This is a genomic window from Curtobacterium pusillum, assembly GCF_007673235.1.
GTDB lineage: Bacteria > Actinomycetota > Actinomycetes > Actinomycetales > Microbacteriaceae > Curtobacterium > Curtobacterium pusillum_C.
This window is the reverse complement of sequence record NZ_VDZH01000005.1, coordinates 114,861-227,119: the sequence shown is the minus strand read 5'-3', so window position 1 is coordinate 227,119 and position 112,259 is coordinate 114,861. Positions and strand designations below refer to the sequence as shown.

General features: G+C 70.7%; 115 protein-coding genes, 1 tRNA gene and 1 pseudogene (2 of these 117 cut by a window edge). 71 read left to right on the top strand and 46 right to left on the bottom strand.

The genetic code is table 11. The annotated features are described in order from the left end of the window. From FS532_RS15000 to FS532_RS14975, 6 genes are all read left to right on the top strand, one after another. Positions 1-244, top strand: partial view of a CPBP family intramembrane glutamic endopeptidase gene (locus tag FS532_RS15000; protein WP_144756054.1) — the final stretch only. It extends 881 nt beyond the left edge of the window; 244 of the gene's 1,125 nt are visible here — the last part of the coding sequence; its start codon lies beyond the left edge, outside the window; its stop codon occupies positions 242-244. A 9-nt stretch (positions 245-253) separates the two neighbouring features. Continuing rightward, positions 254-2,101 (top strand): DNA helicase RecQ, encoded by a 1,848-nt coding sequence (gene recQ / locus FS532_RS14995; protein WP_144756052.1) that lies wholly within the window; start codon positions 254-256, stop codon positions 2,099-2,101. A 77-nt stretch (positions 2,102-2,178) separates the two neighbouring features. Then, a complete protein-coding gene (locus FS532_RS14990; protein ID WP_144756050.1) occupies positions 2,179-2,922 on the top strand; it encodes a lysophospholipid acyltransferase family protein in 744 nt (247 codons plus the stop codon). A gap of 142 nt (positions 2,923-3,064) precedes the next feature. After that, positions 3,065-3,442, top strand: a complete 378-nt coding sequence (locus FS532_RS14985) for a hypothetical protein (protein ID WP_144756048.1) — start codon at positions 3,065-3,067, stop codon at positions 3,440-3,442. A 19-nt stretch (positions 3,443-3,461) separates the two neighbouring features. Continuing rightward, positions 3,462-4,544, top strand: a complete 1,083-nt coding sequence (locus FS532_RS14980; RefSeq protein WP_144756046.1) for a M23 family metallopeptidase — start codon at positions 3,462-3,464, stop codon at positions 4,542-4,544. A gap of 61 nt (positions 4,545-4,605) precedes the next feature. Then, positions 4,606-5,454 (top strand): NAD(P)-dependent oxidoreductase, encoded by an 849-nt coding sequence (locus FS532_RS14975; RefSeq protein WP_260852758.1) that lies wholly within the window; start codon positions 4,606-4,608, stop codon positions 5,452-5,454. Positions 5,455-5,470: 16 nt separating this feature from the next. On the opposite strand, the gene FS532_RS14970 is transcribed toward FS532_RS14975, so the two are convergent. Both FS532_RS14970 and FS532_RS14965 read right to left on the bottom strand, forming a co-directional pair. Then, entirely contained in the window at positions 5,471-5,683 is a 213-nt protein-coding gene (locus FS532_RS14970; protein ID WP_144756044.1) for a hypothetical protein, read from the bottom strand. Positions 5,684-5,716: 33 nt separating this feature from the next. Beyond that, entirely contained in the window at positions 5,717-6,232 is a 516-nt protein-coding gene (locus FS532_RS14965; protein ID WP_144756042.1) for a MarR family winged helix-turn-helix transcriptional regulator, read from the bottom strand. A gap of 153 nt (positions 6,233-6,385) precedes the next feature. Between FS532_RS14965 and FS532_RS14960 the strand changes: the two genes are divergently transcribed. Then, the gene (locus tag FS532_RS14960; protein ID WP_186322061.1) at positions 6,386-7,282 is read left to right on the top strand and encodes an alpha-E domain-containing protein; all 897 of its coding nucleotides are present in this window, start codon (positions 6,386-6,388) and stop codon (positions 7,280-7,282) included. A 107-nt stretch (positions 7,283-7,389) separates the two neighbouring features. Here FS532_RS14960 and FS532_RS14955 read toward each other — a convergent pair whose 3' ends face one another. Together FS532_RS14955 and FS532_RS14950 are read right to left on the bottom strand one after the other, a co-directional pair. Continuing rightward, positions 7,390-8,736: an MFS transporter gene (locus FS532_RS14955; RefSeq protein WP_144756037.1), complete on the bottom strand. Its 1,347-nt coding sequence runs from the start codon at positions 8,734-8,736 to the stop codon at positions 7,390-7,392. Next, the gene (locus tag FS532_RS14950; RefSeq protein ID WP_186322060.1) at positions 8,733-9,143 is read right to left on the bottom strand and encodes a MarR family winged helix-turn-helix transcriptional regulator; all 411 of its coding nucleotides are present in this window, start codon (positions 9,141-9,143) and stop codon (positions 8,733-8,735) included. The genes FS532_RS14955 and FS532_RS14950 overlap by 4 nt, the downstream gene beginning before the upstream one ends. A 93-nt stretch (positions 9,144-9,236) precedes the next feature. Here FS532_RS14950 and FS532_RS14945 point away from each other — a divergent pair, with 93 nt between their 5' ends. Then, positions 9,237-9,989, top strand: coding sequence for an SDR family NAD(P)-dependent oxidoreductase (locus FS532_RS14945; RefSeq protein ID WP_144756033.1), 753 nt, complete (start codon positions 9,237-9,239; stop codon positions 9,987-9,989). Between the two features lie 173 nt (positions 9,990-10,162). Here the strand turns inward: FS532_RS14945 and FS532_RS14940 are convergent, their stop codons facing one another. Beyond that, a complete protein-coding gene (locus FS532_RS14940) occupies positions 10,163-10,432 on the bottom strand; it encodes a hypothetical protein (protein WP_144756031.1) in 270 nt (89 codons plus the stop codon). Positions 10,433-10,443: 11 nt separating this feature from the next. Next, a complete protein-coding gene (locus tag FS532_RS14935; protein WP_144756029.1) occupies positions 10,444-11,586 on the bottom strand; it encodes an inorganic phosphate transporter in 1,143 nt (380 codons plus the stop codon). An 87-nt stretch (positions 11,587-11,673) separates the two neighbouring features. On the opposite strand from FS532_RS14935, the gene FS532_RS14930 reads away from it, so the two are divergent. The 3 genes from FS532_RS14930 to FS532_RS14920 all read left to right on the top strand — a co-directional run bounded on the left by FS532_RS14930 (position 11,674) and on the right by FS532_RS14920 (position 14,233). Beyond that, positions 11,674-12,543: an alpha/beta fold hydrolase gene (locus FS532_RS14930; RefSeq protein ID WP_144756026.1), complete on the top strand. Its 870-nt coding sequence runs from the start codon at positions 11,674-11,676 to the stop codon at positions 12,541-12,543. Positions 12,544-12,626: 83 nt separating this feature from the next. Further along, the gene (locus tag FS532_RS14925; protein ID WP_144756023.1) at positions 12,627-13,676 is read left to right on the top strand and encodes a lipoate--protein ligase family protein; all 1,050 of its coding nucleotides are present in this window, start codon (positions 12,627-12,629) and stop codon (positions 13,674-13,676) included. A gap of 227 nt (positions 13,677-13,903) precedes the next feature. Beyond that, on the top strand, positions 13,904-14,233 hold the full coding sequence (locus FS532_RS14920; RefSeq protein WP_097180884.1) for a hypothetical protein: 330 nt from the start codon (positions 13,904-13,906) through the stop codon (positions 14,231-14,233). 27 nt (positions 14,234-14,260) lie between these two features. On the opposite strand, the gene FS532_RS14915 is transcribed toward FS532_RS14920, so the two are convergent. Further along, positions 14,261-14,545 (bottom strand): GNAT family N-acetyltransferase, encoded by a 285-nt coding sequence (locus FS532_RS14915; protein ID WP_144756020.1) that lies wholly within the window; start codon positions 14,543-14,545, stop codon positions 14,261-14,263. 72 nt (positions 14,546-14,617) lie between these two features. On the opposite strand from FS532_RS14915, the gene FS532_RS14910 reads away from it, so the two are divergent. Continuing rightward, positions 14,618-16,054 carry a hypothetical protein gene (locus FS532_RS14910; RefSeq protein WP_144756017.1) on the top strand — a complete coding sequence of 479 codons (1,437 nt, stop codon included), beginning with the start codon at positions 14,618-14,620 and terminating at the stop codon, positions 16,052-16,054. A gap of 54 nt (positions 16,055-16,108) precedes the next feature. Beyond that, positions 16,109-17,005, top strand: coding sequence for a DNA-methyltransferase (locus FS532_RS14905; RefSeq protein WP_222122001.1), 897 nt, complete (start codon positions 16,109-16,111; stop codon positions 17,003-17,005). A 35-nt stretch (positions 17,006-17,040) separates the two neighbouring features. On the opposite strand, the gene FS532_RS14900 is transcribed toward FS532_RS14905, so the two are convergent. Further along, positions 17,041-19,506 carry an MDR family MFS transporter gene (locus FS532_RS14900; protein WP_144756010.1) on the bottom strand — a complete coding sequence of 822 codons (2,466 nt, stop codon included), beginning with the start codon at positions 19,504-19,506 and terminating at the stop codon, positions 17,041-17,043. 126 nt (positions 19,507-19,632) lie between these two features. Between FS532_RS14900 and FS532_RS14895 the strand changes: the two genes are divergently transcribed. Beyond that, a complete protein-coding gene (locus FS532_RS14895; RefSeq protein WP_144756007.1) occupies positions 19,633-20,370 on the top strand; it encodes an alpha/beta hydrolase in 738 nt (245 codons plus the stop codon). A gap of 18 nt (positions 20,371-20,388) precedes the next feature. Here FS532_RS14895 and FS532_RS14890 read toward each other — a convergent pair whose 3' ends face one another. Together FS532_RS14890 and FS532_RS14885 are read right to left on the bottom strand one after the other, a co-directional pair. After that, entirely contained in the window at positions 20,389-21,633 is a 1,245-nt protein-coding gene (locus FS532_RS14890; protein WP_144756005.1) for a glycoside hydrolase 5 family protein, read from the bottom strand. After that, entirely contained in the window at positions 21,630-22,688 is a 1,059-nt protein-coding gene (locus tag FS532_RS14885) for a LacI family DNA-binding transcriptional regulator (RefSeq protein ID WP_144756002.1), read from the bottom strand. Before FS532_RS14885 ends, FS532_RS14890 begins: the two co-directional genes overlap by 4 nt. Positions 22,689-22,810: 122 nt before the next feature. On the opposite strand from FS532_RS14885, the gene FS532_RS14880 reads away from it, so the two are divergent. The 5 genes from FS532_RS14880 to FS532_RS14860 are packed head-to-tail and all read left to right on the top strand — an operon-like array spanning position 22,811 to position 29,464. After that, on the top strand, positions 22,811-24,100 hold the full coding sequence (locus FS532_RS14880; RefSeq protein WP_144755999.1) for an ABC transporter substrate-binding protein: 1,290 nt from the start codon (positions 22,811-22,813) through the stop codon (positions 24,098-24,100). A 26-nt stretch (positions 24,101-24,126) separates the two neighbouring features. Next, complete coding sequence (locus tag FS532_RS14875; protein WP_079238181.1) at positions 24,127-25,062, top strand: carbohydrate ABC transporter permease; 936 nt, start codon at positions 24,127-24,129, stop codon at positions 25,060-25,062. 24 nt (positions 25,063-25,086) lie between these two features. After that, the gene (locus FS532_RS14870; protein WP_144755996.1) at positions 25,087-25,941 is read left to right on the top strand and encodes a carbohydrate ABC transporter permease; all 855 of its coding nucleotides are present in this window, start codon (positions 25,087-25,089) and stop codon (positions 25,939-25,941) included. Beyond that, on the top strand, positions 25,938-28,199 hold the full coding sequence (locus FS532_RS14865; RefSeq protein WP_144755993.1) for a glycoside hydrolase family 3 protein: 2,262 nt from the start codon (positions 25,938-25,940) through the stop codon (positions 28,197-28,199). The genes FS532_RS14870 and FS532_RS14865 overlap by 4 nt, the downstream gene beginning before the upstream one ends. Further along, positions 28,196-29,464 (top strand): glycoside hydrolase family 125 protein, encoded by a 1,269-nt coding sequence (locus FS532_RS14860; protein ID WP_144755989.1) that lies wholly within the window; start codon positions 28,196-28,198, stop codon positions 29,462-29,464. The genes FS532_RS14865 and FS532_RS14860 overlap by 4 nt, the downstream gene beginning before the upstream one ends. Here FS532_RS14860 and FS532_RS14855 read toward each other — a convergent pair. Then, entirely contained in the window at positions 29,461-30,360 is a 900-nt protein-coding gene (locus FS532_RS14855) for a hypothetical protein (protein WP_144755986.1), read from the bottom strand. The genes FS532_RS14860 and FS532_RS14855 overlap by 4 nt on opposite strands. Before the next feature lie 13 nt (positions 30,361-30,373). Then, positions 30,374-31,993, bottom strand: a complete 1,620-nt coding sequence (gene pgm / locus FS532_RS14850; RefSeq protein ID WP_144755983.1) for a phosphoglucomutase (alpha-D-glucose-1,6-bisphosphate-dependent) — start codon at positions 31,991-31,993, stop codon at positions 30,374-30,376. A gap of 222 nt (positions 31,994-32,215) precedes the next feature. Between pgm and FS532_RS14845 the strand changes: the two genes are divergently transcribed. The 7 genes from FS532_RS14845 to FS532_RS14820 are packed head-to-tail and all read left to right on the top strand — an operon-like array spanning position 32,216 to position 36,584. After that, positions 32,216-33,109 carry a DUF6177 family protein gene (locus FS532_RS14845; RefSeq protein ID WP_144755980.1) on the top strand — a complete coding sequence of 298 codons (894 nt, stop codon included), beginning with the start codon at positions 32,216-32,218 and terminating at the stop codon, positions 33,107-33,109. Then, entirely contained in the window at positions 33,109-33,471 is a 363-nt protein-coding gene (locus FS532_RS14840; RefSeq protein WP_260852757.1) for a DUF6507 family protein, read from the top strand. Before FS532_RS14845 ends, FS532_RS14840 begins: the two co-directional genes overlap by 1 nt. Further along, positions 33,468-35,186, top strand: a complete 1,719-nt coding sequence (locus FS532_RS14835; RefSeq protein ID WP_144755977.1) for a hypothetical protein — start codon at positions 33,468-33,470, stop codon at positions 35,184-35,186. The genes FS532_RS14840 and FS532_RS14835 overlap by 4 nt, the downstream gene beginning before the upstream one ends. Before the next feature lie 35 nt (positions 35,187-35,221). Next, positions 35,222-35,503: a hypothetical protein gene (locus tag FS532_RS14830; protein WP_144755974.1), complete on the top strand. Its 282-nt coding sequence runs from the start codon at positions 35,222-35,224 to the stop codon at positions 35,501-35,503. A gap of 40 nt (positions 35,504-35,543) precedes the next feature. Continuing rightward, on the top strand, positions 35,544-35,969 hold the full coding sequence (locus FS532_RS14825) for a contact-dependent growth inhibition system immunity protein (protein WP_144755971.1): 426 nt from the start codon (positions 35,544-35,546) through the stop codon (positions 35,967-35,969). Between the two features lie 52 nt (positions 35,970-36,021). Then, positions 36,022-36,174 carry a hypothetical protein gene (locus FS532_RS18730; protein WP_186322059.1) on the top strand — a complete coding sequence of 51 codons (153 nt, stop codon included), beginning with the start codon at positions 36,022-36,024 and terminating at the stop codon, positions 36,172-36,174. Continuing rightward, a complete protein-coding gene (locus FS532_RS14820) occupies positions 36,171-36,584 on the top strand; it encodes a contact-dependent growth inhibition system immunity protein (protein ID WP_144755968.1) in 414 nt (137 codons plus the stop codon). The genes FS532_RS18730 and FS532_RS14820 overlap by 4 nt, the downstream gene beginning before the upstream one ends. Before the next feature lie 440 nt (positions 36,585-37,024). Here the strand turns inward: FS532_RS14820 and FS532_RS14815 are convergent, their stop codons facing one another. The 7 genes from FS532_RS14815 to FS532_RS14785 all read right to left on the bottom strand — a co-directional run bounded on the left by FS532_RS14815 (position 37,025) and on the right by FS532_RS14785 (position 42,575). Then, complete coding sequence (locus FS532_RS14815; RefSeq protein ID WP_144755963.1) at positions 37,025-37,552, bottom strand: hypothetical protein; 528 nt, start codon at positions 37,550-37,552, stop codon at positions 37,025-37,027. A 275-nt stretch (positions 37,553-37,827) separates the two neighbouring features. Then, complete coding sequence (locus tag FS532_RS14810) at positions 37,828-38,073, bottom strand: hypothetical protein (protein WP_144755960.1); 246 nt, start codon at positions 38,071-38,073, stop codon at positions 37,828-37,830. Positions 38,074-38,191: 118 nt separating this feature from the next. Next, positions 38,192-38,854: a class I SAM-dependent methyltransferase gene (locus tag FS532_RS14805; protein WP_097180862.1), complete on the bottom strand. Its 663-nt coding sequence runs from the start codon at positions 38,852-38,854 to the stop codon at positions 38,192-38,194. Continuing rightward, positions 38,851-39,540, bottom strand: coding sequence for a TIGR04282 family arsenosugar biosynthesis glycosyltransferase (locus tag FS532_RS14800; RefSeq protein ID WP_260852756.1), 690 nt, complete (start codon positions 39,538-39,540; stop codon positions 38,851-38,853). The genes FS532_RS14805 and FS532_RS14800 overlap by 4 nt, the downstream gene beginning before the upstream one ends. Beyond that, a complete protein-coding gene (locus FS532_RS14795; RefSeq protein WP_313957249.1) occupies positions 39,537-40,319 on the bottom strand; it encodes a glycosyltransferase family 2 protein in 783 nt (260 codons plus the stop codon). The genes FS532_RS14800 and FS532_RS14795 overlap by 4 nt, the downstream gene beginning before the upstream one ends. Positions 40,320-40,644: 325 nt before the next feature. Then, a complete protein-coding gene (locus tag FS532_RS14790) occupies positions 40,645-41,715 on the bottom strand; it encodes an NAD-dependent epimerase/dehydratase family protein (RefSeq protein WP_144755957.1) in 1,071 nt (356 codons plus the stop codon). Then, a complete protein-coding gene (locus tag FS532_RS14785; RefSeq protein WP_260852755.1) occupies positions 41,712-42,575 on the bottom strand; it encodes an MTAP family purine nucleoside phosphorylase in 864 nt (287 codons plus the stop codon). Before FS532_RS14785 ends, FS532_RS14790 begins: the two co-directional genes overlap by 4 nt. Before the next feature lie 117 nt (positions 42,576-42,692). Between FS532_RS14785 and FS532_RS14780 the strand changes: the two genes are divergently transcribed. The 8 genes and pseudogenes from FS532_RS14780 to FS532_RS14750 all read left to right on the top strand — a co-directional run bounded on the left by FS532_RS14780 (position 42,693) and on the right by FS532_RS14750 (position 48,503). Then, positions 42,693-43,922, top strand: a complete 1,230-nt coding sequence (locus FS532_RS14780; RefSeq protein WP_144755954.1) for a molybdopterin molybdotransferase MoeA — start codon at positions 42,693-42,695, stop codon at positions 43,920-43,922. Next, positions 43,919-44,410 (top strand): cyclic pyranopterin monophosphate synthase MoaC, encoded by a 492-nt coding sequence (moaC, locus tag FS532_RS14775; RefSeq protein WP_144755951.1) that lies wholly within the window; start codon positions 43,919-43,921, stop codon positions 44,408-44,410. The genes FS532_RS14780 and moaC overlap by 4 nt, the downstream gene beginning before the upstream one ends. After that, complete coding sequence (locus tag FS532_RS14770; RefSeq protein WP_144755948.1) at positions 44,407-44,919, top strand: MogA/MoaB family molybdenum cofactor biosynthesis protein; 513 nt, start codon at positions 44,407-44,409, stop codon at positions 44,917-44,919. Before moaC ends, FS532_RS14770 begins: the two co-directional genes overlap by 4 nt. Beyond that, positions 44,916-45,356: a molybdenum cofactor biosynthesis protein MoaE gene (locus FS532_RS14765; RefSeq protein ID WP_440130721.1), complete on the top strand. Its 441-nt coding sequence runs from the start codon at positions 44,916-44,918 to the stop codon at positions 45,354-45,356. The genes FS532_RS14770 and FS532_RS14765 overlap by 4 nt, the downstream gene beginning before the upstream one ends. 34 nt (positions 45,357-45,390) lie before the next feature. Continuing rightward, a complete protein-coding gene (locus FS532_RS14760; RefSeq protein ID WP_144755945.1) occupies positions 45,391-45,972 on the top strand; it encodes a hypothetical protein in 582 nt (193 codons plus the stop codon). 88 nt (positions 45,973-46,060) lie between these two features. Then, positions 46,061-46,459 (top strand): PLD nuclease N-terminal domain-containing protein, encoded by a 399-nt coding sequence (locus FS532_RS14755; protein ID WP_079238199.1) that lies wholly within the window; start codon positions 46,061-46,063, stop codon positions 46,457-46,459. A 178-nt stretch (positions 46,460-46,637) separates the two neighbouring features. Continuing rightward, positions 46,638-47,106: pseudogene (locus FS532_RS19215) on the top strand (ATP-binding cassette domain-containing protein); the annotation flags it as partial. 56 nt (positions 47,107-47,162) lie between these two features. Then, on the top strand, positions 47,163-48,503 hold the full coding sequence (locus tag FS532_RS14750) for an ABC-F family ATP-binding cassette domain-containing protein (protein ID WP_440130723.1): 1,341 nt from the start codon (positions 47,163-47,165) through the stop codon (positions 48,501-48,503). A gap of 121 nt (positions 48,504-48,624) precedes the next feature. On the opposite strand, the gene FS532_RS14745 is transcribed toward FS532_RS14750, so the two are convergent. Both FS532_RS14745 and FS532_RS14740 read right to left on the bottom strand, forming a co-directional pair. Next, positions 48,625-49,065, bottom strand: a complete 441-nt coding sequence (locus FS532_RS14745) for a VOC family protein (RefSeq protein WP_144755939.1) — start codon at positions 49,063-49,065, stop codon at positions 48,625-48,627. 29 nt (positions 49,066-49,094) lie between these two features. After that, positions 49,095-49,589: a MarR family winged helix-turn-helix transcriptional regulator gene (locus FS532_RS14740; protein ID WP_097180853.1), complete on the bottom strand. Its 495-nt coding sequence runs from the start codon at positions 49,587-49,589 to the stop codon at positions 49,095-49,097. An 80-nt stretch (positions 49,590-49,669) separates the two neighbouring features. Here FS532_RS14740 and FS532_RS14735 point away from each other — a divergent pair. Then, positions 49,670-49,744, top strand: a tRNA-Gln gene (locus FS532_RS14735). Between the two features lie 7 nt (positions 49,745-49,751). Here the strand turns inward: FS532_RS14735 and FS532_RS14730 are convergent. Continuing rightward, positions 49,752-50,264, bottom strand: coding sequence for a MarR family winged helix-turn-helix transcriptional regulator (locus FS532_RS14730; RefSeq protein ID WP_144755935.1), 513 nt, complete (start codon positions 50,262-50,264; stop codon positions 49,752-49,754). A gap of 136 nt (positions 50,265-50,400) precedes the next feature. Here FS532_RS14730 and FS532_RS14725 point away from each other — a divergent pair, with 136 nt between their 5' ends. From FS532_RS14725 to FS532_RS14695, 7 genes are read left to right on the top strand one after another with little or no spacing between them, the layout of a single operon-like run. After that, positions 50,401-51,324 carry a pseudouridine-5'-phosphate glycosidase gene (locus tag FS532_RS14725; RefSeq protein ID WP_144755932.1) on the top strand — a complete coding sequence of 308 codons (924 nt, stop codon included), beginning with the start codon at positions 50,401-50,403 and terminating at the stop codon, positions 51,322-51,324. After that, the gene (locus FS532_RS14720; protein ID WP_144755929.1) at positions 51,321-52,013 is read left to right on the top strand and encodes an HAD family hydrolase; all 693 of its coding nucleotides are present in this window, start codon (positions 51,321-51,323) and stop codon (positions 52,011-52,013) included. Before FS532_RS14725 ends, FS532_RS14720 begins: the two co-directional genes overlap by 4 nt. Continuing rightward, positions 52,010-52,699 carry a uracil phosphoribosyltransferase gene (gene upp / locus FS532_RS14715; RefSeq protein ID WP_144755926.1) on the top strand — a complete coding sequence of 230 codons (690 nt, stop codon included), beginning with the start codon at positions 52,010-52,012 and terminating at the stop codon, positions 52,697-52,699. The genes FS532_RS14720 and upp overlap by 4 nt, the downstream gene beginning before the upstream one ends. After that, a complete protein-coding gene (locus FS532_RS14710) occupies positions 52,696-53,610 on the top strand; it encodes an EamA family transporter (protein ID WP_144755923.1) in 915 nt (304 codons plus the stop codon). Before upp ends, FS532_RS14710 begins: the two co-directional genes overlap by 4 nt. 26 nt (positions 53,611-53,636) lie before the next feature. Next, positions 53,637-57,410, top strand: coding sequence for an amino acid adenylation domain-containing protein (locus FS532_RS14705; RefSeq protein ID WP_144755920.1), 3,774 nt, complete (start codon positions 53,637-53,639; stop codon positions 57,408-57,410). Continuing rightward, positions 57,410-57,640: a tautomerase PptA gene (locus FS532_RS14700; RefSeq protein ID WP_144755917.1), complete on the top strand. Its 231-nt coding sequence runs from the start codon at positions 57,410-57,412 to the stop codon at positions 57,638-57,640. The genes FS532_RS14705 and FS532_RS14700 overlap by 1 nt, the downstream gene beginning before the upstream one ends. A gap of 36 nt (positions 57,641-57,676) precedes the next feature. Next, positions 57,677-58,318, top strand: coding sequence for a 4'-phosphopantetheinyl transferase family protein (locus FS532_RS14695; protein WP_144755913.1), 642 nt, complete (start codon positions 57,677-57,679; stop codon positions 58,316-58,318). A gap of 235 nt (positions 58,319-58,553) precedes the next feature. Here FS532_RS14695 and FS532_RS14690 read toward each other — a convergent pair whose 3' ends face one another. Next, positions 58,554-59,132, bottom strand: coding sequence for a hypothetical protein (locus FS532_RS14690; protein WP_144755910.1), 579 nt, complete (start codon positions 59,130-59,132; stop codon positions 58,554-58,556). A gap of 110 nt (positions 59,133-59,242) precedes the next feature. Between FS532_RS14690 and FS532_RS14685 the strand changes: the two genes are divergently transcribed. Then, positions 59,243-59,815, top strand: coding sequence for a TetR/AcrR family transcriptional regulator (locus FS532_RS14685; RefSeq protein ID WP_260852754.1), 573 nt, complete (start codon positions 59,243-59,245; stop codon positions 59,813-59,815). 78 nt (positions 59,816-59,893) lie between these two features. Here FS532_RS14685 and FS532_RS14680 read toward each other — a convergent pair whose 3' ends face one another. Both FS532_RS14680 and FS532_RS14675 read right to left on the bottom strand, forming a co-directional pair. Continuing rightward, positions 59,894-60,931 (bottom strand): methionine synthase, encoded by a 1,038-nt coding sequence (locus tag FS532_RS14680; RefSeq protein WP_144755904.1) that lies wholly within the window; start codon positions 60,929-60,931, stop codon positions 59,894-59,896. A gap of 14 nt (positions 60,932-60,945) precedes the next feature. Further along, positions 60,946-61,959, bottom strand: a complete 1,014-nt coding sequence (locus FS532_RS14675) for a putative oxygenase MesX (RefSeq protein ID WP_144755901.1) — start codon at positions 61,957-61,959, stop codon at positions 60,946-60,948. Between the two features lie 64 nt (positions 61,960-62,023). On the opposite strand from FS532_RS14675, the gene FS532_RS14670 reads away from it, so the two are divergent. Next, the gene (locus tag FS532_RS14670; protein WP_144755898.1) at positions 62,024-62,965 is read left to right on the top strand and encodes a LysR family transcriptional regulator; all 942 of its coding nucleotides are present in this window, start codon (positions 62,024-62,026) and stop codon (positions 62,963-62,965) included. 155 nt (positions 62,966-63,120) lie between these two features. Further along, positions 63,121-64,572 carry a sugar porter family MFS transporter gene (locus FS532_RS14665; RefSeq protein WP_144755895.1) on the top strand — a complete coding sequence of 484 codons (1,452 nt, stop codon included), beginning with the start codon at positions 63,121-63,123 and terminating at the stop codon, positions 64,570-64,572. A gap of 81 nt (positions 64,573-64,653) precedes the next feature. Here the strand turns inward: FS532_RS14665 and FS532_RS14660 are convergent, their stop codons facing one another. The 4 genes from FS532_RS14660 to FS532_RS14645 all read right to left on the bottom strand — a co-directional run bounded on the left by FS532_RS14660 (position 64,654) and on the right by FS532_RS14645 (position 68,254). After that, positions 64,654-65,238, bottom strand: coding sequence for a GNAT family N-acetyltransferase (locus FS532_RS14660; protein WP_144755892.1), 585 nt, complete (start codon positions 65,236-65,238; stop codon positions 64,654-64,656). Between the two features lie 90 nt (positions 65,239-65,328). After that, complete coding sequence (locus tag FS532_RS14655) at positions 65,329-66,228, bottom strand: ATP-binding cassette domain-containing protein (RefSeq protein WP_144755889.1); 900 nt, start codon at positions 66,226-66,228, stop codon at positions 65,329-65,331. After that, positions 66,225-67,265 carry an ABC transporter permease gene (locus FS532_RS14650; protein ID WP_144755886.1) on the bottom strand — a complete coding sequence of 347 codons (1,041 nt, stop codon included), beginning with the start codon at positions 67,263-67,265 and terminating at the stop codon, positions 66,225-66,227. The genes FS532_RS14655 and FS532_RS14650 overlap by 4 nt, the downstream gene beginning before the upstream one ends. Then, positions 67,262-68,254: a substrate-binding domain-containing protein gene (locus tag FS532_RS14645; protein ID WP_260852753.1), complete on the bottom strand. Its 993-nt coding sequence runs from the start codon at positions 68,252-68,254 to the stop codon at positions 67,262-67,264. Before FS532_RS14645 ends, FS532_RS14650 begins: the two co-directional genes overlap by 4 nt. 244 nt (positions 68,255-68,498) lie before the next feature. Here FS532_RS14645 and FS532_RS14640 point away from each other — a divergent pair, with 244 nt between their 5' ends. The 10 genes from FS532_RS14640 to FS532_RS14595 all read left to right on the top strand — a co-directional run bounded on the left by FS532_RS14640 (position 68,499) and on the right by FS532_RS14595 (position 80,616). Then, on the top strand, positions 68,499-69,977 hold the full coding sequence (locus tag FS532_RS14640; protein ID WP_144755883.1) for a sugar porter family MFS transporter: 1,479 nt from the start codon (positions 68,499-68,501) through the stop codon (positions 69,975-69,977). Between the two features lie 21 nt (positions 69,978-69,998). After that, on the top strand, positions 69,999-71,030 hold the full coding sequence (locus tag FS532_RS14635; protein ID WP_186322058.1) for a LacI family DNA-binding transcriptional regulator: 1,032 nt from the start codon (positions 69,999-70,001) through the stop codon (positions 71,028-71,030). A 131-nt stretch (positions 71,031-71,161) separates the two neighbouring features. Beyond that, a complete protein-coding gene (locus FS532_RS14630) occupies positions 71,162-72,394 on the top strand; it encodes a Gfo/Idh/MocA family protein (RefSeq protein WP_260852752.1) in 1,233 nt (410 codons plus the stop codon). After that, the gene (locus FS532_RS14625) at positions 72,391-73,299 is read left to right on the top strand and encodes a sugar phosphate isomerase/epimerase family protein (RefSeq protein WP_144755877.1); all 909 of its coding nucleotides are present in this window, start codon (positions 72,391-72,393) and stop codon (positions 73,297-73,299) included. Before FS532_RS14630 ends, FS532_RS14625 begins: the two co-directional genes overlap by 4 nt. Further along, positions 73,296-74,354 carry a Gfo/Idh/MocA family protein gene (locus FS532_RS14620; protein WP_144755874.1) on the top strand — a complete coding sequence of 353 codons (1,059 nt, stop codon included), beginning with the start codon at positions 73,296-73,298 and terminating at the stop codon, positions 74,352-74,354. The genes FS532_RS14625 and FS532_RS14620 overlap by 4 nt, the downstream gene beginning before the upstream one ends. 50 nt (positions 74,355-74,404) lie before the next feature. After that, positions 74,405-75,415, top strand: a complete 1,011-nt coding sequence (gene iolG / locus FS532_RS14615; protein WP_144755871.1) for an inositol 2-dehydrogenase — start codon at positions 74,405-74,407, stop codon at positions 75,413-75,415. Beyond that, the gene (locus FS532_RS14610; RefSeq protein WP_144755868.1) at positions 75,412-76,296 is read left to right on the top strand and encodes a sugar phosphate isomerase/epimerase family protein; all 885 of its coding nucleotides are present in this window, start codon (positions 75,412-75,414) and stop codon (positions 76,294-76,296) included. The genes iolG and FS532_RS14610 overlap by 4 nt, the downstream gene beginning before the upstream one ends. A 54-nt stretch (positions 76,297-76,350) precedes the next feature. Next, entirely contained in the window at positions 76,351-77,190 is an 840-nt protein-coding gene (iolB, locus tag FS532_RS14605) for a 5-deoxy-glucuronate isomerase (RefSeq protein ID WP_144755865.1), read from the top strand. Positions 77,191-77,215: 25 nt separating this feature from the next. Further along, entirely contained in the window at positions 77,216-79,132 is a 1,917-nt protein-coding gene (gene iolD / locus FS532_RS14600) for a 3D-(3,5/4)-trihydroxycyclohexane-1,2-dione acylhydrolase (decyclizing) (RefSeq protein ID WP_144755862.1), read from the top strand. Continuing rightward, the gene (locus tag FS532_RS14595) at positions 79,129-80,616 is read left to right on the top strand and encodes an NAD-dependent succinate-semialdehyde dehydrogenase (RefSeq protein WP_144755859.1); all 1,488 of its coding nucleotides are present in this window, start codon (positions 79,129-79,131) and stop codon (positions 80,614-80,616) included. Before iolD ends, FS532_RS14595 begins: the two co-directional genes overlap by 4 nt. 39 nt (positions 80,617-80,655) lie before the next feature. Here the strand turns inward: FS532_RS14595 and FS532_RS14590 are convergent, their stop codons facing one another. Beyond that, positions 80,656-81,438, bottom strand: coding sequence for an IclR family transcriptional regulator (locus FS532_RS14590; RefSeq protein WP_144755856.1), 783 nt, complete (start codon positions 81,436-81,438; stop codon positions 80,656-80,658). Next, positions 81,431-82,249: an IclR family transcriptional regulator gene (locus FS532_RS14585; protein ID WP_144755853.1), complete on the bottom strand. Its 819-nt coding sequence runs from the start codon at positions 82,247-82,249 to the stop codon at positions 81,431-81,433. The genes FS532_RS14590 and FS532_RS14585 overlap by 8 nt, the downstream gene beginning before the upstream one ends. A 105-nt stretch (positions 82,250-82,354) precedes the next feature. Here FS532_RS14585 and FS532_RS14580 point away from each other — a divergent pair, with 105 nt between their 5' ends. The 7 genes from FS532_RS14580 (at position 82,355) to FS532_RS14550 (ending at position 90,884) form a co-directional block, all read left to right on the top strand. Further along, positions 82,355-83,245 (top strand): transketolase, encoded by an 891-nt coding sequence (locus FS532_RS14580; RefSeq protein ID WP_144755851.1) that lies wholly within the window; start codon positions 82,355-82,357, stop codon positions 83,243-83,245. Further along, positions 83,242-84,192: a transketolase family protein gene (locus FS532_RS14575; protein ID WP_144755849.1), complete on the top strand. Its 951-nt coding sequence runs from the start codon at positions 83,242-83,244 to the stop codon at positions 84,190-84,192. The genes FS532_RS14580 and FS532_RS14575 overlap by 4 nt, the downstream gene beginning before the upstream one ends. Further along, on the top strand, positions 84,189-85,265 hold the full coding sequence (locus FS532_RS14570) for a 1-phosphofructokinase family hexose kinase (RefSeq protein WP_144755847.1): 1,077 nt from the start codon (positions 84,189-84,191) through the stop codon (positions 85,263-85,265). The genes FS532_RS14575 and FS532_RS14570 overlap by 4 nt, the downstream gene beginning before the upstream one ends. A 46-nt stretch (positions 85,266-85,311) precedes the next feature. Next, a complete protein-coding gene (locus tag FS532_RS14565) occupies positions 85,312-87,153 on the top strand; it encodes a phosphoenolpyruvate carboxykinase (GTP) (RefSeq protein ID WP_144755844.1) in 1,842 nt (613 codons plus the stop codon). Positions 87,154-87,406: 253 nt separating this feature from the next. Continuing rightward, the gene (locus tag FS532_RS14560; RefSeq protein WP_144755841.1) at positions 87,407-87,802 is read left to right on the top strand and encodes a hypothetical protein; all 396 of its coding nucleotides are present in this window, start codon (positions 87,407-87,409) and stop codon (positions 87,800-87,802) included. Positions 87,803-87,919: 117 nt separating this feature from the next. Then, the gene (locus FS532_RS14555) at positions 87,920-88,843 is read left to right on the top strand and encodes a serine hydrolase domain-containing protein (RefSeq protein ID WP_144755838.1); all 924 of its coding nucleotides are present in this window, start codon (positions 87,920-87,922) and stop codon (positions 88,841-88,843) included. Positions 88,844-88,922: 79 nt separating this feature from the next. Beyond that, a complete protein-coding gene (locus FS532_RS14550; RefSeq protein ID WP_260852751.1) occupies positions 88,923-90,884 on the top strand; it encodes a potassium transporter Kup in 1,962 nt (653 codons plus the stop codon). 72 nt (positions 90,885-90,956) lie between these two features. Here FS532_RS14550 and FS532_RS14545 read toward each other — a convergent pair whose 3' ends face one another. The 5 genes from FS532_RS14545 to FS532_RS14525 all read right to left on the bottom strand — a co-directional run bounded on the left by FS532_RS14545 (position 90,957) and on the right by FS532_RS14525 (position 94,582). Then, on the bottom strand, positions 90,957-91,646 hold the full coding sequence (locus FS532_RS14545; RefSeq protein ID WP_144755835.1) for a cation diffusion facilitator family transporter: 690 nt from the start codon (positions 91,644-91,646) through the stop codon (positions 90,957-90,959). Continuing rightward, positions 91,643-91,996, bottom strand: coding sequence for a Cd(II)/Pb(II)-sensing metalloregulatory transcriptional regulator CmtR (gene cmtR, locus FS532_RS14540; protein WP_144755832.1), 354 nt, complete (start codon positions 91,994-91,996; stop codon positions 91,643-91,645). The genes FS532_RS14545 and cmtR overlap by 4 nt, the downstream gene beginning before the upstream one ends. A 50-nt stretch (positions 91,997-92,046) precedes the next feature. Continuing rightward, positions 92,047-92,961 (bottom strand): DUF808 domain-containing protein, encoded by a 915-nt coding sequence (locus FS532_RS14535; RefSeq protein ID WP_144755829.1) that lies wholly within the window; start codon positions 92,959-92,961, stop codon positions 92,047-92,049. A gap of 29 nt (positions 92,962-92,990) precedes the next feature. After that, positions 92,991-93,956: a helix-turn-helix domain-containing protein gene (locus FS532_RS14530; RefSeq protein WP_144755826.1), complete on the bottom strand. Its 966-nt coding sequence runs from the start codon at positions 93,954-93,956 to the stop codon at positions 92,991-92,993. A gap of 65 nt (positions 93,957-94,021) precedes the next feature. Next, positions 94,022-94,582 carry a GNAT family N-acetyltransferase gene (locus tag FS532_RS14525; protein ID WP_222122000.1) on the bottom strand — a complete coding sequence of 187 codons (561 nt, stop codon included), beginning with the start codon at positions 94,580-94,582 and terminating at the stop codon, positions 94,022-94,024. A gap of 121 nt (positions 94,583-94,703) precedes the next feature. On the opposite strand from FS532_RS14525, the gene FS532_RS14520 reads away from it, so the two are divergent. Further along, positions 94,704-95,657 carry a manganese catalase family protein gene (locus FS532_RS14520; protein ID WP_144755823.1) on the top strand — a complete coding sequence of 318 codons (954 nt, stop codon included), beginning with the start codon at positions 94,704-94,706 and terminating at the stop codon, positions 95,655-95,657. 6 nt (positions 95,658-95,663) lie between these two features. On the opposite strand, the gene FS532_RS14515 is transcribed toward FS532_RS14520, so the two are convergent. Then, entirely contained in the window at positions 95,664-96,101 is a 438-nt protein-coding gene (locus FS532_RS14515; RefSeq protein WP_144755820.1) for a VOC family protein, read from the bottom strand. A 57-nt stretch (positions 96,102-96,158) separates the two neighbouring features. Between FS532_RS14515 and FS532_RS14510 the strand changes: the two genes are divergently transcribed. Continuing rightward, positions 96,159-96,428: a hypothetical protein gene (locus FS532_RS14510; RefSeq protein ID WP_144755816.1), complete on the top strand. Its 270-nt coding sequence runs from the start codon at positions 96,159-96,161 to the stop codon at positions 96,426-96,428. A 13-nt stretch (positions 96,429-96,441) separates the two neighbouring features. On the opposite strand, the gene FS532_RS14505 is transcribed toward FS532_RS14510, so the two are convergent. From FS532_RS14505 to FS532_RS14495, 3 genes are read right to left on the bottom strand one after another with little or no spacing between them, the layout of a single operon-like run. Then, positions 96,442-96,837 (bottom strand): arsenate reductase ArsC, encoded by a 396-nt coding sequence (locus tag FS532_RS14505; protein WP_144755813.1) that lies wholly within the window; start codon positions 96,835-96,837, stop codon positions 96,442-96,444. Beyond that, positions 96,834-97,247 (bottom strand): VOC family protein, encoded by a 414-nt coding sequence (locus FS532_RS14500; RefSeq protein WP_144755810.1) that lies wholly within the window; start codon positions 97,245-97,247, stop codon positions 96,834-96,836. The genes FS532_RS14505 and FS532_RS14500 overlap by 4 nt, the downstream gene beginning before the upstream one ends. A gap of 17 nt (positions 97,248-97,264) precedes the next feature. Beyond that, positions 97,265-97,855 carry an acyl-CoA-like ligand-binding transcription factor gene (locus FS532_RS14495; protein ID WP_144755807.1) on the bottom strand — a complete coding sequence of 197 codons (591 nt, stop codon included), beginning with the start codon at positions 97,853-97,855 and terminating at the stop codon, positions 97,265-97,267. Positions 97,856-97,961: 106 nt separating this feature from the next. Between FS532_RS14495 and FS532_RS14490 the strand changes: the two genes are divergently transcribed. Then, positions 97,962-98,906 carry an aldo/keto reductase gene (locus tag FS532_RS14490; protein WP_144755804.1) on the top strand — a complete coding sequence of 315 codons (945 nt, stop codon included), beginning with the start codon at positions 97,962-97,964 and terminating at the stop codon, positions 98,904-98,906. A gap of 64 nt (positions 98,907-98,970) precedes the next feature. Here FS532_RS14490 and FS532_RS14485 read toward each other — a convergent pair whose 3' ends face one another. After that, positions 98,971-99,549 (bottom strand): TetR family transcriptional regulator, encoded by a 579-nt coding sequence (locus FS532_RS14485; RefSeq protein WP_144755802.1) that lies wholly within the window; start codon positions 99,547-99,549, stop codon positions 98,971-98,973. Between the two features lie 68 nt (positions 99,550-99,617). On the opposite strand from FS532_RS14485, the gene FS532_RS14480 reads away from it, so the two are divergent. Beyond that, positions 99,618-100,382, top strand: coding sequence for an SDR family NAD(P)-dependent oxidoreductase (locus tag FS532_RS14480; RefSeq protein WP_144755798.1), 765 nt, complete (start codon positions 99,618-99,620; stop codon positions 100,380-100,382). A gap of 7 nt (positions 100,383-100,389) precedes the next feature. Here FS532_RS14480 and FS532_RS14475 read toward each other — a convergent pair whose 3' ends face one another. Beyond that, the gene (locus FS532_RS14475) at positions 100,390-100,956 is read right to left on the bottom strand and encodes a TetR/AcrR family transcriptional regulator (protein WP_144756464.1); all 567 of its coding nucleotides are present in this window, start codon (positions 100,954-100,956) and stop codon (positions 100,390-100,392) included. A 94-nt stretch (positions 100,957-101,050) separates the two neighbouring features. Between FS532_RS14475 and FS532_RS14470 the strand changes: the two genes are divergently transcribed. Then, positions 101,051-101,911 (top strand): SDR family NAD(P)-dependent oxidoreductase, encoded by an 861-nt coding sequence (locus FS532_RS14470; RefSeq protein WP_144755793.1) that lies wholly within the window; start codon positions 101,051-101,053, stop codon positions 101,909-101,911. Positions 101,912-101,988: 77 nt separating this feature from the next. On the opposite strand, the gene FS532_RS14465 is transcribed toward FS532_RS14470, so the two are convergent. The 3 genes from FS532_RS14465 to FS532_RS14455 form a co-directional block, all read right to left on the bottom strand. After that, the gene (locus FS532_RS14465; RefSeq protein ID WP_144755790.1) at positions 101,989-103,353 is read right to left on the bottom strand and encodes a hypothetical protein; all 1,365 of its coding nucleotides are present in this window, start codon (positions 103,351-103,353) and stop codon (positions 101,989-101,991) included. A 427-nt stretch (positions 103,354-103,780) separates the two neighbouring features. Next, a complete protein-coding gene (locus FS532_RS14460; RefSeq protein ID WP_144755787.1) occupies positions 103,781-104,371 on the bottom strand; it encodes a TetR/AcrR family transcriptional regulator in 591 nt (196 codons plus the stop codon). Between the two features lie 73 nt (positions 104,372-104,444). Then, positions 104,445-106,538 carry an MDR family MFS transporter gene (locus FS532_RS14455; RefSeq protein ID WP_186322057.1) on the bottom strand — a complete coding sequence of 698 codons (2,094 nt, stop codon included), beginning with the start codon at positions 106,536-106,538 and terminating at the stop codon, positions 104,445-104,447. Positions 106,539-106,647: 109 nt separating this feature from the next. Here FS532_RS14455 and FS532_RS14450 point away from each other — a divergent pair, with 109 nt between their 5' ends. The 3 genes from FS532_RS14450 to FS532_RS14440 all read left to right on the top strand — a co-directional run bounded on the left by FS532_RS14450 (position 106,648) and on the right by FS532_RS14440 (position 110,727). Then, complete coding sequence (locus FS532_RS14450; RefSeq protein WP_186322056.1) at positions 106,648-107,124, top strand: MarR family winged helix-turn-helix transcriptional regulator; 477 nt, start codon at positions 106,648-106,650, stop codon at positions 107,122-107,124. A 114-nt stretch (positions 107,125-107,238) separates the two neighbouring features. After that, positions 107,239-109,068 carry a DEAD/DEAH box helicase gene (locus FS532_RS14445; RefSeq protein ID WP_144755781.1) on the top strand — a complete coding sequence of 610 codons (1,830 nt, stop codon included), beginning with the start codon at positions 107,239-107,241 and terminating at the stop codon, positions 109,066-109,068. Between the two features lie 345 nt (positions 109,069-109,413). Then, positions 109,414-110,727 (top strand): fibronectin type III domain-containing protein, encoded by a 1,314-nt coding sequence (locus FS532_RS14440; RefSeq protein ID WP_186322055.1) that lies wholly within the window; start codon positions 109,414-109,416, stop codon positions 110,725-110,727. Between the two features lie 99 nt (positions 110,728-110,826). On the opposite strand, the gene FS532_RS14435 is transcribed toward FS532_RS14440, so the two are convergent. Further along, the gene (locus tag FS532_RS14435) at positions 110,827-111,750 is read right to left on the bottom strand and encodes an NAD-dependent epimerase/dehydratase family protein (RefSeq protein WP_144755775.1); all 924 of its coding nucleotides are present in this window, start codon (positions 111,748-111,750) and stop codon (positions 110,827-110,829) included. Between the two features lie 126 nt (positions 111,751-111,876). Between FS532_RS14435 and FS532_RS14430 the strand changes: the two genes are divergently transcribed. Beyond that, on the top strand, positions 111,877-112,259 hold the 5' portion of the coding sequence (locus FS532_RS14430; protein WP_144755773.1) for a TetR/AcrR family transcriptional regulator. 355 nt of this gene lie beyond the right edge of the window; only the first 383 of its 738 coding nucleotides appear in the window; its start codon is at positions 111,877-111,879; the stop codon falls past the right edge of the window.

Below are 112,259 nucleotides of genomic sequence, written 5' to 3'. Positions count from 1 at the left end.
GCTCGCGTACTGGGGCATGGTCGAGCTGCTCGCCAAGTGGCGGCACCTGGACCGGCGCTTCGCCGGTCGCCAGGCGCCGCGGTTCCGCGGTGTGGCCCCGGCCTGGGCGGGCGGCTCCCGGTGGCTCCGGCCTGGAGGCACGGGCTGGGTGGACGCGCCGGCCGGCCCCGACGACGTGGCCGGGTCCGGCAACGCGTCGGCGGAGCCTGTGGACAACGTCGTGGGTGTCGCCGGTCGCCCGTAGGCTCGTGGCATGAGCACCACGCCCGCGCCCGCTGCCGTGTCTGCTTCGCGTGCCGCGGCGCTCGACGTGCTGCACCGCGTGTGGGGCTACGACGACTTCCGGGGCGAGCAGGCGTCGATCATCGACCAGGTCGTCTCCGGCGGGGACGCGCTCGTCCTGATGCCGACCGGTGGCGGCAAGTCGCTCTGCTACCAGGTACCCGCGCTCGTGCGGGACGGCGTCGGGGTGGTCGTCTCACCCCTCATCGCGCTCATGCAGGACCAGGTCGACGCCCTCGCGGCGAACGGCGTCAAGGCCGCGTTCCTCAACTCCACGCAGGGGCCGGACGAGCGTGCGCGGGTCGAGCGTGCGGTCGTGTCGGGCGAGGTCGACATGCTGTACCTCGCACCGGAACGGCTCCGGCTCGAGTCCACCCGCGCGTTGCTCGACCGTGCGCAGATCGCCCTGTTCGCCATCGACGAGGCGCACTGCGTGGCGCAGTGGGGCCACGACTTCCGCCCGGACTACCTCGAGCTCAGCGTCCTGCACGAGCGCTGGCCGACGGTGCCGCGCATCGCCCTGACCGCCACGGCGACGCCGCAGACCCACCGCGAGATCTCCGCCCGGCTCGGCCTCGACGACGCCGCGCACTTCGTGGCCGACTTCGATCGGCCGAACATCCAGTACCGCATCGAGCCGAAGACCGGCGCGCTGCAGCAGCTGCTCACCTTCATCCGGACGGAGCACAGCGGCGACGCGGGCATCGTCTACTGCCTGTCCCGCAACTCGGTCGAGCGCACGGCGGCCGCCCTCGCCGACCAGGGCATCCCGGCGCTGCCGTACCACGCCGGTCTCGATGCCAAGGTGCGGGAACGCAACCAGTCCACGTTCCTGCGCGAGGACGGCATCGTCATGGTCGCCACCATCGCGTTCGGCATGGGCATCGACAAGCCGGACGTCCGGTTCGTGGCGCACCTGGACCTGCCGAAGTCGGTGGAGGGCTACTACCAGGAGACCGGTCGCGCCGGCCGTGACGGACTGCCCTCGACCGCGTGGCTCGCGTACGGCCTGAACGACGTGGTGCAGCAGCGCCGGATGATCGACCAGTCCGAGGGCGACGCCGCACACCGCCGGCAGCTCAGCGCCCACCTCGACGCCATGCTCGCCCTGTGCGAGACGATCGAGTGCCGCCGGGTGCGCCTGCTCGCGTACTTCGGGCAGGACAGCACCGCCTGCGGCAACTGCGACACGTGCATCGCACCGCCCGAGTCCTGGGACGGCACGGTGCCGGCGCAGAAGCTCCTCTCCACCGTGGTGCGCCTCGACCGCGAGCGTGGCCAGCGGTACGGCGTCTCGCACCTCGTCGACATCCTGGTCGGCAAGCAGTCGCCCCGCGTGCAGGAACTCCGGCACGAGTCCCTCGCGACGTTCGGCATCGGCAGCGACCTCGGCGAAGCAGAGTGGCGCGCGGTCGCCCGGCAGCTGCTCGCGCAGGGCTACGCCGCCGTCTCGGGCGACGGCTTCGGCACGATCGTGCTCAGTCCGACGAGCGCCGACGTCCTCGGCGGCAAGGTCGTCGTCCGGATGCGCCGCGACCCGGTGAAGGCCCCGCGTGCCAGCCGCTCCCGTCGGACCGTCGTCACGGACATGCCACAGGAGGCCCTCGGCCTGTTCGAGGCGCTACGGGCCTGGCGTGCGACGCAGGCCCGCGAGCAGGGCGTCCCCGCCTACGTGGTCTTCAACGACGCCACCCTGCGGGGGATCGCGGCGGTCAAGCCTGCTGACGAAGACCAGCTCGCCGAGATCTCCGGCGTCGGCGGCACGAAGCTCGAGCGGTACGGTCGTGCCGTGCTCGACGTGGTCGCCGCGGCGGGCTGACCGACACATTCCGCAGCGGGCATGCGACCGCGGGTGTGATCACTACACTCGGAACCTCCCGTCACGAGGAGGCCCGGGTGTCCGGTTCGACCAAGTTCACCACCACGCTGAGCCGCGCGGTGGTGACGCCGCTCGCCCGCATGCTGTGGCGTCCGCGGATCATCGGCCGGAAGAACGTCCCGAAGCGGGGTCCGGTGATCCTCGCGAGCAACCACCGCTCGTTCATCGACTCCCCGGCGATCACGCTCATGGCGCCGCGGAAGGTGTCCTTCCTCGCGAAGCAGGAGTACTTCACGGGCACGGGCCTGCGCGGTGCCGTGTCGCGGGCGTTCTTCGGCGGCATCGGCGCGATCGGGGTCGAGCGCGGCGCGGGTTCGGCGGCGCAGCACGCCCTGGACCTCGGACTCGAGCGGCTCGAGGCGGGGGAGGCGTTCGCGATCTACCCCGAGGGCACCCGCTCCCTCGACGGCCGCCTGTACAAGGGCCGGACGGGCGTGGCCTGGCTCGCGCTGACCAGTGGCGCTCCCGTGGTGCCCGTCGCCCTCACCGGCACCGAGGACGTCCAGCCCGTCGGGTCGCGGATCCCGAAGCTCGCGAAGGTCACGATCGAGTTCGGGAAGCCGCTCGACCTGTCCGGTTACGGCGAGGCGTCCTCCGGGCGTGCACGTCGACACGCCACCGATGCCGTGATGGCGGCGATCCAGGAGCTCAGCGGCCAGGAGCCCGCGAACGCGTACAACAACCCGCCCGCGACGATCGTCGAGCGGGTCCGGCAGGCCCTCCGGCGCGACGACCCGACCGAGGCCGTCGAACCGGATTGACGCGCTGGCCACAGCGTATGTGACCACTTGCTATTGCACATTCGAAATATCAGTGTTTGGATAGAGATGTACCTACGGGTACACCCCTCCGCGGTCCGCCCGAGAACGGATCGTCCAGACACCTGATCGGAAGGCAAGCAGCATGTCCTCCACGCCACTCTTCGACTCCATCGCCCGCCGCACCGAGCGTGCCGTTCCCGCGACCGCATCCGCAGCACGGACCACGGTGCAGTCCGCGCCGGCGCCGACCGTCGCCCGGGCGACGTTCACACCCGCCCCGACCTCGCCGATGTCGGCCCCGGTCGCGGCGCAGGAATCCCTCCTCGTCCCCGCTGCCCTCGTCGCGGCGATCGACGAGATCCCCGGCCGCGTCGCCACCGCGATGGAGACCGAGCACCACGTGAGCGCCGAGCAGCTCGTCCTGGTCGAGGCCGTGGCCGACGCGATCACCCGAGCCGTCGTCGACGCCGTCGCGACCGAGGTCGAGCGCATCGCCTGCGACGGCGTCGTCCGCGCCTGATCGAACACCGGCGAACCCGATGACCACGACGACGGACCACTTGCCGATGCGCCCGCGCGGCGCAGCCCGGCACGCGGCGAACACCGCGGCTGCCCCCGGCACCGACGCGCCTGAGGTGCCGCTCACCCGGCGCGCCCGCCGTGCGGCCGAAGCCGCGGCGGGGACCACCACGGCCGCGGCTCAGCGCGCCGAGCAGTCCGAGCAGCCCCAGCGGCCCGTCGTCCCCGTCGTCTCGCCCACCGTGACCGCCGGTGCGGTCACCCACGAAGCCACCGGGGCGGCGGTGCGCACTCCCGCCGTCCCGGTCTCCACCCCCGCGCAAGCGGCCCCCGCACCGTCCTCACGCCGTGCGCTCCGTCCCGAGTCCCGGACGCCCGGGCCTGGCGACCTCGGCCGAGCCGTCACGCAGGCCATCACACTCCCGCTTCGCACCCTCGGCAGCGCCGTCGCCTCGGCGAAGGCCGTGCCGATCACGGCCACGGCCGTGGTCGCGTGCCTGTTCGTGTCCGTCGCGACCCCGCAGACCGCGATGGCGTCGACGCCGCAGGGCATGCTCCCCGCGCTCGACCCGCAGCAGTACACCGCGTCGGCCGGCACCTCGATCGCGGTCGAGCGGGACGCGTTCGCCATCGGGAAGGTCCCCGCCCGTACGGCACCCGCGGTCGGTCCGGCAGCGCCGTCGGAGGGCTCCGGGGCGTCGTCCGTGCGCCCGGTCGCCGGGTCGATCCCGGCAGCGGGTGGCTTCGGATCCCGCTGGGTGCGGGGGTGTGGTGCGTGCTCGACGAGCCACCAGGGACTCGACTTCGCCGCCCCCACCGGCACGACCGTCGTCGCGGCGATGTCCGGGCGCGTGGTCTCCGCCGGGGTGTCCGGCGGGTACGGGAACCAGGTCCTCCTGCAGCACGCCGACGGCTCCCAGACCCGGTACGGCCACCTGTCGCAGATCGGCGTCCGTGTCGGTCAGACCGTCACCGCCGGCCAGCGGATCGGCGCCGTCGGCAACACCGGCGTCTCCACCGGTTCGCACCTGCACTTCGAGGTCATCATCGGCGGTACCCCCGTCGATCCGGCCGCCTGGCTGCAGGACCGCGGCCTGCTCTGAACCCGGGCGCGTAGCGTCGGAGCCGCAGCGGCAGGGAGTCGCTGCGGAGACGGAGACGCGCGTGCGGGTGAGTGTGCTGGGGACCGGGACGATGGGTGCCGGAGTGGCGGGATCGCTGCTCCGCGAGGGCCACGAGGTGACGGTGTGGAACCGGAGCGCCGACAAGGCCGCTCCGCTCGGTGACCGGGGCGCGACCGTCGCCACCGACCCGAGTGTCGCGGTCGCCGACGCCGAGGTCGTCCTCCTGACCCTGTTCGACACCGACGCCGTCGTGGACGTGCTCGAGTCCGCCGCGGGCGAGGCCCCGATCGACGCCGTGTGGGTGCAGTGCTCCACGATCGGCGTCGCCGGCACCGAGACCGTCGTGCAGCTCGCGGCGAAGTACGGCATCCCCCTCGTCGAGGCGATGATGCTCGGCACGAAGGCCCCGGCTGAGCAGGGCACGCTGACGATGCTCGCCGCCGGCCCGTCGGAGGTGCTCGACCGCATCGACCCGGCCCTCGACGCGATCGGCGCGAAGACGGTCCGTGCCGGCGAGCAGGTCGGAGCCGGGACGGCGCTCAAGCTCGCGGCGAACGCCTGGATCGCGTCGATCACGGCGGCGACGGGCCAGTCCCTCGCGGTCGCGAAGTCGCTCGGGCTGGATCCGGCGCTCTTCCTCGAGGCGATCGACGGCAGCGCCAGCGACTCGGCGTACGCGCACACCAAGGGCAAGGCGATCATCGACGGTTCGTTCCCGGCGCAGTTCGCCCTCGACGGCCTGCGCAAGGACATCGGCCTGATCACGGACGCGGCGCGGGACACCGGCGTCTCGACCGTCCTGCTGGACGCGCTCGGGCGGGTCTACGCCGACGCGAGCGCGGCGGGCCACGGCGGCGACGACATCGCCGCGGTCGGCACCGCCTTCTGACGGAGCCGCAGAACCGCTAGCCCCGGCGGAACAACCGTCGGACGGCGTTCGTCAGTCGTCCGACGGTCTCGTCGTTCATGGTGTTGGCGAGGTCGAACGCCTCACGTGCGGGGTCCGAACCGGCCCGGATGCGGCGGAGGGCTGCGTCCGCCCGTGCTCGGGCGTCGAGCTCCGCGAGGGGCATGTCGTCCTCGGGGTCGTGCGGCGCCGGGTTCGCCGTGGTTGCCATGGCAGCAGGCTACGCGCGACGCATGGCGGCAGGCTACGCGGAGCGCTTGCCGACCGCGTCCACGTCGTCGACCACGCGGACCATCTCGTCGAGGAACGACACGATCACCGCCATGTCGTCGCCCGACAGGTGCTCGGTGGCCTCGATCGCGCGGGAGTCGAGCTGGTCGATGACCTGCAGCACCTGGCGCATCGAGCCTCCGGACGCGGTGAGGATCACGCCGCGGCGGTCGTTCGGGTCCGGGTGGCGCTCGACGTGCCCGCTGCGGACGAGTCGGTCGACGAGCGCCGAGGTCGACGCCGCCGTGATCTCGAGCTCCTCGGCGAGGTCCTTCGCGTTGACCGTGCGGCCGGCCGACTCGGCGTCGAGGAGCACACGCAGCGCCAGCAGGGCGTTCTCGCCGATGCCGAGGGCCTCGCGCGCACGGCGCTGGGCGGCGCTCTCGGCACTCCGGTACCGGCGGAGCGCGTTCAGCACGTCCACCGCATCGACCCTGGACGCATCGCCGTACCAGAATCCCGCGGTGCCGGTCATCACCTCGGAAGTCATGAGGACAATGCTAGACGCTCTAGTTAGATTGTCTAGCGAGTGCGCGGACCGGCCGACCCGGATCGGGCCCCGGACGACTGCAACACCCGTGACGCGGCGACGAAACACCCCGGCAATCCGCGGTCAGTAGGTTCACGACATGCAGGAGCCGACGTGCTGAGCCGACTCGCGGGGAGCGTGTTCCACGTCGGGAACGCGGTCGAGCGCACCGACGTGGTCGCCCGGATGCTCGACGTCTACGTGGCGCGCGGTGAGCCGGCCGGTGTCGAGCAGGACCGTGTGGTCGCTGCGGAGCTCCGGTCGGTCGTGGGCGCGGCTGGTCCGGCGAACGACCCCGACCGCGCCTCGACGATCGACTCCCTGGCACTGGACCGGCACGAAGCGGCCTCGATCGCCTCCGCCGTCGCGGTCGCACGGGACCATGCCCGCCGCGCCCGCGAGGTCGTCTCCACCGAGCTCTGGGACTGCCTCAACGTCACGCGCTCCCGGATGCCGCGGAAGGTCGCGCCGGACCGGGCCCACGAGTTCCTCGGCTGGGTGCGCGAGCGGAGCGCCCTGGCGATCGGGGTCGTCGAGGCGGATGCCAGCCGCGACGAGGTCTGGGAGTTCTTCACCCTCGGCCGCTCGCTGCAGCGCTGTGCGACCTCCGCCCGGTTGCTCGCGTCCGGCCTGCTCGACCCCGGGTCGGGGGCGTCGTGGTCGACGGCGCTCCGGGCTTGCGGCGCCGGTGAGGCGTTCCAGCGGGGCCGCGACCACCACGCGCCGAGCCCCGAGGACGCCGCGGCGTTCCTGCTCCTCGACGAGCACAGTCCGCGGTCGCTGCGGTTCCTCGCGCGGCGGGCGGACGAATGCCTGGCCGACGTGGCGCCGTCCTGCGTCGCGGACGAGGCCCGGGCCTTCGCCGAGACCCGGGCGGACCTCGAGGCGGTGTCGGCGGACACGGCACTCCTCGCGGCACGTGTCGCGGGGGAGCGGCTCGCGGCCGCGGCCGACCGCGTGGTCGCAGCGCTCGACGAGCGCGTGTTCGCCGAAGCGGCTCCCACGCACTGACGCGCGCCGCCGTCCGGAACGGTTGCGTCGCGGTGGTGGTGACCAGGAGGCGGACGGGAGGCGCGGTGCGGCGCCGACCCGTGCCTCCCGTCCGGTAGATGGTCGCGTCAGACCGCGCTGGACCGGTCGGCGACCGCCTCGTCGCGTTCCAGGTCCTGCCGGAGGGCGGCGCGGGACGCGCGCGTCCCGACCACCGGCACCGCGTGCGTGATCGCCAGGTGCAGCCGGGTGTCCGCGTCGTACCGCACCCGGAACCGCTCGTACCGGAGGAGCCAGAAGAGCGCGATCGCGAGGGCGACGAAGCCGGAGACCGCGCCGACGCCGATGGCCCAGCGGGGTCCCCAGGCGTCCGCGACGGCGCCGACGATCGGGGCGCCGATGGGGGTGCCTCCCGCGAAGATCGCCATGTAGAGCGCCATCACTCGCCCGCGCATCGCCTGGGCCGTGGTGGTCTGCACCAGGGCGTTCGCCGTCGTCATGAAGGTCAGCGACGCGAGTCCGACGAAGACCAGGACGATCGCGAAGGTCCAGTAGGTGGGGGCGAACGCGGCGGCCGTGCACGCCAGGCCGAACCCGGCGGAGGCGATCACGAGCGTGCGCATCCGCGGGCGGTCGCGACGGGCGGACAGGAGTGCACCGGCGACCGAGCCGATGGCCATCACGGAGTTCAGCAGGCCGAACTCGCCCGCGCCCTTGTGGAACTCGACCCGGGCCATCGTGGAGGTGAAGATCGGGAAGTTCACGCCGAAGGTGCCGACGACGAAGATCATGCAGAGGACGACGATGATGTCCGGCCTCGTCCGCACGTAGTGGATGCCCGCCATGATCTGGCCCTTGCCGCGCTTGGCCCGGACGCGGTCGGCGAGCTGTGCGGGGTCCACGAAGCGCAGCGCGACGAGGACGGCCAGGAACGAGGCGGCGTTGATGACGAAGACCCAGCCGGACCCGATCGCCGCGATGAGGACACCGGCGACCGCGGGGCCGATCAGGCGTGCGGCGTTGAACGACGCCGAGTTGAGCGCCACCGCGTTGGCGACGTTCTCGCCCTGCACGACGTCGGACACGAAGGTCTGACGGATCGGGGTGTCGAACGCGGCGACGATGCCGAGTGCCAGGGCGAAGCCGTACAGCGACCAGATCGTCGCGGTGTCGGTGAGCACCATGATCCCGAGGCCCAGCCCCAGCGCACCCATCAGGCCCTGCGTGAGCATGAGCATCTTGCGCCGGTCGAACCGGTCGGCCGCGAGCCCGGTGAGGGGCAGGAGGAGGAGCTGTGGGCCGAACTGCAGCGCCATGGTGATGCCGACCGCGATGGCGTCGTTGTCGGAGAGCTTCGTCAGGACGAGCCAGTCCTGGGCGGTTCGTTGCATCCAGGTGCCGACGTTGGACACCAGGGCGCCCGCGAACCAGATGCGGTAGTTGCGGCCGGACAGGGAGCGGAACATGGCGGTCACTGCTGGGCCAGCCTCCTCATGATCTCGGTGGCGTCGGCCAGGGTCTGCCGCTCGGCCTCGGTGAGGTCGGCGAGGCGCGGGGTGAGCCAGCCGTCCCGACGGCGACGGGTCTCCTGCACGAAGTCGGCTCCGGCGTCGGTCGCGCAGAGCAGCACCTTGCGGCGGTCGTCCCCGTGGCCGCCCTTCGACACCAGTCCGCGCTCGATGAGCACGGCGACGGTCTTCGTCATCGACGGGGGCGTCACGCCGTCCTGGCGGCTGAGCTCGGCGAGCGTCATCGGGCCGTCGCGGTGCAACCGGGCGAGTGCGGAGAACTGGGCATCGCTGACGGTGGAGTCGGCCTTCTGCGCACGGAGGGTGCGCGAGAGGCGGTTCACCGCGATGCGGAGGTCGGTGGCGTCGGTCACGATCGTTAGCCTAGCAAATTAGTTCAGCGAACGAACTGGTTTTCGGGTGTATCGTGTTTTTGGGCAACAGGTGTTGCCTAGAGAGAAGGAATCATGTCCGAGTTCGAGGGCAAGGTCGCCATCGTCACCGGTGGCGGCAGCGGCATCGGCGAGTCCGTCGCCAAGGAGCTCGCCGCCGCGGGCGCGACGGTCGTCGTCACCGACATCAAACTCGACGCCGCCCAGCGCGTCGCGACCTCGATCGTGGAGGCCGGCGGCACCGCCAGCGCCTTCGAGGCGAACTCCGCGGTCGCCGCCGACAACGAGCGCATGGTCCAGTTCGCCGTGGACACCTACGGCGCGCTCCACCTCGCCGTGAACAACGCCGGCATCGGTGCCGCACCCCAGCCCATCGGCGAGTACGACATCGCCGCCTGGGACCGTGTGCGTGCGGTGGACCTGGACGGCGTGTTCTACGGACTCCGCTACGAGATCCCCGCGATGGTGGCCGCCGGCGGAGGCTCGATCGTGAACATGGCATCGGTGCTCGGCACGGTCGGCATCGCGCAGAACGCCGCCTACGTGGCGTCGAAGCACGCACTCGCCGGCCTGACCAAGGTCGCGGCGCTCGAGTACTCGGCGCAGGGCGTCCGCACGAACGCGGTCGGCCCGGGCTTCATCGACACCCCGCTGCTCCGCAACTCGATGACCCCGGAGGCGATCACCGCCCTGGAGGACGAGCACGCCACGAAGCGCCTCGGTACCGACAAGGAGGTCGCGGCGCTCGTGCTGTTCCTGCTGAGCGACAAGGCCTCGTTCATCACGGGCAGCTACCACCTGGTCGACGGCGGCTACAGCGCGCACTGAGCGCGGGTGCGGGCGCGGCGCGCGGCGCGCGGCGCGCGGCCATCGAGTGAGCAGAAGACGTCGGGTCCGAGGTGCGGACTCGACGTCTTCTGCTCACTGAACGCGGGAATGCGGACTGGAGGCGCGGGGTGCGTAAGCGGGTCTGCTTGCGTGGGTCGCGCCTCCAGTGCGCGTCAGTGGAACTGGGGGATCGTCAGCCAGATGCCCGTGAGGACCGCCGCGATGCAGACCGCGAAGCACAACCCGGCCCCCGCGAGGGCGAGCGGCGGCGTGTGCCCGGAGCGCGGCGTCTCCTCGGAGTACTGCGTGCGCTCCCCACCGGCGTCGACAGGCTGCCCGGTCCCGAGCAGCCGCAACCCGAGCGTGTAGACGAGCACCACGCCGACGGCGGCCACGAAGCCGACGCCCGCGACGGTGCCGATCGCACCGAAGTCGATGTCCATGTGCGTTCCCCTCAGTTCCCGGTGGTGGCCGGCTCGCGCTCGGCGGTGTCGGCGGTGACGTCGTCGTGGGAGATCGGCTTGCGCTTGGCGAGGCCGTAGAAGGTGAGGCCCGCGGCCAGTGCGAAGACGGCGACCAGGACGAGGCCGACCGCCGAGGTCGACGCCACCCAGGTCGCGAGCGCCCCGACGACCGCGGCTGCCGGCAGCGTGATCACCCACGCGACGACGATCCGCCCGACGACCGACCAGTGCACGTCCGCCAGCTTCTTGCCGAGCCCAGAACCGATCACCGAGCCGCTCGTGACGTGCGTCGTCGAGAGCGCGAACCCGAGGTGGGACGACACGAGGATCGTCGCGGCGGAGCTCGTCTCGGCCGCGAAGCCCTGCGGGGACTGCACGTCGGAGATCTTCTTGCCGACGGTCTGCATGATCCGCCAGCCGCCCATGTACGTCCCGAGGCCGATCGCCAGACCGCAAGCGAGGATCACCCAGAGCGCCGGGCCGCTCCCGGCGGGCTGGTAGTTCGCGGCGATCAGGGTCAGCGTGATCACACCCATGGTCTTCTGCGCGTCGTTCGTGCCGTGCGCCAGGGACACCAGCGACGCGGAGATCGTCTGCCCGTGCCGGAAGCCCGTCGCCGCACCGTGCGTGGTCGCGTTCTTCGTGATCGTGTACGCCAGGTAGGTCGCCACGAGCGCGATGACCCCGGCGATCACGGGCGAGAGCAGTGCCGGCAGCACGACCTTCGAGACGACCGTCGCCCAGTCGACCGAGTTCAGGCCGGCGCCGATGATCGACGCGCCGATCAGGCCACCGAACAGGGCGTGCGTCGACGACGACGGCAGCCCGAAGTACCACGTGGCGAGGTTCCACAGCACGGCGCCGACGAGTCCCGCGAAGATCATCACGGGGGAGATGTGGATGCCGTCCTGGCCCTCGCGGATGATGCCCTGCGAGACGGTCTTCGCGACCTCGGTGGACAGGAACGCGCCGACCACGTTGAGGACGGCGGAGATGAGCACGGCGGTGCGGGGCTTGAGAGCACCCGTGGCGACCGAGGTGGCCATGGCGTTCGCGGTGTCGTGGAACCCGTTCGTGAAGTCGAACACGAGGGCCACCACGATCACCAGCACGACGGTGACGAGGACGTCCATGCGCGAGACGGTAGGCCCGCCCCGCACCGGCTGCGTGAACGCCGGGTGAACAGGCTGGACCGGTCCCTGATCTGGGAGGATCGACAGGTGCCCACCTTCTCCGCAGCACGAGGCGATGCCTCGTTCACCGACGCGCACGGCGTCGAGATCGTCTACTCGACCTGGCGTGCGGCGCGGCCGAAGGGCATCGTGCAGATCGCGCACGGCGTCGGGGAGCACGGGCTGCGGTACGAGCCGCTCGCGCAGGACCTCGTGCGTGCCGGCTACACCGTGCACGCCAACGACCACCGCGGACACGGTCGCACCGGCCTCGCGCAGTGGGACGGCGACCACGCCAAGCTCGGTCGGCTCGGCCCCGGCGGACTCCGGGCCGCCATCGCCGCCGTCGAGCAGATGACCGCGGTCGCCAAGGAGGACACCCCGGGCGTCCCGCTCGTCCTGCTCGGGCACTCGTGGGGCTCGCTGATGGCCCAGCGGATCGTGAACACGTCGTCGGAGTCGTACGACGGGGTGGTCCTCTCCGCCACCGCGTACCGGCTGCCCGGGTGGATGAACAGCGGCGACCTCAACGCCCGGCACGCTGGCTCCGGCCCGACGAAGTTCGAGTGGCTGACCCGCGACCGGGCGGTCATCGCTGCGGTCGAGGCAGACCCGCTCGCAGTCGAGGCGGACGTCATCGGGCTGTTCGGCGTCCGGGACGCGCTGCGGCTGCTCGGGGTCCCACGTCGGGGCATCTCGCACGACCTCCCGATGCTGTTGCAGGTGGGATCCGAGGACACCCTCGGTGGCCCGCGTTCGATCGAGCGGCTCGCGCAGGCGTACCGACGACGCGGCGGGCTCTCCGACGTGTCGGTGCGGGTGTACGAGGGGGCGCGGCACGAGGTCTACAACGAGACCAACCGGGACGAGGTCGTCGCCGACCTGGTCACGTGGCTGGACCGGGTGACGGCTCGCTGACGCGACCAGGCGAACGACGGGAGGCGCGGGGTGGCGCCGCCCCGCGCCTCCCGTCCGACAGGTGGCGGGCGTAGGCTCGTCCCGTGCACGGTGAGTACAAGGTCCCGGGAGGCAAGTTGGTCGTCGTCGACCTCGAGGTCGTCGACGGAGGTGTCCAGGACTTCCGGCTCGCCGGGGACTTCTTCCTCGAGCCGGACGACGCGCTGCCCCTGATCGACGCCGCCGTGAACGGTCTGCCGGCCACGACCGACGCCGCGGGCATCGCCGCCGCCGTCCGTGCCGCCCTGCCCGAGGACGCCGTGCTGCTCGGCTTCACGCCCGAGGCCGTCGGGGTCGCCGTCCGCCGGGCGCTCTCCCGCGCGTCGACGTGGCAGGAGTACGACTGGGAGATCATCCACGAGGGACCGATCAGCCCGAACGAGCACCTCGCGCTCGACCAGGTCCTGACGGAGGAAGTGGGCGCCGGCCGCCGCGGGCCGACCCTCCGCATCTGGGAGTGGGACCAGCCGGCCGTCGTCATCGGGTCGTTCCAGTCCCTCAAGAACGAGGTCGACCCCGAGGGTGCCGCGAAGTACGGCGTCGAGGTCGTCCGTCGGATCTCCGGCGGCGGCGCGATGTTCATGGACGCCGGCGCGATCATCTCGTACTCGCTCTACGTGCCGACCGACCTCGTGCAGGGCATGACGTTCGCCGACTCCTACGCGTACCTCGACGAGTGGGTGATCGAGGCGCTGAAGTCCCTCGGCATCGAGGCGTACTACCAGCCGCTCAACGACATCACCTCGACCAAGGGGAAGATCGGTGGCGCCGCCCAGAAGCGCCTCGGCACCGGGTCACTGCTGCACCACGCCACCATGAGCTACGACATGGACGGCGAGAAGATGGTGCAGGTGCTGCGCATCGGCCGCGAGAAGATGAGCGACAAGGGGACCACCTCGGCCGCCAAGCGGGTCGACCCGCTGCGCTCACAGACCGGGCTCACCCGTGCCGAGATCATCGACCGGCTCATCGCGACGTTCACGAAGCTCTACGGGGCGCACGAGGGGCACGTCACCGCGGAGGAGCGGCGGCGCGCGCAGGAGCTCGTGGCGTCGAAGTTCGCGACGCGGGAGTGGCTCGAGCGCGTCCCCTGACGCCGCGCCCTGACGCAACGTGGTCGGCCGCCCGTGCGGTCGGGGGCACTGTGGGGTTCCGGTGGTCGGGGGCACTGTGGGGTTCCGGTGGTCGGCCGCCCGGGGAGGGGGTCCCGGACGGCCGCACCACCAGTGTGGACATCGTCCTGAAGAACCACGTGTGTGGATCACGAGAATCCTCCGCGCGGCTGATGTCCCATCCTGATCGTCCACGTAGCGTCGTGTGCGTGAACTGGTTGATCCTCCTGGGGGCGGTGGCCGCCGCGGCCGTCGTGATGTGGATCGCCGATCGCGTGGGGTGGATCGACCTGTCGAACAAGGCCACACGCAGCGGCGGATCCGGCGGCGTGATCTCGATGATGGACGAGGTGTTCGCGCCGACCCGTCACGAGACGCAAGCGGAGTACGAACGGCAGTCGCGCCTCCCGAAGGAGGCACCGACACCGGCGGACGACGACCACGACCTGCTCAGCGGCTCCGTGCTCATCAAGGTCCCCGCGGTGCGGGGTGCCGGCCGTCACGAGGCGCGGGCCGGGACGCACGACCGCAGCTACTGACGGCGGCCCCGTCAGTGCACCAGCGCGTCAGCGCGTCGTCAGTTCCTGGTAGTCCGGGTGCCGCTCGATCCACGCCGCGACGTAGCTGCACTGCGGAACGACACGGAGTGACCCGGAGCGGACGTCGTCCAGGGCGTGCTCGACGAGGATCGACGCGTGCCCACCACCGCGGTGCGCCGGGTCCACCTCGGTGTGGACGAACCGGATCTCGTCGCCGTCGACCTCGTACGCCGCGAAGCCGATCACCTCGCCGTCCTCGATGAGGGAGTACTGCCGCTTGTCGGTGTCGTTGTGGACCTCGGGTGCTGCCATGCCGACGACGGTACGCCGCACCTCCCGAAGAAGGGCCTGTGTGGTGGCTGTGGGCCCCGCTATCGTCTGATCGTGCAGCACGAGACGACCCCGCCGTTCCGCTTCCGGACGCCGCCCGGATGGCCGACACCTTCGGCCGAGTGGGTCGAACTCCACCAGGCCGCGGAGCCAGCACCGGGGTGGACACCCGCTCCGGGCATCCCGCCCGCCCCGACCGACTGGTCGTTCTGGAGCCCCGAGCCGCGGTCGTTCCGCGGTTTCCTGCCGCCGTTCGCCCGTCGCCTCCGGGTCGCGCAGTGGATCGGCCTGGGGGTGTCGCTCGTCGCGCTCGCCGCGGTGGTCATCGTGGGGGCCGTCGGCGGGCCCGCGGTGTTCGGGCTCGCGCCGCTCGTGGCCGGCCTCGCGGTGCTGGTCGTCTCGTCGTCTCGGCAGGCGGACCTGGCGTCGCGCACGGCGGCCTCGATCCGTGACGACGCCGCCGTGTGGCGGCGCACCGAACTGCCGGCCCGCGCCCGGGCGGCCTACCCGGCGCTGGACGACGCCGCGGCGGTCGCGGCGTGGGAGGCGGCGGCCTGGGGCACGGACGCCGCGCGGCCGTTCGCGGCAGCGGCGGGAGCGGCGGGAGCGGCGACAGCACACGCACACGCACACACGCCCGTGCCCGTGCATCCACACCCGCACCCGCAGGCGACGCCACTGCGCCGACGCAGCCGCGCGGTCACGGGCATCACGGCGGGTGCGGCGGCGTTCGCGCTGGTCCTCGGCGCGACCGCGGCCCTCGCCCCGGTCGTCCGCACGGTGCAGGAGCACAGCGCGGGGTCGACCCTCGCCGGCGGCGACCAGGACGACACGGGCCCCGCTCCGGACGCCACGACCCCCGGCGACACCGGCAGTGACGGCGCCGCCACGGACGAGGCTCCGTGGACCTCCGTCGACGGCACCATCACGGCGTCGTTCATCTCCGACGACGACACCTGGCAGGCGACCTGCGGAGCGACCGACTTCGCGGACGGGTGCTGGGCGTTCCAGATCGAGGGCGAGTGCGACGGCCCCGCCGTGGTCTCCGTCGGCTTCTCGGCCACCGAGGACGGCGACGACATGCGGACGGACACCCGCACGGTCCTGCTCACCTCGGGAACACCGCTCGTCCTCACCGAACAGGGGTCCGAGGACTGGGGCGGCATCCGGGACATCACCTGCTCCGCTGCCCCGAAGAGCCCGGTCGCGCTGACCCGCACCGAGCTCGACTCCGACGACGAGGACGCCGACGGCTCCTGGCCCGACGGGTGCATCGACTGGGGGTGCGCCGGGTGGGAGATCACGCCCGCTGCGGACTGCCCGTCGGCGACCGTGCAGTTCTCCGTCGACGAGGAAGCCGCGGACCTGCCCGACCCGCACGACCTCGTGGTGACGACCGCGCTGCACGCCGGTCAGCCGGTCGACGTCTGGGCGGCGGGCGCCTGGTCCTCCGACGACGACGCGACGCTCGCCCAGGTGACCTGCGGCTGAACCGGACGCCGGAAGCACCGCCGCCGGCCGCGCTCCGTGCGCCAGAATGGTCGCGTGCACAGCGGAGACGATCGCGGCCCGGACCGGGTGGTCCTCGGCGACAACCTCGACGTGCTCCCGACCCTGGCGGACGGTTCGTTCACGCTCGTCTACCTCGACCCGCCGTTCAACACCGGCCGCTACCAGCGTCGGCACGCCAGTGCAGCGGTGCGCGAGCTCCCGAGCGCCTCGGCAGCAGGTCGTCGCGAGACCGTCACCGGCTTCCGGGGCAGCACCTACGAGCGCGTCCGCGGCGACCTGATGCGCTTCGACGACCGGTTCGAGGACTACTGGTCCTTCCTCGAGCCCCGGCTGCTCGAGGCGTGGCGACTGCTCGCCGAGGACGGCACCCTCTACCTGCACCTCGACTACCGCGAGTCGCACTACGCCAAGGTCCTGCTCGACGCGCTGTTCGGCCGTGACGCCTTCCTCAACGAGATCGTCTGGGCGTACGACTTCGGCGCGAAGTCCCGTTCGCGCTGGCCCACGAAGCACGACACGATCCTGGTCTACGTGAAGGACCCGGCGCGGTACCACTTCGACTCCGAGGCCGTCGACCGCGAGCCCTACATGGCGCCCGGTCTCGTCACGGCCGAGAAGCGCGAGCGCGGCAAGCTCCCGACGGACGTCTGGTGGCACACGATCGTCTCGCCGACCGGCAAGGAGAAGACGGGCTACCCGACGCAGAAGCCCGAGGGGGTGCTGCGGCGGATCGTGCAGGCGTCCTCGCGCGAGGGCGACTGGGTCCTCGACTTCTTCGCCGGCAGCGGCACCACCGGCGCGGTCGCGCAGGCCCTCGGGCGACGGTTCGTCCTGGTCGACGACAACCCGGTCGCCGTCGACGTCATGCGCCGTCGGCTGCCGTCGGCATCCTTCGACGTCGTGGAACCGCCCGCTGCCTCCGCGATCTGACGCGGGGACGACGGGCGGTTCCGTCAGGTGGTCGCCTACTCGGCCGAGTGGCGGCCGTGCGCGTGCTCGTCCGGCCTGGAGGCGCGGCTCGGGTCCGCCGCGTCGGCTGCGGTCGGTGCCGGGGTCGCGTCGACAGGCGCCGCGGCGGCGTGGGCGGCGCGGGTCCGGATCGCGCCGGTGGTGACCGGTGGCTCGTCGACCGGCGCGGCGGCGGAGTGCGCGCCGTGCGTGGTCGCGTCCGGCAGGGGTGCACGAGTGCCCTCGATCGACACCGTGTCGATGCCCGGCTTCCCCATCCCGACCGCGGATCCGGCGGATCGGGGCTGCGACGGGACGTCCGGCGAGGTCGGGACGATCGCCATCGATCCGGTGTCCGGCGAGACGAGCGACCCGGTGCCCGCCGCAGCGTTCTGCGCGTCGACGGTGAGCCGGTCGGCATCGGCCTTGTCCGATGCCGCCTTCTCGGTGTTCGCCCGGTCGGTGTTCGCCTGCTCCTGCAGTGCGGAGACCTTGCGGAGGGGCGGCACGCGGAAGAACCAGGTCAGGACGAACGCGAGCAGGATCACCGCGAGGCCGACCCAGTACACGACGACGGCCGAGTCGCTGAACCCGACGAGGAACGGACGGGTGAGTCGCTTGTCCGCACCGTTCAGGAACGAGGTGTCGCTCGTCGACGAGCTGGAGGACGAGTTCGCCGCCGAGTCACCGCTCTTGAGCTGCTTGACCAGGGTGGGGGCGACCTCGTCGACGACGTTCTGCCGCTGGTCGGCGTTCGAGTAGTCGACCTGGAGGGTGCCGTCCACGACGTCGGCCTGCGCCTTCGACGCGGCGGTCTCGAGGGCCTGCTGCTCGGCGGCGGGCTTCGCGGCGGCGACCTGCTGGGCGATGACCGAGTCGGCCGAGGCCGCGGGGATCTGCCCGGCGGCGACTCTCTGCTGCACCGCAGCGGTGACCTGCTTGGTCACTGCTGCGTCGGCGGCCTCCTTGGCCTGCACGGCGCCCTTGTTCAGACCGTCCTGCACGTTCTGCTGGACGGGGTCGACGATCTTGTTCCAGATCTGGTCCATCACGCCCTTGTTGTCCGCGGCGTTCGCGACGGATGGCGTGAGGGCAGCGTTCAGGGCGGGCTTGAGGTCGCTCTCGTTCTGCATCGCGGTCGTGATGTTCGTCGGCATGAGCGTGAACAGGACGGACAGGAGCACGGCCGTGCCCATCGTTCCGCCGATCTGCCGGAAGAACGTGGCCGCGCTGGTGGCGACACCGATGTCCCGCGGGCTGACGGAGTTCTGCGCCGCCAGGGTCAGCGTCTGCATGAGCTGCCCGAGCCCGAGGCCGATGCCGAACATGCCGAGCATGAGGAACCACAGCGGGCGGTCGGCGGTCAGGAAGGTCAGGACGGTGAACCCGATCGCGGTGAACGCCGTACCGGTGATCGGGAACACCTGGTAGTTCCCGGTCCGCGAGATGATCTGACCCGAGGCGATCGACGAGATCATCAGGCCGAGGACCATCGGGAGCATCGCGAACCCGGACTCGGTCGGCGTGACGCCCTTCACGATCTGCAGGTACAGCGGGATGGTGAGCATCGCGCCGAACATGCCGAAGCCGACGAGGACCGAGAGCACCGCGGACATCGAGAACACCCGCGACCCGAAGAGCTTCAGCGGCAGGATCGCGTCGTCCTTCATGGCGCGCTCGACGAGGATGAACGCGATCAGGCCGGCTGCACCGATGCCGTAGCAGGCGAAGGCACCCGGAGAGCTCCAGCCCCACTCGCGACCCTGCTCGGCGATGAGCAGCAGCGGCACGAGGGTGACGATGACGAGAGTCGCGCCCCACCAGTCGATGCGCGGCTTGCCCCGGTCGCCGAACTTCGGCAGGTGCAGGAACGTCAGCACCATGAAGAGCGCGATGATGCCGATCGGCACGTTGATCAGGAACACCCAGCGCCAGCCGGAGATGAAGAGCAGTTCGCCGGACCCGGCGAAGACACCGCCGACGAGCGGGCCGATCACCGACGAGATGCCGAACACGGCGAGGAAGTACCCCTGGTACTTCGCGCGCTCGCGGGGGGCGAGCATGTCGCCCATGATCGCCAGGGGGAGCGACATCAGACCACCGGCGCCGAGGCCCTGCAGCGCGCGGAACCCGGCGAGCATGAGCATCGAGGTGGAGAACGACGCCGCGAACGACCCGACGATGAAGATGCCGATCGCGGTGAGGAACAGCGGGCGCCGGCCGAAGATGTCGGACAGCTTGCCGTAGATCGGCGTGGTGATCGTCGAGGCGATGAGGTAGCCGGTCGTCACCCAGGCCTGCTGGTCGAGGCCGTGCAGGTCGTCGCCGATCGTCCGGATCGCGGTACCGACGATCGTCTGGTCGAGGGCGCCGAGGAACATGCCGGCCATCAGGCCGTAGATGACCAGCAGGATCTGCCGGTGGCTCATCACGGCGTTCGACGACGTGGTGGGTGCCGCGGGTGCGGTCGCGGTCTGGGTCATGTGCAGGATCTCCCGAAAACTTTGCGCTGGCTGCAAAGTTACATCTGCCGCAAGGTGGCTGGTCACGCCCGGGAGGGTTCCTGAGTGGATCGGCAGCACCGGCGCCGGAACAGTAGGGTCGCGGTCATGAGCACGCCCGACGCCGTCACAGTACGCCCGAGCGTCCTACCGGGTTCCCGCCCGGCCGTCATCGTGCTGCCGGGCGGCGGGTACGAGGAGCACGGCCGGGCGAGCTCCGAACCGATGGCCGACTGGTTCGCCGGGATCGGCCTGCACGCGTTCCTGTTCCGGTACCCGCTCCGCACCCCGGACACCACCGGGCCCCTGCACCCCGCGCCGATCGACGCGACCCGTCGAGTGTTCGACTGGCTGCGCGCCGGTGCTCCGGGCGCCGGCGTGACGATCGACACCGGTCGGGTCGGGGTCGTCGGGTCGAGCGCCGGCGGACACCTGGCGGCGAGCCTGGCGAACGGCATCGACGACCCCACCCTCGACCGTCCGGACTTCTGCGTCCTGAACTACCCGGTGATCAGCATGGAGGCGCCGACCCGGCCGCGGCCCGTCGTGGGACTGCTCGGGGAGGCCCCGACCTGGCGCGAGCGTCGTGAGCTGTCGATGGAGACCCGGGTGGACGCACGGACCCCGCCGACCTTCGTGTGGACGACCGCCGACGACCGGATCGTCCGGGCGACGAACGCACTGGGGTACGCCGACGCCCTCGTCCGGAACGAGGTCGACGTCGAGGTGCACGTCTTCCCGCACGGTCGGCACGGCCTCGGGACCGCGGTGCGCGAGCCGCACACGTCGCAGTGGACGCGACTCTGCGAGAGCTGGCTGCGGTACCAGCGTGTGCTGACCGACTGAGGCGATCCGTGCCTCCAGTCAGACCGCCGCGGCCTCGACGACGCGCGTCACGCCACGTGCTGCCAGTGCCTCCGGGTCGGCCGCCGTCCGGCTGGTGACGACCGTGACCGCCTCGCCTGCTGCGCGGAGCCCGTGCCACCGGTCGAAGACCGGCCCACCCGGTGCCAGGTCCGACCGGTGCAGTGGCAGGTCGTCGCCGTCGACCTCCACGACGACGGCCGCCGTGCGCGGCGTCGGCGCCGGGGCGGCGCGGCGGGCGTCGGCGACGACCTCGGCGTAGCGGCGTCCGAGTGGCTTGACCCGGTTGTCGACGTCGAGGAGCCCCAGTGAGTACTCGAGGTCCTTGAAGTCACCGAGGTCACGCGAGACGTCGTGCGAGCACCACCACGTGACCGCGTGCAGCCGCTCGGTGGTGAGGGCTGCCGCGATCGTCCGCTCGAGGAACTCCGGCATCTCGGACTCGGCGAGGTGGCGGTCCGGTGCACCGACCTCCTGCAACCACACCGGTCGCTCGGCATCGGTCGCGAACGCGCGGGACAGCTCGATCATCCATTCGGCGTGCCGCACCGATTCGCCGGAGAGCGCCCCGTACCGACCCGCCACCCCGTTGAAGATCCACGAGTGCACGGTCGTGACGTCCCCGAGCCGGCTGGCGTGCGTCGGGACGAACGGGTGGCCGTCCCGGTACCAGAGGTGGTCGTTCTCGCTGTGCGTGACGACGTGGCGGGGGTCCTTGTCCCGCGGTGCGTCGAGCAACGACTGCAACCAGTGGGTGACCTGCGCGGTGTCGGCGGGCATCGCGGCGGGGTTCGGCGGCTGGAACTGGTTGACCTCGTTGCCGAGCGTCAGACCCGTGAAGTTCGGCCGGTCACGGACCGCGTCGTAGACGGCGGACACGAGGGCTGCCTGCGCGTCGATGGCCGGCTGGTCCGTGAACATGTTGCCGTCGTGCCAGTTCACGAGCCACGCCGGGACGAAGTCGAATCCGGACATGTGCCCCTGGATCACGTCGACACTCGCGTCCAACCCGAACTCGCCCGCCACGTCGACCACGGCGGCGACGTCGTCGAGCGCCCGGCGTCGGATCAGGGTGCGGTTCGGCTGGAGCGTCGGCCACAGCGGGAACAGCCTGACGTGGTCGAGTCCGAGCCCCGCGACCGCCTCGAGGTCGCGGCGCACGGTGTCGACGTCGACCGCCTGCCACTGGAACATCCAGTCGGTCGACGGCACGTAGTTCACGCCGAAGCGCGTGGGTATGGTCATCGGTCTCCCTCGGTCGGGGTGGCATCGGCGGGTGCTGGGCCGGTCGACCCACGGACGTGCAGGGCTCGGCCGCTCACCTCGGCGTCGGCGACGTCCTCGCCGCGGACGAGTCGTTCGACGAGTGCGACCGCGGTGCGGGCGGACTCCTCGACCGGGGCGTCCAGCGCGGTGAGCGTCGGGCGGACGATCGAGGAGACCCACGAGTCCTCCCACGCGACGACGGACAGGTCCTCCGGCACGCGGACGCCGAGTTCGGGTGCGTGTGCGATCACCTCGGCGGCGATCGCCTCGCCGTCCAGGACGATCGCGGTCGCGCCGTCGAGCCGTCCGAGCAGGTCGGCGACCGGATCCTCGCTGTGGGCGCGCCAGTCGAGCACGAGGGCGTCCACTCCGCGTCGGTCCGCCGCCGCGGTGAAGCGGGCGTCGCGGGCGCTCGTGTGCGCGAGTGTCGGCCCGTCGCCGACGCGGGCGATCCGCCGGTGGCCGAGCGCACCGAGGTGGTCGAGCAGTGCCTCGGTCGCGTCGGCGTCCCCGACGGTGACCGCGGGGATCGTGCTGCCCGGGACGGGTGCGCCGAGCATCACCGCGGGGGCGGAGAGGTGCTGCAGCAGCGAGGTGCGCGGGTCGTCGGTGCGGACGTCGACGAGCAGGAACCCGTCGACCCGCTGCTCGGTCCACCACTGTCGGTACACCTCGGCTTCGTCCTCGGCGCGCACCAGCGTCATCGAGAGTGACCAGCCGATCGCGGCGAGCGGCTCGGTGAGGCCGGCGATCAGGCGCATCGTGAACGGGTCGCGCTGGAAGGTGTCCCGCGAGCGTGCGAGCACGAGACCGAGACTCCGTCCTGCGCTGCCGGAGAGCTTCCGGCTCGCGAGGTTCGGGCGCCAGTTCAGGTCGTCGGCCGCCTTGCGGATGCGGGCCGCGGTCGCGGCGGAGACGTTCGGGCGTCCGTTGAAGACGTGCGAGACCGCCGACGTGGAGACCCCGGCGCGCTTGGCGACCTGCGCGATGGTGACGCGGCGACGGTCGACGGCGCCGGCGGTGGTGTCGCTCATGCCGTCGAGCGTAGAGGGTTGACCCATTCGTGTAAAGCGGTATACGTTGCTCGTCACCTGAAGTACACCGCTGTACCAAACGCATCGCGAACCGCTCCACCGACCACTGCCAGGGAGGCACCGTGACGGACGGCATCAGCAGGCGCACCCTCCTCGGAGCCGGCCTCGGCGCCGGGCTCCTCGCGCCGATCCTCGCCGGGTGCAGCGCACTCACGCCGGCCTCGAGCGGACCCGGGACGCTCAGCGTCCACACCCAGTTGAGCGGCGCGGTCGCCGGGGCGCAGACGTTCACGGACGTCGTTGCGGCCTACCGACGCCGCACCGACCGCCGGGTGGCCCTGTTGTCGAACGGCTCGGACCTGCCGATCGTCTTCGAGACCAGTTCGCTCGCCGGCAAGGAAGCGGACGTCGCCATCGTGAACATGGTCGGGCGCACGCTGTCGTGGACGGGGGAGCACGCGACCGTCCCGGTGAACCAGTACCTCGACGACTGGGGGCTGCGCGACCTGATCATCCCCGAGGCGATCGACGAGTGGACCGATCCCGAGGGCCGGGTCCGCGCGTTCCCCTTCACCCGGACGAACTGGCCCGTGTCGTTCAACACCGCGCTCCTCGAGCAGGCCGGAGTGAGCGAGATCCCGACCACCTCCGACCAGCTCATCGCCGCGGCCGACCGGTTGCGTGCTGCCGGTATCGGCCCCGTGACCGTCGGCGGCTCGGACTGGAGCGGACAGAAGCTCCTCATGCAGATCATCCAGGGGTTCGTCTCCCAGGACGAGGCCGCCACCGTCTTCTCGACCGGGAAGATCTCGGAGAGTGCCGGAGCGGTCCGCGGCGTGCAGCACTTCGTCGAGCTCCGCGACGCCGGGGTCTTCGTCGACTCGGTGCAGGGCTTCACGTCGGACTCCGAGCTCACGCAGTTCACCACCCGCAAGGCGGCCATCGTGCCGGCGATGTCGTCGGCGCTCGCGCTCGTGTCGAAGGAACGAGCGGAGGAGGTCACGGTCGGCGGCTGGCCGGTGCCGTCCGAGCACGCCGCGATCACGCACCCGAGCGTCATCAAGAGCTACAACGGGCACGGCATCTGGATCAGCGAGAACGGCCGGGACAAGCTCGACCTCATCAAGCCGTTCGTGCAGTACCTCTACTCCGCCGCGGTCACGAGCGAGTTCGTCCTCGACTCCGGCCGGGACATGAGCCGCATCACCGAGACCGTCAGCCGTGACTTCCCGCTCGTGGCCCAGGCGTCGAAGCTCACCGACGACCAGGTCACCCCGGTGATGCTGCCCGATCTGCTCGTGCCCGACTCGGCGTACGAGCCGATGATCCGTGCGACGTCGCTCGCCTACGGCAGCGGGACCTCCGCCGACCGCATCATCGACCTCTTCGAGCGCGCCTACACGGCCGCCTGACCACCCCGCCCGAGAAGGAGCTCCCCATGGCAGTGCTCGTCGAGGAACCACCCGTCCGGTCCGCCGGTACCCCACCGCGCCCGTCCCGTCGTCGCCCGGCCGTCGGCACCGCCCGGGGCAGCTTCCCGACGTTCGCGATCCCGGCCCTCGCCTGGTACGGCGTCTTCATGATCGGCCCGGTCGTCGCGATGATCGTCATCGCGTTCCTCAGTTGGCCCGGCATGCTCGTCACGCCGACGTTCGCCGGTCTCGACAACTTCCGGGTGCTGTTCTCCGACGAGACGTTCTGGGCGGCGGTCCGGAACAGCACGGTCCAGATCGTGATCGGTCTGCCGATCATGATCGTGCTCGCGTTCCTGCTCGCCTTCCACGTGGTGCAGAAGCCCCGCGGCCACCGGGTCCTCCGCTACCTGCTGTTCATCCCCGCGCTCATCTCGGCCCCGGCGACCGCCATGATGTTCTACGCGATGCTCAACCCCGACGGCCTCGTGAACGGAGTCCTCGAGACGCTGGGGATCGGCGGCAAGGCCTGGCTGGCCGATCCCGCCACGGCGCTCGGCGCCCTCATCGTCGTCGACCTCTGGGCTGGCATCGGCTACTCGGCGGTCCTCATCGCGAGCCGGCTCGACGGTGTCGACGGCGAGGTCGTCCAGGCGGCCCGGATGGACGGTGCCGGATCCTGGCGCCTGGCGTGGGGCGTGTACTGGCCGATCGCCCGGGACTTCATCGGGGTCGTCGCGATGCTGCAGTTCCTGTCGATGCTCTTCAGCTCGGCGCAGAACGTCCTGCTGCTGACCCAGGGCGGACCGGGGACGGCGACCACCACCCTGTCGTACCTCGTGTACCAGAAGGCGTTCGTCGACACCGACCTCGGCTACAGCCAGGCCGTCGGCGTGGTCCTGTTCGTCTTCGGCCTCGTGGGCATGTTCATCATCCGTCGCGTCCTGCGCAAGACGCACTGACCAGCACCGACCAGGGAGACCACCATGGCCAAAGCGCCCGTCGGCACGAAGCTCCGCGACCGGATCGGCTCGATCACCAGCGGGACCGTCGCCTGGATCTACGCTGCACTGCTGATCCTGCCCTTCTACTACTTCGTCGTCTCGTCCTTCAAGGACAACGACGGCATCTTCGAGTCCCCACTGGCGTTGCCGGCGTCGTGGGACCTCGACAACTTCGTCGGCGCGATCCGGCAGGCATCCCTCGGCCCGGCGATCGCGAACTCGGTGCTCACCACCGTCGCCGCCCTCGCGCTCACGCTGCTGCTGGCGTTGCCGGCGTCGTTCGCCCTCGCCCGGGCCACCGGCCGCGCCGGCAAGGTCGTCGAGGGACTGTTCTCGCTCGGGTTCCTCATCCCGTCCTTCGCCGCGCTGTTCCCGACGTTCCTGCTGGCCGCCACCATGGGGCTCTTCCACACCCGGACGTTCCTCGTGCTGCTCCTGCCCGCGACGGCGATGCCCCTGGCGATCGTCATCCTCACGCAGTTCATGCGGACGATCCCGCGCGAACTCGAGGAAGCCGCGTCGATGGACGGCGCCTCGGCCTGGCAGGTGATGCGTCAGGTCTACCTGCCGATCTGCATCCCCGGCATCGCCACGGTGCTCCTGCTCAACTTCCTGTCGTTCTGGAACGAGTACCTCTACGCCCTCGTCCTCATCGGACCGGACACCGCGCAGCGCACGATCCAGGTGGCGTTGCCGACACTCAAGGTCGACGCGGGGACGGACTACGGGATGCTGATGGCCGGCACCCTCTTCACGCTGCTGCCGGTCTACCTCGTCTACACGATCCTGCAGCGACAGATGCAGAAGGCCCTCGTCTCCGGGGCGATCAAGGGATGACCGTCTCCGCCAGCGACCTCGACGTCCGGGCCCGGATCGGTCAGGTGAACCAGCGGCTCAAGGGCTGGGAGGCCGTGCGCTGGGTCGACGGCCGACCGCGCATCACCGACGTCCTCCGCGCCGAGGTCGACCGGTGGGGCGCGGTCGGAGCCGTCTACGGCGTGCTCCGTGCGGACCCGTGGTCGGGCGTGCACTGGGGCAACGGGATCCCGCCCGAGCGCTCGGCCGAGGCGTACGCGGCGGTGCAGGAGTACGTGGTGGCGCACAGCGACGGCGGTGTCCCGACCCTGTTCGTCGAGGAGGTCCCGCACGGACTGCAGGCGCTCGGTGCCACCACCCTCCCCGTGAACCTCGCGCTCGGAGCCGCGATGGACGCCGACCTCGTCGAGGAACTCGCCGCAGCGGTCGCCGCCGAGGTCCGCGCCCGCGGCACCCACGTCGCGTTGGTGTCCGGCCTCGACGTCCTCCGCGACGCCCGCTGGGGCCGCGCCGAGGAGTGCTGGTCGGAGGACGCCGCACTCGCCGCGATCATGGTGCGCGCCACGGTCCGCGGCATGCAGGGCGCCGGTGGCGGGCCGATCGACGACCGGCACGTCGCCGTCGTCGCGAAGCACCTCGCCGGTCAGGGAGCGGGGATCGGCGGTCGGAACGGCTCCGGAGCACCGATCGGCCGCCGGGAGCTCGCCGAGGTCCACCTGCCGCCCGCGTTCGCCGCTGCCGAGGAGCACGTCGCCGGGTTCATGGCCGCCTACAACGACGTCGACGGGGTCCCCTGCTGCGGCAACCGCGACCTGCTCACCACCACCATCCGCGACGGGTGGGGGTGGGACGGCATCGTCATGGCGGACGGCACCGCGATCGACCGGCTCCGTGACACGACGCCGGACCCGGCGACCGCAGCCGCGGTGGCGCTCCGGGCCGGCGTCGACCTGAGCCTGTGGGACGACGCGTACACGCACCTCGACGAGGCGCTCGAGCGCGGGCTCGTCGCGCTCGCCGACCTCGACCGCGCCGTCGACCGCGTGCTGGCGCTCAAGGAACGGGTCGGACTGCTCGGCGCGCACCCGGTCCCCGTCTCCCACGACTCCGCCCGCGAGCGCGCGACGGCGACCCTCGCCGAGCATGCGGCCCGCAGGTCCGTCGTCGCCGTCGACACCGGCGTGCTCCCGCTCGCGTCGGACGTGACCGTCGCGCTGCTCGGTCCGAACGCCGACGACGTCGACGCGCTGCTGGGCGACTACTCGCCACCGCGACGGCCGGTCGACCCCGGCACGTCCACGGTCCGCTCCGCCCTGGAGGCACGGCTCGGCCCCGGCAGGGTCCGCCACACCGCAGGCAGTCGGCTCCGACACCCCCTGCCGGACGCCGCGGACGCGGTCGCGGCAGCACTCGCGGGCGTGGACGCCGTCGTCGTCGTGCTCGGCGGGTCGAGCCGACGCACCTACGACGACGGGTTCGAGGACAACGGCGCCGTGAGCGGGCCCGACCCGGACACCACGAACGGCGAGGGGGTCGATCTCGCCTCGGTGGCCGTCCCGGACCCGCAACTCGCGCTGTTGCGTCGAGCGCGGGACGCCGGACGGCCCGTCGTCGCGGTCGTGGTGGACGGTCGTCCCCGGGTCCTCACCGAGGTCCGGGCGCTCGCGGACGCCGTCCTGGTGGTGCCGTTCCCCGGGCCGACCGGCGGCACGGCGATCGTCGACGTGCTCTTCGGGGCGGCGGCGGAGGGACGACTCCCGGCGACGTGGCCCGGCGCCGACGGCGTGCAGCCGGCCGCCCACGACGAGCGGCTCGAGACCGCCCGCGGCTACGTCGACGTCGCCGCACCGAACGCCGTGACCGGCCTGCCGGGGCCGGGGCGGGCAGTGGAGGTGGGACTCGGCGCGGTGACGCACGTGATCACGGTGTCGCGCCTCCAGGCCGGAGACCGGGTGACCGTCCCGGTGACCGTCACGAACACGTCGGACGTGCCGAGACGGGTGTCGGTGCCGCTCTGGGGGCGGCGCCGCGAGCCCGGTGTCCGGCCGCGACGGCGGGTCGTGCTCGCCCTGGTGACGCTCGACGTGCCGGCCGGCCGCGCGGTCACGGCCGGGTTCCCGCTCGGGCGCGCCGCCCTCGGGACGTGGGGCGACGACCTCCGTCCGACGGTGCGCCCCCTCGAGGTGGACTGCTGGACGGACGACGTGCTCGACCCGCCGCCGGACGCGGTGCGTCTTCGCGTCACCGACGAGGACGGGGCCGTAGCGTGGGTGGGATGACGACGACGCTCGACGACGAGATCGCCCGCACCGTGCGCGCTGCGGCAGACCGTGTCCGCACCGTGCTGGGGACGGAGATCGGTGACCGTGTCGAACGCGCGCTCCGCCGGACCCTCACCGACACGATCACCGTGGACGACGACGGCGCGTTCGTCATCACCGGTGACATCCCGGCGATGTGGCTGCGCGACTCGACGACGCAGATGACCCCGTACCTGCGACTCGTGGGGGAGTCCCCGGCGCTCGCCGACGTGCTGTGGGCGGTGGTCGCACGGCAGTTCCGGCTCATCGAGCACGACCCGTACGCGAACTCGTTCAACCGCGAACCGAACGGTGCGCACTACGACGACCACGACCTGAACGCCGACCCGCTCGTCTGGGAGCAGAAGTACGAGGTCGACAGCCTGGCCTACCCGGTGACCTTCGCGCACGCGCTCTGGCGTGCCACCGGGTCGACCGCCGTGCTCGACGACCGGGCCCGGCGGGTGTTCCGGACGATCGTCGACCAGTGGACGACGGAGCAGGACCACGACCGCTCGCCGTACCGCTTCGTGCGACCCGGGGCGATCGCGACCGAGACCCTCGCGCGGGACGGCCGCGGCACCCCGGTGGCCGTCACGGGGATGACCTGGAGCGGCTTCCGACCGTCCGACGACGCGTGCACGTACGGGTACAACGTCCCGGCGAACCTGTTCGCGGCGCAGGCACTGCTCGCGATCGCGGCGATCGCGCGGTCGGTGTGGGACGACGACGGACTCGCTGCCGACGCGGACGCGCTCCGGACGGCGATCCTTGACGGGGTCGCCCGGCACGGGATCGTCCCGGGACCGGACGGCGCTCCCGTGTACGCGTACGAGGTGGACGGTCTCGGCGGGGTTCTGCTGATGGACGACGCGAACACCCCGTCGCTGCTGTCCCTGCCGCTCGACGCCCCTGACGTCGTGGATCGCTCGGTGTGGGAGGCGACCCGGTCGTTCGTGACCTCGCCGGCCAACCCGTACTGGTACTCCGGCTCGGTCGCGTCCGGGATCGGGAGCCCGCACACGCTGCCGCGACGGGTGTGGCCGATCGCGCTCGCGGTCGAGGGGCTCGTCTCGACGTCGTCCGCACGGCGCCGCGAGTTGCTCGACCTGCTCGTGGCGACCGACGCCGGGACCGGGGACATGCACGAGTCGTTCGACGTCGACGACCCGACGCAGTTCTCCCGGCCGTGGTTCTCGTGGGCGGACGCGATGTTCTGCGAGCTGGCGCTGGCTACCGACTAGCCTTCGGCGGCCTGTTCCAGGGCCGTCTGGAAGCGTTCGTCGATCTCGATCCGCATCGCGCCGGTGTCCTCGTCGAAGCCGGACACCGCGCTGACCTGCCCGTTCCGCGAGAAGAACAGCAGCGGACTGAGCTGCCCGCCCGGCAGCGCCCGGTCCGTGCTGGTGAGGACCTGCAGCAGCATCCCCGCGAGCGTCTGCACCGCCTGGATGCTGTCCGCGTCGCGGATCGGCGCCGCGAGCAGCAGGTGCCGGTGCGGGATCGCGAACACGGTGCCGAACGGGGCGGCACCGAACAACGCGGGCAGGTTCACCGCCTTCGACGCCACGAACAGCGACTCACCCTCGACCACGAACACCCCGGGAGCGATCTCGGCGTGCCCGTCCACCGGTTCGTCGTCGGTGTTGAGCTGGCCGATGGCGAAGAGCTCGTCGATGCCGAGCGCGAGCCTCGGGAGGGACGACGCCGAGAGGGTGCTCACCATCGTCGGGTAGTCGACGCACAGGCCGAGGACGAGCCCGGGGGCGAAGGGCCGCGCGTACGACAGGTCGGCGGGGTCCGACGGGGTCCCGCTGTGCTCCGACAGGATCCGCGTCCGGATCCGGGTGCGGAGTTCGTCGGCGTCAAGTTCCTCCGGCGCGGGTTCGCTGTACGCCTGGATCATCCGGTCGAAGTGGTCGGCCACCAGGTCGGCCTGCACGGCCGGGGGCTCGCCGTGCACCTGCGACGCCAGGTTCTCGAGCAGGAAGACCCGCCCGTCGGTGCCCACCAGGCGAGCGTGCTCACCGGGCAGGACCTCGACGGTGGTCTCCATGCCGCGCTCGGCGAGGGCCTGTTGTGCGAGGACGACCAGCGTCGGAGCCGAACCCTCGGGCTTCTTCCGTCCGAACCATCCCATGCGCGCGGCGGTGTCAGGCGCCGAGGGCGGCGTCCACGATCTCCTTGGCCTCGCGCTGCACCTGTTCGAGGTGCTCCTGCCCGACGAAGCTCTCGGCGTAGATCTTGTAGACGTCCTCGGTGCCGGACGGCCGGGCCGCGAACCACGCCTTGTCGGTCACGACCTTCACGCCGCCGACCGCCGCGTCGTTGCCCGGGGCCTTCGACAGCTTCGCGGTGATCGGGTCGCCCGCGAGGGTCTCCGCGGTGATGGCGTCGCCGTCGAGCTTCGACAGGCGTGCCTTCTGGTCCTTGCTGGCCGCCGCGTCGACACGCTGGTACACGGGGTCGCCGAAGCGCTCGGTCAGCTCGTCGTACAGCTGCGACGGGGTCTTGCCCGTGACGGCGATGATCTCCGACGCGAGGAGCGCCAGGATGATGCCGTCCTTGTCGGTCGTCCACGCCGTGCCGTCCTTGCGGAGGAACGACGCCCCCGCGGACTCCTCGCCGCCGAACGCCACCGAGCCGTCGATCAGTCCGGGGACGAACCACTTGAAGCCGACCGGGACCTCCCACAGGCGCCGGCCGAGCGACTCCGCGACCTTGTCGATGATGCTCGACGACACCAGGGTCTTGCCGATGGCGGCGTCCTCGCGCCAGGCCGGACGGTGCGCGTAGAGGTACTCGATCGCCACGGCGAGGTAGTGGTTCGGGTTCATCAGGCCGCCGTCGGGCGTGACGATGCCGTGTCGGTCGGAGTCCGCGTCGTTGCCGGTCAGGACGTCGAACTCGTCCTTCCGTGCCACGACGGACGCCATCGCGCTCGCGCTCGACGGGTCCATCCGGATCTTGCCGTCCCAGTCGAGCGTCATGAACGACCACGTCGGGTCGACGTCCGGGTTCACCACGGTCAGGTCGAGGCCGTAGTGGTCGCGGATGCGGTTCCAGTACGGCAGCGATGCGCCACCGAGCGGGTCCGCGCCGATCGTCACGCCCGCACGCTTGATCGCGTCGATGTCGATGATGTTCTCGAGGTCGGCGACGTAGTTCCCGAGGAAGTCGTACCGGTCCGGCGAGGCCTGCTCGGTGCGCTGCACCTCGGCGTTCCCGCCCGCGATGATCGCGTTCGCGCGGTCGGCGATCCAGCTCGTCGCGTCGCTGTCGGCCGGGCCGCCGTGCGGCGGGTTGTACTTGAAGCCGCCGTCGCGGGGCGGGTTGTGGCTCGGCGTGATCACGATGCCGTCCGCCGTGTCGCTGTGGCCGGCCTTGTTGTAGGCGATGATCGCGTGGCTCAGCGCCGGCGTCGGCACGTACCCGTTCTCGCTGTCGGCCAGCACGTGCACGCCGTTCGCGGCCAGGACCTCGAGCGCCGTCCGCTCCGCCGGACCAGACAGGGCGTGGGTGTCGCGCCCGATGAACAGCGGGCCGTCGGTGCCCTGCGAGTTGCGGTACTCGACGATCGCCTGCGTGATCGCGGCGATGTGGGTGTCGTTGAACGCGGAGTCCAGGGACGAGCCACGGTGGCCCGAGGTGCCGAACACGACCTTCTGCTCGGGGACCGAGACGTCCGGCACGCGCTCGTGGTACGCGGCGATGAGGGCGTCGAGGTCGACGAGGTCGTCTGCAGTGGCGGGGGTGCCGGCGCGGTCGTTCATGGGTCCATCCTGGCATCGCGGGGCTCGGGGCGCTCAGGGTCGCGTCGGGGTGCGCGTGCGGGGCGGCGGTGCGGGTGTGGGCGCGGGGTGCGGGGTGCGCGCTTGTGCGCACGCTGACGACATCTGCGCGCGGTGGACCGTGCGCACTCGTCGTCGCGGTGTGCAGTCGCCAGCGGGACCGCGGTATCCGGCATGTCACCGGCCGGGGCTAGGGTGGAGTGCATGGGGGACGTGATCCGCGCCGACGCAGCGCTGCTCGCCGAGGTGCAGGCCGGCGACGGGGCGACGCTGCACACGGTGAGCGGCGCGGTCGTGTCCTGGGCGGCGCTGCACCTGCTGGCAGCGCACGGGTTCCGCTGGGCGCCGGAGGACCCGAGCACCGTGGAGCCTGGACCGACAGGCTTGCGGTTGCACGTCGACCTGACGATCGAGCACGCCGCACACGCAGGACTGGTGCTCGCCGCGACGCCCGCGCGGTTCATCGAGCGTTCGTTCGGGACGGAGCTCGCGTTCAGTCTCGCCGAGGGCTCGTCCGCACTCGCGCCGGCCCGCCTGACGGCGATGGCCGAGCGCCGATCCCCTCGTAACGCCTCCTTCGTCGTGACCGGCACGGGATCGCGCGCAGTCGGCGGGGTGCTCACCGTCCAGCGTGGCCCTCGGTCCGTCGTCGAGACGCTCCGGTGCATGGTCGCGTTGCCGGAGCCGACCGACGATCTCCGCGCGGTCCGAGACGGCCTGGAGGCGGGCCTCCAGTCCGTCATGCTCGGTCGCCACCCGCAGTCGGCACAGTTCTCGACCAGTCGTGGGCGCGTCGACGGCGTCGTCGACACGGCGATCGCGGGGCCGCCGGCCCCGCTCGGTCTGTTCTCCGGAGCGCGCGAGACGCGCACTCGTGGCTTGGCGGACGCGGCCGAGGCCCTCGGTGGCCACACGATCGGCGTCAGTCCGTCTCCGGGAGTCGTCTTCTGGTTCGACGGCACGGAACGGGATCGTTGGTCCGACGCCGCGGCGCTGGCCAGCGGGCTGCGGGATCTGCAAGCGGATGCCGTGCATCCCGAGGACTTGCGAGAGCGTGGCGGGCTCCGCCACGATGGCACCCGTACGGGGGGACAGTGATGAGTGCAGCGGGCTGGCGGATCGATCCGGCGGGGGTCGAATCCGTGATGAACGACGTGAGCGCTTCGGTGAACGGCACCGCGAGCGCACTGCAGTCGGTGCAGGGCGGTGTGGCCGAGGTCGCGGGCGGAGCGGGCGACATCGTGAACGAGGCACTGGGCGCGTTCCTGACGAAGACGCAGGACGACGTCGACCAGGTCACGTACCGGCTGATCGGCGGGGTCCAGGGCGTGACGAACGCCGTCGACGCCTACCGCGCTGGGGACCTCGAGATGGCAGCGAACGCGCAGCGCGCCGGGCTGTCGGCGCACGAGAGTCACGACGTGTCGTTCTTCATCCGAGCGGCGGAGGCGCGACGGTGAGCGGCGTCGGGTACGGCGACCACGGATTGGTCGATCCGGACGGCATCCCCGGTGCGGACCTCGACTTGGCGGTCGTGTCCTCCGGCGCCGGCACGATCAAGTCCGGCGGCCAGTCGATGAAGACCGTCGCCGACGACCTGCCGGCGAAGTGGCAGCGGCTGTCCGGCGTGTACGAGTCACCGGAGTCCGAGCAGGTGTTCGCCCTGATGGACCCCGTGACCGATGACGTCCACACGATCGGAACCGTCGCGCGGAAGGTCGCTTCGGCGCTCGAGACCTACGCGTCGGCCGCGGCCGATCCGAAGCGCAAGCTCGACGAGCTGCGGGTGGAGGCTGCTGCGTTCGTCGCGAAGGTCGAGCACGGCGTCCCACGGTTCGAGTCCGCCTTCACACCGAAAGCCGAAGCGCCGGTGTCCGGATCCTGGAACGCGTACCAGCCGGAGAAGCCCAAACCGCAGTCGAAGACGGTGCCGTGGTACGAGGACGTCGGCACCCGGTACGAGAACGACCAGCTGATCCAGCGGATCAACGAACAGGTCGCGTTGTTGCAGGCGGCGCAGGCGGAGTGCGCCCTCGCGATCAAGAAGGCTGCGGGCGCGTCCGTCAAGAAGGCTTTCAAGGCGCCTTCCGAAAGCGACCTCAATGCCCGGGGCGTCGACCTGCCCTGGTCGCGCGTGGGGACAGCCGAGGGAAAGACGTGGGCCGAGCAGTTCGAAGACGGCTTCAAGGACGATCTGCTGAAGACCCTGAGCGGCCTCCTGCACTTGGGTGGCTGGGACAACAGCGGCGATTGGAGCTGGGGCAACCTCGGGTCGGCGTGGAAGGGCGCCGCCGACGGCGCTGTCGCGTTCAGCCTGCTCGTGGACCCGATGGCATGGCTCGACGCGGCGGTGAACCCGAAAGGCCAGGCAGGGCAGACACTCGGTGCGATGGGTGACGCGGCGCAGGACTGGTGGAAGGACGCACGCGAGCACCCGGGCATCGCGGCCGGAGCGGCGGCATCGGCGGTGGGGACGAGTTTCCTCGGGCCCGAAGGTTGGGCAGGGCGTGCGGGTCGGGCCGAGAAGATCCTCGGCGATCTGGATCGAATCGGACAGCGCGCACTTCGATCCGATGTCGAGCATTGGCTCAGGTCAGGTGCGTCCGATTCCGATGTCGACGCTATGGACGATCTCATCCAACGGGTCCTTCGTGAAGACCAGGGCGCGGCGGGGGCTGGGAGTGCCTTCGATCGGATGTTCAATGTGGAGGTCGGGGCGTACAAAGCGGCGCACCCGGAGTCCGGTCTTCTCGGCCCGAGATTCGATCCGGACTCATTCGCCAGGACGGGCGGCGTGCAGGGAGTCGATGCAGCCGGTGGGCATGTCGCATCGCGACATATCGTCAACCCGCAAACTGGAGAACATTTTACGCCCGAGGAGATACGAAATTCGCCGAAGCCCAACCACACCGTGTTCTCTGGGGGTGTGGAGCAGGTGAATTCACTCGTCGGCGACTACCTTGAAAAGAATCGTGCAGAAATTCAGAGCTGGCTGAATCGCGGAGCTCCAGTCTTTGATCGGACCATGCGCTTTGATGATCCAATTGGATATGGTGAAGTCAATGGGATTTGGAATCCCGAGATTCGCGCGCTCCGCGTGGTGGTCGTTCGCATTCCAGACGACTCGGCTGGCTTCCGTATCGTCAGTGCCTATCCGGATGGAACGGTAAAATAATGGACAGTCAGACCCTAGCTCGTAGGGCTCCGCGAATGGCCAACGTCATCGGGGGCCTTTTCTACCAAGGTTGGTACGAGGATCGTTCGGCGGACGAGACGTTGGAACTGGCCTTCGCATACCGCCCGCTGGCGGAGCGAGAAGCGATCGTGCGCGAAATCGATGGACTCCTTGCGGCGCTTCCGACGACGGAGGACGTCGAGGGATTTTTCCTCTCCTTCAATGTTGACATCGACTTCCGACGCGATTTTGGTGGAGATGTTCGCGCCTGGCTTGAAGCTGCCCGCGGGGTCGTGCGGGGGTCGCCTCCTGATTGAAGAGAACTCATGGCGCACCCTTACGGCGTCGAACGAAAGCATGACCGCGGAGTTCCGAGTGGTTCAGAGCGCAGGTCCTGCTCCAGGCGACGAAGGTACCGCCCTGGTACGAGGTGTACAGGAGCTACACCTTGGCAACCCCGAGAACGAGTGGATGACACTGGATTATCAAGCTGAGCTGCGCGAGTACCCGCTTGTCCGAAACCTCCTCGGCGCGGTCTTCAACCAGGACTGGCGGGAAGACTACGACCGTGTCGAGGAAGTCTACGAAGACATCCTCGATGACGAGCCGCTCGTCGCGCGCCTGGCGCGAGCAGAGCAGATCGAGGCGTTCGTCGCGACTCGTTCGGAGGATGAGGTCGATGACGTCATCCGCGCGAGTCAAACCGGCATCCGCCCGCACTCAGACCTTGGTGTGAGCGGCCGAGAGTGGCTGCTCACCGTCGCGCGGAGACTGCGGGGATAGTCATGCCTAACGTTCTCCGATCGCACCGTCGTCAGAAGGTCGACGCGGTCTGATGATGCATAGCCTCCGGACCGGCGAGTCCTACTTCCCGAGCGTCGAGCGAGCAAATGAGGTGGTGGCGTACGCGCTCGACGTGTGGCTGAGAACGGTGGCCGAGCGAGTTGAACGGCGGCTCAGTGACTTCGACCCGGGAGCCCCGCGGTGACCGATGATGATCTGCGGTCAGGGGCCGTCCGCACCGGGTCGGCGTGGTTCGCCGTCGATGAGCGGCCGATCGCCGCAGATCGAGAAGAAGTGAATCACTTGGACGCGTCCCCCGAGTACCCCGGCTTTGATGCGCTCATGGGTGGCGCCTTCAACCAGGATTGGAAGGACGAGTGGTCTTCGGTTGACGAGGTCCTGTCCGAAGCCCTCGACGGTTTCCCTGCGACCAGGAGAGCGCTCTTGCCCGAGTTGCTCCAGATGCGGGAAACGTGCTCGGAGGCTGACGTGGTGGAATTGTTGGAGTCGATGAGTAGTGGCTTCCGGCCGGAGGTCGATGCGCAGGTGAGCGCTCTCGGTTGGGTCGACCGTCTCGTCCAACGCATCAACGCGCTCGACGCTGCCGATGTGTAAGCAGCCGGGCGAACGTCGAGACGCCGAGCGCTGATGGATTCAACGGCAGACTCTGCACTGTTCCAGCGCGCGTGTCCTTGCAGTGGAGCACGTGGGTGTCGATGGTGCAGGCCAAAGGAGTGCGGCCGAACAAAGGAGGCGATGGCGGAATGACGTCAGCACAGCTCATGGCAGCGGCCGACCAGCTCGGCCCGGTCGCGTTGGACGCAGCGTCCATCACGGATGAACACGGGTTCGCGGACGGCAACCTCCTGTCGGATTGGGCGAGAAGAGCGGTACCTGCTCCGCCTCGAGTTGTTTGTCAGCGAGCACTCTTCGCTCTCGCTGTTCCGAACCTTTGGAGTGCACTGTTGCGGGCCGGGGAGCATGTCTGGCTGCGCTATCGAGACACCACGGCGAACCCGGTGGTTCATCGGAGCTTCCCCGCGGAGCTCAACCCTTCATCCGAGTTCGAGGGCGTCGTTGCCGTCGTGGAAGGAAAGGAAGTTGCTGAGGCCTTGATCCGGCAGGTCGAGGCACTCTTGCCTCCCGCCGAGGATGTCCTCGGGGTGGAAGCGCTGCAGGGCGACCGATCCGGGGTCGCCGTGCGCTTGCGCCGTGAGGATGATCGTTTCGAGTCTCGTTCCCGGCAAGAGGTCCTGGCGTGGGCGCTCGGACTCGATGATCCCGTCACGGAGTCCGTCGAACCAGACGCCGTGACGATTGCCTGTTTCGGCGACCACGATCAGGTGGTCCGGGCGCTCGTGACTGCTGACTCCTGGCAGCGGCGTGCGGCGGTGCGGAGTGAATTGTTCGCCCACCTCGACGAAGTCGCGCTGGAACACGCGCCAGCGGCTCCGACGTGGGATGCGTTCACGGACGCGCTCGACAACGCGGGAATCGTCTGGGAGGGCGACGATCGACAGGAGGATCCGTGCGGAGATCGAGCGACCATCGACCGCATCGATCTCGGCGAGGGGGTCGCCCATCGGTTTCTCATGTGGGAGTTTCCCTACAACGACGAACCGTCGGGATGGCTCGGGGACTGCGCACCGTCCACGCAGGCTCGATTCCTGCGCGCACTCGAGTGGGCGCAGCGTCATCCCGACAAGTGGTCGCCGCACCTCATCCAGCATCCGATGGCGAAGCGCCAGCCATGGGGGCCACAAGTCGACTGGTGAGCACGGAGCGAGCGGCCGCCCACACCGGGTCGAAAGGGGGGACGACCCGGGTCGGACGACCGCTCGCGGTCTGGGGGAGTACGTCAGGCGGTACGGAACGATCCCGTCGCCGTGCGCAGCGACCCGGTCGCCGTGCGCGTCGAGGACGTCGCCGTGCCGGGCCGACGGAACTGCGTGTCGACGAACCGACCGAGCGCACGCCCGATGCCGGTTCCGGTGTAGCTGCCGACCGGTCGCCATGCCGCGTCGACCGCGTAGCCACCGATCTCGTCGCGTGCTTCGAGGCCGGTCACGTAGGCGCCGCCCAGGGGGTTCTGACGGTTCTGCATGGGTGCTCCTCGTCGTCGTGCCGAGGGTCGTCGGTCACCGGGCCGGCGACCACGACTCCGTCGGCCTGATGACGTTGAGCCTACCGTGTTCTTTTGCATGATGCAAAGAAAGGAAACCTCAGGCGACGAGCTCGCAGAACGTCCGGCCGCTCGCGGTCCAGCTCTGTCGGGCGACGAGGCCCACCGACTCGGCGTGGTCGAGCAGTGCGTCGACACCGACCTCGGCCCAGGGGAACCCCTCGCTCTGGTGGCCGTCGGCGTCCACGACGCGGGCGGTGTAGACCCGGTCGGCGCTCCGGTCGACGTGGGTCTCGACGACGATGCGTCCACCGACCCGGACGATCTCGGCGCAGCGGGCGAGCAGTGCTGCGGGGTCGCCGCCGATGCCGATGTTCCCGTCGATGACGAGCGCGGTGTCCCAGTGGCCCTCGTCGGGGACCTCGTCGAAGACGGACCCCTGCAGTGCCGTGCCACCGGAGCGCTGCGCGATCGCGACGGCATCGGCGGAGACGTCCACGCCGAGCGCCGGGATCCCGAGGGTCCGTGCGGCGACGAGCATCCGGCCCGGACCGCAACCGATGTCGATCACGGGACCGTCGACGCCGTCGAGCAGCGATCGGTCGACCCGGTCGGCGGCGGCGCTCCACCGTCCGACGTCGAGCGTCACGGCGGAACCCGGGCGCGAGGTGTCGGTGAGTCGGATCCGGCCGTCGGTGCGGAGGGCTCGGGCGTACGGCTCGCCGCCACCGGCGCCGAAGGACACGGGGGCTTCCATGGTCATGAGCGAGTCCCTCCGGTTGTGGTGAACGAAGACCGGGCGAACGAAGACGGAGCGGACGACGACCCGGCCGAGGACTCCTCCGCCTGCAGCGCCCGCGCGAACCGGGAGTCCGGCACGAGTTCGGCGACGCGCTCGGCATCGGGCACGGTGTCGACGTCGAGCAGGGTTTCGAGCGTGCCCACGTCGAGCCCGGCGTCCGTCAGTCGAGCGAACTGGACCGCACCCGTGTCGTCCTGCGACATCGGCACGCCGCGCAGCAGGTCCCCGGTCGGCTCGCGCAGGTACAGCGACCAGAAGCCCCCGTCCTCAGCGGGTCCGAACCAGGCGTCCCGCTCGGGGTCGTCGAACAGCGGGGCGAGCGCCTCGGCGGAGACCTGGGGCGTGTCCATGCCGACGAGCAGCAGGGGGCCGTCGATCGCGTCGAAGAGGAACCCGAGCCGCTCGTCGAGGCCACCACCGGGCTGGAGCAGCACGTCGAAGTCGTCGGCGCCGTCAGGGAGGACGTCGCCGTCGAAGAACAGCACGCGGCGGGCGGCGGGGAGTGCAGCAACGGTGGCGAGCGTGTCCGCGAGGCTGGCGGCAGCGACCCGCGCCGCCCCCGACGGGGTGAGTGCCGGCGTGAGCCGGGTCTTCACCTTGCCCGGCAGGCACTCCTTGGCGACCACGGCCACGGTGATGTCGATCACGACCGGACCCCCTCGGTCGCGGCCGATCCGACCGGACCGGCCGTCTCGACCGGATCAGCTGTCTCGACCGGACCGGCCGCCTGGCGGACGGGAGCCGGTGCGCCCATGGTGCGTCGTGCCTCCAGGCGGTACCGACGCAGGAGACGTGACATGTCCTTGACAGCGTTGACCGTGCCGCGGAGCGTGCCCGTGACCTTGCTGTCGCCGATGCGCTGCGCGTACCCGATGTCGGACTCGTCGACGCGCCAGCCCGCCGCGTGCGCGGCCAGGACCATCTCGAGCGGGTACCCGCTGCGACGGTCGCGGAGGTCGAGTGCGACGAGGTCCTCGCGACGCATGACGCGCATCGGACCGAGGTCGCGGAGGCGGTAGCCGGTCGCGCGGTGCATGAGCACGGCGAGGACACGGTTCGCGAAGCGTGCGTGTGGCGCCCAGGCGCCGGGGGTGGTCGGAACGCGTCGGCCGAGCGCGAGGTCGGTGTGCCCGGTCGCGACGCGTGCGACGAGCGGGACGAGTTCGGCGGGGTCCATCGAGGCGTCGGCGTCGCAGAACGCGACGTACTCGGCCGTCGCAGCGGCGACGCCAGCGGCACATGCCGAGCCGAAGCCCTTGACGGGTTCGGTGACCACCGTCGCGCCGTGTGCGCGGGCGACGTCGGCTGAACCGTCGGTGGAGCCGTTGTCGACGACGATCGCGCGGTAGCCGCGGGGGAGTCTGCCCAGGACCTCGGGGAGGGCGTCCGCCTCGTCGAGACAGGGCAGGATCACGTCGACGTTCATGGCATCCATTCGGTGCCGGGCGCCGGATCGACTGGTCGCGGCGCCCTCCGCGTGTGTCGCCGCGTCGGTGCGGTCGGTCTCGTCGGCCGGCTGTCGATCCATGCCTACGACACAACACGTAACAGTCCGGCGGGGTACAGGTTCGGTGTCCCCCGCTGGACGTTCCGCGCACTCTCGGTCTGCTGCGACCCGCGAACGGGGGACAGGCGCGTCGGTCAGTGCGGGGACGCGACGTGACCGCCTGGAGGCGCGGTGCCGGTCTGCGGGACCGGCAACGCGCCTCCAGGCGGTTGCGACCAGCGCGGCAGTCCGCCCACCGGGTCCGCTACAGCACGGCGGCGCGCAGCGGCGCGGTCGCGAACTCGCGCATGCCGCGCTCGAAGTCGACCTCGGCTCGCCAGCCGAGCTCGGACGCGATCCGGTCCGACGAGGCCGTGACGTGCCGGACGTCGCCCAGTCGGTACTCGCCCGTCACGACCGGCTGCGGGCCATCGGGTCCGGCGATCGCGGCGGCCATCTCGCCGATGGTGTGCACGACGCCGGAGCCGACGTTGTACGCGCGGAAGGACTCGGACGGCTGCTCGGCGGTCGCGGCGATGGACGCAGCGTTCGCTCCGGCGACGTCCGCGACGTGCACGAAGTCGCGGCGCTGCCGGCCGTCCTCGAACACGCGAGGGGCCTCGCCGCGGGCCAGCGCCGAGCGGAACAGGGACGCGACACCGGCGTAGGGGGTGTTCGCCGGCATCCCCGGACCGTAGACGTTGTGGTAGCGGAGAGCGATCGCGCGACCGCCGGTGGCGCGGGCCCACGACGACGCGAGGTGTTCCTGCGCGACCTTCGTCTGCGCGTACACGTTGCGCGGGTCGAGGGCGGCGGACTCGTCGATCAGGCCCGGTAGGAGCGGCTGGCCGTCCTCGCCGATCGGGTCGAAGCGTCCGGCGTCGAGGTCTTCGCGGCGACGTGCCGGCGGTCGGACGGGGGTGCCCGACGCCGTCGTGTACGCGCCCTCGCCGTAGACGACCATCGAGCTCGCGACCACTAGACGGCCGATGCCGTGGCGGTCCATGCCGGCGAGCACGTGCGCGGTGCCGGCGTCGTTCGAGGACACGTAGTCCGGGGCGTCCTGGAAGTCGACACCGAGGCCGACCTTGGCGGCCTGGTGGCAGACGACGTCGACCCCGTCGAGGGCGGCGTCGAGGGCGACCCGGTCCCGGACGTCGCCGTGCACGAACTCGATGCCCTGCTGCTGGTGCGCGGTGACGATCTCGGCGGGGTCGCCGTGCACGTCGTCGCGGAGGGAGTCGAGCACCCGGACGTCGTACCCGTCGGCACGGGCGCGACGGACGATCGCGGAACCGATGAACCCTGCGCCGCCGGTGACGAGCAGGCGGGTCACGCGTTGGCTCCCGGGGTCGCCAGCGCGCTCGCGCTGGCCTCGGCCGGGACGAGCTCGCGCGGCCTGTAGTCGTCCGGGATCGCGCCGACGATCGAGCCGATCGCGCGGACGATGACCTCGTTCGCTCGGGCCAGGCGCTCCATCACGAGCGCGTGCGTGACCGGGGCCTCGCCGGCTGCCGCTGCCTCGTCCTCGGTCGGGGCCAGGCCGGCGTCCGCATCGGTCACGAACGACAGGTTCACCGTGCCGATGCCGAGCTCCGCGGCGAGCGGGACCTCGGGCGTCATCGTCATGTTGATCGTGTGGCCTCCGGCCTCGCGCATCCACACGGACTCCGCACGGGTCGAGAACCGCGGCCCCTGGATCACCACGCAGGTACCAGTCGGGCGGAACGGCACGTCGAGCTGCGCGAGCGCGTCGACCGCGACACGACGGAGCACCGGGTCGAACGGGTCGGCGAACGACAGGTGCTGGACGGCGTCCTCGAAGAAGGTGTCCGCGCGGCCCCAGGTCCGGTCGATGAGCTGGTCGGTCACCACGAAGGTCCCCGGTGCGTAGTCGGGGTGCAGGCCGCCGACGGCGCTCGACGACACCACGGCGCGGACGCCGAGCGAGCGCAGGGCCCACAGGTTCGCCCGGTGGTTGATGCGGTGCGGGGCGACGGAGTGCGCGCGGCCGTGACGGGTGAGGAACGCGACGCGCTTGCCCGCCATCGTGCCGATGCTGATGGGACTCGACGTGGGGCCGAACGGGGTGTCGACGTCGATCTCGTCCGCGGTGCCGGCCTCGAACAGCTCGTAGAGGCCCGAGCCCCCGATCACCCCGATGCGCGTCTCGTCCACAGCTCCGGTCGTGGTCACGTCGTTCTCCACAGGTCCTCCGAATGGTCCTCGGCGCGTTCTGCGCGCTCGTTACGCTACTGAAACCGCCCCCGGACGAACCGGGAGCGGGCACTTCTCACCTGTTCGGAGGCACACGTGCGAACGATCGGTCAGCACCGCGACGAGATCGCGGCCCTCGTCGCACCGGTCCTGTCCGGCAGACGGCGTTCCGGCCTGGAGGCACGGGAGATCGACGACCTGGCGACCAGCGCCGGCGCCGGACGGGGTCGCCGCGTGCTCGGACGGGCCGTCGTCGCACCGGTTCCCCTCCCGCCGTTCGACAACAGTCAGATGGACGGCTTCGCCGTCCGCGCCGCTGAGGCCGGACGCGCGCTCCGGGTGGTCGCCCCGATCCCGGCGGGGGCGATGCCGCCGGCGCTGGAGCTCGGTACCGCGGCGCCGATCATGACCGGAGCGCGCATCCCGCTCGGCGCCGACGCGGTGTTCCCGGTCGAGGCCACAGCGGTCGGAGCGTTCCCTGCGGCGTTGGCGCTCGACCAGGTCACCGTGCCCGACGACCTCGCAGCGGGGACCTTCGTCCGGGCGACCGGCACCGACCTGCCGAGCGGGGGCGAACTCGCTCCGGCCGGCGCTGCCGTGACCCCCGCGTTGCTCGGCACGCTCGCCGCCGCCGGGGTCACGACGGTCGACCTGGTCCGCCAGCTCCGCGTCCTCGTCGTGTCCACCGGGTCCGAACTCCAGGGTGCCGGTGACGCCACGATCGGCGACGCGAACGGCATCGCGCTGCGGGCGGCGCTCGCAGAGGTCGGGGCGGTCTCACGGTCCGTCCGGGTGCCGGACGACGACGCGACGTTCGTCGCCGCGCTCGACGAGGCCGTGGGGGACTGGGCCGACCTCGTGCTCACCACGGGTGGCATCAGTGCCGGGGCGTACGAGGTCGTGCGTCAGGCCCTCGAACCCCGCGGGCTCGCGGTGACACCGGTCGCGATGCAGCCCGGTGGCCCGCAGGCGTTCGGCACCGTGGAACTCGCCGGCCGTCCGATCCCGGTGGTGTCCTTCCCCGGCAACCCCGTGTCGGCGCTCGTGTCCTTCGAGGTGTTCCTGCGCCCGCCGCTGGCGGCCGACGCCGGGCTCCCCGACGACCGTGTGGCCGAGGTCCTGCCTGCAGCCGACACCGCGACTTCACCGGGGGGCAAGCACCAGGTCCGGCGCGGCCGGGTCGAGGACGGCCGTGTGCACTTCGTCGGCGGTCCCAGCTCGCACCTGCTCGCGCACTACGCCACCGCCACGCACCTCGTCCACGTCCCGATCGGCACCGCCACGGTGGAGCCCGGTGACCCGCTGACCGTCTGGAGCCTCCGTTGACCGAACCAGCACCCGCCCCCGATGCGCTCTCGCACGTCCGCGCCGACGGCAGTGCGCACATGGTGGACGTCTCCGAGAAGGACGTCACCGCCCGTTCGGCGACCGCGACGGCGACCCTCGTCACCCGGCCGGACGTCGTCGCCCGCATCCTCGACGGCTCGCTGCCGAAGGGCGAGGTGATCGGCACCGCGCGGATCGCGGCGATCATGGCGGTGAAGAAGACCTCCGACCTCATCCCGCTCTGCCACCCGCTGCCGATCGCGGGGGTCGAGGTCGACATCACCGGCGACGACGACCGCGTGGTCGTCGAGGTGTCGGTCCGCACGACCTCCCGCACGGGCGTCGAGATGGAGGCCCTGACCGGCGCGAGCGTCGCGGCGCTGACCGTGTACGACATGGTGAAGGCCGTCGACCGGACGGCCACGATCACGGACGTCCGGGTGCTCGAGAAGCACGGCGGTCGTTCCGGAGACTGGAGCAACCGATGACCTCGCAACCGACCAGGGGCCGTGCGGCCGTCGTCGTCGTGTCGACCCAGGCCGCCGCCGACCCCGCGCTCGACCGAACCGGGCCGGTCATCGCGGGCTGGCTCCGGGAACACGACTTCACCGTGGCGGAGCCGCTCATCGTGCCGGACGGCGGTCCGATCGCCGACACCGTCGCCGGCGAACTGATCGCCGATGCCCGCGTCGTGATCACCACGGGCGGCACCGGCGTCACCCCGACCGACCGCACACCCGAGGCCGTCGCACCGCTCATCGACCTCGACCTGCCCGGCATCACCGAGGAGATCCGTCGTCGCGGGCTCGCCGGCGCTGGTCCGACCGCGCTCCTCAGCCGCGGTGTGGCCGGGGTCGCGAGCGGCGGCGCACTCCTCGTCACGTTGCCCGGGTCGCGCGGCGGCGTCGCGGACGGGCTCGCCGTCCTCGACGGGCTGCTCGACCACGTGCTGGCGCAGGTGTCGGGCGAGGGGCACGCGCCGCGGAGCGCTTCGTGACGGGCGCAGCTGCGCACGACCGTGTCGTGGTCGCCGACGTCGTCGACCGGTCGATCTCCGCGAACGAGGTCTCGGCCGTCGTCGCCACCGACCAGGACGGCGCCGTCGTCACCTTCGCCGGGGTCGTCCGTGACCACGACGGCGGCAAGGGCGTCACCGCGCTCGAGTACGAACGGCACCCGAGCGCCGGTGCCGTCATCAGCGAGGTGGCCCGGACCATCGCCGACGCCCACCCCGAGGTCCGCATCGCGGTGCTGCACCGCGTGGGGGCGCTCGGTGTCGGGGACGTGGCGCTCGCCGCCGCGGTGTCGTCCCCGCACCGGGCCGAGGCCTTCGCTGCCTGCGGGGCCCTCATCGACCTGGTGAAGGAGCGGGTGCCGATCTGGAAGCGCCAGCAGTTCACCGACGGTTCCGACGAGTGGGTCGCCGCCCTCTGACGGATCCTCACGCCGTGTGGTTGGGTCGGAGGCGATGACCGACACCGCAGCAGCCGCCGAGTGGCGCTGGACGCAGGCCGCCGAGCAGGCGCACCGCATCCTCGAGAGCGATGTGCAACGCCGGGCTTCTGTCCCGCTTGCGTTGGGCGTGCTCGCGGCAGCAGAGCTCGTCCTCGTGGTCGTTGCGTTGTCGTTCGACCCGGAGGAAGTCGGGAGGTGGGTGACCGCGATGGTCGGCGCGGTCGTCGGCCTGGCGGTCGTCATCGTCGAGGTCATCCGAACCGTCGTCGACGGTGCGCGCCACCCCGAACGGCAGGCTGTCATCAAGGGTCTCCTCACGCGTGAGCAGTCCGCAGTCTCAAGAGCGATCCGCCGGCGCAGTCCCGTGCCAGACGACCGCCTCGACGTGGTCCGTGCCGCCGCGGTGCAGCAAGCACGAGGACGGACGCTCCCGGCCGCGTGCGCTCCGTTCCTGCTGTGGACCGCGCTCGCGGTCTCGGGTGCCGACCTGTGGCCGATGTACACAGCTGTCGCGGCGCTCTGGGGCGTCGCCGGCACCCACGCCTTTCGCGAGGTCTTGCTCGCGCGGCGGTACCTCGACTCGGAGTCCACCTGACCGCGCAGCAGACCGTTGCCGGATCGCAACCGCGGCACGCGTTCGGGGCGTAGCGCAGGTTCGTAGGCGATCCATAGACTCGCTGCTCATGAGCGTGCTGCTGTACGGGGCGTCGATCGTCCTGCTGGTCTTCGCCCTGATCGACATCATCACGAAGAGCGACGATCAGGTCCGGGGCCTGCCGAAGTTCGCGTGGATCCTGATCTGCATCTTCCTGCCCGTCGTCGGCAGCATCGTGTGGTTCGCCGTCGGGCACGACTGGAGCCAGGGCGACCGGAACCACGGCCGTTACATCGAGCCCAGGCGTCACGAGGACCAGTACGCGAGTCTCGGTCACGCCCGCGCGGCCCACGGTGACAAGCGCGTGACCGGCACGGAGCAGGAGCTCGCCGAGCTCGAGCGTGAGATCGAGTACTGGGAGGCCCAGGCGCGACTGCGCCGTGCCAAGGAGGCTGCCGGCGAAGGCGAGCCGACCCCTGGGAGCTGACCCGCGCCTCCAGGCCGGTGCTCGCCGCCCGTCTGCACGACGTGACCGGACTCGGAACGACAACGCCGGTGTCGCACGACAGCGGACTTGTCGTTCCGACTCGGTCCGCACCGCACCGCACCGCACCCCACCCCCGCACACGCACCACGCACCCCCGCGCGCCGCCTACCCTTGACGGGTGGCTCATCTCCTCGGCGCCGAGAACCTCCATCTCGAGTTCCCCACCAAGGTCGTCTTCGACAACGTCACCCTCGGCATCGACGAGGGGGACCGGATCGGCGTGGTCGGCCGCAACGGCGACGGCAAGTCGACGCTCCTCGCCCTGCTGTCCCAGCGCCTCGAACCGGACGGCGGCCGCGTCACGCACCGCCGCGGGCTGACGGTCGGGTACCTCGACCAGCGCGACATCCTGCCCGCGGGCGAGACCGTCGGCACCGTCGTCGTGGGCGACCTGGCCGAGCACGAGTGGGCCGGCGACCCGAAGATCCGCGACATCATCGGCGGCCTCGTGTCCGACATCCCGTGGGAGGCGTCGGTCGACGACCTGAGTGGTGGGCAGCGGCGCCGCGTCGCGCTCGCCCGGCTGCTGGTCGGCGACTGGGACGTCCTGTTCCTCGACGAGCCGACGAACCACCTCGACGTCGAGGGCATCCAGTGGCTCGCCGAGCACATCAACCGCCGGTGGTCGGCGAACCAGGGCGGCATGGTCGTCGTGACGCACGACCGGTGGTTCCTCGACGCGGTGTCGACCGACACGTGGGAGGTGCACGACGGCGTCGTCGACCCCTTCGAGGGCGGCTACGCGGCCTACATCCTGCAGCGCGTCGAGCGTGACCGGCAGGCCGCGGCGAGCGAGCAGCGCCGCCAGAACCTGGCCCGCAAGGAGCTCGCGTGGCTCCGCCGCGGTGCCCCGGCGCGCACGAGCAAGCCGAAGTTCCGCATCGACGCGGCGAACGCCCTCATCGACGACGTGCCCCCGATCCGCGACACGGTCGCGCTGGCGAAGACCGCGACCGCGCGCCTCGGCAAGGACGTCGTCGACCTGCTCGACGTCAGCGTCTCCTTCGACGGCACCCAGATCCTCGACCGCATCGAGTGGCGTATCGCGCCGGGGGAGCGCACCGGCATCCTCGGCCCGAACGGCGCCGGTAAGTCGACGCTGCTCAACCTCGTGGCGGGGAAGCTCCAGCCGACGTCCGGCCGGGTGAAGACCGGCAAGACCGTGCAGATCGCCGTGCTCGACCAGCAGCTCGCCGACCTCGCGCAGTTCGCCGACGACCGCGTCCGCGAGGTCGTCGCCCGCAAGAAGACCAGTTACGTCGCCGACGGCAAGGAGATGACGCCCTCTCAGCTGCTCGAGCGGCTCGGCTTCACGTCGGCGCAGCTCTCCACCCCGGTGAAGGACCTGAGCGGTGGCCAGAAGCGCCGCCTGCAGCTCATGCTCATCCTGCTCGACGAGCCGAACGTGCTCATCCTCGACGAGCCCACGAACGACCTCGACACCGACATGCTCGCCGCCATGGAGGACCTGCTCGACACCTGGCCCGGCACCCTCCTGGTCGTCTCCCACGACCGGTACCTGCTCGAGCGCGTCACCGACCAGCAGTACGCCGTGCTCGGCGGGCACCTCCGGCACCTGCCGGGCGGCGTCGACGAGTACATGCGGCTGCGTGCGGCCGGCACCGGTGGTGGGACCGCTTCGGCGGCTGCCGCCGCGTCTGCCGGGAGGCCCGACACCGCCGGCGGGACCGGCTCGCCGTCCGCGGTGGCCGGGTCCAGTGCCGCCGGGTCCGGTTCCGGGTCTGCCGCGTCGTCGCTCTCCGGTGCCGATCGTCGGACGGCGGAGAAGGAGATGTCGGCGCTCGATCGTCGCATCGCGAAGGTCGGGGACGAGCGGAAGAAGCTGCTCGACGCGTTCGCGACACATGACCAGTCGGACTACGCCGGCCTCGGGGAGCTGCAGTCGCGCCTGGCCGGCCTGGAGTCCGAGGTCGAGCAGCTCGAGGAGCGCTGGCTCGAGGTCGCGGAGTTGCTCGGGGTCTGAGGCGCGGGTCGGTCGGCGGCTGTCGATGTGCGATAGCGCCCCGTCCTGAACATCGCGCCCCGTTGTGCCGGGGCGCGGTGTTCGTCACGGGGCGCGATCCGGCGCTGAGCCTGAGCGAGCTCTACGCGGCTGGCTTCGCGTCCTCGGGGGCGCCCCCGCCGGGGTTGGCGACGACCTCCCAGAGGTGGCCGTCCGGGTCCTGGAAGAAGCCGGACCACATGCCCCACGGTCGCGTGTACGGCGCCGCGAGCATCGTCGCTCCCGCTGTCCGTGCCCGTTCGAGGAACGCCTCGGCGTCGGCCTGCGAGTCGACGAAGTGCCCGATCGTGCTGCTCGGTGCGGTGGCGAGTGACACGCCGGAGTCCTTCGCCATGTCGTCCCGGCCGTACACGCTCACGATCAGGGCGTCGTCGAGCGTGAACATCGCCGTGGTGCCGCCCGCTTCGGTCTCGGTCGCGGGGTACTCGGTACCGATCACCCCGCTGCCGTCGATCCCGAGCAGGGCACGGTAGAACTCCGCCGATCGTGCGACGTCGGCGACGGCCAGGGTGATCGCATGCATGCGCCGGAGCGTAGTCGCCGGCCGGCGGGTCAGTCCCCGAGGCCCAGGATCAGTCGCCGCAGCAGTCCGGACAGCTGGTCCTGCTCGGTGTCGGACACCCCGGTGAGGATGTCCCGCTCGGCCGCCAGGAGATCGGCGATCGCGGCGTCCACCGCGGCGCGGCCCTCGGCGGTGAGCGACACGAGGATGCCCCGACCGTCCTTCGGGTCGGTCCGTCGCGCAACGAGTCCGCGCGCCGCCAGCCGGTCCACCCGGTTCGTCATCGTGCCGCTCGACACGAGGGTCTGCTGCAGGAGCGTCTTCGGGCTCAGCTCGTACGGCTCGCCCGCCCGCCGCAGTGCCGACAGGACGTCGAACTCCCACGGCTCCACGCCGCTCTCGTCGAACGCGGCCCGACGTGCACGGTCGAGGTGCCGGGCGAGCCGGTCGACGCGGGACAGGACCTCGAGCGGGCCGAAGTCCAGGTCGGCTCGTTCCCGTCCCCACGCAGCGACGATGCGATCGACCTCGTCCTCCTGCGGCATCCCCCCATCTTGGCGGACGCGAGGGCTGCACGGCCAGCCTCGTCGGTCGTGGGAGGATGGTCGGGCGCCTCCGTGCGCGTTCCGCCTTGGTGTAATGGCAGCACGACGGCCTTTGGTGCCGTTAGGTCCGGGTTCGAATCCTGGAGGCGGAGCCACGGGTGTTCAGGGGAAGGGGCGACGGTCGCCGCCGTCCCCGAGGCCCTCGAGGAACTTTCTGAGCAGGCCGATCATCTGCGACCGCTCGTCGTCGTCGAGCGCTGCGAGGAGCTGTCGCTCGTTCTCGACGTGGCTGACGAGCGCATCATTGACGGCTGCGAGCCCCTGCGGTGTGAGCGCCACGATGACGCTGCGGCGGTTCGCGGGGTCGGTCTCTCGGGTGACGAGCCCTTTCACCACCAGCCGGTTGAGGCGGTTCGTGATGGCGCCGGATGTGACCATCGTGCTGGCGAGTATCTCGCCGACGGTCAGCCGATGAGGTGTGCCGGCGCGGCGGAGCGCTGCAAGAAGGTCGAACTCACCCGGCAGGAGATCGTGTTCGGCAAGGACCGCGGCGATGCGCCTGTCAAGGATTGCTTCCGCGCGGCTGATGCGTCCGATCAGCGCCATCGGGCTCACATCGAGTTCTGGACGTTCCTTCGCCCACTGCGCGAGCACGCGGTCGACGGCGTCGGGCATCCACACTCCTTCACGTCGAACTGTTTGACGTCGACTGTACGCCCCCTATACTCATGAACGTTCAACAGTACGACGTTAAGAGAACGGTGGGGGCGGCGATATGAGCAACAACGGGCGGGGCGTCACTCGAGGAGCGATGGAGCTGCGCCTCGGCAACGAGGTCGCGGACGCGCTCGCCGACGGTGCTGCCGTACTGGCGCTCGAATCGAACGTCGTTGCCCAGGGGCTGCCGTATCCGAGGAACCTCGACACCGCGCTGCAGGTGGAGGAAACTGCGCGGAACGCCGGCGCCGTCCCTGCGACCACTGCGGTCCTCGACGGTGTCCTCCGCGTCGGCCTCACCCAGGAGGAACTCGAACGGATCGCATCCTCGCCGACGCTGCCGAAACTCTCCACCCGAGACATCGGCGCGTGCCTGGCGCGCGGTGGCACCGGTGTAACGACGATCGCTGCGACCATGGCCATTGCGGAGCTTGCCGGCATCGCCGTCGTGTCATCTGCCGGGCTCGGCGGCGTGCATCGCGGCGCGAGCCAGAGCTTCGACATCTCCGCAGACCTGCCACAACTCGTGCGCTCCAAAGTCATCGTCGTGTCCGCAGGCGCGAAGAAGATCCTCGACTTGCAGGCCACCTTGGAGTACCTCGAAACAGCGGGCGTCCCCATCGTCGGCTACCGGTCCGATGACTTCCCAGCGTTCTACTGTGTTTCCAGCGGTCTGCCGGTGCCACATCGAACCGACGACATGTCGGAGATCGTGCGAACAGCACTCAACCACTGGTCGATGCGGGACAGCGGGGCGATCCTCGTCACCCACCCGATTCCCGACACAGATGCACTCTCATCTGTTGAGGTCGACGCAGCCATCGATGAAGCGCTTCTCCGAGTGGCGTCCGAACGCATCAGCGGACAACGCGTGACTCGGTATCTCCTCGACGCGGTGAACGACGCCACAGAGGGTCGAGCGAGTGCAGCGAACGCCGCCGTCCTCATCAGCACCACCGCGATCGGCGCGGAGGCTGCAGTCGCTCATGCCGAAGCGACGCGGGAGAGTCGCTCGTGAACGGCGTCGAAGCGGTGTTGTTCGACCTGGACGGCACGCTCATCAACACCCCTCCCGCGATCGCGGTCGCGCTTCAGGCGGCGGTTGTGGACACGACTGGTGAGGAACTGGACCTGGCCAGCATCGTCCCACTGATCGGCAGACCGTTGCCGGCACTGTGCGCGCGGCTCGTCAACCGGGACGAAGACGACCCGGTGACGATCGCTGTCATCGCCGCGTACCAGGACCACTACCGGCGAGACATCGTCCCGAACGCGGAGAACCTGTTGTTCCCCGACGTTGCGGTCGGCATCGCCGCGCTGGCAGCGGACGGGAAACAACTCGCCGTCGTCACCAGCAAGAACCACCATGCCGCGGAACTGATCCTTGACTCGGCAGGCCTCCTGCCGTTCTTCGAGGTCATCGTCGGCGCTGACGACGTTCGAACCCCGAAACCCGCGGCAGACGCCGGCCGTCACGCCTTGCAGTTGCTCTGTGCGAAGCCTGCTTCTGCAGTGATGGTCGGCGACACCGCGGACGACATCCACATGGCTGACGCGGTCCCCATGCAGTCCATCGGGGTGACCTACGGGGCGACCAGTGCAGCAGCGATGGCAGCCCTGCAGCCCACCTTCATCGTGAACGACTTCCCGGCGGTCGCATCCGCGCTCGCCACTGACTCCACTGCAAAGGACGCGGTCCACTCGTGAGCAACCACAGAACCGAAACGCTCGCCCGGCCGATGGAAGCTGTCCGCCAGGTCCACGCACTCGCCCGCACTGATGCCCTACTGGCTCTGCACGCGGCAGCGCGGAACGCCGACGCCACCCATCTGGAGTTCGTCCTCGCAACGCAACGCATCATGCGGCTCCTCCTCGAGGACGCACTCGGAAGGCTGCGACACACGGACAGCATCCCGACCACTCCCATCGGTGCTGAGTTCCCCGGACGCCGCCGAGTCCAGCACGAGACTTTCGCTGTGTCAGTTCCACGCGCAGGCGACGCCCTGGAAGCGGAACTGCGAGCGATCGTCCCGGATGCGCGGCTGGGGAAGATCCTCATCCAGAGGGATCCCGACAGGAAGGTCCCCGTCTTCCATTGGAGCAAGCTGCCAGAGGGCCTCGCAGGCAAGGAAGTGCTCCTCCTCGACCCGATGATGGCGACCGCGGGCACAGTGAAGATGGCGGTCAGTATCCTCGCCGCAGCTGGCGTCCGACCGGCGGACATCGTCCTCGTCAACTTCCTCACCTGCCCCGAGGCGCTCGAGAAGCTCTTCGACGACTATCCGGAGATTCGCGTCGTCACCAGCTTCATCGACGAGGGACTCACCGAGCAGGCGTTCATGCGCCCGGGCATCGGAGACTTCGGCGACAGGTACTACGGAACCTTCCGATGACCCCCTCCGCGAGCACGCCGGTCATCGGTGTCGCTGGCATCACCGCGGCAGCCGCCGTGGCGCCCATCGTCTGGGGAACGACCTACGTCGTGACCACTCAGCTGCTACCCGCCGCTCACCCGATGACCGCCAGCGTCCTCCGCGCCCTGCCGGCGGGGCTGCTCCTGCTGGCAATGCGGCCCGGCCTCCCTCCTCGGGGGTGGCGTCTCCGGACCGCGGTCCTCGGAATGCTCAACATCGGCTGCTTCTTCCCGCTGCTGTTCATCGCCGCATACCGCCTTCCCGGCGGACTTGCGTCAGTCGTCGGCGCACTGCAACCCCTCATCATCATCGGGCTGACGCTGGTGCTCCGATGGGGCAGACCGTCGCTGGCACACCTGCTCTGGGGCATCGTCGCCCTCATCGGAGTGTCGTTGGTGTCCGTAACGGGAGGAGAGTCCTTCGACCTCGTCGGGTTCGGCGCGTCGGTCCTCGGCACCGTGTCGATGGCGTCTGGGATCCTCCTGACCCGCCGGTGGGGTACCCCACCGAACACGCATCCGCTGAACTCGACTGCGTGGCAGCTCATCGTCGGTGGTGCTGCCATCATCCCGCTCATCCCCGTCTTCGACCGGGGGCCCTGGGACCCAACAGCAGGTGGCCTCGCGGGCTACGCATGGCTGACCTTCATCGGTGGGGCACTCGCATACAGCCTCTGGTTCCGAGGCGCCCGCGCCCTCGCCCCCACGGGCATCGCACTCCTCGGTGTACTCAGCCCGGTCACGGCAGCCGTCCTCGGCTGGGTCGTCCTCGGGCAGGCACTCACACTCGTGCAGATCATCGGGTTCGTGGTCGCGCTCGGCGGCTCGCTCGGCGGTCAGCTCACGCCGGCGTACAAGCCACGTGCGGCCCTGCGCCAAGCCATCTCATAAGCATCACCGTCAGGAAGGGGAATCTGATGGAACCACTCACATCGGTCGCTGCATCTGGGGACGCAGCGACATTGACCGCGCTGCTTCGAGCGGCAGCCCAGGAGAACCCTCGGAAAGCAGCGGTCATAGACGGTGACACCGTCGTCACCTTCGCGGACCTGTGGACACAGGCCCAAGCGCAGGCAGCGCATCTCACGAACTCCGGTGTCCGCCTCGGCGACGCCGTAGGGCTCTTCCTGGAACCCGGGGTCGAACTCGTCACTGCAGTCTGGAGTGTCCTCCTCGCCGGGGCCGCGTACGTCCCGTTGGCTGTGGACTACCCGGCGGAACGCATCAAGTACATGATCAACCACTCGAAGCTCGAGAACATCATCACGGACGGGCGATCTGAAGCCCTCGTTCGACAGTTGACGCCGGACACTGTGCGGGTGCACCAGGTAGATGGCCACGCTCCGTCATCCGTGAACCAGACGGTCGACCACCACCTCCCGAACCCTGCCGGACCCGCGTACGTCATCTTCACGTCCGGCTCGACGGGGAAGCCGAAGGGTGTCGTGGTCCCGCATCGGGCAATCAGCCACCAGATGGGTTGGCTTGCTCGCGAGATGACCCTCGGCAGCTCACGCATCCTCCTCAAAACGCCGACGAGTTTCGATGCGGCGCAGTGGGAGATCCTTGCCAACGCTGCAGGCGGGACCATCATCATCGGCCCCGCCGGTATTCACAGAGACCCGGCACAGATCGTCCAGTTCATCCGCGAGCAGCGGGTGACACATCTGCAATGTGTACCCACCCTGTGGCGTGCCCTCGTGCGACAGCCCTCGTTCACCACCAACGACACACTCACCCACGTGTTCAGCGGCGGCGAGGCGCTGACGGCCACCGACGCGCGAGAAATCATGGACGCGGTACCTCGCGCGGCGCTGATCAACCTCTACGGCCCGACTGAGACGACGATCAACGCCACCTTCCACCGAGTGAGCGCCGAGGACATCGACGATGTCCGGTCGGTGATCGCTATCGGACAGCCCGTGCCCGGCTGCACCATCCACATCCTGGACGGCGCAAATCGACCCGTCGCCGTTGGAGACGTCGGCGAGCTTGCCATCGGAGGCCCTCAAGTCGCATCCGGGTACATGAACGACCCGGAGCGAACAGCGGAACGGTTCCTCCACATCGACCGGGAACCTGCGCGTGTGTACGTCACCGGGGACCTCGTCTCTCAGTCCCCGAACGGGGACCTGCACTTCCACGGCCGAGTAGATGACCAGGTGAAGATCAACGGCCACCGTGTGGAGACCGAAGAAGTCCGCCTCGCCATCGAGCAGCATCACTGGGTGCGCTCCGCCGCGGTCGTCCCCTGGACTGACCCACGTGATGGCCTCGCACGCCTGGCCGCCTTCGTGGAGCTTGACCCTGAAGAGGCGGCGGTCATGGACGCCGACCGTGCTGGACAGCATCATCGGTCGAAGAAGGGGCACGAGCAAGTCCGGGCACAACTCGCCGCACTCGAGCGCGACAGCGTCCTGTCACCATCAGAGCAAATTGCCCTTCCCAACGCGGACGGCTCCCCCGAGCAGCGAAAGACGGCGTTCGCCCGGAAGACGTACCGGTTCTACGACGGCGGCGACCTGACCAAGGACGACATCTCCGCGTTCATCGCCGACGACCGGCAACCGGAACCGACCATGCCGCCCGTGCCCATGGACGTCGAACGCATCGGGCACCTCCTCCGCTGGTTCGGGCCGTTCAGCAGCAGCGAACGCCTTCTCCCGAAGTACGCGTACGCGTCGCCCGGAGCCCTCAACGCGACCACCGTCTACCTCGAGGTCGTCGGCGTCGACGGCATTGACGATGGACTTCACGAGTACCACCCCGACACCCACTCGCTCCTCCAGGTCGGAACGGTGCCAACCGAAGCCGCGTCCGGACTGATCCGCGTGCTGCTCGTCGGTGACCGTGACGCAATCGAAGCGGTGTACGCCACCAACGTCGACGAGGTGCTGCACTTCGAAGCAGGGCACATCGCCGGCCTCCTCGACCATGCCTCCGCGGAGCTCGGCTACTTCAGCCACCACCGCACCCCGGTGCAGGATCCGCGGATCTCTGGCACCCACCGGGTCTGCACCGCAGTCATGGAGCTTCGAACGGACCGACCGGCTCCGGACGGCTTCCCGGTGCGGACGACGGTGCAGCTCCACAGCAACGTCGCGAACGGACGCGCCGGAACCTACGACGTCGGGCCGAACGGTCTGGAACGTGTCAGCGCAGACGTCATCGAACGTCGGCACGTCATCGCGATCAACCAGGAAACGTACGATCGGTCCAGCTTCGGAGTGGCGATGTCAGTGCCTGCCGGGGCAGGGTGGCGCGGTTTCGTAGAACTCGGTCGCACCCTCCACCGTCTGCAGATGAACTCCTCCAACATCGGACTGATGTCCGCTGGTTACTCGTCACTGACGGGACGTGACCTGCCATCCGCTGTCCGCTACCGGACCATCATCGGAGGTGATCCCCTGGTGTACTTCGCTGTCGCCGGGGCGGTATCCGATGAGCAGGTCGATTCGGTCGGCATGCGTGAGGACTCTGTCCACACGCGCGGTCCGGAGGAAATCCTCCGCGACGACCTCCGGAAGACCCTTCCGTACTACATGGTGCCGTCACGGGTCACCGTCATCGACAGCATCCCCGTGTCCAACAGTGGAAAACACGACCGGTCCGCGCTCATCACGACGATGGAGACGACCGTCGCACCCCCAGCCGAATCAGTTCCGCCAGCGAACGAAGTCGAGGGGCGCATACTCGCCATCTGGAACGAGGTGATCCGCAGCGAGCAGCATTCCGTCACGGCGGACTTCTTCGATGTCGGCGGGAATTCCCTTGACGCGGTGCAACTGATCAACCGCATCAATCGGGAACTCGGCGGGACACTCCCGGTGCAGACTGTCTTCGAACGGCCCACCGTCCGCGCCATTGCCACGGCGCTGAGCGCCGACTCGTCCGGCTCCAGGCTGATCAAACTCGCCGACGGTCCGGGGCGGCCATGCGTCGTCTGGCCGGGCCTCGGCGGATACCCGATGAACCTCCGCACGTTGGCGAAGCACCTGTCTTCGGAGTTCACGGTCTACGCGATCCAAACCCATGGGCTGAACGTGGGAGAGAACCCGTATCCGACCTTGCAGGAGATGGTCGACCGAGACGTTGCGCTCCTCCGCACAGCGTTCCCCGACCAGGAGCTGTCCCTCGCTGGCTATTCGTTCGGCGCTCGGGTCGCGACCACCGTCGCCGCCGCCCTGCGGCGGGAGGAACGCGCCATCAGTCGGCTCATCCTCGTCGCGCCAGGCTCACCATTCGTTCCGGGGCTTCGTGTCACACCGGGCGACCGATTCACCGAGCCGTACTTCCTCAGGATGGCGTACTCAGTGTTCCTCGGCCAGCTCCCCGACGCTGCAGCGTCAGCACGCCTGGACACGGTCTCCGATGAGGCTGACTTCCTCGCTGCCTTGACGGTCTGGCGGCCGGACCTCGACACCGAACTCGCAACGAGGATCCTCCGCGTCGCATCGACCACCTTCCAGTTCCGGGCAGAGATAGGCCCGGACGTCACCGGGCTGCTGGAAAACATGGAAGTGTTCACCGCCACCGGCGACAGCCCATCGTTCCTCCGAGCAGCAGAGACGAACCTCGAAGACGCTGGTCGGCTTCGTCGCGTTCCCGTCGACCATTACACGATCCTTCGCGACCCGACGGTGGCGACCATCGTCGAGATGCTCGGTGACCGACAACTGCAGGAGGGATGATGCCCCACTTCAAGATCTGGCACTTTCCCCCAGAACTCACTGATGGCCAACGGCAGCGGCTCGCCGCCGCGCTCGAAACCGTCGCGGTCGACGTCTTCGGAACCTCGCCGAACGCGGTGTCCGTCGATGAGATCGCGGTACCGGAGGATGCCTGGAAAGTCGACGTGTTCGACGTCGAGATCGGGCCACGCCACGAAGGCCTCGTCCGCAAACCGGGCTACTCCATGTAACGGGCCGGAGCGGCGGCGAGCATGAACGGATCAGGCATGCTTGCCGCCGCTCTCTTCGGGAGCCACACGGCTACCGACGAAACGTTCGGCAACCGCACTGACCTTGAACTCTTCGAACAGGAAGAGACAACGCTCGCGCACGCATCGCCGGAACGCCTTGCCGAGTTCCGCACGGCGCGGTCTTGCGCACGGGAGGCCCTCCGGACGCTCGGTGAACCCATGATCAGCATCCCGGTCGGCGCGGACCGCGCACCGGTCTGGCCGGCAGGAATCGTCGGAAGCATCACCCACTGCGTCGGGTACCGAGCCGCGGTCGTCGCCAAGCGCGAGCACGTGCTCGCCGTGGGCGTCGACGCTGAACCCGATGCGCCCCTCCCGCCCGGCGTCGCACGAGCAATCTTCACGGTTGGGGAGGCCGCAGCAACTCGGGGCCTACCCGCCGGCATCAACTGGGATCGCCTGCTGTTCAGCGCCAAGGAATCTCTCTTCAAGCTGCAGGCCCACCTCGAGCCAGGACACCGGATCGAGATCACCCAGGTGCTTGCGGACGGGACGATCCGGACGACTCCGGGCCCACCGGGTGCGCACATCGACGCCAGGTGGATCATCGGTCCGGGGCTCATCGTCACCGCGGCTACCGCGCACCGTGTGCACCAGCGGCCGGGGACAGCCCAATAGTGGGAGGACGATCCCAGAGCGCCGTCTCCCGGACGGCTCAGCGGATCTACCGATGAAGAGTCAGCGCGAACGCGCTCCGATGCCGTGGGACAAACGGGCCGAAGCGGGCTGCATCTCGACGCGGCTCACGTGCCCACCCGCCGTGACCACTGACGGTGGGACCGTCGCAGCGCAGATGCGCGGCTCCCACGAACACGCTGTTTGCGAATCGCAGCGCCGAACACTTCGCCACCGCTCATGCCCGGACGGCACCGGTTCCGTCCGCCCTCGCGGCACGCTGCAGCCGGACCGCCGAGACGAGGAAGAACACCGCTCCGAGGATCGCGTACCCGCCGACCCCGGCGACGGACTCGCTGTTCGCCGACCCGGCGATGAAGCCCGCACCGGCGAGCACCGAGATGCCGCCGCTCAGGATCATCGGCCACTGCCCACCGAGGCGACGGCGCCGGAGCGCCACGACGAGCTGCACCGCGCCGGCGCTGATCGCCCACAGCCCCCAGACGACCATGACTGCCGGGATGCCCGAGGCGACGGCGAACGCGAGGCCGATCGCGGCCAGGAGGCTGAGGCCCATGTTGACGTACAGCAGCGGTGACGAGCCGGTGCCGCGGGACGCCCGGTGGTCGACGATCGCCGCGACGACGTCGAACAGCGGGTAGAGCAGCAGCAGCGTGACGCTCACCGGACCAAGGCCAGCGGAGGCCGTCAGGATCAGTACGAGCGCCCAGACGAGCTGGAAGACGAAACGGACGGCGTACAGGGTGCGGAGCGTCGCGGCGATGCCTGCCGAACGCGGAGCGGAGGTGGTGGACACGGGGTGCCTCTCGTCGAGATCAGAAGTAGAATGACTAGTAACTCTACTGACGCTAGGGCGTGCGTCTCGGAAGCGCAAGAGAGGGCGAAGGACCGCTTATGATCGGTGCGGTGAAGGTGTCCATGCGCGATCGACTCATCGATGCGGCGACCGAGCTCTTCTACGCGTCGGGCATCCGGGCCGTGAGCGTGGACCGGGTCATCGAGCGTGCCGGGACGACGAAGGTCACGTTCTACCGGCACTTCACGAGCAAGGACGACCTCGTCGTCGCCCACCTCGAGCGCCGTGCGCAGCAGGAGCGGGACGGCGTCGGCGCCGCGATCGAACTCGCTGGCGGCGATGCCGAGCGGACCTTCGAGCTCATCGCGGGGACCCTCGGCTCGATGGCGTGCGAGCCCGGGTTCCGAGGCTGCCCGTTCATCAACGCCGCGGCCGAGTACCCGGACCGCGACAGCGGCGTGCGCCAGGCGGTGGACCGCCACCGGGCTTGGTGCAAGGCCACCTACGCGCAGGTCATCGAGCCGTTGCACCTGCCGGACCCCGAGGGGGTTGCGACGGACCTCATGCTGCTGCGGGACGGTGCGATGGTCGCCGGGTACCTCGACGGCGAGGCGGCGCTGGCCGCGTCCTACCTCCGCAGCGCACGCGCGCTGATCCGGCCGGTCGGCGCGACGTCGCGCTGACGCGCGCACAGACGGACTGGAGGCACGGTGCCAGCTGGCACCGTGCCTCCAGTCCGTCGATCGGTCAGGTCGCGACCGTCAGCCGCGCCCCGAGAGCTCGCTCCGGACGATCTCCGCACCAGCGGACAACGCGCTCAGCTTGCCGAGTGCGGCCTGCCGGCCGAGCGGAGCCATCCCGCAGTTCGAGCTCGGAACGAGCTTGTCGGCGTCGACGAAGTCGAGGGCGCGGCGGAGGACCTCCGCGACCTCCTCGGGCGTCTCCACCGTCTCGGTCGCGACGTCGACGGCGCCGAGCATGACCTTCTTGCCGCGGATGAGCTCGACGAGCTCGAGCGGCACGTGCGAGTGGATGCTCTCCAGCGAGACGGTGTCGATCGACGACTGCTGCAGGAGCGGGAACGACTGCTCGTACTGGCGCCACTCGGCCCCGAGGGTCGCCTTCCACTTGTTGTTCGCTTCGATGCCGTAGCCGTAGCAGATGTGCACGACGGTCTCGGCCCGGAGCCCTTCGGCGGCGCGTTCGAGCGCGGCGACGCCCCAGTCCCGCACCTCGTCGTGGAAGACGGTGAAGGCGGGCTCGTCGAACTGGATGACGTCGACACCGGCGGCCTCGAGCTGGCGCGCCTCCTGGTTGAGGATCGTGGCGAACTCCCACGCGAGCTGCTCGCGGCTCCCGTAGTGGCGGTCCGCAAGGGTGTCGATCATCGTCATCGGACCGGGGAGCGCCCACTTGATCCGCCGGTCGGTCTGCGCACGCAGGAACTTCGCGTCCTCGACGAAGACGGGCTGCCGGCGGCTCACCGCTCCGACCACGGTCGGCACCTGTGCGTCGTACCGGTCACGGATCCGGACGGTCTCCTTGTGCTCGAAGTCGACGCCGTCGAGGTGCTCGATGAACGTCGTGACGAAGTGCTGCCGGGTCTGCTCGCCGTCGCTGACGATGTCGATGCCGCGGTGCACCTGCTCGTGGACGGCCGACCGGAGTGCGTCCTGCTTGCCCTCGGCCAGTGCGTCGCCATCGAGCAGCCACGGGGACCAGAGCCGCTCCGGCTCGGCGAGCCAGGACGGCTTCGGCAGGCTGCCGACGATCGAGGTGGGCAGGAGGGTGTTCGTCATGGTGTCCCTGTCGGTCATCGGATCGTGGCGGCGCTGGCGGCCCAGCGGTCGAGGAGTGCTCCGTGCGGCTGCACGAAGTGCTCGGCCGTCCAGTGCCCCTGGGTGACCGCGAGTCGGCTGCGCTCCTCGCGGTCGTAGTCGACGGCGGTCTTCGAGAAGTCCTGGTGCTCGAGGCTCGGGCGGTAGACGCTCGGGGCGGCCGCGTTCGCGTTGTAGATCTCCGGTCGGTAGATCTTCTGGAACGTCTCCATGGTGCTGATCGTGCCGGCGAGTTGGAGGTCCGAGTAGTCGTTCAGCAGGTCACCGCTGGCGTAGAAGGCGAGCGGCGCCTTCGACCCGGGCGGCATGAAGTAGCGCACCTGCAGGCCCATCCGGCCGAAGTACTCGTCGGTCAGCGAGGACCGCTCGTGGTGGTACTCGACGCCGAGCACCGGGTGGACGTTGTCCGTGCGGCGGTAGGTCTGGCTCGACGAGACGCTGATGCACACGACGGGCTGCGTGTCGAAGCGGGCGCGGTAGGCGTCCGACGCCAGGAAGTCCTGGAAGAGCAGCCCGTGCAGACGGCCGAAGTCGTCGGGGATGCCCGCGGCCTTGTCGACCGACGGCAGCCGGACCGCGAAGTCGTAGTCGCGCAGGTACGACGAGAAGTTGTTGCCCACGATCCCCTGGTGGCGCAGCCCGGTGTGCTGGTCGACGATGCGGACGTCGAGCACCTCGAGGAGCGGGAACTCCTGGTCCGCGCCGGACGCCTCGAACCGGACGGCGGCCGAGACGATCTCGAGCTCGACGCGGTAGCGGTCACCGTTCGGGTTGTCCCACCGTGCGAGGTCGTTGCACCGCCGGTCGATCATGGTGAGCGCGTTGCGGAGGTTCTGCTGGCGGTGCTCGCCGCGGGCGAGGTTGGCGAAGTTCGTGGTCGCTCGCGAACTCGTCGACGGGGTGTAGTCCTCGTCGAACCGAGTCGTGTCGATGTGGAAGGAGAAGTCCAAGGCCGGCCAGTCCGTAGGGTGCGGGAAGTGTGCGTTCATCGTGCCGTCGATGGAGGGTCATCGGGTAATCCATAGCTGCTATGGCCACGTATAGGCTGCGCCTATGCCTCGCGTGTCGAACGACATCACCCTGCAGCAGCTCCGTTACTTCATCGAGGTCGCGTCCGAGGGCTCGATCAGCGCGGCGGCCGACCTGCTCTACGTCGCGCAGCCGACCCTGTCCGCGGCGATGAAGGACCTCGAGGCACGGGTCGGGCGCGCGCTCTTCATCCGGTCGGCCCGAGGCGTCGAACTCACCGTCGACGGTGTCGAGTTCCTCGGCTACGCGCGTCAGGTCGTCGAACAGGTGTCCCTGCTCGAGCAGCGGTACGTCGGGCGGCAGCCGTCGCGGCGGCTGCTCGGGGTGTCCACGCAGCACTACTCGTTCGCCGTCGAGGCGTTCGTCCGCATGGTCGACGGGGCCGACGCCGACGAGTACGAGTTCTCCCTCCGCGAGACGCGCACGTGGGACATCATCGAGGACGTCCGGACGCTGCGGAGCGAGGTGGGCATCCTGTACCGCAACGACTTCAACGGGAAGGTCATCGCCAAGCTGCTCCGGGATGCAGGAGTCGCGTTCCACCCGCTGTTCGTCGCGGAGCCGCACATCTTCGTGTCGCGGCGGAACCCGCTCGCGTCCCGGGGCCGGGCCACGCTCGCCGACCTGGCGGACCTGCCACGGCTGACCTTCGACCAGGGCGCCAACAACTCGTTCTACCTGTCCGAGGAGATCCTCTCGACCCTGTCCAGCAAGCGCGAGATCCGGGTGTCGGACCGGGCCACGATCTTCAATCTCATGATCGGCCTCGACGGGTACACGATCTCGACGGGGCTCATCAGCGACGACCTCGACCCCGGGATCGTCGCCGTGCCCCTCGACGTCGACGAACGCATCGAGATCGGGTGGATCGCGCACACCGCGATCCCGCTCTCCGAGCAGGCGCAGACCTACCTCGACGAGGTCCGGGCGGTCGTCGCCCGTGCCGGGGTCGAGCTGCTGGACTGAGACGGAACCCGGCCGGACGGACACATCGTTCGTCCGGCGAGAATCCTGAGTGTCCGGTAACGATCGCGCGCGGCCGCTCCGTAGGCTCCTCGACGGACCGACCCGCCCTGCCATCACCGTCGATGTGCGACCCGACGCCACATCGAAGGAGCAGCATGCCCTCGCCCGCCCCACGCCCGCGGACCCGCACGCCCGAGGACCGCAGCGCCTACGCCGTCGGCATCGAGACCACCGCGATCCCCGTCCTGCCGCCGGACGCCCGTGCCCGGAAGCGCTTCGTCCGCGTCGTGGCCGCCGTCGCCGCCGTCGGGGGAGCGCTCTTCGGCTACGACACCGGGGTCATCTCCGGCGCACTCCTCTACGTGTCATCGGACTTCGCCCTCAGCGTCTTCGAGGAGGGCATGGTCACGAGCGTGCTGCTCGTCGGCGCCGCGGTCGGTGCGTTCGCGGGCGGACGGGTGGCCGACCGGATCGGGCGGCGGCTCGCGCTCGTCCTCGCGGGCGTGGTGTTCGTCGTCGCCACGATCGGGTGCGCATTCGCCCCGGACTACGCCGTCCTGCTGGTGAGCCGAGTGGTGCTCGGCCTGGCGGTCGGGGTGTCCTCGATCATCGTGCCGCTGTACATCGCGGAGATGGCACCGGCCGACATCCGCGGTCGCCTGGTGTCCCTCAACTCGCTCATGATTGTGACGGGGCAGCTGCTCGCGTACCTCGTGAACGCCTGGCTCGCGCAGTACGGCGCGTGGCGGTGGATGCTCGGCCTCGCCGCGGTACCCGCCGTGGTCCTGGTCGTCGGGATGTTCCTACTGCCGGACACCCCGACCTGGTACCGGATGCGGGACCGACCGGACGACGCCCTGCAGGTGCTCCGCCGCGCGTACCCGGAGCGCGAGGCGCACCGCGAGCTGCGGTCGATCGGCCAGGCGCAGCAGTCGCAGTCGTCGGAGAACCAGGGCTGGCGCGGCTTCCGCGAGCCGTGGATCCGACGCTCCGTGATCATCGCGATCGGCGTCGCCGTGCTGCAGCAGGCGACTGGCGTGAACACGGTCATCTACTTCGCCCCGACGCTCCTCGTCGACACCGGCCTGCCGTCGTCGACCGCGGTGGTCGCGACGATCGCGATCGGCGTCATCAGCGTCGTCGCCACGATCGTCGGGCTGCGGCTCGTCGACCGGATCCCACGGAAGAAGCTCCTCATCGGGGGCTCGCTCGGCGGGATCGTCTCGCTCGTCGCGCTCGGCTGCACGTACCCGCTCACCGACCTCGGCCCGGGCTTCAGCTACCTGGTGCTCGGCGTGATGGTGCTGTTCCTCGCGTTCCAGCAGTCCGCCGTCGCGACGACGACCTGGCTCATCATCTCGGAGCTCGTGCCGTCTGCCGTCCGCGGCGTCGGGATGGGCGTCGCGGGCGTGTTCCTGTGGCTGGCGAACTGGGCGGTCTCGCTCGCGTTCCTGCCCGTGGTGCACGCCATCGGGGGATCGTGGACGTTCATCGCCTTCGCGGCGATCGGCGTCCTCGGCGTGGTGTTCGTCCGGCGGGCGGTACCGGAGACCGGTGGCAAGTCCCTCACCGACATCGAGCAGGAGATGCAGGACGCGACGGACTGACGCAGTGGACCGGGCCAGGAGACCGGACTGGAGGCACGTGGCGGCGCCGCCACGTGCCTCCAGTCCGGTGTCCGGACCGTCTCAGGACGTCGGCCGGCTGACGGACGCCGGTTCCGCCGGGCCACCCGTCGAGACCCACGCGCCGAGCGGCGCGTCGGGGACGTCCTCGTCGGTGGTCTCGGTGCGGCAGAGCGCGAGACCCCGGGCCTCGTAGTTCGGGCGCGCAGCCGGTCCGTCCAGGCTGCACGTGTGCACCCAGACGCGCACGGTGCCCGGGATCGCCCAGGCGTTCGTGATCGCGTGCTCGAGCAGCGGGCCGCCGAGGCCCCGGCCGAGCCCGGGAGCGGCGAGGCCGAAGTACCGGATCTCGACGTGGGTGCCGTCCTCCTGGACGAGCGGTTGCAGCTGCACGTAGCCGAGCGGCACACCGTCGGCCGTGGGGATCCAGAACGACGTGCCGGGGACGGCGAGCTCGTCCTCCCACTGCTCGCGCGTCCACCCGAGCCGATCGGTCCACCGCCACGGACCGCCCACGTAGCCGTAGAGGAACCGGGCGTACTCGGGGTCCACCGCGGTCGGGTGGTCGAGGCGGACGCCGTCCGGCACCGGCCGAGGCGGTGCGGTGGGCGGGGTGCGGCTCTCCAGGGTCCAGGTCACGACGCGCATGCGACGAGTCTGCCGGGTGCTGCGGATCTGCCGGGTACGACGCACGAACGCCGCCCGGCACCAGCCGGACGGCGTTCGTGTTCGGTGCGCCTACGCGCCGGGGACGACCTCGGCCGCACGGATCTCCTCGATGCGGTCGGCCTGCCCGCCGACCTGTTCGAGTTCGTGCGCGAGTTCCTCGAGCTCGGCGCCGCCGGCCATCATCCCGGTGAGCTCGGGCAGGGTGACGTCCGTCTTCTCGAAGTACCCGATGCTCTTGCCACGACGGAGCAGCAGGAAGCGGTCGCCCACGGGGTAGGCGTGGTGCGGGTTGTGGGTGATGAAGATCACCCCGAGCCCGCGGTCCCGTGCGCGCAGGATGTACTTCAGGACGACGCCCGACTGCTTCACGCCCAGCGCGGCGGTCGGCTCGTCGAGGATGAGCGCCTTCGCGCCGAAGTACACCGCGCGGGCGATCGCGACGCACTGCTTCTCACCGCCGGACAGGGTGCCGATCGGCTGGTCGACGTCCCGCAGGTCGATGCCCATGTCGAGCAGCTCCTGCTTCGTGATCCGTTTCATCTCCTTGACGTTCAGGGCACCGAGCGGCCCGCGCAGCTCCGACCCGAGGAAGAAGTTCCGCCAGATCGGCATGAGCGGCACGACGGCGAGGTCCTGGTAGACCGCGGCGATGCCGGCGTCGAGGGCCTCGCGTGGGGACGAGAGCTTCCGGTCCTCGCCCGTGATGGAGAACGTGCCGGCGTCGTGCTGGTGGAGTCCGGCGATGATCTTGATCAACGTGGACTTCCCGGCACCGTTGTCACCGAGCACGCAGGTCACCCGTCCGGCGTCGACGTCCATCGTGATGCCGGAGAGCGCGATCACGTTGCCGTAGTGCTTGCCGACCTCGCGGAGCGCGATGAGGTGGGGTGCCCCGGCGATGACGTCCGGGTGCTCGGTGACCGGCACCTCGACGGCCTGGGTCACCGGGTTCGCGGTGTTCGGGGTCATTTCTGCTCCGCTCGCTTCTTGACGACGAGGTTGATGATCGTGGCGAGCAAGAGCATCAGGCCCAGGAAGAACTTGAACCAGTCCGGGTTCCACTGCGCGTAGACGATGCCCTTGTTCGCCATCCCGAAGATGAGCGCTCCGATCGCGCCGCCCACCGCCGAGCCGTACCCGCCGGTGAGCAGGCACCCGCCGATGACGGCGGCGATGATGTAGAGGAACTCGTTGCCGACGCCCTCGCCGGACTGCACGACGTTGAAGGCGAAGAGGTTGTGCATGCCGCCGATCCAGGCGCAGAACCCGACACCCATGAACAGGCCGATCTTCGTCTTCGTGACGGGGACGCCGACCGCGCGGGCGGCGTTCTCGTCACCGCCGACCGCGAAGATCCAGTTGCCGACCCGCGTCCGGAGGAGCACCCAGGACGCGATGGCGACCAGGGCGATCCAGATGAACACGGTGATCTTGACGGTGATGCCGAACACCGGGACGTCGGCGGCGAACATCTGCTCCGCGACGGCGAACCCGTCGAGGCGCGAGATGTCGAGCGTCGACACCGATCCGGACACCAGGCGGGTGATCGCGAGGTTCAGACCGGTGAGCATCAGGAACGTCGCCAGGGTGACGATGAACGACGGGAGCTTCGTGCGGACGAGGATCCAGCCGTTCACGAACCCGACGCCGAGCGAGAACACCAGGGCGAGGAGGACGCCGACCCACACGTTCGTGGAGAAGTACCAGGCGAACAGGCTCGCGGTGAGGGACGAGGAGATCACCCCGACGCCGGCCGACAGGTCGAACTCGCCGCCGATCATCAGGAGCGAGACGCCGACGGCCATGATCCCGATCGTCGAGGATCCGTAGAGCACGGTGGAGATCGAGTCCGGCTGCACGAACACCGGGGCGATGACCGCGAAGAACACGAACATCGCGACGGCACCGACGACGGCACCCACCTCGGGGCGTCCGAGCAGCTTGCGGACCGGGCTGCGCGCCGCGAGCCGTTCGTCCCCGGCCGGGACGGTCCCGACGGCGGTCACCGGAGACCGTCCTCGGCGTACTTGAGCACCTTGCCGATGTTCGACTTGTCGACGATCGCCGGTCCGGTCAGGGTCGGCTTGCCACCGCCGAGGACGAACCCGCCCTGCTTGTAGAGCACGATCGAGTCGATCGACTCGTACCCCTGCATGAAGGGCTGCTGGTCGACGGTGAAGATCACGTCGCCGGCCTTGATGCTCTTCGCGAGCGCGGCGTTGAGGTCGAACGAGGCGACCTTGATGTCGCTGCCGGCTGCCTTGACCGCCTTGAGGATCACCGCGGTGTACGGCGCTCCGAGGCCCACGATCGTGTCGGCGCTCGAGTCCGCCTGGAGCTTCGCGGTGACGGTGGACTGCACCGCGCTGTTGTCGGTGCCGTTCACGTAGAGGGTCTCGGTGTCGGGCAGGACCTTCTTGATGCCGCCGCACCGGGCCTCGAGTGCGACGTTGCCCTGCTCCTGGATGACGCAGATCGGCTTGGAGAGTCCCTGCGCCTTGAGTTCGTTGCCGACGGCCTCGCCGGCGACGGATTCGTCCTGTCCGAAGTGCGCGAGGATCCCGAGTGCCGAGTACGCGTCGCTGCCGGAGTTGAACGACACGACCGGGATGCCGGCCTTCTCGGCGCCCTGCACCGCGCTCCTCAGCGCATCGGGCTTCGCGAGTGACACGGCGATCCCGTCGACCTTCTGGTCGGTGTACTGCTGCACGAGCTGTGCCTGCTTCGAGCCGTCGGGGTCGGAGGCGTAGAGGAGCTTGACGCCGTCCTTCTTCGCGGCGTCCTCGGCGCCCTTGCGGACGATGTCCCAGAAGGTGTCTCCGGGGGCGGCGTGGGTGACGAGGGCGATGGTGAGGCCGGAGTTCTTGCTCGTCCCCCCGGAGGAGCCGTCGTCGCTCGAGGCGACCCGTCCTCCCTGCGAGGAACAGCCGGCGAGGACGAGGGCACTCGCCGCGACGGCGACGGTGATGCCCATGACTGCAGAGATGCGCTTCACGGAAGACTCCTTTGTCCAGTGGTTCCGCTGAGGTGCTCGGGTGGAGATGCCGACCAGGGGTGGGAATGCGGGACTCGACAACTGCGTCGATTCTCACCTGGCGGGCCATCTGTTCGGCGTACGGTATAACGAATCATCCTGGTGCACAAGAGGTCGATTCGAGGGGCCCTCCTGTTACAGTGTGAACAGTTCGTCCGGAGAGTGAGAACTGGCCGGGCGCCCTGACCACGACGAAGGAGTCTTGATGTCCGGACAGATCCCAGCGCGCGAAGCCACCGAGCTGCCGCCGTTGACCAGTGGACCGCACCGCAAGCGGATCGGGTTCATCTCGGTCATCGCCTGCCTCGGCGGCCTGCTCTTCGGGTACGACACCGGCGTCAGCAACGGCGCCGAGATCTCGATCCAGTCCCAGCTCGGCCTCGACGACATCGGTCTCGGTGTCGTCATCTCGTCGCTCGTCTTCGCCGCGGCGGTCGGTGGCCTGATCGGCGGCCCGGTCTCGGACCGCATCGGTCGCCGGTCGACGATCATCGCGATGGCCGTGTTCTTCTTCTGCGGCACGCTACTCGCCGTGTTCTCCCCGAACTTCGAGATCCTGCTCGCCGGCCGCATCGCCGTCGGGCTGGCGGTCGGCGCCGCGTCGATCGTGGTCCCCGTCTACCTCGCAGAACTCGCACCGCTCGAGATCCGCGGCATGATCACCGGACGGAACGAGCTCGCCATCGTCAGCGGGCAGCTCGCGGCGTTCGTGATCAACGCGATCATCGGGCTCGTACTCGGTGACGAGGGCGGCGTCTGGCGCGTCATGTTCTTCATCTGCGCGATCCCCGCCGCGTGCCTGTTCTTCGGGATGCTCCGGATGCCGGAGTCGCCGCGGTGGCTCGTCGAACACGGGCACGAGGACCGCGCGCTCGAGATCCTGAAGACCGTCCGCAACGAGGAGCGTGCCGAGGCCGAGCTGGCGGACATCCGGCGCATCACCGCCGAGGAACCGAACGAGACCCGCCTCAACGGACTGAAGGCCCTGTTCTCCAGCCGTTGGCTGATCCGCATCGTGCTCATCGGTTGCGGCGTCGCGATCGCGCAGCAGGTCACCGGCATCAACTCGATCATGTACTACGGGCAGCGGATCCTCATCGAGTCCGGGTTCGGTTCGAGTGCGGCCCTCGTCGCGAACATCGCGCCCGGCATCCTCGCGGTGGTGGGCGGGCTCATCGCACTCCGGAACATGGACCGCGTCGACCGTCGCAAGACGTTCATCCTCGGCCTGACGCTCACCACCACCTGCCACATCCTGATCGGCGTCTCGTCACTCGTGATCCCGGCGGGCAACCCCATCCGTCCGTACGTGCTGCTGTTCCTGATCTGCGCGTTCGTCCTGTCGATGCAGTCCTGCCTGAACATCGCCGTCTGGGTGTGGCTCGCCGAGATCTTCCCGCTGAACATGCGCGGGCTCGGGACCGGCATCGCCGCGTTCGCCGGCTGGCTGATGAACGGCGTGCTCGCCCTGTACGTGCCGTCGCTCATCCAGGGCATCGGCATCACCGGGACGTTCTTCCTGTTCGCCGTGATCGGGGCGATCGCGCTGCTGTTCATCGTCACGCAGGTGCCGGAGACCCGTGGTTGGTCGCTCGAGAAGCTCGAGGAGGAGGTCACGACCGGCGCGATCTACATCGACACGATCAAGGGCAAGGCCAAGCGGGCCGCGCGCGACCGTGGGTGATCGTGCTGCAAGATGAGGTCCATGGCTGACGACGGATCCGGGGTGCTCGTGCGCCGCGCGACCATGCGGGACGTCGCCGAACGGGCCGGCGTCTCGAAGTCCCTGGTGTCGCTGGCGTTCAGCTCGCCGGAGTCCGTCAGTCCGCAGCGCCTCGGCCGCATCCTCGACGCGGCCGAGGCGCTCGGGTTCCGCCCGAACCGGGTCGCACGGTCCCTCAACGGCCTGCGGGACGACTTCGTGGGCATCCTCGTCGCCGACTCCCGCAACCCGGTGTTCGCGGAGGTCGTCGACGCGGCACGGGTCGCGCTGTCGGCCGGTGGTCGTCTCGGCCTGATGACGAGTGCGGTCCTGCCCGGCGGCACCGGTGTGTCCGCGCGCCCCGAGCTCGACGCCGAGGCCGTCGCGATGCTGGGCGACCTGCAGCCGTCCGGACTCATCGTCGTCGGGTCGGTTCCGAGCATGGACCGGGTCGTCGAGGCGATGGGGTCCGCCCGGATCGTGATCGCCAGCGCCCGACCGGAGCGGCTCGCCGGGGCGGCGACCGTCCGCGGCGACGACGAGGTCGGGTTGCGGCTCGTCATCGACCACCTCACCGGGCTCGGGCACCGGCGGATCGGCCACGTCGGCGGTGCCGGCGGCCGAGTCGCGTCCGGGCGTGCCAGCGCGTTCGCGGCGGCGATGGGGGAGCACGGGCTGGACGGGACGATGGTGGCCGAGAGCGACTTCTCCGAGGCCGCGGGGTTCCGGGCCGCGGGAGAACTGCTCGACCTCGCTGAACCGCCGACCGCCATCACGGCGGTCAACGACCTGGCGGCGATCGGCGTGACCGCTGCGGTCCGACAGCGAGGACTGACCGGGCACGTCGCCGTGACCGGGTACGACAACACCTACCTGGCGGCCCTCGGGGCGGTCGAGCTCACCTCGGTCGACCCCGACAACGCGACGATCGGACGCCGTGCCGCCGAGGTGCTGCTGTCCGACGACGACCCGGGTGAGGTCCTGGTCGCACCGACGCTCCGTGTACGGGCGTCCTCGGTGCCCGCCGCGTCCTGATCGCACCTGACCAGGTCCGGTCCGGTCCGGTCCGCGTGCCGGTTGACACGATCGGGGACGCGGTCGTACATTGAACCGGTCCAAGATTTTGGACCGGTTCAAAATCCTCTCCAGGAAGCAAAGGAGCCCCTGTGACAGAGAACAGCGCGCCCACGAACAGCGCTCCCCGCACCGTCGGTGTGGGGCTCATCAGCGTCGGCTGGATGGGGCGGCTGCACTCCCGCTCCTACGCCCTCCTCCCGCTCCTGTACCCGGAGCTCGGCATCCGCCCCCGTCTCGTCGCGGCGGCGGACGTCGCGCCCGCGGGTCGGGACTACGCGAAGGACGTCCTCGGCTACGAGAAGGTCGTCTCGGACTACCGCGAGGTCCTCGCCGACCCCGAGGTGGACGTCGTCTCGATCTGCGCGCCGAACTCGCTGCACGCCGAGATCGGCATCGCGGCGGCCCACGCCGGCAAGCCCTTCTGGATCGAGAAGCCGGTCGGCCGCGGCGCCGAGGAGACCGAAGCCGTCGCCGCAGCAGCGGACGCAGCCGGGGTTGCGACGACGATCGGGTTCAACTACCGACACGTCCCCGCCGTGCAGCACGCGCGCCAGCTCGTCCTCGACGGCGCACTCGGCCGGATCACGAACGTCCGCGGTCGGTTCTTCGGCGGGTTCTCGTCGAACCCGCAGGACCCCCTGACCTGGCGCTTCGTCCGCGCGACCTCGGGCAGCGGTGTCCTCGGCGACCTGATGGGGCACCTGGTCGACCTCATGCACTACGTCCTCGGCCCGATCGGCTCGATCTCCGCGGCGACCGGCACCTACCTCACCGAGCGACCGGGTCTGCCGGGCACGCCGGACGAGGGCAAGTTGCTCCCCGTCGAGAACGAGGACTACGCGACCATGCTCGTCCGGTTCGACGAGTCGGCGGTCGGTGCCGGTGCGATCGGCAACCTCGAGGCGTCCCGCATCGCGGTCGGTCCCCGGTCCGAGTACGCGTTCGAGATCTTCGGCACCGAGGGCTCGCTCCGCTGGGACTTCGAGCGCCTCAACGAACTCGAGGTCGCCCTCGCCCGCACCGGGCAGCACGTCGGGTACACCCGCGCCTTCGCGGACGGGTACTTCCCCGACTACTCGCGCTTCCAGCCGAGCTCCGGCACGAGCATGGGCTACGACGACCTCAAGGTCATCGAGGCCGCGAAGTTCCTCACCGCCGCGACCGGTGGCGAGGCGACCGGTTCCAACATCCACGACGCCGTGACCTCGGCGCGGGTGCTCAGCGCCGCCGAGCAGTCCGCCGCCTCCGGCCAGTGGGTCGACCTGCCGGCCGAGCCCGGTACGACCGCGAACGTCCGCGCCACCGAAGGAGCCCGCGTATGAGCCTCCGCATCGCCACCGCACCGATCTCCTGGGGCGTCAGCGAGGTCGACGGCTGGGGTGTCCAGCTGCCGCCCGAGCGGGTCCTCGCCGAGATGCGGTCCCTCGGGTTCGAGGCCACCGAGCTCGGTGCACAGGGGTTCCTGCCGCCGGCACCGGAGGACAAGGCGGCACGCCTCGCCGAGTTCGGCATGACCGCGATCGGCAGCTTCGTGCCGGTCATCGCGCACCAGCCCGGGATCGACCCGCTGCCCCGCATCGAGCAGGAGCTGCGTGACTACGCGGCCTCGGGTGCGACCGTGCTCGTGGTCTGCGCCGACAGCGAGCAGACCGGGTACGACGCCCAGCGCGAGCCGCTCACCGACGAGCAGTGGTCGACGCTCTTCACGAACCTCGACCGCATCACCGCGGCCGCGGCGGCCGTCGGGGTCACGGCGACCCTGCACCCGCACGTCGGGACCGTCGTCGAGACCAAGGACGACGTCGACGCGGTGCTCCGGGGATCGACGATCCCGTTCTGCTTCGACACCGGCCACCTGTTCCTCGGCGGCACCGACCCCGTGCAGTTCGCCGCCGAGCACTCGGACCGCATCGCGTACATGCACCTGAAGGACGTCTCGCTCGACGGCATGCGCCGTGTCGCGGACGGCGAGATCAGCTACTTCGACGCGATCAAGGCCGACGTGCTCTACCGTCCCGTCGGACAGGGCGACGTCGACATCCGCGCGATCCTGCAGAGCCTGGTCGACGCCGGGTTCGACGGCTGGATCGTGCTGGAGCAGGACAAGGTCGTGCTCGAGGAACCGGCCGACGGGACCGGTCCGATCGAGGACGCCCGCGCGAGCGTCGAGTTCGTGCGCGCGCTCGTCGCGGAACTCGAGTCCTCCCGGTCCGGGGCCGCGCGATGAGGATCGGCGTCGCCGGACTCGGCCGCATCGGCACGATGCACGCGCGGAACGCCGCGCGCGCGGCCGGGGTCGACGAGGTCGTGCTCATCGGCCGCGACGCCGGACGCACGGCATCGGTCGCCGAACGGCTCGAGGCCCAGCGCTCGGCCGAGGGCACGGACGCCACCGGGTGGGCCGCCGTCACGAGCACCGTCGAACCGCTCGCCGACGTCCTGCCTCGTCTCGACGGCGTGCTCGTCGCCTCGGCCACCGACACCCACGCCGACCTCGCACGGGTGGTCGCCGAGTCCCGCACGCCACTGCTCATCGAGAAGCCGTTGGCACTCGGCGTCGACGAGCTCGCGGCTCTGTCGAGCGATCTCGACCGGACGGGATCGCCGATCATGGTGGCGTTCCACCGCCGCTACGACCCGGGCTACCAGCGGCTCCGCCGACACGTCGTCGACGGGGACGTCGGCACGCTCCGACTCGTGCAGGCGACCGAGAACGACCACTACGCACTGCCGATCGACTACATCCCGCAGTCGCACGGGATGTGGCTCGACCTGCTCATCCACGACTTCGACAGCATCCCGTGGGTCGTCGGCGACCCGGTGGTCGAACTGTCCATGATCGGATCGGTCCTCGACGAACCGGTGTACGGGGAGCACGACGACACGGACACCGCGATGGTGACGCTGCGCTTCGCGTCCGGCGCGGTCGGCAGCATCGGCGCGCTCCGGCGCAGCGATGCCGGGCAGGACGTCCGGCTCGAGGTCACCGGGACGAAGGGGGCCTTCGGCGCCGGGTACGGGCCGCGCACCCCGATCACCTCGACCGAGCCGGACGGCACCGCCCCGGCACACCCGTACGACACGTTCGGCGACCGGTTCGTCCCGGCCTTCGAGGAGGAGGTCGCGCACTTCGTCCGGATGGTGCGCGGCGAGGCGGAGAGCCTCACGCCGCCGGCGTCCGGGCTCGTCGCGACGTCGCTCGCCGAGGCCGCCCGGGAGTCGTTCCGGAGCGGTGGCCGACCGGTCCGACCCCGTGCGGTCGAGTTCCCCGCGACGACCTGATCCAGCACCACCACGCACCACTCGTCACACACCACACACTGGAGATTGCAATGACGCAACAGATCCGGATCGGCCTCTTCGGCACCGGGCGCATCGGACAGGTCCACGCGATGAGCGTGGCCGCCATCGACGACGCGGAGCTCGCGTGGGTCTGCGACCCCTTCGTCGAGGGCGCCGAGCGCACGGCTGCCGAGTACGGCGGTCGCGTGAGCACGGACCCCGCCGAGGTCTTCGCGTCGGGTGGGGTCGACGCCGTGATCATCGCGGCGCCCACCCCGACGCACGTCGACCTCATCGACGCCGCGATCGACGCGGGCGTCCCGGTCCTCTGCGAGAAGCCGATCGACCTCGACCTCGCCCGGGTGGACGGGCTCCGGGCGAAGGCCGCGGCGGCGACCGTGCCGATCGTCCTCGGGTTCAACCGGCGGTTCGACCGGCACTTCGCCGAGCTCCAGCGGCGCGTCCGCGCGGGCGACATCGGCACGCTCGAGCAGGTCCTCATCACGAGCCGCGACCCGGGGGAGCCCCCGGCGGCCTACCTGGCGTCGTCGGGCGGGATCTTCCGGGACATGACCATCCACGACCTGGACATGGCGCGGTTCTTCGTGCCGGACATCGTCGAGGTCACCGCGCGCGGGGCGAACACCTTCAGCGCGACGGCCCGGGAGCTCGGCGACTACGACTCCGCGGTCGTGACGCTCCGGGGTGCGAACGACGAACTCGTCAACATCACGAACTCGCGGCACGCGGCGTACGGGTACGACCAGCGCTTCGAGGTCTTCGGGTCCGAGGGGCTGCTGCAGGTCGGCAACCAGACCGACACGCTCGTCCGGCACTGGGGAGCCGGGGCCGTCGAGTCCCTCGAGCCGTACCAGAACTTCTTCCTGCAGCGGTACGCCGAGGCGTACCGCCTCGAGGTCGTCGAGTTCCTCAAGGCCGTCCGTGGCGAGCCGTCGCGCAGCCCGGGGTTCGAGGACGGGCGTGCGGCGCTCGTGCTCGCCGACGCCGCGGACCGTTCGGCGCGGACCGGCGAGTCGGTCGCCGTGGACCTGTCCCGGTGAGCACCCTCGGCCGCGACCTCGTCGCCACCTGCTGGACCACCGCCGGCACCGCCGTCCCCGACGGCCCGTCGGAGCGGAGTCCGTTCTCGGCGAAGGACCGGGTGAGCGCCGCGGCCGAGGCCGGCTTCGTCGGGCTCGGGTTCGTCGTCGACGACCTCGAGGTCGTCCGGGACACGATCGGCTTCGAGGCGCTGCGGTCGCACGCCGACGCGGTCGGCATCCGGCACCTCGAGGTCGAGCTCGTCAAGGACTGGTGGCGTGATCCCGAGGAAGTGCCGTGGCGAGCCCGCTGGGACCTGCTCCGCGACGCCGCCCGGGCGTTCGACAGTCCGATGGTGAAGATCGCCCCGCCGCCGGCCCCGACGGTGGACTCGTTCGAGCCGTTCACCGGACCGTTCCGACGTCTGGCCGACGAGGCCGCGGCGGTCGGGACACGACTGGCGCTCGAACCGCTGCCGTTCGCCGGGATCTCGTCGATGCCCCAGGGGTCTGAGTTCGTCGCGGCCGTGGACCACTCGCACGCCGGTCTGGTGGTGGACTCGTGGCACGTGTTCCGCGCCGGGACCTCGCTCGAGGAACTGGCCCGCACCCTCGACCCGGTCACCGTGTTCGGGGTCGAGGTGAACGACGCCGACGCACAGCCGCAGCCCGGGCGGACGCTCTTCGAGGACACCCGCGACAACCGCCGCTACCCCGGCGAGGGCGCGCAGGACGTCGTCGGGTTCCTCCGCACGATGGCCGAGGTCGGCTGGTCCGGACCGTGGGGGGTCGAGATGCTCTCGACCGAGCACCGCGCGAAGTCGCTCGGCGACGCGCTGGACGCAGCCCGCGAAACGACACTTCGATGCATTCGTCTCGCGGACGATTCGTCCATTCAGTGAGAAGAGCGGTATGCTCATCCCGTCCGAACGCAACGACGCAGAGAGGATCAGAACATGGTCGACCCGCAGGTGCTCAAGCACGGTGAATGGGACGTCATCACCCCGGAGATCGCCGGATGGGAGTTCGTCACCTTCCAGGTGAAGACCTTCGGCGACGGCGAGACCGTCGAGCTCCCGGCCGACGGCAACGAGCGGGCGTTCGTCAACCTGCACGGCGATCTGGTCGTCACCGCCGACGGCACGGAGTACCGCCTCGGTGGGCGCGACACCGTGTTCGACGGGCTCGGGCACACCCTGTCGGTCCCGCGCGACACCGCCGTGACCATCACGGCGACACCGGGCGCCGAGCTCGCGATCGCGTCGTCACCGGCCACCGAACGGCACGAGGTCGTCCTCGTCACGCCGGACGAGGTCGGCTCCGCCACCCGCGGTGCCGGGAACGCCACCCGGCAGGTCTCGACGCCGATGTCGCCCGACTTCCCGGCCGACCGGCTGCACATCGTCGAGGTGTGGACCCCCGGTGGCAACTGGTCGAGCTTCCCGCCGCACAAGCACGAGCACGACATCGACGGCGAGGCGCAGCTGGAAGAGGTCTACTACTACCGCCTCCGCGACCCGGAGAACGGGTGGGCGCTGCAGCGCGTGTACAGCCCGGAGCGCGACTTCGACCTGGACGTCCCGGTCCGCGACGGCGACATCTGCCTGATCCCGTGGGGGTACCACACCACCGTCGCGGCCCACGACCAGGACCTCTACTACCTCAACGTCCTGGCGGGACCGGCGCCGAAGCGCACCCTCCAGGCCGCCGAGGACCCGGCACTCGCCCCCGCCCGGGCCAAGTGGGACGACCTCGGCACCGACCCCCGCGTGCCGTTCGTCCCCGTCCGCCCCTGACCCACCCCGAAGAAGGAAGTTCGCAATGGTGCAACACCCTCAGCCGACCCGCCGCCTCACGGTGGGCCAGGCGATCGTCGAGTTCATGCAGGCCCAGCACGTCGAACGTGACGGGGTGACGAGTCCGTTCTTCGGCGGTGCCTTCGGCATCTTCGGCCACGGCAACGTCGCCGGCCTCGGCCAGGCGCTCCTGCAGTACCAGGACGAGTTCCCGTACTACCAGGGCCGCAACGAGCAGGGCATGGTCCACATCGCGACGGGCTTCGCCAAGATGAAGAACCGACTCGGCGCGCTCGCCGTGTCGACCTCCATCGGCCCGGGCGCGACCAACATGGTCACGGGCGCCGGCACGGCGACGGTGAACCACATCCCCGTCCTCCTGTTCCCCTCGGATGCCTTCGCCACCCGGTCCACGGGTGCGGTCCTGCAGCAGCAGGAGCACCCGTACGCGATGGACGTCACCGCCAACGACTCGTTCCGCGCGGTCTCGCGGTACTTCGACCGGATCAGCCGTCCCGAACAGCTCGCGTCGGCGCTCCTCGAGGCGATGCGCGTCCTCACCAGCCCGGCCGACACCGGAGCCGTCACCATCGCGGTGCCGCAGGACGTGCAGGCCGAGGCGTACGACTTCCCCGAGGCGCTGTTCTCCCGCCGCGTCTGGCACGTCGCCCGCAACCGCCCGGACCGTGCCGCCATCCAGCGCGCCGCCGAGCTCATCAAGTCGGCACGGAACGCCGTCGTGATCGCCGGTGGTGGTGTCGTGTACTCGGACGCCACCGAGGAACTCGTGCGCTTCGCCGAGTCGACCGGCATCGGCGTCGGGGTCACCCAGGCGGGCAAGGCCGGCATGCCGTGGGACCACGCGCTCGCATTGGGCGCCCTCGGGTCCTCGGGCTCGGCGTACGCCAACGGCATCGCGAACGACGCCGACGTCGTGATCGGCATCGGCACGCGCTACACCGACTTCACGACGGCGTCGAACACGATGTTCACGAACCCCGACGTGGCGTTCGTCAACATCAACGTGGCCGAGGTCGACGCGTTCAAGGAGTCCGGGATCCCGCTCGTCGGCGACGCCCGCGAGACCCTGGCCGAGCTCCGCGCGGCACTCGACGGGTTCCGGCTCGACGCCGAGGTCGTCGCCGCGAACGAGCGTGCGGCAGCCGACTGGCGCACCGAGGTCGACCGCATCGTCGAGGTCCAGGAGAGCGCCACGCTGTCCCAGGCCGAGATGCTCGGACTCCTCAACGCATCGGCGCACACCGAGGACGTCGTCATCAACGCCGCCGGCTCGATGCCCGGGGACCTGCACCGCCTGTGGCGCGCCGGTACCCCCAAGGGCTACGACATCGAGTACGGCAACTCGTGCATGGGCTACGAGGTCGCCGGAGGCGTGGGCGCGCAGCTCGCCGCCCCGGACCGCCGCGTCCACGTGCTCGTGGGCGACGGCTCCTACCTGATGATGTCGCAGGAGATCATGACCGCGGTGCAGGAGCACCTGCAGATGACGATCGTCATCGTCGACAACTTCGGGTACGGCTCGATCGCGGCGCTGTCCGAGACGCTCGGGTCGCAGACGTTCGGTACCCGGTTCAACGAACGCGGCGAAGCGCTCCGACACGACGGGCGTCGGCTCGAGGTCGACTTCGTGCAGAACGCGGCGAGCTACGGCGCCGAGGTGTTCTCGGCCGACACCGCCGACACCTTCCGGTCGGCCCTCGACCAGGCGCGCGCGCACGACGGCACGAGCGTCGTCTACGTCCGTGTGGACGCACAGGGGCGCTTCGGCGGCTCCGGTGCGTGGTGGGACGTCCCGGTCGCCGAGGTCTCGACCCTGGACAGCACCCGGGACGCCCGTGCGACCTACGAGGAGCACAAGCGCGAGCAGCGGCTCTACCTGACGCAGTCCGCACCCCGAGTCCGCGAACTGGAGCACTCATGACCGACGTGGCCGATGCCCGTGACCGGACCGACGTGTCCGCGACCATCACCGCCGGGGTCCCCACGGGCCTCCTGATCGGTGGCACGGAACGCGCCGCGAGCGACGGCGCCACCTTCGACGTGCACGACCCGGTCGACGGCAGTGTGCTCGCCACGGTGTCCAGCGGGACGCGCGCGGACGCGCAGGCCGCGGTCGACGCGGCCGCGGACGCCGCGGCTGACTGGGCGGCGACACCACCGCGGAAGCGTTCAGAAGTACTCTCCCGCGCGTACGACCTGATGATCGAACGGGCCGACTGGTTCGCGCGGCTCATCACGGCGGAGAACGGCAAGGTGTTCGCGGACGCACGCGGCGAGGTCCTGTACGCGGCCGAGTTCCTCCGCTGGTACGCCGAGGAAGCGGTCCGGATCCCCGGCACGCTCCAGACGGCCCCTGGCGGTGCGAACAAGATCCTCGTCGAGCACCGCCCGATCGGGATCGCGATCCTGGTGACGCCGTGGAACTTCCCCGCCGCGATGGCGACCCGGAAGATCGGTCCGGCGCTCGCCGCCGGGTGCACCGCCGTGTTGAAGCCGGCCAGCGACACCCCGCTCACGGCGCTCGCGATCGGGAAGCTGTTCGACGAGGCAGGGCTGCCGGCCGGCGTCCTCAACGTGTTGCCGAGCCGGTCCTCCGGTGCCGTCGTCGAGCAGATGGTGCGTGACCCCCGTGCCCGGAAGCTGTCCTTCACCGGGTCCACCGAGGTCGGCGTCACGCTCATGCAGCTCGCGGCCGAGTCGGTCGTGAGCACGTCGATGGAGCTCGGCGGCAACGCGCCCTTCGTGGTGTTCGACGACGCCGATCTCGAGTCGGCGGTCGCCGGAGCGATGATCGCCAAGATGCGGAACGGGGGCGAGGCGTGCACCGCCGCGAACCGGTTCTACGTGCAGGAGGGCATCGCGCCTGAGTTCTCCCGTCGACTCGCCGAGGCGATGGGGGCACTCCGCACCGGGGACGGTCTCGACCCCGAGGTGCAGCTCGGCCCGATGGTGAACGAGAGGGCCCGCGACGACATCGCGGCGCTCGTGGACGGTGCGAAGGCCGACGGGGCGACCGTGCTCACCGGGGGCAGCACGCCGGACGGCGCCGGGTGGTTCTACCCGGCGACGGTGCTCGGTGACGTGCCCGAGCACGCCCGGATCCTGCAGGAGGAGATCTTCGGACCCGTGGCGCCGATCGTGACGTTCCGGACCGACGACGACGCCGTCCGCCTGGCGAACGGCACGCCGTACGGACTCGTGTCGTACGTCTACACGCAGGACATCGGCCGGGGACTCCGGGTCAGCGAGCGGATCGAGTCGGGGATGGTCGGGCTCAACCGTGGGCTCGTCTCCGACCCCGCTGCGCCGTTCGGCGGGATGAAGGAGTCCGGGATCGGCCGCGAGGGCGGCGCCGAGGGACTGCTCGAGTACATGGAGTCGCAGTACATCGCGGTGAGCTGGTAGCGCAGAGCGCACCGCACCGCGCCCGCCAGCGCAGCGCCGTCAGGCGTCGCGATCGACCAGCGGGGTCGCCAGTTCGCTGGTGGCCCCGCTCGTCAGTTCCGCCACCGCTGCCCGTGCGGCCGCGGTGAACTCGTCCTGTCGTTCGCGGACGTCCACCGACCGCCCCGCGACGGACACGCACCCGAGCAGCCCCCCGTCGCCGCCGAACACCGGGAAGGCGAGCGCGCCGATCCCGATCGTGGCGTCGTCGAGCGACAGGGTGTAGCCCTGCTCGCGGGTCCGCTCGACGTCGGCCCGCAGGGCTCCGGCGTCGGTGATCGTCTCGGTGGTGAGCGGACGCCGGTCTGGTCCGTGCTCGAGGTAGTCGTCGACGTCGCGGGCGTAGGCGAGCACGAGACGGCCGGCACCGCCGGCGTAGAGCGGCAGCGCTCGGCCGGGCGCGAGGGTCAGCACGCCGATGCCGCGTCCGGGTGCCCAGTCGATGCAGAGGGCCTCGTCCCCGCGCGGCACCGTCAGGAAGGCGGTCTGCTCGGTGCCGTCGGCGAGGTCGTCGAGCACCCGTCGTGCCGATGCCCACTCGGTCATGGCGTCGCGGGCGGCGTCGGCGAGGTGGAGCCACTTCACGCTGAGGCGCGCACGGTTCTCGTCCGTGGTGGTCGCCAGGCCGACGGTCTTCAGTCCGTCGACGAACCGGTACACGCTGGGGCGGGGGAGTCCGGTGGCCTCGGCGAGCTCGGCGGGGGACAGGTCCCCGCGTTCGGCGAGTGCCTCGACGACCGCCATCGAGTTCGCGAGCACGCGCATCGGCTTCCGCTCAGCCACGAGGACCTCCGTCGAACCCGAGGTCCGCGCTGATCGCGGCGGCCGTGGAGACCACGAGGGCGCTCATCTCGGCTTCCCGTTCGACGAGGCGCTCGCGCAGGCCGCTGATGGACACCGCTGCGACGAGTTCACCCCGGTGGTTGAAGACGGGGCTGCCGAAGGCGGCGATGCCGATGGTGACGTCCTGGTCGGAGCGGGCGTACCCGCGCTCCCGCGTCGCCCGCAACTCGGTGTCGAGTTCGGCCGCGCTCGGCACCGGGTACGGGTCGGCGGCCCTGCCGACCCCGTCGCCGCCGACCCCGCCGCCCCCGGCGAGGAGCTCGTCGACCACGGCGTGCTGTTCGCCCGCCGCCAGGAACGCCAGCAGGGCTCGTGGGGCGCCCCCGACGTGGAGCGGCAGCGCGTCGCCGACCTGCATCGCCACCGATCGGACGTCGTGTCCCTCGAGGCGTTCCACGCACACGGCCCGGACCCCGCGCCGGTAGCAGAGCAGCGCAGCAACCCCGGCGGTCGACCGCAGTTCGCGCATCCGCGGGAGTGCGACGCCGCGGACGTCGAGCGAGTCCTCGAGCACACCGCCGATCTGCATGCACGCGAGGCCGAGGCGGTAGGTACCGCGCGTCGGAGCGGCGTCGACCCACCCCATCGCGAGGAGGCTCTGCAGCAGTCGGTACGTGGAGCTCGTGGGCTCGTCGACGGCTTCCGCGAGGGCACTCACGGTCAAGGCCTGCGTCCCGGCCAGGGCGTCGATGATCGCCCCGGCCTTGCTGAGGATCTCGATCCCGCCGTCGTCGGAGGCGCCGTCTGCCATGCGGCCATCCTCCCACGTCGAAGTCCCTCGCAGAATCTCACTCAGTAGACACATCGTTCACAGAGTGATAGTTTGAGGTCACCACCGCAGAACGAAGGAGTCGCCGTGACACGCAACGACGCGAGAGACGTCGAACACCTCGAGACCGTGGCCCGCGAAGGGCGCTGGCGGGTGCTCGAGACCGTCGCGACCAGCAAGGCGGGACACATCGGCGGGCCGATGTCCGCGATGGACCTCATGGTCGCCCTCTACTTCCACCAGCTCCGCATCGACCCGTCGACGCCGCAGGACCCGGACCGCGACCGGTTCATCCTGTCCAAGGGGCACTCCGCGATCGGGCTGTACTCGGTCCTGGCGCTCCGCGGGTACTTCCCCGTCGAGGAGCTCGCCACCTTCGACCACGGTGACTCCCGCCTGCAGGGCCACCCCGACATGAAGCTCACGCCCGGCGTGGACTCGTCGACCGGCTCGCTCGGTCAGGGCCTCTCCGCCGGTTCCGGGATGGCCATCGCCGCGAAGATGCAGGGAAAGGACTTCCACACCTGGGTCGTGCTCGGCGACGGCGAGATCGAGGAGGGCATGGTCTGGGAGACCGTGATCCACGCTCCCCGGTACGGCCTCGACAACCTCACCGCGATCGTCGACCTGAACGGCCTGCAGCAGTACGGCTGGCCCGCAGGCGAGCACGACCGCTACGACCGCAGCGAGCCCATGGGGCACGTGAACCTGCCCGCCGTGTTCCGCGGGTTCGGCTGGAACGTCATCGAGATCAACGGTCACGACTACGACGAGATCCTCGACGCCTACGCCGAGGTCGACGCGGCCCGCGGCACGACGGGGAAGCCGACGGCGATCATCGCCCACACGGTCAAGGGCAACGGCGTCTCGTTCACCCGCGCGACGTTCAAGTGGCACAACGGCGTCCCCACCGACGAACAGCTCGACACCGCACGGGCAGAACTGCTCATCGACCAGAAGACGGAGGCCCTCGCATGAAGGCGCAACGCGCAGTGTGGGGCGACACCCTCACCGAACTCGCCGAGACCGACGACCGCATCGTCGTGGTGGACGGCGACCTCGCCACGTCCACCATGGCGGTGACGTTCGCGAACGCCCACCCCGAGCGCTTCGTCCAGGCCGGCATCGCCGAGCAGAACATGGTCGGCATCGCGTTCGGGATGTCGACGCTCGGCTACCGACCGTGGCTGTCGTCGTTCGGTGTGTTCCTGACGAACCGTGCACTCGACCAGGTGCGCATGCTCGTCTCGCAGACGAAGGCGCCCGTCCGCCTCGCCGCCGCCTACACGGGGCTGCTCAACGGGGCGAGCGGCAAGACGCACCAGGACATCGAGGACCTGTCCGTCATGCGGGCACTCCCGAACATGACCGTCCTCGCGCCCGCCGACGAGACCGAGGCCGAGGCGATGATCCGCTGGGCGGCCGACCACGACGGGCCCGTCTACCTCCGGCTCGCCCGCGACGCCGTCGCCGACGTCTTCGACAGCGGCTACGAGTTCCGCCTCGGAGCCCCGGTACTGCTCCGCGCCGGCGGCGACGCCCCGGAGGCGACGGTCGTCTCCACCGGCGTGCAGACCTCCCGGACCGTCGACGCGATCACCACGGTCGATTCCGGCGGACGGTCCGTCCGGCACGTCCACCTGCCGACCATCAAGCCCCTCGACGAGGACGCCCTCTGGCAGCACCTCGCGGGGGCGACCGACGTCGTCACCGTCGAGGAGCACTCCGTCGTCGGCGGGCTGGGCGACGTCGTCGCCGCGGTCCTCGCCGGCCGAGCGAGCGGTGCCCGCCTGACGAAGGTCGGCCTCGCGGACGCGTGGGCTGAGTCCGGGCCGAACGACTTCCTGCTCGAGAAGTACGGCCTGTCGGTCGACCGCGTCGCGGACCGCATCCGCGACGTCCTCGGGGAGCGAGTCGCAGCATGAGCGTCGTGCGTCCGGACGCCGCCGCGTGGACCGGGACCGGGGCGGGGCGCTCGGTCGTCACGCTCACCCCGGCGCCCGCGGTCGACCGGACGTACTCGATCGCGTCTCTCCGACCGGGTGCGGTGAACCGTGCCGCCTCGGTCACGGAGACCCTCGGCGGCAACGGTGTGAACGTGACGCGGGCCCTCCTCGCACACGGCGCCGCGTCGCACGCCGTCGTCCCGCTGGCGGCCGACGTGCTCGCGGGACTCGACGACACGGAACGCGCAGGACTGCGTCCCGTCGACCTCGGCGTCCGCACCCGGGTGAACACCGTCGTCACCGCGCACGACGGCACGACCACCAACGTCAACGAGGCCCCCGCGCCCCTCACCCGCGCCCAGTGGACCGCGCTCACCGTGGCTGCGCTCCGCACCACGCTCGAGACCGATGCCCGATGGCTCGTGGTGACCGGGTGCCTCCCGGCCCGCGCGGACGACGACCAACGCACGGACGGCGACCACCGCGCACACGGCGACCACCGCGCCGACGGCGACCTCGTCGACGTCCTGCCGCTCGTCCTCGCCGCGCGCACCATCGGACTGTCCGTCGCGTTCGACGTCCCCGGCCACCAGCTCACCGCCGTGCTCGACCCCCTCGCACCCGTCGACCTCGTGAAACCGAACGTCGACGAGCTCGCGCAGGCCGTCGGGCACCCGCTCGCCACCGTGGACGACGTCGTCCGTGCAGCACGCGGGCTGCTCGCCCGCGGCGCGAGGCGCGCGCTCGTCACGATGGGCGAGGCAGGAGCGCTCCTCGTGGACGCGCACGGACACACCCTGGTCCCGGGCATCGCGGCAGCCTGCGTCGACACGACCGGTGCCGGCGACGCGGCGCTCGCCGGGTACCTCGCGGCCGACGTCGACGGCGTGGCACCCGCGGTCGCCGCCCGCCGCGCGGTGCGCTGGGGATCCGCCGCCGTGGCGCAACGCGGCGCGACCCTCCGGGCCACACCGGCCACCCGGGCGATCCGCCCGACACCCCACCGGCACGACACCGCCGAACCTGCCGACACGCTCGTCGCGGCCGGCTGACCACCGTCCGCAGGACCACCGCAGGCCCCGACCTCGAAGGACCAGCATGACCACCATCACCGAGACCATCGGACCGATCATCACGCCGGGACCCGGCCTGGAGGCACTCCACCGCTGGGTGGGCGACGTCGCCGCCCTGACGGAACCGGACCAGGTCACGTGGTGCTCCGGCAGTGACGCCGAGAACCGCGCACTGCTCGCCGAGATGGTCGCCGCCGGCTCACTCATCGCGCTCGACGACGGGCTGCGCCCGAGCAGCTACCTCGCCCGGAGCGACCCGGCCGACGTCGCCCGGGTCGAGGACCGGACCTTCATCTGCTCCGAGTCGGAATCGGACGCCGGCCCCACGAACAACTGGCGGGCGCCGGACGCCATGCGCTCTGAGCTCACCGAGCGGTTCCGTGGCTCGATGCGCGGGCGGACGCTGTACGTCGTCCCGTTCTCGATGGGCCCGGTCGGCGGTGCGATCTCGCAGGTCGGCGTCCAGATCACCGACTCGCCCTACGTCGTCGTGTCCACCCGGATCATGACGCGGATGGGGTCGGACGCCCTGGCGCAGATCGGGCACGACACCGTCTGGGTCCCCGCGCTGCACACCGTCGGGCGGCCGCTCGTCGACGACGACGGGACCCGGATCGGCGACGTGCCGTGGCCGTCGAACGAGACGAAGGTCATCGCCCACTTCCCGGAGACCCGGGAGATCTGGTCGTACGGCTCCGGGTACGGCGGGAACGCCCTGCTCGCGAAGAAGTGCTTCGCGCTCCGCATCGCCTCGAGCATGGCCCGGCAGGACGGATGGCTCGCCGAGCACATGCTCCTGATCCGCGTCACGACGCCGGCGGGGAAGGTCCTGCACGTCGCGGCGGCGTTCCCGTCGGCGTGCGGGAAGACGAACTTCGCGATGATGACGCCGACGCTGCCCGGCTGGACGGTCGAGACGATCGGGGACGACATCGCCTGGCTGCGCCCGGGCGCGGACGGCCGGCTGTGGGCGATCAACCCGGAGGCCGGGTTCTTCGGCGTCGCCCCGGGCACGGGGCCCGACACGAACCCCGCGGCGATGGCCACCGTCCGGTCCGGGACGATCTTCACGAACGTCGCCCTCACGCTCGACGGCGACGTGTGGTGGGAGGGCGCCTCCGAGGAGCCGCCCCAGCACCTGATCGACTGGCAGGGCCACGCGTGGGAGCCCGGCAGCACCACGCCCGCAGCGCACCCGAACGCCCGGTTCACCGTCGCCGCCGACCAGTGCCCGACGATCTCCGAGGACTGGGACAGCCCGGACGGCGTCCCGATCGATGCCATCGTGTTCGGCGGCCGTCGCGCGACGAACGTGCCGCTCGTGGCCGAGGCCGAGGACTGGGAGCACGGCGTCTTCTTCGGTTCGACCATCTCGAGCGAGCAGACCGCGGCGGCGGAGGGGCCCGTCGGTGCACTCCGACTCGACCCCTTCGCGATGCAACCCTTCTGCGGGTACAACATGGCCGACCACTGGGCGCACTGGCTCGAGATCGGCGACCGCCTCGGGTCGAAGGCGCCGCGGGTGTTCCGGGTGAACTGGTTCCGGAAGTCGTCCGACGGTGCGTACCTCTGGCCGGGGTTCGGCGAGAACGTTCGGGTGCTCGAGTGGATCGCCGGCCGGCTGGACGGCTCGGCCGACGTGGACTGGAGCCCCGTCGGCGGGCTCCCGGCCGTCGGTGGCCTCGACCTCGCCGGGCTGGAACTCGACGGCTTCGCGCTCGACGAGTTGTTCTCGGTCGACCCCGCCGCGTGGTCGGCCGAGGTCGAACAGCTCCGGGCACACTTCGATCGCTTCGGTGAGCGCGTGCCGGCCCGTCTCCGTGCCCGGCTCGACCAGCTCGCGCGGCGACTCGAGGAGGTCGCGTGACCCCGACCCGGGCGGTGCCGTCCGTGGTCGGCTGACCAGAGCTCGCGATCAGGAACTGATCGCGTCGAGCGCGCTCCTCTGCGGAGACTCCTGTGGTGGGGGGACGAGCGTGCTCAGGAGGGAGGGACCCTGCGCCCCGCGGCGTCCCTCCCTCGCCGTCGCCAACGCGGAACGGACATCCGGACAAACCTCAGATGACGCTGTACGTTGGCGGAAAGGTCGCTGGACGCGGCCAGGTCAGAAGGAGCAGCACATGGCAAGCACGACAGGTCGTCCGACCTCCGTCACCGTCTCGTTCGTCATCTGGCTGGTGGTGGTCCTCGCCAACATCCTCCAAGGGATCATCAGCCTGGTGTCCGGCGGTGGATCGTCCGCCGCGGAGAGCGTCGGCACCGCCCCGCTCGTCGGCGGCGCGATCTTCGCCTTCATCCTCGCCGTGATCGAGCTCATCATCGTCTTCAAGATGCGCGACGGCCGGAACTGGGCCCGCATCGTCCTGCTGGTCCTCGCGATCCTGCAGGTCATCGGTGTCGGCGTGGGCGCGGCCTCGGGCGGCAACGCCTTCGGTTGGATCGGTGCCGTCGCGGTGATCGTCGCGACCGTCCTGATGTTCGTCGGTGGCGCGAACGGCTACTTCCGTCGTCGCTGACGACGTCCGCCCGGCTCGCGACGCGACCGGGTGACGGACTGGAGGCGCGGTGCCGGCTGGCACCGCGCCTCCAGTCCGTTCCGGGGTCACCACGCGCCCGGCGCGAGAAGATGGGGTGTGAGCTCCGCGCAGACGATCCTGGACGCCCTCGTCCGCCGTGTCGAGGAGACCGGGTTCGGCGCCCAGGGACTGCACGTGCGCGTCGGCGACGACGACGTCGAGCACCACTGGGCACCCGACGTCCGACGCGAGGTCCACTCCGTCGCGAAGGGCGTCTGCGTCCTCGCCGCCGGGATGGCCGCGGACGACGGGCTCGTGGACGTCGACGAGCCGGTCGCCTCGTCCCTGCCCGACTGGACGTTCGGCGCGGGGACCGACGAGGTGACCCTCCGGCACCTCCTCACCATGGCGAGCGGCGTGGACATGCCGTGGTCCGAGACGGAGCTGACGGACTGGCCGGACCTGGCGGTGGAGTTCCTCGGGCGGCCCTCCCGCGGGCGGGTGTTCCAGTACGCGAACGCGAGCACGTACACGGCGATGCGGGTGCTCGCCACGCGCATCGGCGACGTGGGGGAGTACGTGTCCTGCCGGCTGTTCGACCCGCTCGGCATCGAGGACGTCGCCTGGCAGCGCTGCCCGAACGGCTTCGTCGCCGCCGGTGAGGGCCTGGCGCTCCGGACGGAGGAGCTCGCCCGGCTCGGACAGCTGATCCGGGACCGCGGGGTGTTCGGGGGTCGGCGCATCGTCGGCGCGCGGTGGTGCGACGCCATGCACGGCGACTGGGTCGAGCGCGAGGGGACCGGGCCGGGCTACGAGCGGTACGCGATGGCAGGGTGGGGCGGACCCGGGCGGCTCTGGCGGCTGCACGGCGCGTACGGCCAGATGCTGCTGTTCGACCGCGACACCGACACCGACACCGACCGCGACGTCGACGGCGGCACCGTGGTGACCGTCACGGCCGACGACCACTTCGGCGCGGACGCCTTCGCGGCGGTCGTCGCCGACGAACTGGAACGGCAGCGCCCAGCGACTCCCGCATGATGTGCGCGCGCTGCGAGCGTGCCGAGGTCGGCGGTGCGAGGATGAGCGGCGGCCGTCGTCCGGACGGCCGGAGACGGAAGTGACGAGCGTGACCGAGACCCGCTCCGAGACACCGACGACCGAGACCGCCGAGGACGGCGGCCACGGCGCGGTCAAGAAGGGCGCCGCCGTGCTCGCCCTCGCCGCCCTCGGGGTGGTGTTCGGCGACATCGGCACGAGTCCGCTGTACGCCCTGCGGACGGTGTTCACGATCGACGACGGCATCGTGAAGGCCAACCAGGAGGACGTCTACGGCGTGATCTCGATGATGTTCTGGAGCATCACGATCATCGTCTCGATCAAGTACGTCCTCGTGCTCATGCGCGCCGACAACGACGGCGAGGGTGGGGTGATGGCCCTCGCGGCACTCGCCCGCAGGCTCTACGCGAAGCGTCGCGGCGGTGCGGTGATCTTCCTGGTCATCGGGATCGTCGGCGTCTCGCTCTTCTACGGCGACTCGGTCATCACGCCCGCGGTCTCGGTGCTGTCCGCGGTCGAGGGCCTCGGTACCGCCGCACCCGCGGTCGGGCACCTGATCGTGCCGATCGCCGCGGTCATCCTCGTCGTGCTGTTCGCTGCCCAGCGGTTCGGCACCGGCAAGGTCGGCAATCTCTTCGGCCCCGTGATGCTGCTCTGGTTCGTGGTCATCGCGGCCGCCGGGGTACCGCACATCATCGCCCACCCCGGGGTGCTGCAGGGGCTGTCGCCGACGTGGGCGATCGCCTTCACGTTCGCGCACCCGTACATCACGTTCGTGGCGATGGGCGCCGTCGTCCTGGTGATCACCGGCGCCGAGGCCCTCTACGCCGACATGGGGCACTTCGGCCGGCCGGCGATCCTCCGGGCCTGGTTCTTCGTCGTCTTCCCGGCGCTCGTGCTGAACTACCTCGGCCAGGCCTCCCTCGTGCTCCGCGACCCGTCGGCCGCGAAGGACCCGTTCTTCCTGCTGTTCCCGGACGCGCTCCGGCTGCCGGTCGTGGTGCTCGCGACGATGGCGACGGTGATCGCCAGCCAGGCCGTGATCTCCGGCGCGTTCTCGCTCACCCGTCAGGCCGTGCAGCTCGGACTGCTGCCGCCCCTGACGATCCGGCAGACCTCGCGGCGGGAGAGCGGCCAGATCTACCTGCCGGCCGTGAACCTGCTGCTGTTCATCGGCGTGCTGGCGATCATGCTCGCGTTCCGGTCCTCGGCGAACCTCGCCACCGCGTACGGGGTGTCCGTGACCGGTGCACTGGTCGTCGACACCCTCCTGCTGTTGCTCGTCGTGCGGCCGCTCTGGAAGTGGAAGCCGTGGAAGCTCGTGCTCGCCGCCGTGGCGTTCGGTGGACTCGAGCTGACCTTCCTGGCCGGCAACCTGTCGAAGATCATCCACGGAGGGTGGGTGCCGCTCCTCATCGCGCTCGCGGTGATCACCGTGATGACGACGTGGCGCCGCGGTCGGGCGCTCGTGCAGGAGGAACGCAAGGAACGGGAGGGCTCCCTCGCCGACTTCATCGAGCGCGTGAACGAGGACCACGTCCCGCGCGTGCCCGGTGTCGCGGTGTTCCCGCACCCGAACAAGGAGACGACACCGCTCGCCCTCCGCGCCAACGTCGACCACAACCACGTGCTGCACCGGACCGTGCTCATCGTGTCCGTCCTCACCGCCAACGTGCCCCACGTGCCGCACGCGCGGGCGTTCTTCCGCGACGACCTCGGGTACGAGGACGACGGCATCGACCACATCACCATCAAGTTCGGGTTCTCGGACGACCAGGACCTGCCGAAGGCCCTGCACGCCGCGTGCCTGGCCGAGGTACTCGACATCGACCCGGACGAGATGGAGCACGCGTCGTACTTCATCTCCCGCGGCGCGCTCCGGCCGACGCCGGGGCACCACGGCATGGTCGGGTGGCGGAAGAAGCTGTTCGTCGGGCTGGCGCACAACGCGGCCGACCCGGCAGCGCGGTTCGGCCTGCCCGCCCACCGGACGGTGACGATGGGCAGCGACGTCGAGATCTGACGACGCCGACGGGCTGTCGGACTGGAGGCGCGTGGCGGGCCCGCACCGTGCCTCCAGTCCGACAGTGGACCGTCAGCAGCAGTCGCACGCGTCGCCCGCGCGCTCACCCGTGAGCGCCGCGACCGGCTGCTTGCAGGCGTCGCCGCGCCACGCCTCGAGGCCCTCGCGCACCGCGAAGACGACCACGACGAGGCCGGCGACGGGGTCGGCCCAGGTCCACCCGAACAGGGTGTTGAGGAGGAGTCCGACCAGGACGGCGGCGGAGAGGTAGCTGCACACGAGCGTCTGCTTGGAGTCCGCGATCGCCGACGCCGAGCCGAGTTCCGTGCCCGTCCGCCGTTCGAGCAGGCTGAGGAACGGCATCACGGCCAGGCTGACCGCTGCCAGGACGATGCCGACGGTGCTGTGCTCCGGCTCGCGCAGCCCGGTCAGCGTCAGCACGGCGTCGACGGTGACGTAGAGCGCGAGTCCGAAGAACGACACGGCGATGACCCGGAGCGCCGTCCGCTCGCGTGCCTCCGGGTCACGCCCGGCGAACTGCCACGCGACGGCCGCTGCCGACAGGACCTCGACGATCGAGTCCAGCCCGAAGCCGATGAGCGCGGTCGACGACGCCACCGAGCCCGCGGCGATCGCGACGACCGCCTCGACCACGTTGTAGGTGATGGTCGCGGCGACGATCCACCGGATGCGCTTCCGGAGGAGCGCCTGCCGCGCGGCCGCCGGGGCGGGCCGGACGCCGATGGACACTGCTCCGGTCATGCGCCCGGTCCGCAGCAGAGCGGGACGTCGCAGTCGTCGTCGGTGCAACCGACGCCGTCGTCGACGGCGAGGACGACGTCGACCAGGGACTCCAGCGCCCGGGTGAGGTGCGCGTCGGCGATCTCGTACCGGGTGCGACGCCCTTCGGGGACGGTCGCGACGATGCCGCACCCGCGCAGGCACGCGAGGTGGTTCGACACGTTCGCCCGGGTGAGGCCGAGTTCGTCCGCGAGCTCGGAGGGGTACCCGGGGGAGTCGAGCAGGCGCAGCAGGATCCGTGCGCGCGTCGGATCGGCGAGGGCGCGACCGAGGCGGTTCATCACGTCGAGTCGCGGGGCGGCGGTCAGCATGGCGCAACTGTACAGCGCTCACTGAACAGTGTCACGGCCCGAGGTCTCCCTCAGTGGGCCGTGTGGCTGCCCTGCGTGGACCGGCTGTGCTCCGTGGACCGGCTCCGCAGTCGTCCGACCCCGAGCGCGATCGCGACGACCACCAGCCCGAGCGCCAGTCCGAACACCGCCGAGATCGCCGTGTCGACGATCCACGTGACGACGGGCCCGGTGGCCTCGACCCCGTGCTCGACGACGTGCAGCAGGTCGTACGGCCCGTGCCAGAACGTCTCCGCCAGGTTCGCGATGACGAGGTGCCCGCCGACCCAGAGCATCGCGACCGTGCCGACGATGCTGATCACCCGGAAGACCGTCGGCATCGCGAGCACGATCCGCGCTCCGGTGCGCCGGGTCCGACGGACGGGGTTCTTCATCATCTGCAGGCCGATGTCGTCGACCTTCACGAGGAGCGCGACGGCGCCGTAGACCAGCGCCGTCATACCGAGCCCGATGACGATCAGCGCGCCGAGCGTGAGCCAGGTCCCGAGGTCCGGGTCGAGGCTCGCGAGCGCGATGAGCATGATCTCGGTGCTCAGGATGAGGTCCGTGCGGATGGCGCCGAACACCAGCTTCCGCTCGTCGGCGGAGGGCTCGTCGCCGGTGGCGTGGTGGTGGCCGAACCACTCGGTGACCTTCTCGGCGCCCTCGAAGCACAGGTAGGTGCCGCCGATGAGCAGCAGCCACGGCAGCACCCACGGCGCGAACGCCGACAGCAGCAGCGCCAGCGGGATGATGATGACGAACTTGTTGAAGAGGCTGCCGAGTGCGATCCGGCCGACGACCGGCAGCTCACGGGCGGGGGTGAGCCCCTGGACGTACTGCGGGGTGACCGCGGCGTCGTCGATGACGACACCCGCCGTCTTGGCACTGGCCTTCAGCGCTGCGGAGAGCACGTCGTCGACGATGGCGAGCAGACCGACTGACATGGGCTCACCCTAGCGGGAGCCGCGAGCCCCTAGCGGGGACCGCGTCGCCCGCGGAGGGTCTCGGACGGCGGCTCGCCGTACACGTCGGCGTAGTAACCCGAGAAGCGACCGAGGTGGTGGAACCCCCACGACACGGCGATCTCGGCGACGGTCGTCCCGTCGGGGTCGGCGGCCAGCAGGTCCGACCGGACCCCGTGCAGCCGGGCCTCCCTCAGGAACTGCATCGGCCGTACGCCGACGTGCCGCTGGAACGCCGCCTGCAGCCCGCGCGCGCTGACGCCGGCCGCCTCGCTCACCTCGGCGACGGTGAGCGGTCGCCGGGCGTTCGCGACCATCCACTCCTTGGCGAAGCGGATCGTCGACGAGCCGACGGCCGCCGTCGGCGCTCGCGACGGGGTCGCGTCGAACGCGGCGACGACGGCGTCCGCGATGGACTGGTTCCACCGGGCCCGGTCCGCCGCGGGCGTCGAAGCGTCCAGGAGGCGCGGTGCGGCTTCCCCGATCCGGCTGCGGAGTCGACGGAGCGCGTCCACCCCGAGCGCGCCCCGGAACGCGAGCTGCCGCGGCTCGTCGTCCCCGCGTCGAGCCGCCGCGATCGACTCGAGGAACGCTCCGCCGAAGCGCACCGAGTGCTGCCCGGACGGGAGTCCGTCGAAGCGGAAGTCGCGGCCGGCCGGGTACATCACGGGGATGCCCGGCAGGAGCGGCACGGGGTCACGGGTGTCCGTGTCGATGGTCATGCCGGGTGACGTCGCCCACACGAGGACGTAGTCGGCGCCGGGGGTGATCGTGCCCCAGCGGTGCGCCCGCACGTCGGACGTCCCCACGGTGACGTCCTGGTCACCGACGGCTCGGAAGCGGAAGGAGAACCCGTCCGGAGCGGCCTCGCCGATGTGGATGTCGCGGCTGGTGTACGCACGCTCGTACAGTGCGACGGCGTCGTCGACGAGGGAACCCCGACGATCGACGTGGATCGGCGTCACTGCTGGTTGCATACACGTCCAGTGTCGTCCATCTCGGCGCGGAAGGGACCCCCACTGCGCGGGACGGCTGGGCGAGATCAGAGGTCGAGTCGGTTCCAGGTCTGTGCTCCGCGGCCGTCGTCGGGCTCCGGGTGGGCGGCGGTCGCGGCGGCGTCGGGGACGAACCCGAGTCGCTCGGCGACCCCGAACGACGGCGCGTTCCACGCCCGGATCGTGGCCCAGAGCCGTTCGTACCCGACGGCTCGTGCCGCTGCGACGACGGCAGTGGCTGCCTCGGTGGCGTGCCCGTGGCCGTGCGCGGCCTCGAGGAACTCGTACGCGAGCTCGGGCTCCTCCGGTGTCGACCGCCCGACGACGAGTCCGCAGTACCCGAGGGGCGACCCGGTCGCGGCCAGTCGGACCGGGTAGAGCGGCAGCGCGGTGCCGATCGTGCCGGTGAGGGACAGCACCGAGGCCGCGGCCGCGTCGTGGTCCGGACGACCGGCGGTCCGGGGAGTCGGCGGTTCACCCCGACGGGCGGCAGCGGCACTCCGTTCGCCGACGAGGTCCGCGTACCAGTCGGCATCGCCGTCCGACCAGCCGTCCAGGACCAGCCGGGTCGTCCGGAGGTGGTGGGGCATCGACGCCGTCGTCTGCATGCGTCGACGCTACCCACGGCTCGCGTCCACTGCGCTTGCTGGCTGAACCGTGCGGGCTGCCAGTCGGTCCCGAGGACGGTGAGGTCAGCGGTGACCAGCCGCTCGACAGCAAGGAGGCTCCATGTACTTCCACGCACAGACCTGGATCAACGAGATCGCCGACGGCGAGCCGGACCCCGCAGCTGCGAACGCCCTGCAGGAGGGACTCGGCGGGCAGTTCGGCGAGATGCGCACGATGATGCAGTACCTCTTCCAGGCGATGAACTTCCGCGGACCGGCGGCGAAGCCGTTCCGCGACCTCATCCAGGGCGTCGGGACCGAGGAGATCAGCCACGTCGAGCTCATCGGGACCACGATCTCCCGGCTGCTCGACGGTGCTCCGGGGTACGCCGGCAAGGTCACCGACCCGGTGGACGAGCCCGGTGCGAAGGGTGCCACGCCGCTGAACATCGCCCTCGACACGGGCAACATCCACCACTACCTCGTCGGTGCCCAGGGCGCCCTGCCGGTCGACGCGGCCGGCAACCCGTGGAGCGGCAGCTACGTCTACAACTCCGGCAACCTGCCCCTCGACCTGCTCTACAACCTCATGCTCGAGTCGACCGGGCGCCTGCAGAAGTGCCGCATCTACGAGATGACCGACAACCCCACGGCCCGTGGCACCATCGCGTACCTGATCGTCCGCGACCAGGCGCACGAGAACGCCTACGCCAAGGCACTCGAGGCGCTCGGTGTCGACTGGAAGACCCTGCTGCCGATCCCGAAGACGAACGCCGAGCGCTTCCCCGAGGTCAAGCAGCTCGTCGACCTCGGTCTGCAGAGCAAGCAGTACAGCTTCGACCTCGACGGTGCGTCCGAGGCGGCGAAGATCTTCCGCGGGGCGTCCCCGTCGAAGGACGGCACCGACCTGTCCGCCACCGAGCAGGCACCCGTCGGCGTCCCGTCGTTCATCGCGCCGGAGCGGCTCGAGGAGTTCGCGCCGGGTCTCGACGCCGATCTCCTCGCGCTCATCCAGCAGACCGCGGAAATCGAGCTCGACCAGGCCGAGGTGCCGCAGTACGGCCCGGTCGCCTGACCGGGATCAGTCGAGGCAGAACTCGTTGCCCTCGACGTCCTGCATGACGATGCACGACTCGTTGACCTCGTCCGCGAGCATCCGGCGGAACTGCGTGGCCCCGAGGGCGACGAGCCGGTCGCTCTCGGCGTCGAGGGCGGCGAGTCGTTCGTCGCCGACCATCCCGGTGCCGACACGGACGTCGAGGTGCACGCGGTTCTTCACGACCTTGCCCTCCGGCACCCGCTGGAAGAACAGCCGTGGGCCGACGCCGGTCGGGTCGACGCACGCGAACGCCGACCCCCGGTGCTCGAGCGGCAGCGACCGGTCGAAGGCGTCCCACGAGTCGAACCCGGGCGGTGGCGGCGGCACCACGTAGCCGAGCACCTCGCACCAGAAGCGCGCCACCCGCTCGGGTTCCGCGCAGTCGAACGTCACCTGCACCTGCCGCACCGTCGCCGTCATGGCGCCACCCTAGGCCTAGGCTGAACGGCGCGCAGCCGTCCTCCGTATGCTCGCGGCATGGCTGACTTCACCGCATCCCAGGCCGCCGTCGTCCGGATCGAGCGCGCCGAGGAAGGGCGCTGGGACCTCACGGTGATCAGCGACTCCGGTGTGCGGATGGGGCACGGCGAGTACCTCTTCGACGCCGCGGGCGACGATGCCGCCGGCGAGCAGGCCGCCGCGCTCGACTTCGTGCGCGACTACGGCTTCCGGTTCGAGTCCGACGCCGTCGTGGCCGACGGGCCGGACGCGTACTGGGCACCGCTGCTCCCGATCGACGCGCGGTAGGTCGGGCACCGCCTCAGAGCGACGCGATCAGGCCCTCGACCCGGGCACGGATCGCGTCGCGGATCGGCCGGACGTCCTGGATCGGCAGCCCGGCCGGGTCATCGAGCGACCAGTCCTCGTAGCGCTTGCCGGGGAAGACCGGGCAGGCGTCCCCGCACCCCATCGTGATCACGACGTCGGACTCCCGCACGGTGTCAGTCTCGAGCACGGCAGGCTCGGCGCCGGCGATGTCGATGCCGTCCTCGGCCATCGCCTGCACGGCGACCGCGTTGACCCGGTCGGCCGGTTCGCTGCCCGCCGAGTACACGCGGACGCGGTCCCCGCCGAGGTGCTGCAGGTACCCCGCCGCCATCTGCGATCGTCCGGCGTTGTGCACGCAGACGAACAGGACCGTCGGACGATCGCTCACGCCAGCGCCGACGCCTCGAAGCCGATCAGCCACGTGACGCCGAAGACGTCCCGCACCGTGCCGTCCCAGTCGCCCCACGGCCGTTCCTGGAGCGGCTCGACGATCGTCCCGTCGGCGGCGAGGTCGTCGAACCACCCTCGGAGGACGTCGGGCTCTGCGGCGCCGAGCAGCGAGAACATCAACCCGGTCGAGGTGAAGGCGGTGTCATCGGTCCCGGCGTCGGCCGCGAAGAGCTGCAGCCCGCCGGCGAGCTGGCCGTGCGCGACCGCGTCGGCGGGACCGTCGTCGCGTGAGAAGTCCGCGAAGGTCGCGATCCGCACCTCGCCGCCGAACACCCGCTGCCAGCGGTCGAGAGCCCGACGCGCGGTGCCGTCGAGGAGGAAGTAGGGCGAGGGCCCGCTGACGTTCATGCCCGCACCGTACCCGCTCAGACGGCGGCGCGGAGCGTGTCGAAGGTCCGGCGCAGGAGTGCCGGCGCCGGTTCGTCGGTGACGGACCACCGCGTGATCGCGACGTCGAAGCACCCGAGGGACGCCTGCACAAGGACGGCCGCGCGGAGTTCGACGTCGGCGCCGTCGAGCCTGGCGGACACGAGCGGCGTCAGCACCTCCGCCCACGCGAGGTGCTTCTCGAGGTTCCGGGCCCGCAGTGAGGGCGTCGACATCATCACGCGGACCGACCGACGGCCGTACTCGACGTCCTCGTCGGCACGGACCATCATCCCGGCGAACGCCTCGCGCAGGGACTCCCACACGGGCTCGGTCGCGGGACGCTCCTCGAACGCCGCGGCGAGGGCACCGCGGTGTCGGCTGGGGTCGCCGATGACGGCGTCCTCCTTCGCCGGGAAGTAGCGGTGGAAGCTGCGCGCCGAGATGCCGACCTCGGCGGCGATCTGCTCGACCGTCACGGCGTCGAAGCCCTGCTCGTCGAAGCGGGCGACCGCGACCGCGGCGATGCGGGACCGCACGGCCTCGCGGGTGATGTCCCGCAGGCCGCCCCGCACGTTCGTCTCGCTCACGTCCGCATCCTACCGTGCGCGACGCTTCGTGCCGAAGTTGTCAGAGTCTGACAGAAACGGCGTACAGTGTCACATGCTCGACACGGACACCACGAAAGGACGACACATGCAGCAGCGCACACTCGGAACACAGGGGCTCTCGGCCGGGTCGATCGGCTACGGCGCGATGGGCACGGTCTTCGCGTACGGCCCGACCGACGACACGGAGTCGATCGCCGCGATCCGCCGCGCCCACGAACTCGGGGTCACCCACTTCGACACCGCGGAGATGTACGGCTGGGGTGACGGGGAACGACTCCTCGGCGCCGCGCTCGCCCCGATCCGCGACGAGGTCACGATCGCGACGAAGTTCGGGTTCACCACCGACGACTGGAAGCCGGACTCCCGCCCCGAGCACATCCGCCAGGTCGTCGACCAGAGCCTCACCAACCTCGGCATCGACTCGATCGACCTCCTGTACCAGCACGTGCACGACCCCGCCGTGCCGGTCGAGGACGTCGTCGGCGTCATGCAGGAGTTCGTGCAGGCCGGCAAGGTCAAGTACCTCGGGCTGTCGAACACGGACGGCGAGCACATCCGCCGCGCCCATGCCGTGCACCCGATCTCGGTGTTCCAGACCGAGTACTCGGTCTTCGCGCGGGAGTCCGAGGAGCTCTTCCCCGTCGTCGACGAGCTCGGCATCGGTCTCGTCGCGTACTCACCGCTCGCCCGCGGGTTCCTCAGCGGCGCCGTCCGCCCGCGTGCCGACTACCCGGAGGACGACATCCGGCACATCCTCGAGTGGTGGGCTCCGGAGCACTTCGACCAGAACGTCGTCGTGGCCGAGGGGCTGTCGAGGATCGCAGCCGAGCGCGGGATCTCGCTCGCGCAGTTGTCCCTCGCGTGGATCCTCGCCCAGCGTGACGACATCGTCCCGATCCCGGGTTCGAAGAACCCGGTCCGCGTCGCGGACAACGTTGCGGCAGCGGACGTCGTCCTGACGGCCGACGACCTCGCGCGCATCGACGCGCTGTCCCGTGACGTGCGCGGCAAGCGCATCCGCAGCCACTGATCGAGATGGTCACCCGGTGACGGACTGGAGGCACGTGGCGGCGTCGACCCGTGCCTCCAGTCCGTCAGTGGAACAGCCCCAGGGCCTCGTCCACCACGTCCTCCGGCCGCCCGTCGCCGTGCAGCGCCCACCAGGTGAGCGCGGCGCTCACCGCCGCGGCGAGGGCGTGCGCCCGCACGGTCGTCGTCAGGTCGTCGACCCTCCCGCCGTCGCGCTCAGCGACGAACCGCTCGATGACGCCGGTGAGAGCGTTCGACGCAGCCTCGCCGCCGCGTTCGAGCGACGGGTTGGCCCGGATCACGCGGAGTCGGTGTCGGGTGACCTCGACGGTACCGTCCGGGAACGTGGCTCCGACACGGTAGGCCGCGCGGAGTGCGACCCAGGCGGACTCGGATGCCGGCCGCACGCGGAGTTCGTCGGTGAACCGGACCGCGAACTCGTCGAGGCCGCCCCACACGAGCGCCGCCTTGCTGGGGAACAGTCGGAACAGTGATCGACGGCTGATCCCGGCGGCCGTGGCGACGTCGTCCATCGACACCGCGTCGAAGCCCCGCTCGTCGAACATCCGCAGTGCGACGAGCGAGACCGCAGCCGGGTCGATCGTCCGGGGGCGGCCGGTCTGTCGGTCGCTCGTCGAGCTCATGGATTCCTTTCGGCACTGAGTGCTATAACCAGCATGGCGCATCGAGCGCCTCTCAGTGAGGAGACGACATGACCGACACCACCGCCGGACGGTTCACCGGCAGGACCATCATCGTCACCGGAGCGGGGTCCGGCATCGGACGCGCCACGGCGACGCGGATCGCGAACGAGGGCGGGCGTGTGATCGCCACCGACGTCGTGTCCGAGCGGCTCGACGCGTTGCGTGCCGAGCTGACCGGTCTGCCCGGCGCCGTCGAGACCGTGGTCGGGGACGTCGCCGCGGCCGACACGATCGACGCCCTGATCGCCGCCGCGGGGGAGCGCATCGACGGACTCGCGAACGTCGCCGGCATCATGGACGCCTTCCTGCCGCCGAGCGAGGTCGACGACGCCACCTGGGACCGCGTGTTCAGTGTGAACGTCACCGGGCCGATGCGCCTCACACGGGCGGTCCTGCCGCTGATGATCGCCGCCGGCCGAGGGGCCGTCGTGAACGTGGCGTCCGAAGCCGCGCTCCGGGCCTCGGCTGCCGGTGCTGCGTACACGGCCTCGAAGCACGCGATCGCCGGGTTCACGAAGAGCGTCGCGTTCTTCCACGGGCCGCAGGGCATCCGTGCCAACGCGGTCGCGCCGGGAGCGGTCGCCACGAACATCGAGGCGCCGATGCGCAGCGAGTACGCGGCGGGCCGGGTCGGTCCGATCATGCAGGTGGCCATCCCGCCGGTCGCGCAGCCGGAGCAGCTGGCGGCCGCGATCACGTGGCTGCTCAGTGACGATTCGGCGAACGTGAACGGTGCGGTGCTGCCGAGCGACGGCGGGTGGTCGGTCGTCTGACGGCCGCTCAGGCCCGGAGGGCGGCGGCGACCGTCGCCACGACGACCGTGCGTCGGCGGGCGGCCCCGACCTCGTCGGTCAGTCGGGCGTACTCCGGGGTGGCGCCGCTCCAGAGCGCGGCGGTGTGGATGACGACGCCGAGGAGCTCCGACGGCGAGAACGTCGAGGACAGCCGGCCGTCGCGCTGCGCCTCCTCGATCGCCCGGAGCTTCCCGGCGTTGCTCCGGACCACGGCGTCGATCGGCTGGTCGGAGTCGCCTCGCTCGAGCCTGTACCAGGTCGCCAGTCGCTGCACCCACGGTCGCCGCACGTAGGAGTCGTGGAGCCGTCCGGCGTACTCGGCCAGGTCGTCCGGGTCGATCGTGACCTCGTCGAGGGTCTCCGCCACCATGGCGTCGAAGACCGCGTCGAACAGGCCGTCCTTGCTGCCGAAGTAGTGGTAGATCTGCGCCTTGTTGCTCGCGGCTGCGGCGGCGATCCGGTCGACGCGGGCACCGGCGATGCCGACGGCGGCGAACTCGTCGCGCGCGGCGAGCAGCAGGCGGGCGCGGGTCGCGTCGGCATCACGGGGCATGGGCACGACGGCATGCTATCAACCGGACGGTTGACAACCGAGCGCAGCGGGTGTTCCATGGCTGCTGTCAACCAACCAGTCAGTTAGGAACACCATGTCCGTCTTCCTCGTCACCGGCGCCTCCCGAGGCCTCGGTCGCTCGATCGTCTCCGCCGCGCTCGCCGCTGGCCACCAGGTCGTCGCCGGGGTGCGTGACCTCCACGCCCTCGACGACGTCACCGTCCCCGAGGGGTCTGCGCTCGTGCCCGTCGCGCTCGACGTCACCGACGCCGACGCCGCCCGCGCCGCTGTCCACACGGCCGTCGAGCGGTTCGGTCGGCTCGACGTGCTCGTGAACAACGCCGGGTACGCGAACCTCGCGAGCATCGAGGACGTCGAGCCCGACGACTTCCGCGCACAGGTGGAGACGAACCTCTTCGGCGTCGTGACCCTGACGCAGGCGGCACTGCCGGTCATGCGGGAGCAGGGGAGCGGGCACGTCGTGCAGGTGTCGTCCGTCGGCGGTCGCCTGGCCACTCCGGGCCTCGGCGCGTACCAGACGGCGAAGTGGGCGGTGGGTGGGTTCTCCTCCGTGCTCGCCGCCGAGGTCGCGCCGCTCGGGGTCCGCGTCACGGTCCTCGAGCCGGGCGGGATGCGGACGGACTGGGCCGGTTCGTCGATGCGGGTCGCGCCGGTGCGCCCCGAGTACGCGGCCACTGTCGGTGCCTCCGCCCGCATGCACGGGAGTACGAGCATCGGAGCGAGCGACCCGGACCTCGTCGCGCGGCTCGTGCTCGAGGTGGTCGCGATGGACGAGCCGCCGCTCCGCCTGCTCGTCGGTCCCGACGCCTACGGCATCGCCACCGCCGCGGGTCGGGCGCTCCTCGCCGAGGACGAGCGGTGGGAGACGCTCAGCCGGTCGACCGCCGCCGCGGACGCGACGCCCGAGCAGCTGGACCCGCTCGCGCACGCCTGACGAGCGCACGCCTGACAGAGCAGTGCCGCGGCGTGCGTCGTTGCACACCGCGGCACTGCCCGGTCGGTCTCGGTCGCTCAGGCGCGGTGGCGGCTGCGCCGGAGCCGGCGGATCCCGAGGAGCGCGGCACCGGCGGCGAGCAGGCCTGCTGCCCAACCGATCGGTGTCGTGGTGTCGGCGCCGGTGTAGGCGAGCTGGTCGGCCGTCGCCACCGGATCGGACGTCGCGACGGGGGTGAGTGCGCCCGACGTGGTCTGCGTGATGCGGACCTCGGTCGGCAGCGCCACCACCTGCGTCGGGACGTCCGGCTCGCTGACGGGCGTGGTCGGCGTGACCGGAGTCGCCGGTGTCGTCGGCGTCGTCGGCTCGGTCGGGGTCGTCGTCGGCGTGGTGTCGACCACCTCCACCGCGAACGTGACGGACACGCAGTCCACCGTGAGGGTCAGGATGTGCGGGGAGGCGTGCGGGAACGTCACGGTGAACCCGCCGTCGGTCGGCACGATGACGTCGGTCTCCTGGTCCGAGGTGAGCTGGACGACATCGCTCACGTCCACGCGGTTCCAGTTCGCGTCGAACGCCCACGGGACGACGGTGATCGATCCGTCCTCGTCGACGCGGATCGGGGCCGGAGCGGTCGTGCCGTCCGGGGCGACCCACGTGTACGAGCCGTCCGAGGCAGCGGGGACGCTGTACACGGCGGCGCCGAGGTGGGCCGCCTCGGTGGGCTCGACGGTGATGCGGATCCACTGGCTGGCGGAGCCGCAATCGTTCGTCGCCGTGACCAGGGCGGTGAAGGTCCCCGACGTCGTGGGGACGCCGCTGAGGATGCCGTGGCGGAACGACAGGCCCTCGGGCAGGACGACCGCGCCGCCCTCGACGGTCGTCAGCGTGTAGGTCGCGCCGTCGGCGTGCTGGGCGCGGAGGTCGGCCGTGAACTGCTCGCCGGCCTGCACGGTGGGCAGGACGACCGGGGCGGACTGCGACGAAGTGGAGGAGTATGTCGGGGCCGGTCGGTGGTCATCGCCGTGGCCGGGCGTGCTCGGTCGGCTGGTCGGGGTCCGGCCGGTCGTCGTCGACGAGGTCGGCTGTCGGCCTGCGGTGGTCGGGGCCGTCGTGGTTGCGGCCGGGGCGGCGGGAGCGGCCGGGGTGGTCAGCGTCGGTGCTGTCGTCGCGGCCGGGGCAGCGGGTTCCGGTGCCGTCGGTGTGCTCGGCGTGGCCGCGGTCGACGGTTCGGGGGCGCTCGCCGTGGTGTCGGCGGAGGGCGTCGGCGTCGCCGGTGCCGCGACGGTGTCGGCGGGGGCGGACGTCGACGTCGACGTCACCGCCTCCGGGGACGCCGTGACGGCCATCGCGGGGACGATGCCGAACGCGCTCGTGACCAGGACGGTGCCGGTTGCTGCGGTGATGAGGGCTGCTGTGCGACAGCTCGGACGGTGCTTCATCGGGTCGGGCTCCTCGACGTGCGAGCGGCTGTCGGGACAGCCGGGACCAGCCGTCGGGTACGGCCGGTTGCTCGGAGCGTAGGCGCGCTTCGAGTCGCCCTGGAGGACTCCTGCGGGATGCCGAACGCGACCTGTGGGACCACGCAGCCCCGCGGGTTGCCGCAATCCCGCACTGGGCGACGGGACCGGCGTTGCGGGGTCGTGACGTGCCTCCAGGCCGGGTTCCCGTGGGCCTGGCGGAGGCGGACGTCGACGCGGAACGACAGCTCCGACGTCGTACGACAGCGCAGTTGTCGCCTGCCCGCGTACGCAACTGCCCGCGGGCGCAAGCAACGACGACTCCGGTGTCGTACGACGTCGACGAAGTCGTTCCGCAGCGGCTCGCGACGCCGGGCGCGCCCGACCCGACCCGCCCCGCACGCTCGCGTCAGGCGGAGGCGAGCGCGCCCATCTCGCCCACCACGGCGCGCAGCCGCGTGGCGAGCTCCTCGGTGCTGCCGACCGTCTCGCGGTGGGCGACCTCGGTCAGCGCCGACATGACCAGGGCGACTGCCGTCCGAGCGGTCCGCTCGTCGGTCCGGGTGCCCACGGTGGCGAGGAGCGACTGCCGCGACTCGGCCATCCACTGCATCACCATCGGGGTCATCTCCGGCCGGAGCACGAGCAGCTCCTTCATCCGACGACGGTCCTGCGACAGCGGCACGGCTCGGGCGACCAGGCGGCAGAGGTCGTCGATCAGGCGTCCGTCGGCGGCGGCGAACCAGGTCGCGGCGGCCTCCGGGACCTCGACGGTGTCGAGCCCGAGGGCGGCGTGCGCCTTCGACGTGAAGTAGTTGAAGAAGGTCCGCGGCGACACGTCGGCGTCGGCGCAGATCTGCTCGACGGTGACCCCGTCGAGGCCGTTGGCGGACACCAGGGTCAGCGCGGCGTCGTGCAGCGCCTGGCGCGTCTGCTGCTTCTTGCGTTCACGGAGCGTGCACGGCTCCGTCGCCGCTGTCGCTGCCGGGGTGGTGGTCACGTGGACTCCTGGTGATGGGGGTGGGTGGGGCGCCCGTCCACGAAGGGGGACAGCGGACGGACGCCCCGGTCGGTCACCGACGCTGCGTCGGTGTGGATCCGGTCATCGGACCCGTGAAGGACCCGGCTTCGGCGGCGGCCAGGCCGGCCGACGCCTCGAGTTCGTCCTCCGGCGAGGGGCCGGACCCGGAACCGCCGGTCCCGGACCCGCCGGCGGCGTCGGCACGCTCCTGCAGCGCCGAACGCTGGCGGAGCGGCGGCACCCGGAAGAACCAGGTGAGGACGAACGCGAGCAGGATCACGCCGAGGCCGACCCAGTAGATCGTCACCGACGAGGCGTTGAAGCCCGCCATGAACGGACGGGTCAGCCGGGTGTCGGCGCCGGTCAGGAACGAGGTGTCGTTCGTGCTGATCGTGCTGTTCGAGCCGCTGCCGTCGGAGACCTGCTTCGCCACGGCCGGGGTGAGCTCGCCAACCCAGTACGAGCGCTGTGACGCGTCCGACCAGTCGACCACGAGCGTGCCGTCCTGCACCGACGCGTGCGCCTTGTCGGCCGCGGCGGCGAGGGCCTCGTCCTGCACGGCGGTGGGAGCGCTGGCGGTCGACTGCCGCACCTGGGCGGTGACGTCGTCGAGCGAGGACTGCACGTTCTGCTCGAGCGGCGTGACGATCGGCGACCAGATCTTCTCCATGACGCCGCGGTTCTCGGAGGCGGTGGCCACGGTCGGGTTCGTCGCCGCGTCGAGGGCGGAGCGCAGGTCGGTCCGGTCCGCGGTGGCGTGCAGGATGTTCGACGGCATCACCGAGAACAGGATCGACAGCAGCACGGCGGTGCCGAGCGTTCCACCGATCTGCCTGAAGAACGTGGCGGACGACGTGGCGACGCCCATGTCCCGCGCCTCGACCGAGCCCTGCGACGCCAGGGTCAGCGACTGCATGACCGAGCCGAGCCCGAGGCCGATCAGGAACATGCCGATCATCAGGAACCAGAGCGGCTTGTCGATGCTCATGAACGTCAGGACGACGTAGCCGGAGGACACCAGGGCCGTGCCGATGACCGGGAAGATCCGGTAGCGGCCGACCCGGGCGACGATCTGACCGCTCGTGATCGAGGCGATCATCAGGCCACCGACGAGGGGCAGCGTCGCGAACCCGGACTCGGTCGGGGTGAGGCCGACGACGATCTGCAGGTACAGCGGGATGGTCAGCATGGCGCCGAACATCGCGAAGCCGACCAGGAAGCCGATGACGGTCGCCATCGAGAACGTGCCGGAGCGGAAGAGCTTGAGCGGGATGATCGCAGCGTCGCCCATCTTCGACTCGATGACGAGTAGCGCGACGAGGCCGACGACACCGATGACGTAGCAGGCGATCGCCGCGGGCGAACCCCAGCCCCAGGTGCGGCCCTGTTCGGCGACGAGCAGCAGCGGCACGAGCGTGACGATGACGGCGGTGGCTCCCCACCAGTCGACCTTCGGCTTCGCGTCGTCGGCGCTGTGCACCTTCGGCAGGTGCAGGAAGACGAGCACCATGACGAGCGCGGCGATGCCGATCGGCACGTTGATGAGGAGGACCCAGCGCCAGCCGGTGATCCACAGGATCTCGGAGGAACCGGCGAGCAGGCCACCGATCAGCGGGCCGATCACCGAGGAGATGCCGAACACCGCGAGGAAGTAGCCCTGGTACTTGGCGCGCTCACGCGGGGCGAGGATGTCGCCCATGATCGCCAGCGGCAGCGACATCAGCGCACCGGCACCGATGCCCTGCACGGCGCGGAAGCCGGCGAGCATGAGCATCGACGTGGACATCGACGAGAGCACGGCGCCGAGGATGAACACGACGATGCCGAAGATGTAGAGCGGGCGCCGGCCGAAGATGTCGGACAGCTTGCCGTAGATCGGCGTCGCGATGGTCGAGGTGATGAGGTAGGCGGTCGTCACCCAGGCCTGCTGGTCGAGGCCGTGCAGGTCGTCACCGATCGTCCGGATCGCCGTGCCGAACACCGTCTGACCGAGGGACGACAGGAACATGCCCGCCATCAGCCCGTAGATCACGAGGAGGATCTGGCGGTGGGTCATCAGCGGCTGCTGGCCGGGGGCGTCGGGGGTCGTGGGGACCCCTGCCGCGCGTCGGCCGTGCTGCACCGGGACGGGTGCGGTGGCGGTCATCGAACTCCTTGCTTCGTGCTGTGTTTCCTGCTGTGAAAGTTTGCAGACCGCGCAACGATACATCCATTGCTTCCGGCAAGCAACTAAATGTGGCCACTACGCTGACCGGGTGACCGCCGAACGGGACGATGCCGAGCGACTGCTGCGCGCGCAGCTCGACCGACTCTGGGTGCGGCAGACCCTGCGGGCGTCGCTCATCGAATCGCGTGGGGGACTCGACCCGACGGCGCGCGTGATCCTCCGCGCGGTGGACCACTTCGGTGCCGTGCGCTCGATGGCCATCGCCGACGCCACGGGGCTGTCCCGCCCCGTGATCAGCCGCCGCGTCGCGTCCCTCGTGGAGTCCGGCTACCTCGGCACCACACCCGATCCGGCGGACGGACGCGCCAGCCTGGTGTCGATCGCCCCCGCCGGACGCACGCTCCTCGACACGCTCGACGTGGCCGGCGCCGAGGTCTTCGACGACCTCACCCAGGCGTTCGCGACCGGGGAGCTGCACACCCTGGCCGGGCTGCTCGCGCGCCTCAACGACCGCGCCGACGCGGTCCTCGGCGTGGGCGCGACAGCGCGACGCGACCCGGCCTGATCGCGCGGCCGACGCCCTGCAGGTGCCCACGAGACGGCCTGGAGGCGCGGTGCGGGCCCGCCCCGTTCCTCCAGTCCGTCACTGCTGACGCCGTATTCGAGATACCGTTTGCGCATGAGCACGGACACCGCCACCACCACCGAGACCGCCGACGAGGGGCCCGTGGTGACCTTCGCCGACCTCGGCCTGAGCGACCCGGTGCTCAAGGCCGTCAAGGACATCGGCTACGAGACCCCCTCCGCCATCCAGGAGGCAACGATCCCGACGCTGCTCGAGGGGCGCGACGTCGTCGGCCTCGCGCAGACCGGAACCGGCAAGACGGCGGCGTTCGCGCTGCCGATCCTGTCCCGCATGGAGGCGGGCAGCAAGGTGCCGCAGGCGCTCGTGCTGTCCCCGACCCGTGAACTCGCGCTGCAGGTCTGCGAGGCGTTCGAACAGTTCGCCTCCCACATGAAGCACGTGCACGTCCTGCCCGTCTACGGCGGCCAGGCCTACGGCGTGCAGCTCTCGGCCCTGCGCCGCGGCGTCGACGTCGTCGTCGGCACGCCCGGTCGCATCATGGACCACATCGCCAAGGGCACGCTCGACCTGTCCGAGCTGAAGTACCTCGTGCTCGACGAGGCCGACGAGATGCTCAAGATGGGCTTCGCCGAGGACGTCGAGACGATCCTCGCCGAGACCCCGGACGACAAGCAGGTCGCGCTGTTCTCCGCGACGATGCCCGCCCAGATCCGTCGCATCTCGCAGCAGTACCTCACCGACCCGGCCGAGATCACGGTCAAGACGAAGACGAAGACCGCGGCGAACATCACGCAGCGGTACCTGATGGTGTCGTACCCGCAGAAGGTCGACGCGCTCACCCGCATCCTCGAGGTCGAGGACTTCGAGGGCATGATCATCTTCGTCCGCACGAAGAGCGAGACCGAGACCCTCGCCGAGAAGCTCCGCGCCCGTGGCTACGCGGCTGCGGCGATCAGCGGCGACGTCGCCCAGGCGCAGCGTGAGCGCACCGTGAACCAGCTGAAGTCCGGCAAGCTCGACATCCTCGTCGCCACCGACGTCGCCGCCCGCGGCCTCGACGTCGACCGCATCACGCACGTCGTGAACTACGACATCCCCGTCGACATCGAGTCGTACGTGCACCGCATCGGCCGCACCGGTCGCGCCGGCCGCAAGGGTGACTCGATCAGCTTCGTCACGCCGCGTGAGCGCCGCCTGCTCTCCGCCATCGAACGGCACACCAAGCAGCCGCTCACGCAGATGCAGCTCCCGACGATCGAGGACGTCAACGAGACGCGCCTGACCCGCTTCGACGACGCCATCACCGCGGCGCTCGAGCAGCAGGACCGGATCACCGCGTTCCGCGACATCATCGCGCACTACGTCGAGCACCACGACGTCCCGGCCGACGACGTCGCCGCCGCCCTCGCCGTCGTGGCGCAGGGCGAGGACCCGCTGCTGCTCGACCCGAAGGCCGACGCACTCCGCAACCAGGTGGACCGCGACCAGCGTCGCGGTGACCGCCGTGACGACGACCGTGGCGCACGCGGTGATCGTGCTGACCGCGGCGACCGTGCCGACCGGGGTCCGCGCCGCTCGCAGCCGATGACCGCGTACCGCATCGAGGTCGGCCGTCGACACCGTGTCGAGCCGCGCCAGATCGTCGGTGCGCTCGCGAACGAGGGTGGTCTGCGCCGCGACGACTTCGGGGCGATCCAGATCCGTCCGGACTTCTCGATCGTGGAGCTGCCGGCCGACATGGACGGCGGCGTGCTCGACCGTCTGACGGACACCCGGATCAGCGGGAAGCTCATCGAGATCAAGCCGGACCGCCGTGGTGGCGGTGGCGGAGCGCGTCGGTACGACCGCGACGACCGCGGGCCGCGTCGCGAGGACCGCGACCGCGACCGCGACGACCGCGGGCCGCGCAAGCCGCGCTACTGACGCGAGTGCGCTCATGACGGGAGGCGCGGTGCCAGCTGGCACCGCGCCTCCCGTCCTGTCTGTGGGTCTGTCCGGTGGCCGTTCCGCGCGTAGGAGGATGATCCGCGCGTAGGAGGCAGTTTCGCGCGTAGGAAGCAGTTTCTTCCTGCCCCCTACGCGCGAAACGGCTTCCTACTGCGGGCGTGATGGGATCTTCCGTCGCCGGGGACCCCCTCCTGTCCGGCTTGCGGGATGGCGCACGACGGACCGCACGATCCGCTCCCGATCGCCCCGGAGCCCCCGCGCGGTGGTGCAATTCCTGCAGCCGCGGCGCAGGGAAGCCACGGGGACGACAGGGGATCGATCGTGTACAGAGCAGTACTCACTGTCGCGGCCACCGCGGCGCTGGTGATCGGGGGAGTGACGCCCGCAGTGGCGGCTCCGTCGTCGGGGCTCCCGGGAGCGCCGACGTCCGTGCAGGTGAGCGGTTCCGGGGACGGTGCCGCCGTGACCTGGAGTCCGCCACGGTCGGGCGCGACGCCCACCGGGTGGCGGGTGACCGTCTCGCCGAACACGAACCAGCCCGGGCACGGCGTCGACCGGCTGCCCGCGAACGCCCGCTCGGACCGCTTCGGCTGGATCCGGGCCGGCGTGACCTACGCGTTCTCGGTGCGGGCGACGACCTCCCGTGGCTCCGGACCCGAGGTGCGGGTCCGGTACACGGCGCCGCGGAGCACCACGGTCGCGCAGTCGCTCTTCGCGCTGGACGGCACCGGTGCACTGGTGCGGTACCCGACGTCGGGCACGGGCGCTCCCCGCACGGTGACGGCTGCCGGAAACGGGTACACCGCGGACGACGTCGGCAACGTGTACGTCCCGTCGGCCGACCGCACCGCGATCCTGTTCCACCCCGCACGCGGCGGCGGTGCACGGGTGCTCGCGACCGGGCTGCACCTGACGCCGGACCTGCGCGCGGACGTCGCCGGCAACCTGTACTGGGTCGACTCGGTGTCCGGAGCGATCACGAAGCTCGGCCTCAAGGGCGGCTCCGTGTCGACCGTGCTGCCCTCGAGCGGCTCGGCGTGGACGGTCGGTCGCGACGGCACCGTCTCGGCCTTCACGGCCACGAACTCCGGCGGGACGGTCGTTACCGCGTCGCCGCAGGGCACCGTGCAGACCCGGACGGTCGCGGCAGTCAACGGCACCGCGATCGGGTACTTCGCCGGACTCCTCGCCGACGGGAAGGGCACGCTCTACGTCAGCTACCGCGCGTTCGGCGGGAGTTTCTACCACGGCTGGTGGTCGCTCGCGGCGGGGTCGTCGACCCTGCAGCAGGTGCAGACCCGCCTGGCGTACCAGTACAGCGCGACCAACGACAGCTCGCTGGTCCTCGGGCAGTCGGCCGAGTGGTGTGCCGCGATCGCCGAGCAGGGCCCGCCGAACCCGTGCGTCGCCGACCACACGGTCACACACCTCTGGTCGCAGGACGCCTCCGGCGCGACGGGGGAGGTCTCGACCAGCGGTGTGCTGGCGCGGCCGAACGGGCTGTGGCTCGGTGCTGCCGACACCGCAGGTGACCTGTTCGTGGACGCCGAGTCCGGTCTCTGGCGGATCCCCGCCGCCGGCGGGGCCGCGCAGCGGCTGTCGACGGCGCAGTGGTCACGGTTGCTGGTGATCTAGCGCGACCGCCTTGCGGACTGGAGGCGCGGTGCGGGCCCGCCCCGTGCCTCCAGGCCGGTGTCCACAGAAACGCACCAAGTGGTGCGGAGATGTGTACACCTACACGCCGTCCGCCGTGCGGCGGCACACCTCGTCCCACGGCGTCGGCTCGATGCCGAAGTGCGCCCGGGTCTCGGTGTCGTCGACCACGTACGGCGCAGTCCACTGGTAGCTCATCTGGGCGATCTCGCGCATCATCGGCGAGACGATCCCCATCGCGCGGAGCATCCCCGCAGGCAGCCGTCGGACCGTCACCGGGGGCTTGCCCGCCGCTGCCAGGACCTCGGTGAGGGCCTGCTGCTGCGACCGCGGCGCGTTGCTCGGCACCATCCACGTACGACCGTGCGAGCTCGGGTCCTCCGCGGCGGCGACGAGCATCCGGGCGACGTCGAGCACGTCCGTGAAGGTGTGCGGCAGGTCGGTCCGGCCGACCATCGACACGGCCTTGCCCTGGAGCGCTGCGGGGAGCACGCGGGTGATGTGCCCGTTCTCGCCGATGCCACGGCCGACGTAGTCCGAGGCGCGGACCTCGACGGCGCGGACCCGTCCGGCGTCGTGCGCGGCGAGGGCATCGGCCCAGAGTCGTGCGCGGAGGATGCCCTTGTGGTCGGTCGCCGCGTCGGGCAGGTCCGGGCGCATCGGCCCGTCGACGGGGCCGTACGGGTAGAGGTTCCCGGTGATCGCGTACACCGCCCCCGTTCGTTCGGCCGCCGTGAGCAGGGAGGCGGCGAGCGGCGGCCAGGTCTGCTCCCACTGCGTGTAGTTCCCGGGGTTGGCGCAGTTGTAGAGGACCGCGGCCCCCTCGGTCGCCCGGGTGAGCGCCTCGACGTCGGAGGCGTCGAGGGCGACGTGACCCACTGCCTCCAGGCCGGTGTCTCGACCCGATCGCGTGGCGACCGTGACGCGGTCTCCGCGCTCGGCGAGGAGGGCGGCGACGTGACGGCCCACGGGGCCGGCGCCGATGACGACGTGGTGCTGCGACATGCGTTCCTGCTTTCGTCTCGTTTGCGAGAGCACTGCTCTCGGAACTCAGCATGCACTCCTTCCGCACCATTTGCAAGAGCAGTGCTCTCATTTGTGTGCAGTGCTCTCTCGTGGCAGGGTGGGGGCATGGCAGACCGGGCACCGACCGCACGCGAACTCGCTCGTGAGAGCGTGCACGCCAGCATCCTCGCGGCCGCCCGCGCCCGGCTCACCGAGGAGGGTCCGTCCCAGCTGAGCCTGCGCGCGGTGGCGCGGGACGTCGGGATGGTGTCGTCCGCGGTCTACCGCTACTTCCCGAGCCGGGACGACCTGCTCACCGCACTGCTCATCGCCGACTACGACGAACTCGGCGCCGCTGTCGAGGCCGCGGACGCCGCCGCCGGGCCCGGTGCCGGGGCGCGCTGGGTCGCCGTGTGTCGTGCGATCCGCACGTGGTCGCTCGCGCACCCCGGGGACTTCGCGCTGCTCTTCGGATCGCCCGTCCCGGGGTACGCCGCTCCGCGCGAGAC

Excerpts from the sequence above, each read along its gene's own strand:
- FS532_RS14845 (WP_144755980.1), top strand. The coding sequence starts at position 32,216 with ATGGGGGACGTGATCCGCGCCGACGCAGCGCTGCTCGCCGAGGTGCAG.
- FS532_RS14565 (WP_144755844.1), top strand. The coding sequence starts at position 85,312 with ATGACCACCATCACCGAGACCATCGGACCGATCATCACGCCGGGACCC.
- FS532_RS18730 (WP_186322059.1), top strand. The coding sequence starts at position 36,022 with ATGATGCATAGCCTCCGGACCGGCGAGTCCTACTTCCCGAGCGTCGAG.
- FS532_RS14805 (WP_097180862.1), bottom strand. The coding sequence starts at position 38,854 with ATGACCATGGAAGCCCCCGTGTCCTTCGGCGCCGGTGGCGGCGAGCCG.
- FS532_RS14865 (WP_144755993.1), top strand. The coding sequence starts at position 25,938 with ATGACCGTCTCCGCCAGCGACCTCGACGTCCGGGCCCGGATCGGTCAG.
- iolB (WP_144755865.1), top strand. The coding sequence starts at position 76,351 with ATGGTCGACCCGCAGGTGCTCAAGCACGGTGAATGGGACGTCATCACC.
- FS532_RS14660 (WP_144755892.1), bottom strand. The coding sequence starts at position 65,238 with ATGCGCGTCGTGACCTGGACCCTGGAGAGCCGCACCCCGCCCACCGCA.
- FS532_RS14525 (WP_222122000.1), bottom strand. The coding sequence starts at position 94,582 with ATGCAGACGACGGCGTCGATGCCCCACCACCTCCGGACGACCCGGCTG.
- FS532_RS14490 (WP_144755804.1), top strand. The coding sequence starts at position 97,962 with ATGCAGCAGCGCACACTCGGAACACAGGGGCTCTCGGCCGGGTCGATC.
- FS532_RS14855 (WP_144755986.1), bottom strand. The coding sequence starts at position 30,360 with ATGGGATGGTTCGGACGGAAGAAGCCCGAGGGTTCGGCTCCGACGCTG.
- FS532_RS14935 (WP_144756029.1), bottom strand. The coding sequence starts at position 11,586 with ATGGACGTCCTCGTCACCGTCGTGCTGGTGATCGTGGTGGCCCTCGTG.
- FS532_RS14680 (WP_144755904.1), bottom strand. The coding sequence starts at position 60,931 with ATGACGAACACCCTCCTGCCCACCTCGATCGTCGGCAGCCTGCCGAAG.
- FS532_RS14475 (WP_144756464.1), bottom strand. The coding sequence starts at position 100,956 with ATGCCCCGTGATGCCGACGCGACCCGCGCCCGCCTGCTGCTCGCCGCG.
- FS532_RS14530 (WP_144755826.1), bottom strand. The coding sequence starts at position 93,956 with ATGCAACCAGCAGTGACGCCGATCCACGTCGATCGTCGGGGTTCCCTC.
- FS532_RS14670 (WP_144755898.1), top strand. The coding sequence starts at position 62,024 with ATGCCTCGCGTGTCGAACGACATCACCCTGCAGCAGCTCCGTTACTTC.
- FS532_RS14700 (WP_144755917.1), top strand. The coding sequence starts at position 57,410 with ATGCCCCACTTCAAGATCTGGCACTTTCCCCCAGAACTCACTGATGGC.
- cmtR (WP_144755832.1), bottom strand. The coding sequence starts at position 91,996 with ATGCTGACCGCCGCCCCGCGACTCGACGTGATGAACCGCCTCGGTCGC.
- FS532_RS14795 (WP_313957249.1), bottom strand. The coding sequence starts at position 40,319 with ATGAACGTCGACGTGATCCTGCCCTGTCTCGACGAGGCGGACGCCCTC.
- FS532_RS14640 (WP_144755883.1), top strand. The coding sequence starts at position 68,499 with ATGTCCGGACAGATCCCAGCGCGCGAAGCCACCGAGCTGCCGCCGTTG.
- FS532_RS14520 (WP_144755823.1), top strand. The coding sequence starts at position 94,704 with ATGTACTTCCACGCACAGACCTGGATCAACGAGATCGCCGACGGCGAG.
- FS532_RS14915 (WP_144756020.1), bottom strand. The coding sequence starts at position 14,545 with ATGGCAGCACCCGAGGTCCACAACGACACCGACAAGCGGCAGTACTCC.
- FS532_RS14815 (WP_144755963.1), bottom strand. The coding sequence starts at position 37,552 with ATGGGCGACCCCCTCGCCGAGATCGATGCGGTCGATGGTCGCTCGATC.
- FS532_RS14890 (WP_144756005.1), bottom strand. The coding sequence starts at position 21,633 with ATGACCATACCCACGCGCTTCGGCGTGAACTACGTGCCGTCGACCGAC.
- FS532_RS14980 (WP_144756046.1), top strand. The coding sequence starts at position 3,462 with ATGACCACGACGACGGACCACTTGCCGATGCGCCCGCGCGGCGCAGCC.
- FS532_RS14860 (WP_144755989.1), top strand. The coding sequence starts at position 28,196 with ATGACGACGACGCTCGACGACGAGATCGCCCGCACCGTGCGCGCTGCG.
- FS532_RS14545 (WP_144755835.1), bottom strand. The coding sequence starts at position 91,646 with ATGACCGGAGCAGTGTCCATCGGCGTCCGGCCCGCCCCGGCGGCCGCG.
- FS532_RS14570 (WP_144755847.1), top strand. The coding sequence starts at position 84,189 with ATGAGCGTCGTGCGTCCGGACGCCGCCGCGTGGACCGGGACCGGGGCG.
- FS532_RS14665 (WP_144755895.1), top strand. The coding sequence starts at position 63,121 with ATGCCCTCGCCCGCCCCACGCCCGCGGACCCGCACGCCCGAGGACCGC.
- FS532_RS14750 (WP_440130723.1), top strand. The coding sequence starts at position 47,163 with ATGGTCGTCGTGACGCACGACCGGTGGTTCCTCGACGCGGTGTCGACC.
- FS532_RS14760 (WP_144755945.1), top strand. The coding sequence starts at position 45,391 with ATGACCGACACCGCAGCAGCCGCCGAGTGGCGCTGGACGCAGGCCGCC.
- FS532_RS14695 (WP_144755913.1), top strand. The coding sequence starts at position 57,677 with ATGCTTGCCGCCGCTCTCTTCGGGAGCCACACGGCTACCGACGAAACG.
- FS532_RS14480 (WP_144755798.1), top strand. The coding sequence starts at position 99,618 with ATGACCGACACCACCGCCGGACGGTTCACCGGCAGGACCATCATCGTC.
- FS532_RS14885 (WP_144756002.1), bottom strand. The coding sequence starts at position 22,688 with ATGAGCGACACCACCGCCGGCGCCGTCGACCGTCGCCGCGTCACCATC.
- FS532_RS14965 (WP_144756042.1), bottom strand. The coding sequence starts at position 6,232 with ATGACTTCCGAGGTGATGACCGGCACCGCGGGATTCTGGTACGGCGAT.
- FS532_RS14875 (WP_079238181.1), top strand. The coding sequence starts at position 24,127 with ATGGCAGTGCTCGTCGAGGAACCACCCGTCCGGTCCGCCGGTACCCCA.
- FS532_RS14455 (WP_186322057.1), bottom strand. The coding sequence starts at position 106,538 with ATGACCGCCACCGCACCCGTCCCGGTGCAGCACGGCCGACGCGCGGCA.
- FS532_RS14755 (WP_079238199.1), top strand. The coding sequence starts at position 46,061 with ATGAGCGTGCTGCTGTACGGGGCGTCGATCGTCCTGCTGGTCTTCGCC.
- FS532_RS14870 (WP_144755996.1), top strand. The coding sequence starts at position 25,087 with ATGGCCAAAGCGCCCGTCGGCACGAAGCTCCGCGACCGGATCGGCTCG.
- FS532_RS14595 (WP_144755859.1), top strand. The coding sequence starts at position 79,129 with ATGACCGACGTGGCCGATGCCCGTGACCGGACCGACGTGTCCGCGACC.
- pgm (WP_144755983.1), bottom strand. The coding sequence starts at position 31,993 with ATGAACGACCGCGCCGGCACCCCCGCCACTGCAGACGACCTCGTCGAC.
- FS532_RS14730 (WP_144755935.1), bottom strand. The coding sequence starts at position 50,264 with ATGCCCGACGCCGTCGACCGCGTGCTCGCGCAGTGGGCGAAGGAACGT.
- FS532_RS14510 (WP_144755816.1), top strand. The coding sequence starts at position 96,159 with ATGGCTGACTTCACCGCATCCCAGGCCGCCGTCGTCCGGATCGAGCGC.
- FS532_RS14745 (WP_144755939.1), bottom strand. The coding sequence starts at position 49,065 with ATGCATGCGATCACCCTGGCCGTCGCCGACGTCGCACGATCGGCGGAG.
- recQ (WP_144756052.1), top strand. The coding sequence starts at position 254 with ATGAGCACCACGCCCGCGCCCGCTGCCGTGTCTGCTTCGCGTGCCGCG.
- iolD (WP_144755862.1), top strand. The coding sequence starts at position 77,216 with ATGGTGCAACACCCTCAGCCGACCCGCCGCCTCACGGTGGGCCAGGCG.
- FS532_RS14515 (WP_144755820.1), bottom strand. The coding sequence starts at position 96,101 with ATGACGGCGACGGTGCGGCAGGTGCAGGTGACGTTCGACTGCGCGGAA.
- FS532_RS14445 (WP_144755781.1), top strand. The coding sequence starts at position 107,239 with ATGAGCACGGACACCGCCACCACCACCGAGACCGCCGACGAGGGGCCC.
- FS532_RS14825 (WP_144755971.1), top strand. The coding sequence starts at position 35,544 with ATGACCGCGGAGTTCCGAGTGGTTCAGAGCGCAGGTCCTGCTCCAGGC.
- FS532_RS14945 (WP_144756033.1), top strand. The coding sequence starts at position 9,237 with ATGTCCGAGTTCGAGGGCAAGGTCGCCATCGTCACCGGTGGCGGCAGC.
- FS532_RS14470 (WP_144755793.1), top strand. The coding sequence starts at position 101,051 with ATGTCCGTCTTCCTCGTCACCGGCGCCTCCCGAGGCCTCGGTCGCTCG.
- FS532_RS14830 (WP_144755974.1), top strand. The coding sequence starts at position 35,222 with ATGGCCAACGTCATCGGGGGCCTTTTCTACCAAGGTTGGTACGAGGAT.
- FS532_RS14840 (WP_260852757.1), top strand. The coding sequence starts at position 33,109 with ATGAGTGCAGCGGGCTGGCGGATCGATCCGGCGGGGGTCGAATCCGTG.
- FS532_RS14560 (WP_144755841.1), top strand. The coding sequence starts at position 87,407 with ATGGCAAGCACGACAGGTCGTCCGACCTCCGTCACCGTCTCGTTCGTC.
- FS532_RS14940 (WP_144756031.1), bottom strand. The coding sequence starts at position 10,432 with ATGGACATCGACTTCGGTGCGATCGGCACCGTCGCGGGCGTCGGCTTC.
- FS532_RS14710 (WP_144755923.1), top strand. The coding sequence starts at position 52,696 with ATGACCCCCTCCGCGAGCACGCCGGTCATCGGTGTCGCTGGCATCACC.
- FS532_RS14675 (WP_144755901.1), bottom strand. The coding sequence starts at position 61,959 with ATGAACGCACACTTCCCGCACCCTACGGACTGGCCGGCCTTGGACTTC.
- FS532_RS14625 (WP_144755877.1), top strand. The coding sequence starts at position 72,391 with ATGAGCCTCCGCATCGCCACCGCACCGATCTCCTGGGGCGTCAGCGAG.
- FS532_RS14535 (WP_144755829.1), bottom strand. The coding sequence starts at position 92,961 with ATGTCAGTCGGTCTGCTCGCCATCGTCGACGACGTGCTCTCCGCAGCG.
- FS532_RS14585 (WP_144755853.1), bottom strand. The coding sequence starts at position 82,249 with ATGGCAGACGGCGCCTCCGACGACGGCGGGATCGAGATCCTCAGCAAG.
- FS532_RS14725 (WP_144755932.1), top strand. The coding sequence starts at position 50,401 with ATGGAGCTGCGCCTCGGCAACGAGGTCGCGGACGCGCTCGCCGACGGT.
- FS532_RS14500 (WP_144755810.1), bottom strand. The coding sequence starts at position 97,247 with ATGAACGTCAGCGGGCCCTCGCCCTACTTCCTCCTCGACGGCACCGCG.
- FS532_RS14895 (WP_144756007.1), top strand. The coding sequence starts at position 19,633 with ATGAGCACGCCCGACGCCGTCACAGTACGCCCGAGCGTCCTACCGGGT.
- FS532_RS14655 (WP_144755889.1), bottom strand. The coding sequence starts at position 66,228 with ATGACCCCGAACACCGCGAACCCGGTGACCCAGGCCGTCGAGGTGCCG.
- FS532_RS14705 (WP_144755920.1), top strand. The coding sequence starts at position 53,637 with ATGGAACCACTCACATCGGTCGCTGCATCTGGGGACGCAGCGACATTG.
- FS532_RS14635 (WP_186322058.1), top strand. The coding sequence starts at position 69,999 with ATGGCTGACGACGGATCCGGGGTGCTCGTGCGCCGCGCGACCATGCGG.
- iolG (WP_144755871.1), top strand. The coding sequence starts at position 74,405 with ATGACGCAACAGATCCGGATCGGCCTCTTCGGCACCGGGCGCATCGGA.
- FS532_RS14435 (WP_144755775.1), bottom strand. The coding sequence starts at position 111,750 with ATGTCGCAGCACCACGTCGTCATCGGCGCCGGCCCCGTGGGCCGTCAC.
- FS532_RS14575 (WP_144755849.1), top strand. The coding sequence starts at position 83,242 with ATGAAGGCGCAACGCGCAGTGTGGGGCGACACCCTCACCGAACTCGCC.
- FS532_RS14485 (WP_144755802.1), bottom strand. The coding sequence starts at position 99,549 with ATGAGCTCGACGAGCGACCGACAGACCGGCCGCCCCCGGACGATCGAC.
- FS532_RS14740 (WP_097180853.1), bottom strand. The coding sequence starts at position 49,589 with ATGCCGCAGGAGGACGAGGTCGATCGCATCGTCGCTGCGTGGGGACGG.
- FS532_RS14970 (WP_144756044.1), bottom strand. The coding sequence starts at position 5,683 with ATGGCAACCACGGCGAACCCGGCGCCGCACGACCCCGAGGACGACATG.
- FS532_RS14465 (WP_144755790.1), bottom strand. The coding sequence starts at position 103,353 with ATGAAGCACCGTCCGAGCTGTCGCACAGCAGCCCTCATCACCGCAGCA.
- FS532_RS14985 (WP_144756048.1), top strand. The coding sequence starts at position 3,065 with ATGTCCTCCACGCCACTCTTCGACTCCATCGCCCGCCGCACCGAGCGT.
- FS532_RS14900 (WP_144756010.1), bottom strand. The coding sequence starts at position 19,506 with ATGACCCAGACCGCGACCGCACCCGCGGCACCCACCACGTCGTCGAAC.
- FS532_RS14620 (WP_144755874.1), top strand. The coding sequence starts at position 73,296 with ATGAGGATCGGCGTCGCCGGACTCGGCCGCATCGGCACGATGCACGCG.
- FS532_RS14770 (WP_144755948.1), top strand. The coding sequence starts at position 44,407 with ATGACCTCGCAACCGACCAGGGGCCGTGCGGCCGTCGTCGTCGTGTCG.
- FS532_RS14810 (WP_144755960.1), bottom strand. The coding sequence starts at position 38,073 with ATGCAGAACCGTCAGAACCCCCTGGGCGGCGCCTACGTGACCGGCCTC.